This window comes from Micromonospora sp. NPDC049282, from assembly GCF_043197045.1.
Classification (GTDB): domain Bacteria; phylum Actinomycetota; class Actinomycetes; order Mycobacteriales; family Micromonosporaceae; genus Micromonospora.
The window spans coordinates 109,951-221,518 of record NZ_JBICSL010000006.1 but is presented as its reverse complement, the minus strand read 5'-3'; the positions used below and the strand labels follow the sequence as shown (position 1 = coordinate 221,518).

At 73.4% G+C, this 111,568-nt stretch carries 107 protein-coding genes, 3 tRNA genes and 2 pseudogenes (1 of these 112 cut by a window edge); 60 read left to right on the top strand and 52 right to left on the bottom strand.

The features are described 5' to 3' along the window. The first annotated feature begins 14 nt into the window (after positions 1-14). The 4 genes from ACGFI2_RS13685 to ACGFI2_RS13670 all read left to right on the top strand — a co-directional run bounded on the left by ACGFI2_RS13685 (position 15) and on the right by ACGFI2_RS13670 (position 4,258). Positions 15-650 carry a septal ring lytic transglycosylase RlpA family protein gene (locus tag ACGFI2_RS13685; protein WP_393515565.1) on the top strand — a complete coding sequence of 212 codons (636 nt, stop codon included), beginning with the start codon at positions 15-17 and terminating at the stop codon, positions 648-650. 68 nt (positions 651-718) lie between these two features. Then, on the top strand, positions 719-1,846 hold the full coding sequence (locus tag ACGFI2_RS13680) for a PP2C family protein-serine/threonine phosphatase (RefSeq protein WP_393515563.1): 1,128 nt from the start codon (positions 719-721) through the stop codon (positions 1,844-1,846). 116 nt (positions 1,847-1,962) lie between these two features. Then, positions 1,963-3,819 (top strand): acyl-CoA dehydrogenase, encoded by a 1,857-nt coding sequence (locus ACGFI2_RS13675; protein WP_393515560.1) that lies wholly within the window; start codon positions 1,963-1,965, stop codon positions 3,817-3,819. A gap of 169 nt (positions 3,820-3,988) precedes the next feature. Then, entirely contained in the window at positions 3,989-4,258 is a 270-nt protein-coding gene (locus ACGFI2_RS13670) for a DUF6458 family protein (RefSeq protein WP_013283345.1), read from the top strand. 191 nt (positions 4,259-4,449) lie between these two features. On the opposite strand, the gene ACGFI2_RS13665 is transcribed toward ACGFI2_RS13670, so the two are convergent. Continuing rightward, entirely contained in the window at positions 4,450-4,980 is a 531-nt protein-coding gene (locus ACGFI2_RS13665; protein ID WP_393515557.1) for a SixA phosphatase family protein, read from the bottom strand. A 116-nt stretch (positions 4,981-5,096) separates the two neighbouring features. On the opposite strand from ACGFI2_RS13665, the gene ACGFI2_RS13660 reads away from it, so the two are divergent. Then, entirely contained in the window at positions 5,097-5,387 is a 291-nt protein-coding gene (locus ACGFI2_RS13660) for a DUF6458 family protein (RefSeq protein WP_393515554.1), read from the top strand. 81 nt (positions 5,388-5,468) lie between these two features. Here ACGFI2_RS13660 and ACGFI2_RS13655 read toward each other — a convergent pair whose 3' ends face one another. Further along, positions 5,469-6,146 carry a hemolysin III family protein gene (locus ACGFI2_RS13655; protein ID WP_393515551.1) on the bottom strand — a complete coding sequence of 226 codons (678 nt, stop codon included), beginning with the start codon at positions 6,144-6,146 and terminating at the stop codon, positions 5,469-5,471. A 75-nt stretch (positions 6,147-6,221) separates the two neighbouring features. Here ACGFI2_RS13655 and ACGFI2_RS13650 point away from each other — a divergent pair, with 75 nt between their 5' ends. From ACGFI2_RS13650 to ACGFI2_RS13640, 3 genes are read left to right on the top strand one after another with little or no spacing between them, the layout of a single operon-like run. Beyond that, positions 6,222-6,836, top strand: a complete 615-nt coding sequence (locus ACGFI2_RS13650; RefSeq protein WP_393515548.1) for an allophanate hydrolase subunit 1 — start codon at positions 6,222-6,224, stop codon at positions 6,834-6,836. After that, on the top strand, positions 6,833-7,711 hold the full coding sequence (locus tag ACGFI2_RS13645) for a biotin-dependent carboxyltransferase family protein (protein WP_393515545.1): 879 nt from the start codon (positions 6,833-6,835) through the stop codon (positions 7,709-7,711). Before ACGFI2_RS13650 ends, ACGFI2_RS13645 begins: the two co-directional genes overlap by 4 nt. After that, positions 7,695-8,444: a LamB/YcsF family protein gene (locus tag ACGFI2_RS13640; RefSeq protein WP_393515542.1), complete on the top strand. Its 750-nt coding sequence runs from the start codon at positions 7,695-7,697 to the stop codon at positions 8,442-8,444. Before ACGFI2_RS13645 ends, ACGFI2_RS13640 begins: the two co-directional genes overlap by 17 nt. A gap of 61 nt (positions 8,445-8,505) precedes the next feature. Here the strand turns inward: ACGFI2_RS13640 and ACGFI2_RS13635 are convergent, their stop codons facing one another. The 10 genes from ACGFI2_RS13635 to ACGFI2_RS13590 form a co-directional block, all read right to left on the bottom strand. Beyond that, entirely contained in the window at positions 8,506-10,341 is a 1,836-nt protein-coding gene (locus ACGFI2_RS13635; protein WP_393515539.1) for an NHL domain-containing thioredoxin family protein, read from the bottom strand. A 112-nt stretch (positions 10,342-10,453) separates the two neighbouring features. Continuing rightward, the gene (locus ACGFI2_RS13630; RefSeq protein ID WP_393515536.1) at positions 10,454-13,564 is read right to left on the bottom strand and encodes a hypothetical protein; all 3,111 of its coding nucleotides are present in this window, start codon (positions 13,562-13,564) and stop codon (positions 10,454-10,456) included. A gap of 349 nt (positions 13,565-13,913) precedes the next feature. Next, on the bottom strand, positions 13,914-14,051 hold the full coding sequence (locus tag ACGFI2_RS13625; protein ID WP_013283356.1) for a hypothetical protein: 138 nt from the start codon (positions 14,049-14,051) through the stop codon (positions 13,914-13,916). Positions 14,052-14,273: 222 nt separating this feature from the next. Beyond that, positions 14,274-15,731 (bottom strand): dihydrolipoamide acetyltransferase family protein, encoded by a 1,458-nt coding sequence (locus tag ACGFI2_RS13620; RefSeq protein ID WP_393515839.1) that lies wholly within the window; start codon positions 15,729-15,731, stop codon positions 14,274-14,276. A gap of 5 nt (positions 15,732-15,736) precedes the next feature. Continuing rightward, positions 15,737-16,726 carry an alpha-ketoacid dehydrogenase subunit beta gene (locus ACGFI2_RS13615; RefSeq protein ID WP_393515533.1) on the bottom strand — a complete coding sequence of 330 codons (990 nt, stop codon included), beginning with the start codon at positions 16,724-16,726 and terminating at the stop codon, positions 15,737-15,739. Continuing rightward, positions 16,726-17,904 carry a pyruvate dehydrogenase (acetyl-transferring) E1 component subunit alpha gene (gene pdhA, locus ACGFI2_RS13610; protein ID WP_393515531.1) on the bottom strand — a complete coding sequence of 393 codons (1,179 nt, stop codon included), beginning with the start codon at positions 17,902-17,904 and terminating at the stop codon, positions 16,726-16,728. The genes ACGFI2_RS13615 and pdhA overlap by 1 nt, the downstream gene beginning before the upstream one ends. Before the next feature lie 611 nt (positions 17,905-18,515). Continuing rightward, positions 18,516-18,734, bottom strand: a complete 219-nt coding sequence (locus tag ACGFI2_RS13605; protein ID WP_393515528.1) for a hypothetical protein — start codon at positions 18,732-18,734, stop codon at positions 18,516-18,518. A gap of 578 nt (positions 18,735-19,312) precedes the next feature. Further along, a complete protein-coding gene (locus ACGFI2_RS13600; RefSeq protein WP_393515525.1) occupies positions 19,313-20,539 on the bottom strand; it encodes a hypothetical protein in 1,227 nt (408 codons plus the stop codon). Positions 20,540-20,592: 53 nt separating this feature from the next. After that, a complete protein-coding gene (locus ACGFI2_RS13595) occupies positions 20,593-22,272 on the bottom strand; it encodes a GTPase (RefSeq protein WP_393515522.1) in 1,680 nt (559 codons plus the stop codon). A gap of 114 nt (positions 22,273-22,386) precedes the next feature. Beyond that, a complete protein-coding gene (locus ACGFI2_RS13590) occupies positions 22,387-24,222 on the bottom strand; it encodes an ABC transporter (RefSeq protein WP_393515519.1) in 1,836 nt (611 codons plus the stop codon). Positions 24,223-24,433: 211 nt separating this feature from the next. Here ACGFI2_RS13590 and dnaK point away from each other — a divergent pair, with 211 nt between their 5' ends. The 5 genes from dnaK (at position 24,434) to ACGFI2_RS13565 (ending at position 29,313) form a co-directional block, all read left to right on the top strand. After that, complete coding sequence (gene dnaK / locus ACGFI2_RS13585) at positions 24,434-26,305, top strand: molecular chaperone DnaK (protein ID WP_393515516.1); 1,872 nt, start codon at positions 24,434-24,436, stop codon at positions 26,303-26,305. Positions 26,306-26,353: 48 nt separating this feature from the next. After that, entirely contained in the window at positions 26,354-27,106 is a 753-nt protein-coding gene (grpE, locus tag ACGFI2_RS13580) for a nucleotide exchange factor GrpE (protein WP_393515513.1), read from the top strand. 79 nt (positions 27,107-27,185) lie between these two features. Then, positions 27,186-28,376: a molecular chaperone DnaJ gene (gene dnaJ, locus ACGFI2_RS13575; RefSeq protein WP_393515510.1), complete on the top strand. Its 1,191-nt coding sequence runs from the start codon at positions 27,186-27,188 to the stop codon at positions 28,374-28,376. 24 nt (positions 28,377-28,400) lie between these two features. Continuing rightward, positions 28,401-28,841, top strand: coding sequence for a heat shock protein transcriptional repressor HspR (locus tag ACGFI2_RS13570; RefSeq protein WP_393515507.1), 441 nt, complete (start codon positions 28,401-28,403; stop codon positions 28,839-28,841). Between the two features lie 265 nt (positions 28,842-29,106). Beyond that, positions 29,107-29,313 (top strand): hypothetical protein, encoded by a 207-nt coding sequence (locus tag ACGFI2_RS13565; RefSeq protein WP_393515504.1) that lies wholly within the window; start codon positions 29,107-29,109, stop codon positions 29,311-29,313. 208 nt (positions 29,314-29,521) lie between these two features. On the opposite strand, the gene ACGFI2_RS13560 is transcribed toward ACGFI2_RS13565, so the two are convergent. From ACGFI2_RS13560 to ACGFI2_RS13550, 3 genes are all read right to left on the bottom strand, one after another. Beyond that, on the bottom strand, positions 29,522-29,950 hold the full coding sequence (locus ACGFI2_RS13560; protein ID WP_393515501.1) for a hypothetical protein: 429 nt from the start codon (positions 29,948-29,950) through the stop codon (positions 29,522-29,524). 169 nt (positions 29,951-30,119) lie between these two features. Then, on the bottom strand, positions 30,120-31,331 hold the full coding sequence (locus ACGFI2_RS13555) for a cation:proton antiporter (protein ID WP_393515498.1): 1,212 nt from the start codon (positions 31,329-31,331) through the stop codon (positions 30,120-30,122). Positions 31,332-31,336: 5 nt separating this feature from the next. Further along, positions 31,337-31,837 carry a cation:proton antiporter regulatory subunit gene (locus tag ACGFI2_RS13550; protein WP_393515495.1) on the bottom strand — a complete coding sequence of 167 codons (501 nt, stop codon included), beginning with the start codon at positions 31,835-31,837 and terminating at the stop codon, positions 31,337-31,339. 204 nt (positions 31,838-32,041) lie between these two features. Between ACGFI2_RS13550 and clpB the strand changes: the two genes are divergently transcribed. The 14 genes from clpB (at position 32,042) to ACGFI2_RS13480 (ending at position 44,413) form a co-directional block, all read left to right on the top strand. After that, positions 32,042-34,633 carry an ATP-dependent chaperone ClpB gene (clpB, locus tag ACGFI2_RS13545; protein WP_393515492.1) on the top strand — a complete coding sequence of 864 codons (2,592 nt, stop codon included), beginning with the start codon at positions 32,042-32,044 and terminating at the stop codon, positions 34,631-34,633. 175 nt (positions 34,634-34,808) lie between these two features. Further along, positions 34,809-35,174: a hypothetical protein gene (locus ACGFI2_RS13540; RefSeq protein WP_393515489.1), complete on the top strand. Its 366-nt coding sequence runs from the start codon at positions 34,809-34,811 to the stop codon at positions 35,172-35,174. Positions 35,175-35,267: 93 nt separating this feature from the next. Further along, positions 35,268-35,903: a DUF4178 domain-containing protein gene (locus ACGFI2_RS13535; protein WP_393515486.1), complete on the top strand. Its 636-nt coding sequence runs from the start codon at positions 35,268-35,270 to the stop codon at positions 35,901-35,903. Between the two features lie 2 nt (positions 35,904-35,905). Continuing rightward, positions 35,906-36,400, top strand: a complete 495-nt coding sequence (locus ACGFI2_RS13530; RefSeq protein WP_393515483.1) for a DUF2617 family protein — start codon at positions 35,906-35,908, stop codon at positions 36,398-36,400. After that, positions 36,397-36,822: a DUF4247 domain-containing protein gene (locus ACGFI2_RS13525; RefSeq protein WP_393515480.1), complete on the top strand. Its 426-nt coding sequence runs from the start codon at positions 36,397-36,399 to the stop codon at positions 36,820-36,822. The genes ACGFI2_RS13530 and ACGFI2_RS13525 overlap by 4 nt, the downstream gene beginning before the upstream one ends. A gap of 29 nt (positions 36,823-36,851) precedes the next feature. Next, on the top strand, positions 36,852-37,274 hold the full coding sequence (locus tag ACGFI2_RS13520) for a DUF350 domain-containing protein (protein WP_393515477.1): 423 nt from the start codon (positions 36,852-36,854) through the stop codon (positions 37,272-37,274). Next, the gene (locus ACGFI2_RS13515) at positions 37,274-38,116 is read left to right on the top strand and encodes a hypothetical protein (RefSeq protein WP_393515475.1); all 843 of its coding nucleotides are present in this window, start codon (positions 37,274-37,276) and stop codon (positions 38,114-38,116) included. Before ACGFI2_RS13520 ends, ACGFI2_RS13515 begins: the two co-directional genes overlap by 1 nt. Further along, complete coding sequence (locus ACGFI2_RS13510; protein ID WP_393515472.1) at positions 38,113-39,681, top strand: polyamine aminopropyltransferase; 1,569 nt, start codon at positions 38,113-38,115, stop codon at positions 39,679-39,681. The genes ACGFI2_RS13515 and ACGFI2_RS13510 overlap by 4 nt, the downstream gene beginning before the upstream one ends. Before the next feature lie 40 nt (positions 39,682-39,721). Beyond that, on the top strand, positions 39,722-40,720 hold the full coding sequence (locus ACGFI2_RS13505) for a hypothetical protein (RefSeq protein ID WP_393515836.1): 999 nt from the start codon (positions 39,722-39,724) through the stop codon (positions 40,718-40,720). A gap of 67 nt (positions 40,721-40,787) precedes the next feature. Then, positions 40,788-41,582 (top strand): hypothetical protein, encoded by a 795-nt coding sequence (locus tag ACGFI2_RS13500; RefSeq protein WP_393515469.1) that lies wholly within the window; start codon positions 40,788-40,790, stop codon positions 41,580-41,582. A 72-nt stretch (positions 41,583-41,654) separates the two neighbouring features. Then, on the top strand, positions 41,655-42,476 hold the full coding sequence (locus ACGFI2_RS13495; protein ID WP_393515466.1) for a hypothetical protein: 822 nt from the start codon (positions 41,655-41,657) through the stop codon (positions 42,474-42,476). Next, positions 42,473-43,282 (top strand): SDR family NAD(P)-dependent oxidoreductase, encoded by an 810-nt coding sequence (locus tag ACGFI2_RS13490; protein ID WP_393515463.1) that lies wholly within the window; start codon positions 42,473-42,475, stop codon positions 43,280-43,282. Before ACGFI2_RS13495 ends, ACGFI2_RS13490 begins: the two co-directional genes overlap by 4 nt. 156 nt (positions 43,283-43,438) lie before the next feature. Next, complete coding sequence (pyrE, locus tag ACGFI2_RS13485; RefSeq protein ID WP_393515460.1) at positions 43,439-43,978, top strand: orotate phosphoribosyltransferase; 540 nt, start codon at positions 43,439-43,441, stop codon at positions 43,976-43,978. 57 nt (positions 43,979-44,035) lie between these two features. Beyond that, positions 44,036-44,413, top strand: coding sequence for a helix-turn-helix transcriptional regulator (locus ACGFI2_RS13480; protein ID WP_007073957.1), 378 nt, complete (start codon positions 44,036-44,038; stop codon positions 44,411-44,413). Positions 44,414-44,586: 173 nt separating this feature from the next. On the opposite strand, the gene ACGFI2_RS13475 is transcribed toward ACGFI2_RS13480, so the two are convergent. The 4 genes from ACGFI2_RS13475 to ACGFI2_RS13460 form a co-directional block, all read right to left on the bottom strand. Beyond that, positions 44,587-45,369: a DedA family protein gene (locus tag ACGFI2_RS13475; RefSeq protein WP_393515833.1), complete on the bottom strand. Its 783-nt coding sequence runs from the start codon at positions 45,367-45,369 to the stop codon at positions 44,587-44,589. Positions 45,370-45,448: 79 nt separating this feature from the next. Then, the gene (locus ACGFI2_RS13470) at positions 45,449-47,962 is read right to left on the bottom strand and encodes a polynucleotide kinase-phosphatase (RefSeq protein ID WP_393515456.1); all 2,514 of its coding nucleotides are present in this window, start codon (positions 47,960-47,962) and stop codon (positions 45,449-45,451) included. Beyond that, positions 47,959-49,395, bottom strand: a complete 1,437-nt coding sequence (locus tag ACGFI2_RS13465; protein WP_393515454.1) for a 3' terminal RNA ribose 2'-O-methyltransferase Hen1 — start codon at positions 49,393-49,395, stop codon at positions 47,959-47,961. Before ACGFI2_RS13465 ends, ACGFI2_RS13470 begins: the two co-directional genes overlap by 4 nt. 226 nt (positions 49,396-49,621) lie before the next feature. Next, on the bottom strand, positions 49,622-51,178 hold the full coding sequence (locus tag ACGFI2_RS13460; protein ID WP_393515451.1) for an LPXTG cell wall anchor domain-containing protein: 1,557 nt from the start codon (positions 51,176-51,178) through the stop codon (positions 49,622-49,624). Between the two features lie 167 nt (positions 51,179-51,345). Between ACGFI2_RS13460 and ACGFI2_RS13455 the strand changes: the two genes are divergently transcribed. Further along, positions 51,346-51,828, top strand: coding sequence for a SigE family RNA polymerase sigma factor (locus tag ACGFI2_RS13455; RefSeq protein WP_393515448.1), 483 nt, complete (start codon positions 51,346-51,348; stop codon positions 51,826-51,828). Continuing rightward, positions 51,828-52,871 (top strand): LCP family protein, encoded by a 1,044-nt coding sequence (locus ACGFI2_RS13450; protein WP_393515445.1) that lies wholly within the window; start codon positions 51,828-51,830, stop codon positions 52,869-52,871. Before ACGFI2_RS13455 ends, ACGFI2_RS13450 begins: the two co-directional genes overlap by 1 nt. Before the next feature lie 6 nt (positions 52,872-52,877). Here the strand turns inward: ACGFI2_RS13450 and ACGFI2_RS13445 are convergent, their stop codons facing one another. Then, complete coding sequence (locus ACGFI2_RS13445; protein WP_393515442.1) at positions 52,878-53,090, bottom strand: hypothetical protein; 213 nt, start codon at positions 53,088-53,090, stop codon at positions 52,878-52,880. 137 nt (positions 53,091-53,227) lie between these two features. Between ACGFI2_RS13445 and ACGFI2_RS13440 the strand changes: the two genes are divergently transcribed. Together ACGFI2_RS13440 and fbaA are read left to right on the top strand one after the other, a co-directional pair. Continuing rightward, on the top strand, positions 53,228-53,611 hold the full coding sequence (locus tag ACGFI2_RS13440) for a phage holin family protein (RefSeq protein WP_393515439.1): 384 nt from the start codon (positions 53,228-53,230) through the stop codon (positions 53,609-53,611). Positions 53,612-53,743: 132 nt separating this feature from the next. Continuing rightward, positions 53,744-54,766, top strand: coding sequence for a class II fructose-bisphosphate aldolase (gene fbaA / locus ACGFI2_RS13435; RefSeq protein ID WP_393515435.1), 1,023 nt, complete (start codon positions 53,744-53,746; stop codon positions 54,764-54,766). 31 nt (positions 54,767-54,797) lie between these two features. Here fbaA and ACGFI2_RS13430 read toward each other — a convergent pair whose 3' ends face one another. Then, positions 54,798-56,009, bottom strand: coding sequence for an LOG family protein (locus ACGFI2_RS13430; RefSeq protein WP_393515432.1), 1,212 nt, complete (start codon positions 56,007-56,009; stop codon positions 54,798-54,800). 260 nt (positions 56,010-56,269) lie between these two features. On the opposite strand from ACGFI2_RS13430, the gene ACGFI2_RS13425 reads away from it, so the two are divergent. Continuing rightward, on the top strand, positions 56,270-56,698 hold the full coding sequence (locus tag ACGFI2_RS13425) for a DUF3151 domain-containing protein (protein ID WP_393515429.1): 429 nt from the start codon (positions 56,270-56,272) through the stop codon (positions 56,696-56,698). Between the two features lie 49 nt (positions 56,699-56,747). Here the strand turns inward: ACGFI2_RS13425 and ACGFI2_RS13420 are convergent, their stop codons facing one another. Both ACGFI2_RS13420 and ACGFI2_RS13415 read right to left on the bottom strand, forming a co-directional pair. Further along, the gene (locus ACGFI2_RS13420; protein WP_393515426.1) at positions 56,748-58,724 is read right to left on the bottom strand and encodes a chromosome partitioning protein; all 1,977 of its coding nucleotides are present in this window, start codon (positions 58,722-58,724) and stop codon (positions 56,748-56,750) included. Between the two features lie 76 nt (positions 58,725-58,800). Then, positions 58,801-59,799 carry a diacylglycerol kinase family protein gene (locus tag ACGFI2_RS13415; RefSeq protein WP_393515423.1) on the bottom strand — a complete coding sequence of 333 codons (999 nt, stop codon included), beginning with the start codon at positions 59,797-59,799 and terminating at the stop codon, positions 58,801-58,803. Positions 59,800-59,921: 122 nt separating this feature from the next. On the opposite strand from ACGFI2_RS13415, the gene ACGFI2_RS13410 reads away from it, so the two are divergent. Together ACGFI2_RS13410 and purD are read left to right on the top strand one after the other, a co-directional pair. Continuing rightward, positions 59,922-61,211, top strand: a complete 1,290-nt coding sequence (locus tag ACGFI2_RS13410) for an adenylosuccinate synthase (RefSeq protein ID WP_393515420.1) — start codon at positions 59,922-59,924, stop codon at positions 61,209-61,211. Positions 61,212-61,318: 107 nt separating this feature from the next. After that, entirely contained in the window at positions 61,319-62,566 is a 1,248-nt protein-coding gene (gene purD, locus ACGFI2_RS13405; RefSeq protein WP_393515417.1) for a phosphoribosylamine--glycine ligase, read from the top strand. Positions 62,567-62,580: 14 nt separating this feature from the next. On the opposite strand, the gene ACGFI2_RS13400 is transcribed toward purD, so the two are convergent. From ACGFI2_RS13400 to ACGFI2_RS13390, 3 genes are all read right to left on the bottom strand, one after another. Beyond that, complete coding sequence (locus tag ACGFI2_RS13400) at positions 62,581-64,146, bottom strand: AMP-binding protein (RefSeq protein ID WP_393515414.1); 1,566 nt, start codon at positions 64,144-64,146, stop codon at positions 62,581-62,583. 140 nt (positions 64,147-64,286) lie between these two features. Beyond that, entirely contained in the window at positions 64,287-65,501 is a 1,215-nt protein-coding gene (locus tag ACGFI2_RS13395; protein WP_393515411.1) for an acyl-CoA dehydrogenase family protein, read from the bottom strand. A gap of 2 nt (positions 65,502-65,503) precedes the next feature. Beyond that, the gene (locus tag ACGFI2_RS13390; RefSeq protein WP_393515408.1) at positions 65,504-65,956 is read right to left on the bottom strand and encodes an SCP2 sterol-binding domain-containing protein; all 453 of its coding nucleotides are present in this window, start codon (positions 65,954-65,956) and stop codon (positions 65,504-65,506) included. Positions 65,957-66,035: 79 nt separating this feature from the next. Between ACGFI2_RS13390 and ACGFI2_RS13385 the strand changes: the two genes are divergently transcribed. Next, positions 66,036-66,674 (top strand): TetR/AcrR family transcriptional regulator, encoded by a 639-nt coding sequence (locus ACGFI2_RS13385; RefSeq protein ID WP_393515405.1) that lies wholly within the window; start codon positions 66,036-66,038, stop codon positions 66,672-66,674. A 13-nt stretch (positions 66,675-66,687) separates the two neighbouring features. Here the strand turns inward: ACGFI2_RS13385 and ACGFI2_RS13380 are convergent, their stop codons facing one another. The 7 genes from ACGFI2_RS13380 to ACGFI2_RS13350 all read right to left on the bottom strand — a co-directional run bounded on the left by ACGFI2_RS13380 (position 66,688) and on the right by ACGFI2_RS13350 (position 73,246). Beyond that, complete coding sequence (locus ACGFI2_RS13380) at positions 66,688-66,969, bottom strand: hypothetical protein (RefSeq protein ID WP_393515402.1); 282 nt, start codon at positions 66,967-66,969, stop codon at positions 66,688-66,690. Between the two features lie 24 nt (positions 66,970-66,993). After that, a complete protein-coding gene (locus ACGFI2_RS13375; RefSeq protein ID WP_393515399.1) occupies positions 66,994-68,253 on the bottom strand; it encodes an adenylosuccinate synthetase in 1,260 nt (419 codons plus the stop codon). Beyond that, positions 68,250-69,209, bottom strand: coding sequence for a hypothetical protein (locus tag ACGFI2_RS13370; RefSeq protein ID WP_393515396.1), 960 nt, complete (start codon positions 69,207-69,209; stop codon positions 68,250-68,252). The genes ACGFI2_RS13375 and ACGFI2_RS13370 overlap by 4 nt, the downstream gene beginning before the upstream one ends. 10 nt (positions 69,210-69,219) lie before the next feature. After that, entirely contained in the window at positions 69,220-69,870 is a 651-nt protein-coding gene (locus ACGFI2_RS13365; RefSeq protein ID WP_393515393.1) for a serine/threonine protein kinase, read from the bottom strand. 98 nt (positions 69,871-69,968) lie between these two features. Next, a complete protein-coding gene (locus ACGFI2_RS13360) occupies positions 69,969-70,706 on the bottom strand; it encodes an NUDIX domain-containing protein (protein ID WP_393515390.1) in 738 nt (245 codons plus the stop codon). Between the two features lie 84 nt (positions 70,707-70,790). Beyond that, complete coding sequence (locus tag ACGFI2_RS13355; protein ID WP_393515387.1) at positions 70,791-71,891, bottom strand: MaoC/PaaZ C-terminal domain-containing protein; 1,101 nt, start codon at positions 71,889-71,891, stop codon at positions 70,791-70,793. After that, a complete protein-coding gene (locus ACGFI2_RS13350) occupies positions 71,891-73,246 on the bottom strand; it encodes a 3-oxoacyl-ACP reductase (protein ID WP_393515384.1) in 1,356 nt (451 codons plus the stop codon). Before ACGFI2_RS13350 ends, ACGFI2_RS13355 begins: the two co-directional genes overlap by 1 nt. 54 nt (positions 73,247-73,300) lie before the next feature. On the opposite strand from ACGFI2_RS13350, the gene ACGFI2_RS13345 reads away from it, so the two are divergent. From ACGFI2_RS13345 to purB, 5 genes are all read left to right on the top strand, one after another. Beyond that, positions 73,301-74,593, top strand: coding sequence for an acetyl-CoA C-acetyltransferase (locus ACGFI2_RS13345; protein WP_393515382.1), 1,293 nt, complete (start codon positions 73,301-73,303; stop codon positions 74,591-74,593). 93 nt (positions 74,594-74,686) lie between these two features. After that, positions 74,687-75,196 (top strand): SigE family RNA polymerase sigma factor, encoded by a 510-nt coding sequence (locus ACGFI2_RS13340; RefSeq protein WP_393515379.1) that lies wholly within the window; start codon positions 74,687-74,689, stop codon positions 75,194-75,196. Continuing rightward, entirely contained in the window at positions 75,193-76,458 is a 1,266-nt protein-coding gene (locus ACGFI2_RS13335) for a hypothetical protein (protein ID WP_393515376.1), read from the top strand. The genes ACGFI2_RS13340 and ACGFI2_RS13335 overlap by 4 nt, the downstream gene beginning before the upstream one ends. A gap of 32 nt (positions 76,459-76,490) precedes the next feature. Then, on the top strand, positions 76,491-76,712 hold the full coding sequence (locus ACGFI2_RS13330; protein ID WP_393515373.1) for a hypothetical protein: 222 nt from the start codon (positions 76,491-76,493) through the stop codon (positions 76,710-76,712). Beyond that, positions 76,709-78,133, top strand: a complete 1,425-nt coding sequence (purB, locus tag ACGFI2_RS13325) for an adenylosuccinate lyase (protein WP_393515371.1) — start codon at positions 76,709-76,711, stop codon at positions 78,131-78,133. The genes ACGFI2_RS13330 and purB overlap by 4 nt, the downstream gene beginning before the upstream one ends. A gap of 124 nt (positions 78,134-78,257) precedes the next feature. Here the strand turns inward: purB and ACGFI2_RS13320 are convergent. Both ACGFI2_RS13320 and ACGFI2_RS13315 read right to left on the bottom strand, forming a co-directional pair. Further along, positions 78,258-78,851: pseudogene (locus ACGFI2_RS13320) on the bottom strand (YbjQ family protein). Continuing rightward, positions 78,848-79,531 (bottom strand): S1 family peptidase, encoded by a 684-nt coding sequence (locus ACGFI2_RS13315; protein WP_393515368.1) that lies wholly within the window; start codon positions 79,529-79,531, stop codon positions 78,848-78,850. Before ACGFI2_RS13315 ends, ACGFI2_RS13320 begins: the two are co-directional and overlap by 4 nt. A gap of 469 nt (positions 79,532-80,000) precedes the next feature. Here ACGFI2_RS13315 and purS point away from each other — a divergent pair, with 469 nt between their 5' ends. From purS to ACGFI2_RS13295, 4 genes are read left to right on the top strand one after another with little or no spacing between them, the layout of a single operon-like run. Further along, the gene (purS, locus tag ACGFI2_RS13310; RefSeq protein ID WP_393515365.1) at positions 80,001-80,264 is read left to right on the top strand and encodes a phosphoribosylformylglycinamidine synthase subunit PurS; all 264 of its coding nucleotides are present in this window, start codon (positions 80,001-80,003) and stop codon (positions 80,262-80,264) included. Continuing rightward, positions 80,261-80,944 (top strand): phosphoribosylformylglycinamidine synthase subunit PurQ, encoded by a 684-nt coding sequence (gene purQ, locus ACGFI2_RS13305; protein WP_393515362.1) that lies wholly within the window; start codon positions 80,261-80,263, stop codon positions 80,942-80,944. Before purS ends, purQ begins: the two co-directional genes overlap by 4 nt. Positions 80,945-80,975: 31 nt before the next feature. Next, entirely contained in the window at positions 80,976-83,801 is a 2,826-nt protein-coding gene (purL, locus tag ACGFI2_RS13300; RefSeq protein ID WP_393515360.1) for a phosphoribosylformylglycinamidine synthase subunit PurL, read from the top strand. A gap of 10 nt (positions 83,802-83,811) precedes the next feature. Then, positions 83,812-84,561, top strand: a complete 750-nt coding sequence (locus ACGFI2_RS13295) for a 2-phosphosulfolactate phosphatase (protein ID WP_393515830.1) — start codon at positions 83,812-83,814, stop codon at positions 84,559-84,561. 194 nt (positions 84,562-84,755) lie between these two features. Here the strand turns inward: ACGFI2_RS13295 and ACGFI2_RS13290 are convergent, their stop codons facing one another. Further along, on the bottom strand, positions 84,756-87,089 hold the full coding sequence (locus tag ACGFI2_RS13290) for a carboxypeptidase-like regulatory domain-containing protein (RefSeq protein WP_393515357.1): 2,334 nt from the start codon (positions 87,087-87,089) through the stop codon (positions 84,756-84,758). Positions 87,090-87,279: 190 nt separating this feature from the next. On the opposite strand from ACGFI2_RS13290, the gene ACGFI2_RS13285 reads away from it, so the two are divergent. From ACGFI2_RS13285 to amcA, 5 genes are all read left to right on the top strand, one after another. After that, positions 87,280-87,603 carry a sterol carrier family protein gene (locus ACGFI2_RS13285; protein WP_393515827.1) on the top strand — a complete coding sequence of 108 codons (324 nt, stop codon included), beginning with the start codon at positions 87,280-87,282 and terminating at the stop codon, positions 87,601-87,603. A 167-nt stretch (positions 87,604-87,770) separates the two neighbouring features. Then, positions 87,771-89,288, top strand: a complete 1,518-nt coding sequence (purF, locus tag ACGFI2_RS13280; protein WP_393515354.1) for an amidophosphoribosyltransferase — start codon at positions 87,771-87,773, stop codon at positions 89,286-89,288. Between the two features lie 55 nt (positions 89,289-89,343). Further along, positions 89,344-90,498 (top strand): phosphoribosylformylglycinamidine cyclo-ligase, encoded by a 1,155-nt coding sequence (gene purM, locus ACGFI2_RS13275; RefSeq protein ID WP_393515351.1) that lies wholly within the window; start codon positions 89,344-89,346, stop codon positions 90,496-90,498. Positions 90,499-90,625: 127 nt separating this feature from the next. Further along, on the top strand, positions 90,626-91,717 hold the full coding sequence (gene amcB, locus ACGFI2_RS13270; RefSeq protein ID WP_393515824.1) for a cyclophane-forming radical SAM peptide maturase AmcB: 1,092 nt from the start codon (positions 90,626-90,628) through the stop codon (positions 91,715-91,717). Next, complete coding sequence (gene amcA, locus ACGFI2_RS13265) at positions 91,698-91,910, top strand: multiple cyclophane-containing RiPP AmcA (RefSeq protein WP_393515348.1); 213 nt, start codon at positions 91,698-91,700, stop codon at positions 91,908-91,910. Before amcB ends, amcA begins: the two co-directional genes overlap by 20 nt. A 148-nt stretch (positions 91,911-92,058) precedes the next feature. Here the strand turns inward: amcA and ACGFI2_RS13260 are convergent, their stop codons facing one another. Together ACGFI2_RS13260 and ACGFI2_RS13255 are read right to left on the bottom strand one after the other, a co-directional pair. Then, entirely contained in the window at positions 92,059-92,271 is a 213-nt protein-coding gene (locus ACGFI2_RS13260; protein WP_393515345.1) for a DUF3073 domain-containing protein, read from the bottom strand. Positions 92,272-92,592: 321 nt separating this feature from the next. Further along, on the bottom strand, positions 92,593-93,675 hold the full coding sequence (locus ACGFI2_RS13255) for a Glu/Leu/Phe/Val dehydrogenase (protein ID WP_393515342.1): 1,083 nt from the start codon (positions 93,673-93,675) through the stop codon (positions 92,593-92,595). 175 nt (positions 93,676-93,850) lie between these two features. Here ACGFI2_RS13255 and ACGFI2_RS13250 point away from each other — a divergent pair, with 175 nt between their 5' ends. Beyond that, positions 93,851-94,690, top strand: a complete 840-nt coding sequence (locus tag ACGFI2_RS13250; protein ID WP_393515339.1) for a hypothetical protein — start codon at positions 93,851-93,853, stop codon at positions 94,688-94,690. Positions 94,691-94,946: 256 nt separating this feature from the next. After that, the gene (locus ACGFI2_RS13245) at positions 94,947-95,156 is read left to right on the top strand and encodes a BldC family transcriptional regulator (protein ID WP_007073996.1); all 210 of its coding nucleotides are present in this window, start codon (positions 94,947-94,949) and stop codon (positions 95,154-95,156) included. A 57-nt stretch (positions 95,157-95,213) separates the two neighbouring features. Here the strand turns inward: ACGFI2_RS13245 and ACGFI2_RS13240 are convergent, their stop codons facing one another. Then, the gene (locus ACGFI2_RS13240; RefSeq protein ID WP_393515336.1) at positions 95,214-95,612 is read right to left on the bottom strand and encodes a PPOX class F420-dependent oxidoreductase; all 399 of its coding nucleotides are present in this window, start codon (positions 95,610-95,612) and stop codon (positions 95,214-95,216) included. 53 nt (positions 95,613-95,665) lie between these two features. Between ACGFI2_RS13240 and ACGFI2_RS13235 the strand changes: the two genes are divergently transcribed. After that, positions 95,666-96,445 (top strand): class I SAM-dependent methyltransferase, encoded by a 780-nt coding sequence (locus tag ACGFI2_RS13235; RefSeq protein WP_393515333.1) that lies wholly within the window; start codon positions 95,666-95,668, stop codon positions 96,443-96,445. 52 nt (positions 96,446-96,497) lie between these two features. On the opposite strand, the gene ACGFI2_RS13230 is transcribed toward ACGFI2_RS13235, so the two are convergent. Beyond that, positions 96,498-96,785, bottom strand: coding sequence for a hypothetical protein (locus ACGFI2_RS13230; RefSeq protein ID WP_181571164.1), 288 nt, complete (start codon positions 96,783-96,785; stop codon positions 96,498-96,500). 164 nt (positions 96,786-96,949) lie between these two features. Here ACGFI2_RS13230 and ACGFI2_RS13225 point away from each other — a divergent pair, with 164 nt between their 5' ends. Together ACGFI2_RS13225 and ACGFI2_RS13220 are read left to right on the top strand one after the other, a co-directional pair. After that, positions 96,950-97,819, top strand: coding sequence for a 3-hydroxyacyl-CoA dehydrogenase family protein (locus tag ACGFI2_RS13225; RefSeq protein ID WP_393515329.1), 870 nt, complete (start codon positions 96,950-96,952; stop codon positions 97,817-97,819). A gap of 42 nt (positions 97,820-97,861) precedes the next feature. Continuing rightward, complete coding sequence (locus ACGFI2_RS13220) at positions 97,862-98,605, top strand: enoyl-CoA hydratase/isomerase family protein (RefSeq protein ID WP_393515326.1); 744 nt, start codon at positions 97,862-97,864, stop codon at positions 98,603-98,605. Between the two features lie 60 nt (positions 98,606-98,665). Here ACGFI2_RS13220 and ACGFI2_RS13215 read toward each other — a convergent pair whose 3' ends face one another. Next, a complete protein-coding gene (locus tag ACGFI2_RS13215; protein ID WP_393515323.1) occupies positions 98,666-100,000 on the bottom strand; it encodes an ABC transporter substrate-binding protein in 1,335 nt (444 codons plus the stop codon). A 166-nt stretch (positions 100,001-100,166) separates the two neighbouring features. Here ACGFI2_RS13215 and ACGFI2_RS13210 point away from each other — a divergent pair, with 166 nt between their 5' ends. Next, positions 100,167-100,556, top strand: a complete 390-nt coding sequence (locus tag ACGFI2_RS13210; protein ID WP_393515320.1) for a hypothetical protein — start codon at positions 100,167-100,169, stop codon at positions 100,554-100,556. A 33-nt stretch (positions 100,557-100,589) separates the two neighbouring features. Further along, positions 100,590-101,294 (top strand): DUF2786 domain-containing protein, encoded by a 705-nt coding sequence (locus tag ACGFI2_RS13205; protein WP_393515317.1) that lies wholly within the window; start codon positions 100,590-100,592, stop codon positions 101,292-101,294. 61 nt (positions 101,295-101,355) lie between these two features. Here the strand turns inward: ACGFI2_RS13205 and ACGFI2_RS13200 are convergent, their stop codons facing one another. After that, positions 101,356-101,871, bottom strand: coding sequence for an SRPBCC family protein (locus ACGFI2_RS13200; RefSeq protein ID WP_393515314.1), 516 nt, complete (start codon positions 101,869-101,871; stop codon positions 101,356-101,358). A gap of 159 nt (positions 101,872-102,030) precedes the next feature. On the opposite strand from ACGFI2_RS13200, the gene ACGFI2_RS13195 reads away from it, so the two are divergent. Next, a complete protein-coding gene (locus ACGFI2_RS13195; protein WP_393515311.1) occupies positions 102,031-103,038 on the top strand; it encodes a hypothetical protein in 1,008 nt (335 codons plus the stop codon). Between the two features lie 10 nt (positions 103,039-103,048). Here the strand turns inward: ACGFI2_RS13195 and ACGFI2_RS13190 are convergent, their stop codons facing one another. Beyond that, a complete protein-coding gene (locus ACGFI2_RS13190) occupies positions 103,049-103,258 on the bottom strand; it encodes a hypothetical protein (RefSeq protein ID WP_393515853.1) in 210 nt (69 codons plus the stop codon). A 14-nt stretch (positions 103,259-103,272) separates the two neighbouring features. On the opposite strand from ACGFI2_RS13190, the pseudogene ACGFI2_RS13185 reads away from it, so the two are divergent. Next, positions 103,273-103,518 (top strand): annotated as a pseudogene (locus tag ACGFI2_RS13185) (glyoxalase/bleomycin resistance/dioxygenase family protein); the annotation flags it as partial. A gap of 51 nt (positions 103,519-103,569) precedes the next feature. On the opposite strand, the gene ACGFI2_RS13180 reads toward ACGFI2_RS13185, so the two are convergent. The 9 genes from ACGFI2_RS13180 to ACGFI2_RS13140 all read right to left on the bottom strand — a co-directional run bounded on the left by ACGFI2_RS13180 (position 103,570) and on the right by ACGFI2_RS13140 (position 110,053). Further along, positions 103,570-104,301 carry a sulfite exporter TauE/SafE family protein gene (locus tag ACGFI2_RS13180; RefSeq protein ID WP_393515308.1) on the bottom strand — a complete coding sequence of 244 codons (732 nt, stop codon included), beginning with the start codon at positions 104,299-104,301 and terminating at the stop codon, positions 103,570-103,572. Positions 104,302-104,501: 200 nt separating this feature from the next. After that, positions 104,502-104,575, bottom strand: a tRNA-Phe gene (locus ACGFI2_RS13175). 75 nt (positions 104,576-104,650) lie between these two features. After that, positions 104,651-104,724, bottom strand: a tRNA-Asp gene (locus tag ACGFI2_RS13170). A 33-nt stretch (positions 104,725-104,757) separates the two neighbouring features. Beyond that, positions 104,758-104,830: transfer RNA gene (locus tag ACGFI2_RS13165), tRNA-Glu, on the bottom strand. A 155-nt stretch (positions 104,831-104,985) separates the two neighbouring features. Next, positions 104,986-105,783 carry a polysaccharide deacetylase family protein gene (locus tag ACGFI2_RS13160; RefSeq protein ID WP_393515305.1) on the bottom strand — a complete coding sequence of 266 codons (798 nt, stop codon included), beginning with the start codon at positions 105,781-105,783 and terminating at the stop codon, positions 104,986-104,988. Between the two features lie 77 nt (positions 105,784-105,860). Continuing rightward, complete coding sequence (locus ACGFI2_RS13155) at positions 105,861-106,808, bottom strand: MerR family transcriptional regulator (RefSeq protein WP_393515302.1); 948 nt, start codon at positions 106,806-106,808, stop codon at positions 105,861-105,863. After that, positions 106,798-107,391, bottom strand: a complete 594-nt coding sequence (gene idi, locus ACGFI2_RS13150; RefSeq protein ID WP_393515299.1) for an isopentenyl-diphosphate Delta-isomerase — start codon at positions 107,389-107,391, stop codon at positions 106,798-106,800. Before idi ends, ACGFI2_RS13155 begins: the two co-directional genes overlap by 11 nt. Beyond that, a complete protein-coding gene (gene crtI / locus ACGFI2_RS13145; protein ID WP_393515296.1) occupies positions 107,388-108,869 on the bottom strand; it encodes a phytoene desaturase family protein in 1,482 nt (493 codons plus the stop codon). Before crtI ends, idi begins: the two co-directional genes overlap by 4 nt. 29 nt (positions 108,870-108,898) lie before the next feature. Continuing rightward, the gene (locus ACGFI2_RS13140) at positions 108,899-110,053 is read right to left on the bottom strand and encodes a polyprenyl synthetase family protein (RefSeq protein WP_393515293.1); all 1,155 of its coding nucleotides are present in this window, start codon (positions 110,051-110,053) and stop codon (positions 108,899-108,901) included. 64 nt (positions 110,054-110,117) lie between these two features. On the opposite strand from ACGFI2_RS13140, the gene ACGFI2_RS13135 reads away from it, so the two are divergent. Continuing rightward, positions 110,118-111,044: a phytoene/squalene synthase family protein gene (locus ACGFI2_RS13135; RefSeq protein ID WP_393515290.1), complete on the top strand. Its 927-nt coding sequence runs from the start codon at positions 110,118-110,120 to the stop codon at positions 111,042-111,044. Further along, on the top strand, positions 111,041-111,568 hold the 5' portion of the coding sequence (locus ACGFI2_RS13130) for a cryptochrome/photolyase family protein (protein ID WP_393515288.1). 795 nt of this gene lie beyond the right edge of the window; 528 of the gene's 1,323 nt are visible here — the first part of the coding sequence; the start codon lies at positions 111,041-111,043; its stop codon lies beyond the right edge, outside the window. The genes ACGFI2_RS13135 and ACGFI2_RS13130 overlap by 4 nt, the downstream gene beginning before the upstream one ends.

Below are 111,568 nucleotides of genomic sequence, written 5' to 3'. Positions count from 1 at the left end.
AAAGGACCGGGCCGGTGGCTGCTAGGCACCTTCGTACCCGCACGTTGTTCTCCTCGCCCGCCGGCATCGCCGCCACCGCGGCGGTCGGCGTGGCGCTCGCGGTCGGCGGCGCCGTCGGCGCGGTGCAGCTCACCTCCGCCGAGCCGCCGGCCGGGCCGGCCGCCGTCGAGGCGCTGCCCAGCACGCTCGCCCCCACCTCGGCCGCGCCGTCGCCGAGCGCGTCCGCCTCGCCGAGTGTCAGCCCGTCGGCGAAGGTCACCCCGAGCGCGAAGCCGAGCCGCACCCAGGCCGCGTCGCGTGGCAAGGCCCGGACCGCGGCGCCGAAGCCGACCGTCACGAAGAAGAAGTCCACCGCCGCGAAGGTCGTGGACAGCGGCTCCTGCGGCGCGTCCTTCTACGACGAGGGCCAGATGACCGCGAACGGCGAGACCTTCAACCCGGACGCGCTGACCGCCGCGCACAAGACGCTGCCGTTCAACACGAAGGTCCGGGTCACCAACCCGGCCAACGGCAAGTCCGTGGTGGTCCGGATCAACGACCGTGGTCCGTACATCGACGGCCGCTGCCTGGACCTGTCCCGCGCCGCGTTCGCGGCCATCGCCTCGACCGGTCTCGGCGAGGTGGACGTCCGCTACGAGGTGCTGGGCTGACCGGCCCGTCAGACAGAACTTCCGCGACGGACGGGCCAGGTTCATTCTCCGTCTCACATCCATCAGGCATGCTGTCCGATGTACGCACTCGACCCTTCCAGCCGGGCCACGGCCCGCTGAGCCCCGGATCCCGCGCCGGCCTCGGCGCGGCCCTCGCGCTGCTCGCGATCGTCTCGGCTCTGGAGGCGGGCGACGGTCGGAAGGCGCACTACCTCGCGCTGATGGCCGCCGCGCCGGTCCTGGCCGCCGCGCTGGCCTCCTGGCGGGTGGTGCTCGCGGTGGGGGCGCTGGCCACCGCGGCCGGCATCGCCTTCGCCGTCGTCGAGCGGGGCGCCTCGCTGGTGACCGCAGTCAACGTGGCCGCGATCGCGCTGGTCACCGCGATCGCCGCCGCCACGGCGGCGGTGCGGCAACGCCAGGCGGAACGGATCGCGGAGTTGTCCCGGCTCGCCTCGGTGGCCCAGCAGGCGGTGCTGCGTCCGCTCGGTCCGCAGGTCGGCACGCTGGCGGTGGCCGCCCGCTACATCTCCTCCACCGCGACCGCCGAGATCGGCGGCGACCTGTACGAGGTGATGGACACCCCGTACGGCGTCCGCATGATCATCGGCGACGTACGCGGGAAGGGTCTGGACGCGGTCCGGCTGGCCAGCATCGTGCTCGGCTCCTACCGGCACGTGGCGTACGAGCGGGCCGACCTGCGTGCCGTGGTGACCGACCTGGACCGGGCGGTGGCCCGCAACGTCGGCGACGAGGACTTCGTCACCGCCGCCCTGGTCGAGGAGCGCGGCGGCACGCTCACCATCGTCAACTGCGGGCACCCGTCGCCGCTGCTGCTGCGCCGGGGCCAGGTGATCCCCCTGGAGCCACCGGCGCCCGCGCCGCCGCTCGGCTTCATGCCGGTGGTCCGGCCGCGGGTGGAGCGGCTGGAGCCGGGCGACCGGCTGCTGCTGTTCACCGACGGGCTGGGCGAGGCCCGGCGGGACGGGGAGTTCTTCCCGACCGCCGACCGGGCCTGGCGCCTGCTCGGTCACGGCACCGTCGGCGACGGGCTCGCCTCGCTGGAGACCGCGCTGGTCGAGTGGGTGCACGGTCGCCTCGACGACGACATCGCCCTGGTTCTGATGGAGTACACCGGCCCGCGTAGCGCCGCCGCGGCACCGGTTCCGAGCTGGGAGGTCGGCGCCGCCGACGGATGAACCGGAACTGTGTAATCGCTGTCACTTCCGAGATCGGCTTGTCGTTGCCTACCGGTGAGTAATACAGTCTGGAGTTACTGATCGGTAACACCAGTCCGGAAGCGGGGCCAGCGAGCATGACCCACTACAAGAGCAACCTTCGGGACCTCGAGTTCAATCTGTTCGAGGTATTCGGGGCGGACCGGACGTTCGGCCAGGAGCCGTACACGGATCTGGACGTCGACACCGCCCGCAGCTTCCTCTCCGAGGTCGACCGCCTGGCCCGCGAGGACCTGGCCGCCAGCTACACGGACAGCGATCGCAACCCGCCGGTCTTCGACCCCGCGACGCACACCGCGCCGCTGCCGGCGTCGTTCAAGAAGTCGTACCAGGCGTTCATGGACTCCGAGTTCTGGCGGCTCGACCTGCCCGAGGCCCTCGGCGGCACGAACGCGCCGCGCACCCTCTGGTGGTCGCTGGCCGAGCTGGTGCTCGGCGCCAACGCCCCGGTCTGGATGTACGCCTCCGGCCCGTCCTTCGCGCATGTGCTGCACGTCGAGGGCAACGAGGAGCAGCGGAAGTGGGCCCGGCTGTTCATCGAGAAGCAGTGGGGCTCGACCATGGTGCTGACCGAGCCGGACGCCGGCTCGGACGTGGGCGCCGGCCGCACCCGGGCGATCCAGCAGCCGGACGGCTCGTGGCACATCGAGGGCGTCAAGCGCTTCATCACCTCGGGTGAGCACGACCTGACCGACAACATCGTCCACTACGTGCTGGCCCGTCCGGTCGGCGTGGACGGCGTCGGCGGCCCCGGCACCAAGGGCCTGTCGCTCTTCGTGGTGCCGAAGTTCCACTTCGACACCGAGACCGGCGAGCTGGGCGAGCGCAACGGCGTCTACGCCACGAACGTCGAGCACAAGATGGGCCTCAAGGTCTCCAACACCTGCGAGGTGACCTTCGGCGAGCACGGCGTACCGGCCAAGGGCTGGCTGCTGGGCGACAAGCACGACGGCATCCGCCAGATGTTCATGATCATCGAGTACGCCCGGATGATGGTCGGCACCAAGGCCATCGCCACGCTCTCCACCGGCTACCTGAACGCGCTGGAGTACGCCAAGAACCGGGTGCAGGGCGCCGACCTGGTCCAGCAGGCCGACAAGACCGCCCCGCGGGTGACCATCACCCACCACCCGGACGTGCGCCGTTCGCTGCTGATGCAGAAGTCGTACGCCGAGGGCCTGCGGGCGCTGGTCTGCTACACCGCCGGCTGGCAGGACAAGGTCTCGATCGCCGAGGCGGCCGGCGACGAGAAGGCCACCAGGCTGGCCAAGCGGGTCAACGACCTGCTCCTGCCGCTGGTCAAGGGCGTCGGCTCGGAGCGGGCGTACGAGCTGCTCGGCCACGAGTCGTTGCAGACGTACGGCGGCTCCGGCTTCCTGCAGGACTACCCGCTGGAGCAGTACGTCCGGGACGCCAAGATCGACACCCTCTACGAGGGCACCACCGCCATCCAGAGCCTGGACCTGATCTTCCGGAAGATCGTCCGGGACAACGGCAAGGCGTTGATGGCGGTCGCCGGCGAGATCCAGGAGCACATCACCTCCGAGGCCGGCAACGGCCAGCTCAAGGTGGAGCGACAGGCGCTCGGCAAGGCGCTCGCCGAGATCCAGAACATCCTCGGTGTGATGACCGGTTGGCTGGGCGAGGCCCAGGCCGGCGACGCCCGCGCGCTCTACAAGGTCGGCCTGAGCAGCCGCCGGTTCCTGCTGGCGATCGGCGACCTGGTGGTCGGTTGGCTGCTGCAGAAGCAGGCGGACGTGGCGCTGAAGGCGCTCGCCGGTGAGGTCTCCGCCACCGACAAGGCGTTCTACACCGGCAAGGTGGCCGCGGCCCGGTTCTTCGCCCGCGAGGTGCTGCCCCGCATCGGTGCGGACCGGCGGATCATCGAAGGTGCCGACCTGGAGATCATGGACCTCCCGGAGGAGGCGTTCTAAGCCTCTCCGGGCTCTTTCTCCCCTTCACCCCGACGGCCGGTGGGCGACAGCCCGCCGGCCGTCGTCGTTGGTGGCCCGGAGGTGGATAGGCGGGCCAGTGGGCGGGTAACCGTCGCGGACCACGACCGGAGTACGCCCAAGGGCCATCGCACGGGGGAGTGCAGCGCACATGGGCATTGGCAGCGCCATCTTTCTCATCGCGCTCGGCGCGATCATGACCTTCGCCATCCGGGCCAACGTCTGGTGGATCGACCTGCGCGCCGTCGGCTGGGTCTTCATCCTGGCCGGACTGGGCGTCCTGCTGACCACGCTGTGGTTCTGGCAGGACCGCCGCAAGCGGGCCCGCACGCTCATCGTGGAGGAGAACCGGCTCTCGCACCCGACCGCGATGATGCCGCCGCCGCCCGACCCGCCGCCGCCGACGGCCCCGCCGTCCTGACGCCCGTGCCCGTCGGGCGGCGTTCCCGTCGGGCGGCGTCCGCGTCGGGCGGCGTGCCCGTCGGGCGGCGTGCCCGTCGGGCGGCGTGCCCGCCGGGCGGCGTGCCCGTCGGGCGGCGTCCGCGTCGGGCGGGCGTTAAGAGGGGGCCCCGCCTCTACCGGAGGCGTTGAGAAGGGGCCCTTCCTTGCGCCTCAGCTGCGGGCGGTGTGGCGGGTGGCGAGCGGGGCGTGGGTGAGGGCGGGCCATGCGCTGACGGGGCGGTGCACCACGATGTCTGTGGTGCGCAGGCCGTCCGGATCCGCCCGCTCCGGGTCGAGCAGCGCCGAGAGCAGCGAGATGCCCGGGTTGTGCGCGATCAGCAGCACCGTGCCGGCCGCCGGGTCGACGGTCCGGACCAGCTCCAGCAGCTCGTCCGGGTGCGCCTCGTACGCGGTCGGCTCGTACCGCACGGCCGGGGTCGAGCCGGCCGGGCCACCCTCCGCCGGGGAGCCCGTCATGCCCATCGCCACGCCGTGCCAGGTCTGCCGGGTGCGCCGGGCCGGTGAGCAGAGCACCACGTCGGGCAGCAGCTCGTGCCGGGCCAGCCAGGCGCCCGCCGCCGCGGCGTCGGCGTGACCACGGACGGTCAGCGGTCGCTCCGCGTCCAGGGCCTCCCGGGGTTGTTCGGCCTTGGCATGTCGCAGCAGCACCAACGTCCGCTGCCCGTTCCTGCCGTCCGTCATGCGCCCAGCTTGCCTGATTGACGATCAGAGCGCCTGGGTATGTCGATGCGTGCCGCTACCTCATCCATGGCCGCGGCGGGCAGGAAACGCCAGCAGGACGCCAAGGAGGCGACGTCATGGGCATCGGTGCCAGCATCTTCCTCATCGCGGTGGGCGCGATCTTCGCGTTCGCCGTCGACGCCAACCTGGGATGGCTGAACCTCAACGTGGTGGGCTGGGTGCTCATGCTCGCCGGGCTCGCCGGCCTGCTCACCACGCTCTACTTCTGGAACAGCCGCCGCCGCGTGGTCGCCGCGCCGGTGCGCGAGCAGGTCGTCGCGGAGCCGGTGGTGCCGGTGCGGGGCGACCGGGTCGTGCGCGAGGAGTACCGCGAGGTGCGCCGCCCGGACTCGGGCTACCCGGCCTGACCCATCCCCCCGAGACCCGAGGGCCCCGCAACGGCGCGGGGCCCTCGCGCACGTCCGGGGCCGGGTCGCGTCCGCTTCGGGTCAGGCGAACAACGCGAAGTAGATCGCGATGTGGTGGCAGATCGCCGCGAGCAGCGTGCACGCGTGGAAGAACTCGTGGTGGCCGAAGACGGTGGGCCACGGGTTCGGCCGGCGGAGCGCGTAGAACACCGCGCCCATGCTGTAGATCGCGCCGCCCACGCTTAGCAACACCAACGCGGTGACGCCGCCGACGTGCAGGATCTCCGGCAGCATCGCCACCGCCACCCAGCCGAGCGCCAGGTAGAGCGGCGCGGAGACCCAGCGCGGCGCGTGCGGCCAGATCATCTTGACCGCTACGCCGGCCAGCGCGCCGCCCCAGACGAGGGCGAGCATGATCGTGGCGTGCCGGGTGTCCAGCAGCAGCGCGCAGAACGGCGTGTAGGTGCCGGCGATGAACACGAAGATCATCGAGTGGTCCATCCGGCGCATGATCTGGTAGCCGCGTTCGGACCAGACCCGCCGGTGGTAGAGCGCGCTGGTGCCGAAGAGCCCGCACACGGTGAAGCTGTAGATGACACAGCTCACCAGCGGCGCCCACCCGGGTCGGGTGGCGGCGACCGAGCACAGCACGATGCCGCAGACGAGCGCGGCGAAGAACGCGTACGCGTGGAGCCAGCCGCGCATGCGCGGCTTTCCGATGTCGACCGGCCGAAGCCGGAGCGGTGCGGAGGTGGTCACCTCATCAGGTTACGACACCGTAGGTTACTTGCAAGTAGTGTGGACCGTCACGTCCGGCGGCGCGAGGATGGCCGGATGCGGATCCGACCCGTCGGGGCGCACGCCCTGCTGCTCGACTGCGACGACCCCGACCAGGTCGAGGCGTGGCGCGCCGAGCTGTGGCGCCGCCGGGCGGCCGGCGACCTGGCCGCCGTCGACATCGTCCCCGCCGCAGTCACCGTGCTGCTCGACGGCGTACCCGACCCGGAGGCGACCGCCGCGCGCATCGCCGGCTGGCAGCCCCGCGACACCGCGTCCGAAGCCGGCCCCGCCGAGGTCCAGGTGCCCACCGTGTACGACGGGGCGGACCTGCCGACCGTCGCCGGCCACTGGGGCGTCGACGTGCCGGCCGTGATCGACCGGCTGCGGCGTACCGAGTTCCGGGTCGCGTTCTGCGGCTTCGCGCCCGGGTTCGCGTACCTCGCCGGGCTCCCGCCGGAGCTGGCCGTACCGCGGCTCGCCACCCCGCGTACCCGGGTGCCGGCCGGCTCGGTCGCGCTGGCCGGCCCGTACGCGGGCATCTACCCCGCCGCCTCGCCCGGCGGTTGGCTGCTGGTCGGACGGACGGAGATGCCCCTCTTCGACGTGCGTGCCGACCCGCCGGCCCGGCTCACCCCCGGCACCCGGGTCCGGCTGGTGGCGTCCTCATGATCGAGGTGCTGCGGGCCGGCGCGCTCACCACCGTGCAGGACCAGGGCCGGCCCGGCTGGGCCCACCTCGGCGTCCCCCGCTCCGGCGCGCTCGACCCGGCCGCGCTGCGCCTGGCCAACCGGCTCGTCGGCAACCCGGAGCACGCCGCCGGCCTGGAGATCACGGTCACCGGCTGTGTGCTGCGTCTCACCCGGGCGGTCACCGTCGCGCTCACCGGCGCCCCGGCCGACGTGCTGGTCGAGCACCCGCCGCGGGTGGGCTCGGCCGTCGGGTGGCGGCCCGGGGACGTGGGGCGGCCACTGTCGCTGCCCGCCGGGGCGGTGCTGCGGATCGGGCCGGCCCGCGTCGGGGTGCGGACCTGGCTGGCCGTCAGCGGGGGGATCGCGGTCGAGCCGGTGCTCGGCAGCCGGTCCACCGACACGCTCTCCGGGCTCGGGCCGCCGCCGCTGCGCGACGGGGACCGGCTGCCCCTGGGCGCCCCGACCGGCCCGCCGCCGCCGGTGGACCTCGCCGTCGCCCCGCCGCTGCCGACCGACCTGTGGCTGGCCGTCAGGCCCGGCCCCCGGCAGGACTGGTTCAACCCGGACGCGTTCGACCTGCTGCGCCGCGCCGCGTACACGGTCGCCCCGGCCAGCAACCGGGTCGGCGCGCGACTCGCCGGCGCCGCCCTGCCCCGCGCGGTGGTCGGCGAACTACCGAGCGAGGGCCTGGTGCTCGGCGCGGTGCAGGTGCCGCCGGACGGCCAACCGCTGGTCTTCCTGGCCGACCACCCCACCACCGGCGGCTACCCGGTCATCGGCGTGGTGGACGACGTGACCCCGCTCGCCCAGGCCCGCCCAGGGACTACGGTGAGGTTCCATGGACCTCAACGCTGACCTCGGCGAGGGATTCGGCAGCTGGCGACTCGGCGACGACGAGGCGCTGCTCGGGCTGATCAGCTCCGCCAACGTGGCCTGCGGCTTCCACGCCGGTGACGCGGCCACCATGCACCGGGTCTGCGCCGGCGCCGCCGAGCGCGGCGTCGCGGTCGGCGCCCAGGTCGGCTACCGGGACCTCGCGGGCTTCGGCCGCCGGCACATCGACTACGACTTCGCCGAGCTGCGCGACGAGACGATCTACCAGCTCGGGGCGCTGGACGCGTTCTGCCGGCTCTACCGCACCCGGGTGCGCTACCTGAAGCCGCACGGGGCGCTCTACCACGCGGCCGCGTGCGACGAGGCGCAGGCCGCCGCGCTGGTGGCGGCGGTCAGCGGCTACGACCACGAGCTGCCGGTGCTCTGCCAGCCCGGCACGGTGCTCGCCCAGCTCGCGACCGGCGCCGGCCTGCGGGTGGTCGCCGAGGGCTTCGCCGACCGCAACTACCTGCCCAACGGCACGCTGGTGCCCCGGGGCGCCGCGAACGCGCTGGTCACCGACCCCGACGAGGTCGCCGTCCGGGCGGTACGGATGGCCGTCGAGCGGACCGTGGTCGCGGTCGACGGCAGCGTTGTGCCCTGCGCGGTGGAGTCGATCTGCCTGCACGGGGACACCCCCGGCGCGGTGCGCTGTGCGGAGCTGGTGCGTGCGGCGCTTGTCGACGCGGGGGTCACGCTCACTCCGTTCGCGTGAAAGGCGGGGCCCCCTCTTGACGCATTCCGCATAGGAGGGGGCCCGCTCAACACTCGTCAGCTCACGCCTCGTCGAGGCCGCGCAGCACCAGGGGGAGGCGGGTGGCGCCGCCGGTGACCACCCGGACCGGCACGCCCCAGTCCTGGCGGGTCAGGTGGCAGGCGGCGTGCTCCACGTCGGCGTCGCAGGTCGCCGCCTGGGCGGTCACCTGCAGCACCCCCTGCGCCACGTCACCGCTGACCACCAGCCGGCGGGACAGGTCGGTGGTCGTGCCCGCGCCCTCCACCAGCAGCTCCGGCGGGGACGCCGAGACCACCAGGCGGGTCGACGGCCCGTACGTCTCGTCCAGCTTCTGCCCCGGAGCCGGCGTGAAGATCACGTCGAGCGTCAGCTCGCCGGCCGTCACGTCGGTGGGCCTGCGCTCCAGCCGGTGCCTCGGCCCCGCCACGGTGCTCGCGCCGGCCGCGCTCAGCGCGCCGGGCGCCAGCCGGGTCAACCGGTGCGCGGCCGACTCGACCACCAGCACCTCACCCTCGGCGGTGACCACCAGGTCGCTCGGCTCGGCCAGCCCGTCGGCCACGGTGCCGACCTGGCCGGTCTCCGGGTCGAAGCGGCGAACCGCGCCGTTGTACGTGTCCGCGATCAGCACCGAACCGTCGGGCAGCGCGCACACGCCCAGCGGGTGCTGGAGCAACGCCTGGTCGGCCGGGCCGTCGACGTGGCCGAAGTCGAAGAGGCCCTGACCGACGGCGGTGTGCATCTCGCCGTCGGCGACCCAGCGGATCGCGCTGGTCTCGCTGTCGGCCACCCAGAGCCGGGAACCGTCGGCCGAGACCGACAGCCCGGACGGCTGGGCCATCCAGACGTCCGGCAGCGGACCGTCACGCAGCGCCTCGACCGTGGTGCCGGCGTACATGCCGGCGGTCCGCTTGATCGGGTCGAACCACCAGAGCTGGTGGATGCCGGCCATCGCCACGACCACCCGGTCGTCGTACCAGGCCACGTCCCAGGGGGAGGAGAGGTCGACCGCGCGTGCGTCGTGCGCGTGGTCGTCGACCGTCGAGCGCCACTGCCGCCCGGTGCCGGCGACGGTGACCACCTCGCCGGACTCCAGCCGTACGCCGCGCAGCAGGTGATTGACCGTGTCCGCGACGACGACGTGGTAGCCGGCCACCTCGGCCACGTGCGGAGGCAGCAGGCAGAGGCCCTGCGGCTCGGCGAAGGTGGCCCCGGTCGCCGGGCCGTCCGTCCGGCCACGCCCGCCCGCACCGATCCGGCGGACCACCGTCTCCCCGTCCGGGGCCAGCTCGACCAGGGAGTGCCGGGCCGAGTCGGAGACCAGTAGGTTGCCGTGGTCGAGCGCGACGGCCTTGCCGGGGAAGCGCAGCGCCGTCTCCGGCTCGGCCGGCGGCACGTACGGGCCCTCGCCCCGGTGCAGGGTGCCCTTCGCCTCGTGCGTGGCGATCAGGTCGTCGACCAGTCGGGCCAGCCCTTCGGCGTGCCCCTCGCCGGCCATGGTGGCGACGACGTACCCCTCCGGGTCGACCACCGAGAGCGTCGGCCACGCCTTCGCCGCGTACTGCTGCCACATGTCCATCTCGGGGTCGTCGAGCACCGGATGGTGCACGCCGTACCGCTCGACGGCCGCGGCCAGCGCGTCCGGGTCCTTCTCGTGCTCGAACTTCGGCGAGTGCACGCCGATGACCACCAGCACGTCGCCGTACTTCTCCTCGAGCGGGCGCAGCTCGTCGAGCACGTGCAGGCAGTTGATGCAGCAGAAGGTCCAAAAATCCAGCAGAACGATCTTGCCGCGCAGGTCGGCCAGCGTGACGGCCCTGCCGCCGGTGTTCAGCCAGCCACGACCCCGCAGCTCGGGTGCCCGTACTCGTGCGCTCATCCCCCCATCGTGCCGCACCCCCCGTCCGGCAGCTCGGAGACCGCCGGGTGAAGAGCCGCACACCGCAGCGCGAAGCGCCCGCCCCACCGGGGACGGGCGCTTCGCGGGGGCGTTACTGGCCGGCCGGCTTCAGGCAGAGCACCCGGTTGGTGCCGCCGCCCTGGAGGACGACCGTGGGCTGGGACAGGTCGGCGCACTTGTCCTTGTTGTCCACCTTCGACACCACGGTGAACGCGCCCTGCTCGCCGCAGTTCGTGGCCACGGCGGTCGAACCGGACTGCTTGATGCACGAGCCGACCGCCGGGTCGAAGCCCGCCGGCTTGTCGGCACCGTTGATCTTGCCGAGCAGCGTCAGCAGGCCGAGCGGTACGGCGAGGATGAGCACGGCCGCGACCAGCACGGCGGCCAGCACCCGGCCGTTGCGCACCTTCGGCGCGGGCGCCTCGGCCTGCGGCTCGGCGTCCGGCTTGAACGCGTCGAAACGGCCCTGGTCCGACTCGCCGGACTGCCCGTCGGGCGACCAGGCCGGCGGCGCCTGCTGCGGCGGCGGCGGGAACGCGGGCGGGAAGCCCCCCGGCGCACCCGCCGGGCCCTGACCGGGCACGGCGACCGAGGCGCGTCCACCGGCCGGCGGACCGTACGGGTCCGGCTGGCCGCCGGGGCCACCGAAGGGGCCGGGCCGCCCGTGGAACGCGTCCTGGTGACCGTCGGGGCCACCGAACGGATTCTGCTGGCCGCCCGGCGCGCCGAACGGGTCGCGCGGCCCTCCGGACTGCTCGCCGTCGTGCGGGTGCACCCCGTTGGCCGGTCGGTTGTTGCCGGGCGGTTCGACGAAGGAGGGCACGCCGACCGGGAACGCCGACGGGCCGGCCGGCGACGACGGCTCGGCGTATCCGCGCGGTTCGTCGTCGTCCGGGCGCGACTGCGGCCCACCGAAGACACCCGGACCGTCCTGGCCGGGGTAGCGGTGCGGGTCGTCCGACCGCGACGACGGCCCACCGAAGGCAGGCGGGCCGTCCTGACCGGGGTAGCCGTGTGCGTCGTCGGGTCGGGACTGCGACCCGGGGTAGCCGTGTGCGTCGTCCGACCGGGACTGGGGCCCGGCGAAGCCGTGCACGTCGTCGGGCCGGGACTGCGGTCCACCGAAGGCCACCGGACCGTCCTGGCCCGGGTGGTCGTACGCGTCGTCGGGGCCGTCCGCCTCATCGGGCTCCGGCCGGGCCGGCCGGCCGTACACCCGGGGCTGCGGCGCCGAGGTGCCGGTCGGGTGCGCCGGCTGGTCGGACGGCGGCGTGACCCGGCTGGCCACCGGCACCGACGCGCTGGCCGAGACCGCGCCGGCGGAGCCTGCCTCGGGCGACGTACGCGGGCCGGGAACGACCGGGCCGGCCGGCGACTGCGGCTCCTCGTGGCCGGACCGGGAGGTGCCCCAGCCGGCGTCACCGTGCTCCGGCTCGTACGCCTGGGGTTCACGCTCGGCCGGTCCGAACTGGCCGGCGGCCGGGTGGTCGGCGGGCGGCGAGGAGGCCAGGGCGGCGCCCGGCACACGCTGGCCCTGCGCGGGCAGCGGCACCGCGTTGCCGGGGGCGAAGCCCGGCGCGGGCGCGGGTTGGTAGGCCGGAGCGTCGTCGGCCGGCTGCCAGCCGCGCGAGGGCACCGACTCGGCCTCGTCGGTTCGGCCCCACGCCTCGGCGGGGGACCAGGGCTCGGCGTCCGGCACCGCCGGACGCTCGGGTGCCCGCTCGTCGGGGTTGGCGCCCCAGCCGGACGGCGCGTCGGGAGTCGGCACGGACGCGCTCGCCCGGGCCGGCGTCTCGGCGCCGCCCCAGCCGGTCTGCGCCGGCTCGTCCGCCGGCCGCTCGGGCTCCTGCTGCGGCGGCCCGGCTGCCGCGCTGTTCCAGCCGCCGGCCTGCTCGTCGCCCTGGCGTTGCGGCGGCACCGCGGCACCGCTCCAACCGTCGGCCTGCTCGTCGCCCTGGCGTTGCGGCGGCGCCGCGGCGCCGCTCCAGCCGGTGGCTCGGGGCTGCTCCGGTTCGCCCCAGGCGTTCGCCTGCGGCGCCTCGACCGAACCGGCGGCGCGTCCGCCGGCCGACCAACCGCCGGAACGGTCGGGGTCGTCGTCCCGGGTGGACTCGTCCCAGCCGCCGGCCCGGTTCTCGGCCTGCGGGGCGGGCCAGCCACCGGAGCGGGCCGGGTCGTCGTGCTGCTGCCCGCCGGCCGGGTTCCAGCCGCCGGAGCGCTGCGGGTCGTCCTCGGGTCGACCGTCCTGGTCGGACTGCTCCGGAGTGGACCATGCCTGGTCCGGGCGGACGGCACCGGGCACGGAGACCTTGGCGGCGGCCCGGGCGGTCGGCTCGGCCGGCGGCCAGGTGGCGCCGCTCTGCTGGCCGGGCGGGGCCCACGCCGGCTGGGATTCGCGTGGGGTCCAGCCGCCGGAGCGGTGGGGGTCGTCGGGTTGCTCGTCGCGTGGGGTCCAGCCGCCGGAGCGGTGGGGGGCGTCCGGCGGCGCGCCGGCGCCGACGGCCCAGCCGCCGGAGTGGCCCGCGTCGTCGCCGTGCTGCGCGGCGGGAGTGGCGCCGCCGGACCGGTGGGAGTCGTCCGGGCCGGCGGGGGTGACCCAGGTCTCGTTCGGCACGGTGGCCGGCGCGGGCACGTAACCGGTGCCGTGTGCGCCTGCCTCACCGGGCTGCGCCCAGGCGGGTTGCTCGCCGGCCTGGCCGCCGCCCCAGGCGGGGCGGTTCTGCTCGCCGGCCCAGGCCGGCGGTGCGGGCTCGGGGGGACTGTTCAGCGGTGCGGCGGCCCAGGACGGCGGCGTCGGTCCGGTTGCCCGGTCCGGGTCGGCCTGCTCGGCGGCGGCCCACGCGGGCGCGCCATGGCCGGGGTTGGCCCAGGCGGGTGCGCCCTGCTCGGGGGCGCCCCAGGCGGGCTGCTGGCCGCGCCCACCGGGGTCGGCGGGCGGAGGCACCTGGGCGCTGGCCCGGCCGGTGACCTGCTGACCCGCGGGCGGGGCCCAGGCGGGTGGCTGGTCGTCCGCCGCGGCCCAGGCCGGGGCCGGCGGGGCGGGCCGACCGGCCGGCGGGGGCGGGGCCCAGCCGAGGTCGGGCGTGCCGTTGTACCCGTTGTCCTGCTGCGCCGGCTGATCGCCGTACGGCACCGGTCCGCCGGTGCCCGGCGACACCTCGCCCGGCTCCTGGCCGGGGCGGTGCGGAGCCTCGGACGTCATGGGTGCGCCTCCTCCATCACAGGTCGGCCGCCGATGCCGGTCGGGGACCGTCGGCATGGCTGCCGGCGTCGCCGGCGGGTACCGGCCGTGCACGGGCTCCCCGCACGTTATCCGGTGGTCGCCCGGGGGCGCTCGGGGGAGCCTTGGCCATCACCGAAAGTCACCGGTCGACGTCGATGAGTTTCGCTTTCCCGCGTCGGTCCGGAGGCAGCCGGTTGGCGACCGTGCCAACCGTACCGGGCGGTGCGGCGAGGTGGAATCCCGGTGCCGAACGACGCGGAACGTCGAAGACCCGCCCGGCGTGCCGGACGGGTCTTCGAACTGGAGGAGGTGAGGAAGGTCGGTGGCGTCAGCTCATGTGACGCTGGGCGATGGCGAGAAGCTCTTCGCGGACCGCGGGCGAGTTGGCGGAACGCAGGGCGTGCTCGATGGCACGGGCCCGGCGGTTGGCGTCGCGGCGGGTGCGGATTCGCTCGATCATGCTCATCTCGGGTCTCTCCTCCTGGCTATTCGGTTGTCAGCCCTTGATGTCTCTATTTAAGCGCATCGCGCGGCCGATTGCCATCGATTAGAAGGTGAGCTGAGCCACGTGCCTAAGGATCGTAGGTCCAATGCCCCTTCGGGCCGACGATTTAGCTCCCTAACGGCAACGGCCGGTGTGCCGGGCGTTCACCCGTGGCACACCGGCCGTCGCCGGAGCGGTGGTACGTCAGGTCCAGGCGAGCAGCGCCGCCTCCGGGTCGGCCAGGAAGTCCCCCACGTCGCGCAGGAACTTCGAGCCCAGCTCACCGTCGACGATCCGGTGGTCGAAGGAGAGGCCGAGCGTGGTGACCAGGCGCGGCTTCACCTTCCCCTTGTGCACCCACGGCTGCTCGCGTACCGCGCCGAAGGCCAGGATCGCCGACTCGCCCGGAGGCAGGATCGGCGTGCCGGTGTCCACGCCGAAGACGCCGACGTTGGTGATGGTGAGCGTGCCGCCGGACATGTCCGCCGGGGAGGTCTTCCCCGACTTCGCGGTCTGCACCAGGCCGGTCATCGCGTCCGCCAGCTCGCGCAGCGTGAGCCGGCCGGCGTCCTTGATGTTCGGCACGATCAGGCCGCGCTCGGTGGCCGCCGCGATGCCCAGGTTGACGTACTCCTTGACCACGATCTCGTCGCCGGCCCAGGTCGAGTTGACCATCGGGTGGCGCTTGGCCGCCAGCAGCACCGCCTTGGCGACCAGCAGCAGCGGCGAGACCCGCACGTCCCGCCACTCGCGCCGGTCGCGGAGCCGGTCCAGCGCCTTCATCGCCCGGGTCACGTCGACGGTCAGGAACTCCGTCACGTGCGGGGCGGTGAACGCCGAACGGGCCATGTTCTCGGCTGTCAGCTTGCGTACCCCCTTGACCGGGATGCGCTGCTCGCGGTCCGCGCCGAAGCTCGCGGCCGACGCGGCCGGGGCCGCGACCGTCAGCGGCTCGGCCGCCGCCGGGGTCCCGCTCGCCGCCCGCTGTACGTCCTCGCGGGTGATCGAACCCAGCGGACCGGAACCGGTCAGCGTGGCCAGGTCGACCCCGAGGTCCTTGGCGAGCTTGCGGACCGGCGGCTTGGCCAGCACCGGACCGCCGACCCGGCCGTTGCCGTTCACCGCCGGCGCGGGCGTCACCGGCGCCGGGGCCACCGGAGCCGGCGCGACCGGAGCCGGCGTGACCGCCTGCGCCGGTACGTCACCCTTGCGCGGCCGGCGCTTGGCCGGCGCGTTGCGCGGGCCGTAGCCGACCAGGACGGCGGTACGCCCACCCGGGGCGGCGCCACCGATCAGGCCCGGCTCGACCATGCCCTCGGCCGGCGCGATCTCCACCGCGGCCAGCGACGCGGCCGACGGGGTCGGCAGCGCCTCGGCCGGCGCACCGGTCGTGGACTGCTCCAGCGGCCCGGCGTTCGGGTCGGTGTCGATCGCGATGATCGGGCTGCCCACCTCGACCGTGGTGCCCTCCGGGTGGAAGATCGCCTGCACCCGGCCGGCCCACTTCGCCGGGATCTCGACCGCCGCCTTGGCGGTCTCCACCTCGACGATCGGCTGGTTCAGCTCGATGTCGTCGCCCACCTTGACCAACCAGGCGAGGATCTCGCCCTCGGTCAGGCCCTCGCCCAGGTCGGGCAGGTTGAACTCCTTGACCCGTGACATGTCGCTCACCAGCCGAAGGTGCGGTCGACGGCGTCGAGCACCCGGTCGAGGTCGGGCAGGTACTCCTCCTCCACCCGGGAGGCCGGGTAGGGGATGTCGAAGCCGGTCACCCGCAGCACCGGGGACTCCAGGGAGTAGAAGCACTCCTCGGTGATCCGGGCCGCGATCTCCGAGCCGAGGCCGAGGTTGCCCGGGGCCTCGTGCACGACCACGCAGCGGCCGGTGCGCCGCACCGACTCGTACGCGGCGCTCAGGTCCAGCGGCGAGAGCGTACGCAGGTCGATGACCTCCAGCTCACGGCCGTCCTCGGCGGCGGCGGTGGCCGCGTCCAGCGCGGTGCGCACCATCGGGCCGTACGCCAGCACGGTGGCGTCCGCGCCCGGCCGCACGACCCGGGCGCTGTGCAGCGGGTACGCGTCCGCGAGCGGGGCGTCCAGGTCGACCGGACCCTTCTCCCAGTAGCGCCGCTTCGGCTCCAGGAACACGATCGGGTCGTCCGAGGCGATCGCCTGCTGGATCATCACGTAGGCGTCCTGCGGGTTCGCGCAGGTCACGACCTTCAGGCCGGCGGTGTGCGCGAAGTATGCCTCGGGCGACTCCGAGTGGTGCTCGACCGCGCCGATGCCGCCGCCGTAGGGGATCCGGATGACCATCGGGATCCGCACCTTGCCCTGCGAGCGGTAGTGCATCTTCGCCACCTGCGACACGATCTGGTCGTACGCCGGGTAGACGAACCCGTCGAACTGGATCTCGCAGACCGGCCGGAAGCCGCGGATGGCGAGGCCGACCGCGGTGCCGATGATGCCGGACTCGGCCAGCGGGGTGTCGATCACCCGCTGGTCGCCGAAGTCCTTCTGCAGGCCGTCGGTGATGCGGAACACGCCGCCGAGCTTGCCGACGTCCTCGCCCATGATGACGACCTTCGGGTCGTTCTCCAGGGCCCGCCGCAGGCCGGTGTTGAGCGCCTTGCCGAGGGTGAGCGTCTCCGTGGCCATCAGTGGGCGCTCCCCTCGAACGACTCCATGTACTGCGAGAACCGGGCCCGCTGCTCGTCCAGTTCCGCGGAACCGTGCGGGTAGACGTGGTCGAACATGCTGACCGGCTGCGGGTCGGGCATGTTGAGAACCCGCTCGCGCAGGTGCACCGACTCGGTACGGGCCTGCTCGTCGACCTCGGCGAAGAACGACTCGTCGGCGATCTTCTGCTTGGTCAGGAACGCCTTCATCCGGGCGATCGGGTCCTTGGCCTGCCAGGCCTCGACCTCGCTGGCGATCCGGTAACGCGTCGGGTCGTCGGAGGTGGTGTGCGCGCCCATCCGGTAGGTGTACGCCTCGATCAGCGACGGGCCCTGCCCATTGCGCGCGGTGTCCAGCGCGTGCCGGGTCACCGCGTACGAGGCGAGCACGTCGTTGCCGTCCACCCGGACGCCGGGGAAGCCGAAGCCGCCGGCGCGCCGGTAGAGCGGGACGCGGGTCTGCCGCTCCAGCGGCTCCGAGATGGCGTACTGGTTGTTCTGGCAGAAGAAGACCAGCGGGGCGTTGAACACGCTGGCCCAGACGAACGACTCGTTGACGTCGCCCTGGCTGGTGGCGCCGTCACCGAAGTAGGCGATCACCGCCTCGCCGTCCTCGCCGCCGGTCCTGCCGTCCATCGCGACGCCCATGGCGTACCCGGTCGCGTGCAGGGTCTGCGCCCCGATCACGATCGTGTACATGTTGAACTTGAACTCGTTCGGATCCCACCCGCCCTGGTCGACGCCGCGGAACAGGCCGAGCGGCATGATCGGGTCGATGCCGCGGCAGTAGAGGACGCCGTGCTCCCGGTAGGTCGGGAAGGCCATGTCCTGCGCGCGCAGCGCCCGGCCGGAGCCCACCTGCGCGGCTTCCTGGCCCAGCAGGCTGGCCCACAGGCCCAGCTCGCCCTGGCGTTGCAGGGCGGTCGCCTCGGCGTCGAGCTTGCGGACCAGGACGAGGTCCCGGTAGAGCCCGCGGTACTCGTCGTCGGTGAAGTCGACGCGGTACTCGGTCCCGTCCGGACCGAGTGCGGTTTCGATCCGCTCGCCCTCCGCGGTGAGCAGCTGTACGAGTTCCGGTTCGCCGGTCGCGGCGGCGCGCCTGGTACGGGGTGCGGCCCGCTTGCTGCGGGTGGCGCCCCCGGGGTCGCCCTTTGCCATCCGTCTCTCCCTGTCTGTCTGCGCCGCGCCGGGGGTGACCCGAGCCGCGCACGTCGTGCGCCCGCCCGGCAGGTGCCGGGTCGGTCCCTGGCGGCCGCGCCATAGCCCCGGTGAGGGTTGCCGCGCGGCGTGAGCCGGGGTCCGTCGGGGGACCCAGGCCCGGGAGCGTCGGCGCCGTTCCGCACCAGCCGCAGGGTGCGCGGAGGTGGCGGCTGCGTTGCCGTCGTGCCTGAATGATTGCAGAGGAGGTGAGCGGGCCCACAGTATGGCCTCCCCTGCCGGTGAGGTTTCATCGGTTCCGCGACGCATAGATGCCTTTGTCGGATAGGTCGCAGCGGGCCGTCGGACAAATTGTGTGTCGACACGCGGTGGCGGCTGGTGAACTGAGCGTCACTGGGTCAAGCTGACGGAGAGCCGTCGCGCGGCATTTGTCCGAATATCTGCGCGTGCTCGTCCGTCCCGTCGACGCGTACGAGGAGTGTGCCGGTGTCCGAGCCAGAGGGTCCTCCCGGTGCTCCCTTCCTCGGCCGGCACCGGGCGATGTCCGCCGCCGGCTACCGGCGGGTGGTCGGCGCGCACCGCGCTCCCGGCGCCGGCGGCCCGAGCCGCGGCTACCTGCTGACCGTGGCGCTGCTCGCCGGCACCGCGTCCATGCCGATCCTCGCCGCGATCAGCACCGGCTCGGCCTCCGTCGGGAACAGCGCCCTGCCCGACGCCGGCGCCCGGTTCATCCCGACCCCCTCGGTCGGGCCGGTGGTCATCCCGTTGCCCCAGACCACCCAGGGCCCGGCACTCCTCGCACCCACGCCGGTGGTCGGCACCCCAATCACCGAGCCTCCGCGACCGGTGCTCCCGGCCGCCCCGTCCCTGCCCGACGACAGCGACCTGGGTTCCGGCCGCCGGTCCCGGCCGTCCGTCGTGCCGGCGCCCCCGCCGCTGCCCCCGCCCGTGCCCGTACCCACCCGATCCACGCCGGTCCCGCCACCACGTCCGTCCCCGTCGCCGTCGCCGTCACCCTCCCCCACGACCCCTCCCGGCCCGAGCCCGACGCCGGAGCCGACCACGACCTCGGCCACACCGGACCCTTCCGACCCCTCGACGACGCCGGACCCGTCTGATCCGTCGACCACGCCGGACCCTTCCGGCACTCCGCCGGAGCCTACGTCCGGGCCTACCTCCGGACCGTCGCCGACTGGCGAGCCGGACCCGGTGCCGACCGCAACAGGGTCGCCCGCTCAGACGGTGGCACCGAGCCGCTCCGCCCACCGTGTGCCCGGTCGATGATCCACACCGTTACGCCGAGGTGGCGCGATCAACTCGCCCGGATACCGCCACCTCGCCGCGCTGGTGTTGATCAATCCGTGTGACGGCCCCACCCCACCCCGCCGGGCCGGGACCGCGGTCGACGTCAGGCGGGGTCGTCGGTGAGGCGGTGCCGGTTCGCCTCGATCCAGGCGTTCAGCGCCTCCGGGTCGTCCGGGTCCACGCCGTCCGCCATCAGCTGCGCCACCGCCGCGGTAGCCGGGCTGCGTCGCTCACCGGTGCTGTAGAGCCGGGCGAACTCCGGGACCATCTCGGTGATCGCCTCGTCCGTCCGGTCGGCCGCCGGCTGCGACAGCCCTCGCTGCCGGGCCGCGTACGCCGCCCAGGCGCGCAGCACCCGGGGCAGCATCGCGGCGTCGTCCATGTCGAGCACGGCGCGGCGGTGCACCCAGTCGAGCAGGAACAGCTCGGCGACCATCGGGCTCCACCGCATCGGGTCGGCGTCCGGGAAGCTCGCCGCGTGGTCCAGCAACAGGCCCAGGCAGAAGTGCAGCGAGGCCAGCTCGCCGTCGGCCACCTCGGGCAGGCCGAACCGGTTGGCCTCGGGCGCGTCGAGGAAGGCGCGGACCAGCCGGGTCCGTTCCTCGTCGGTGGGCGGCGGCGCGTCGGTCGGGCCGGCCGACGGGGCCGCCCCGGGCAGGACGGCCAGCCGGGCGCCCACCAGGGCCCGGTCGGTGGCGAGCGAACCCTGGGCGGGCAGCTCGCCGAGGTCGTCGGTGACCGCCAGATGACGGCTCACCTCCGCGTGCATCCGGGCCGGGTCCTCGGTGCGGAACCAGGTCAGCTCGTCCTCGGTGCAGATCTCCCGGGCCTGCTCGACGATCCGGCCCGCCGGACCGCCGACGAACACGTCCTTGGTGATGCCGATGTTGTGGTCGACGAGGGCCACCAGGGCGTGCTCCGGCCCGCCCTGCTCCTCGTCGTCGTAGGCGAACGTGGCGAGGTAGGAGGTCTGGTCGCCGTACACGTCGCCGTAGGCCCAGGTGCCGGTGAGACGCACCCGGCCGAGCTGCCCGGCCCAGGCCGGGGCGTGTGTGCCGGGCCGGACCCGGGCGGCGCCCACGGCGTCCGGCACGAGGGTGGCGAAGACGGCGCGGATGGTGGTCGCGGCGGCGCTGCGCCGGCGGGACGTGGCGGCCAGGAAGCCGGCCACGAACTCGCGGACGGCCTGCTCCCGGTCGTGCTCGGCGACGGCGTAGACGCTGCCCAGCAGTGCGGTGCCGAGCATCTCCGCGTCCAGCGCGGAGTCGAGCCTGGTCACGTCGCGCGCGGCGTGCAGCACCGCGTCGTAAGGGGTCTGTGGCGTGGCCATGCACTCGACCCTACGCCGCGCCGTCGGCCACCACACCGGTCAGCGCGCCGGGTTCAGCGCCGCTCGGCCTCCCGCAGCGCGTCCCGCGCCGCGCCGTAGCACGTCAGCACCGCCCAGACCGGGTCCATCACGTACTTCTCGCCGACACTGCCCACGGAGGTGAGCAGGCGTTGTTCGGCCCGGCGCCGGGCCCGCCGGGCCGCCCACCCGATCACCGGCCGGGTCAGCGCCGCGACCAGCAACCCGGCCAGCAGGCCACCCAGCAGCAGCACGGTGGGCCACGGCACGTCACCGAGCTTCGGGTGCTCCAGCGGCGGCAGGCCGAGGAAGCGAAGCGCATAGCCCAGGAGCAGCCAGAGCAGCCCGCCCAGCGCGGCGAGGGTGACCAGCCACTGGATCCCGCCGACCACCCGCCACCAGGCGGGCCGCCGGTCCATGCCGAGGTCGGTGGCGGCGACCGCGTGGTCCAGCGCGCCCGGCAGGTCGGTCAGCCGGGACCGGGCCGCGGCGGTCACCGCGGTCGGCCAGGGCGCCGGCAGGTCGGTGCTGCTGCGGTCGGCCACCGCGCGGATGGCCAGGTGCAGCGAGGAACGCTGCGCGGCGGTCGGATCGGGTACGGAGGTGGCCGAGATCAGGCTCTCCGCCGGTGCCTCCGGGTCGCGCCCGGGCAGGTGCAGCCGGCGCAGTGGATCCGGACGCAGCTTCCGCCAGCTCCGCACCAGCGGCCAGCCGGTGCTGCTCACCGCACGGTGCCGGTAGGCGCCCTCGACCGCCTGCGCCACGGTCGGCACCCCGGCCGCCCCGGCGAGCGCCCGGGTGAGCTCCTGGGCCGAGGCGTCACCCGGCCGGGTGCGCGGCGGCTCCGGCCCGACCAGCGGTTCGAGATCGGCCACCACGGCGTCCACGTCGCCGGAGAGCCGGCGCAGGGCGGCCTGCCGCTCGGCGACCGTACGCTCCAGCTCGGCCCGCAACCCGGCCAGCCCGGCCGGGTCCACCGCCACCGTGGGCAGCACCGGCACCCCGCCCAGCCCGTCGGCGTCGAGCAGCCGGCGCAGGTCGTCGAGGACCGTGGGCAGCTCGGTCGGGTGCAGCCGGTCGGCCTGGTTGAGCACCACCACGGTCACGTCCTTGTGCCGGTGGAACTCACGCAGGTAACTGGTGTGGATCACGCGGTCGGCGTACTTCTGCGGGTCGACCACCCAGACCACGAGGTCGACCAGGCCGAGCAGCCGGTCGACCTCCAGCCGGTGGTGGTGCTGCACCGAGTCGAAGTCGGGCAGATCCAGCAGGACGAGACCGTGCAGGGTGGACTCGTCGTCGCCGTCCAGCGGGCTCTCCCGGACGAACCGGTGGCGGGGCAGCACGCCGACCCAGTCGAGCAGCCGGACCGCGCCGTCGAGCGGACCCCACACGCAGGCATGGGCCACGCCGGTGGTCGGCCGACGCACACCGACCGGGGAGAGGTCCATCCGGGCCAGCGCGTTGAACAGGCTCGACTTGCCGCTGCCGGTCGCGCCGGCCAGAGCGACCAGGGTGTGGCGGCCGGAGAGGGCGAGCCGGTCGCCGGCCCGCTCGACCACCGTGTGCCCGGCCACCAGCTGGGCGTCGGGCACCTGGCCGTCCACCGCCCGGAGGAACCGCTGGACCGCCTCCAGACGCGCGATCAGGACGTCCGGGTCGACCCGCTGGTCGGCCCGGAACGCCTCGCGCACCCGCCCCACGATGTTCGTCACGGTGCCATCTCAGTTCGCGACTGCGGGGCTCGCAAGCCCGGCTCGCTCCTCGCGCTCACGGTGCCATCTCAGTTCGCGACTGCGGGGCTCGCAAGCCCGGCTCGCTCCTCGCGCTCACGGGCGACCGTCCTGTTCGGTGGTGGGCAGCGGGGCGTCGCCGGCGGACAGGCCGCTGCGGTGCCGGGCCCGTTCGACCGTCCCGGCGGCCCGGCGCAGCGTCCCGCCGGCGTCGGCGGCCGGCCGGGCGGCCTCGGTGCGGGCCAGGAAGCGGGCGGCCTCCTCGGCCATCAACGCGCCGACCCGGTCGAGCAGGTCGACCCGCGCCTTGCGGGACAGGTTCCGCACCGCCTGGTCGCCGAAGATGGCCTGGAGCACGGTCTGGCCGGCGACCGCGGTGCCGGTGCCCGCGGCGACCTCCAGCCCGGTCGGGATGAAGGCGGTGGAGGCGAAGACGCCGATCATGACGGCCAGCCCGGTGGCGTTCACCGCGTACGCGGCCGTGCGGGCCACGAAACGCCTGTCGGCGCCCTCGACGCGGACCAGCTCCAGCACCCCACGCTGCCAGTCGCGGACCAGTTGCTCACCGCGCGTGGGCAGGTCGGCCGAGGCGTGCGCCAGCTCCGGTTCGAGCAGCGCCGCGCCGGCCGGATGCGCCTTCCACCCGGTGTACGCGTTCTCCGCCGCCTCGGCGGCCACCCCACGCAGCAGTGTGACCAGTTGGGACTCGATCGCCGTACGCAGCTCCGCAGCGGGCGCGGGTCGCCCGGTGACCGCCGCGACCACCCGGTCGCGCAGCCGCCCGATCCGCGCCTCCAGGCTGCGGAAGAACTCACCGGTGCCGACGAACTCCTGCCAGCGCGCCAGCACCTCGCCGCGGAGCAGCCGGCCGTCCTTGAGCCCCTGGTCGACGGTGCGCTCCGCGCCCCGGTAGGCGGCCCGGACCCGTTCGTCCAGCGCCTCGGCGGCGGCCACCTGCTCGTCGGCGGCGTCGGCCAGCGCCTCGACCACCGGGTGCAGGGCGGCCAGCGCGCCGTCGAGGGTCTGCCGGACCACCGCCGAGCGGGCCTCCGCGTCGCCGGCGAGCCGGGCGAACCACCCGCTCAGCGGGGCGGTCATCCGGTCGGGCAGCAGCCCCTGCCCGTCCACCCACGTCTCCGGCAGCACGAACAGCGGCGCGGCGCCCAGTTCCTGGCTGGCCAGCATCTGCGACAGGTGGGCGGCGATCTCGTCGGCCGCCTCGGGCGGGACCCGGTCGAGCACCATCGCCACGGCGGTGCCCCGGGCCCGGGCGCTGCGCAGCAGCTCCCAGGGGACCGCGTCGGCGTACCGCGCGGCGGTGGTGACGAACAGCCACAGGTCGGCGGCGGCGAGCAGTTGCCCGGCGAGCGCCCGGTTGGCGTCGACCACGGAGTCGATGTCGGGGGCGTCGAGGAAGGCCAGGCCGGGCGGCAGCGCCGGCGCGGTGACCAGTTGCAGGGTGCCGGGGTGCTCGCTCGGATCGTTGGTGCGGGTCAGGCCGGGCAGCAGCTCGCCCTGGCGGAACCAGGCGGCGTCGGCGGGGTTGCAGACCAGCACCGGGGAGCGGGTGGTCGGGCGGAGCACGCCGGCCGCGCTGACCCGCGCCTGGACCAGGCTGTTGACCAACGTCGACTTGCCGGCGCCGGTCGAGCCGCCGACCACCACGAGCAGCGGGGCGTCGAGCCGGGCCAGCCGCGGCAGCAGATAGTCGTCGAGCTGGTCGGTGAGGCTGCGGGCGGCCTGCCGGGCCGACTCGGCCGAGGGCAGCGTCAGCGGGAAGCGAGCCGTGTCGATCGCGGACCGCAGGCCGGCGAGCGCGGCGGGCAGGCCCGCGGCGTCTCCGCCGGGCTGGTTCTCGCCGTGGGTGGTTCCGGTGCGGGCTGCGACGGCGGGCGCGCCGGCACGGGTGGCGGGATCGCCATGCGTCGTCACCGCTAAAGCGTGCCCGACCGACGCAAGGTAAGACAACCGGACGGTAATAACGGTCAGGTTGCGCCGAGTCGGCTCAACCTCGACTTGCGGTTTGCCGAGGGCGTGGCACTATTGAGTCAAGTTCACTCAACTTGTGGTGCGGTCGCCTCCGGGTGACCCCGCCGGGCAGGTCGTCTGACCTGCTCAACCGTTACGAAGCGAGGAAGCGAACATGGCACGTGCGGTCGGCATCGACCTCGGCACGACGAACTCCTGCGTCAGCGTTCTCGAGGGCGGTGAGCCCACCGTCATCGCCAACGCCGAGGGCTCGCGTACGACTCCCTCGATCGTCGCGTTCGCCCGCAACGGCGAGGTGCTCGTCGGTGAGGTCGCCAAGCGCCAGGCGGTGACCAACCCCGACCGGACCATCCGCTCGGTCAAGCGGGAGATCGGCACCAACTGGACCGTCGACATCGACGGCAAGAAGTACACCCCGCAGGAGATCTCCGCCCGGACGCTGATGAAGCTCAAGCGGGACGCCGAGGCGTACCTGGGCGAGCAGATCGCCGACGCGGTCATCACCGTCCCGGCCTACTTCAACGACGGGCAGCGCCAGGCCACCAAGGAGGCCGGTGAGATCGCCGGCTTCAACGTGCTGCGGATCGTGAACGAGCCGACCGCGGCCGCCCTGGCGTACGGCCTGGACAAGGGCTCCAAGGAGCAGACCGTCCTGGTCTTCGACCTCGGTGGCGGCACCTTCGACGTGTCGCTGCTGGAGCTGGCCGAGGGCGTGGTCGAGGTCAAGTCGACCAGCGGTGACAACCAGCTCGGCGGTGACGACTGGGACCAGCGGGTCATCGACCACCTGGTGAAGACGTTCCGCGGCGAGCACGGCATCGACCTCTCGCAGGACAAGATGGCGCTGCAGCGGCTCAAGGAGGCGGCCGAGAAGGCCAAGATCGAGCTGTCCGCGGCCACCACCAGCAACATCAACCTGCCGTACATCACCGCCGGCTCGGCCGGCCCGCTGCACCTCGACGTGACGCTGAGCCGCGCCGAGTTCCAGCGTATGACGCAGGACCTGCTGGACCGCTGCAAGGGCCCGTTCGAGCAGGCCGTCAAGGACGCCGGGATCAAGGTCTCCGACGTCGACCACGTCATCCTGGTCGGCGGCTCGACCCGGATGCCGGCGGTCACCGACCTGGTCAACCAGCTCACCGGCCGCGACCCGAACAAGGGCGTCAACCCGGACGAGGTCGTCGCCGTCGGCGCCGCCCTCCAGGCCGGCGTGCTCAAGGGCGAGGTCAAGGACGTCCTGCTGCTCGACGTGACCCCGCTGAGCCTGGGCATCGAGACCAAGGGCGGCATCTTCACCAAGCTCATCGAGCGCAACACCACCATCCCGACCAAGCGCTCCGAGGTCTTCACCACGGCCGACGACAACCAGCCGTCGGTGCTGATCCAGGTGTTCCAGGGCGAGCGCGAGATCGCGGCCTACAACAAGAAGCTCGGCACCTTCGAGCTGACCGGCCTCCCGCCGGCGCCGCGCGGCGTGCCGCAGATCGAGGTCACGTTCGACATCGACGCCAACGGCATCGTCAACGTGCACGCCAAGGACCTGGGCACCGGCAAGGAGCAGAAGATGACGATCACCGGCGGCTCCTCGCTGCCGAAGGACGACATCGAGCGCATGCGCCGGGACGCCGAGGAGCACGCCGACGAGGACAAGCGCCGCCGCGAGGAGGCGGAGACCCGCAACGTCGCCGAGGCGCTCCAGTGGCAGACCGAGAAGTTCCTCGCCGAGAGCGGCGACAAGCTGCCGAGTGAGAACCGTGACCAGCTCAACGAGGCGCTCGGCGAGCTGCGCAGCGCCCTCGGCGGGCAGGACATCGACAAGATCAAGGCCGCGCACGAGAAGCTGGCCCAGGTCTCCCAGCAGGCCGGTTCGCTGCTCTACGCCCAGCAGCAGGAGGGCGAGCCGGGTGCCCAGGGCGCTCCGGGCGCCGGTGCGGCCGGCGCGGGCGCCGGGGCGACCGGTGGCCCGCAGGCCGGTGGCGCCGACGACGTGGTCGACGCGGAGATCGTGGACGAGGACAAGAAGTGACCTTCGGTCCCGGACACGACTCGCACGGCAGAGGGATGAGGTAACCGCATGACGGACAAGCCACGAGCGGCCGACCCGGGCTCCACCGGGTCGGCGCCGGGTGGCTCCGCGGGCGCCGGCAAGGATGCCGGCGACGAACCGCGGGTCGTCATCCGCGACAAGCGCAAGCTCGGCAAGGTGACCGAGGAGCCGGCGAACGACGCCTCGGCGGCCGACGCCGCCGCCGACGCGCCCGCCGAAGGGCTGGTCGAGGAGACCGAGGTCGTGGTCGACGAGATCGTCGGCGAGGCCGAGGTCTCCGGGCCGCCCGTGGTCGACTCGCCCGCCGAGCCGAGCGGGGAAACCGGCGGTACGACGGCCCCGCTCGGCGCCGAACTGGAGTCGCTCCGCTCCGACCTGGAGGAGCGCACCCGCGACCTCCAGCGGGTCTCGGCGGAGTACGCCAACTACCGCAAGCGGGTCGACCGTGACCGCAACCTGGTCCAGGAGCAGGCGACCGGCGGGGTGCTCACCGCGTTGCTGCCGATCCTCGACGACCTGGACCGGGCCCGCGAGCACGGCGACCTGGTGGGCCCGTTCGGCAGCGTGGCCGAGCAGCTCACCGGGGCGCTGGGCAAGTTCGGCCTGACCGCGTTCGGCGAGCAGGGCGACCCGTTCGACCCGACCCGGCACGAGGCGGTGGCCCACCAGACCTCCGCCGACGTGACCGAGCCGACCTGCGTGCAGGTCATGCGCCGGGGCTACCAGCTCGGCGAGCGCCTGCTGCGGCCGGCCCTGGTCGCGGTCGCGGACCCGGAGTAGTGCCGACCCGTGACGTCCCGCCCGCCCCTGCCGGGCGGGCGGGACGACCGGGATTCGACCCGTGGAAGGGGGTGGACCGGTGAGTTCCAAGGACTGGCTCGAGAAGGACTACTACGCCGCGTTGGGCGTGGACAAGTCCGCCTCCTCGGACGACATCAAGAAGTCGTACCGGAAATTGGCCCGGGAGTCGCACCCGGACCACAACCCCGGTGACAGCGGGGCCGAGGAGCGGTTCAAGACCGTCTCCGAGGCGTACGCGGTGCTCGGCGACGAGAAGAAGCGGCGCGAGTACGACGAGATGCGGTCGCTGTTCGGCTCGGGCGCCTTCCGGCGCAACGCCCGGGGCGCGGGTCAGCCGGGCGGCGCGCCGTTCGACGTCTCCGACCTGTTCGGCGGCGGTGGCGGCGGCGGTGGCGACAACCGGTTCGGTGGGGGCGGCTTCACCGACCTGTTCAGCACGATCTTCTCCGGCGGGGGTGGCGCCGGCGGCCCGGCCCGCCCGCGTGGCCCGGCCCGGGGTCGGAACGTCGAGGCCGAGGTGGCCCTCGACTTCTCCGACGCGGTCCGCGGCGTCACGCTGCCGCTGACCCTGCGCGCGCCCGGGGTGTGCGACACCTGCCACGGCAACGGCGCGAAGCCGGGCACCCAGCCGGTGGCCTGCCCGGTCTGCCACGGCGCCGGGGTCACCACCCGCAACCAGGGGTCGTTCAGCTTCTCCGAGCCGTGCCGCAACTGCCAGGGCGTCGGCACGGTCGTCGAGGAGAAGTGCCCGGAGTGCCACGGCACCGGCGGGGTCACCAAGACCCGCACGTTGAACGTGCGCTTCCCGGCCGGGGTGGCCGACGGCCAGCGGATCCGGCTGGCCGGTCGGGGCGAGCCCGGCGAGCGGGGCGGCCCGGCCGGAGATCTGTTCGTGCACGTGAAGGTCCGCCCGGACGAGCTGTTCGGGCGCACCGGGGACGATCTCACCCTGAACGTCCCGATCACGTACGCCGAGGCCGTGCTCGGCACCGACCTGCGGGTTCCGACCCTGGACGGCACCGTGACCCTGCGGGTGCCACCGGGTACTCCCGCCGGACGGGTGCTGCGGGCCCGGGGCAAGGGCGTCGTACGCAAGGACGGCCGCGCCGGCGACCTGCTGGTCACGCTCGACGTGGTGGTCCCGGCGACGGTGTCGGACGAGGCGCGGGCGGCGCTGGAGACCTTCGCGGCGCAGACCCCGCCCGCCGCGCGGGAACATCTCGAAGCGCGGGTACGTCGATTCAGTTGACGGCGGCAGCGGAGGTGAGCGGGCATGTCGGAGGAGTACGTCGGGTCGGGTGACCCGGCCTACGAGGCCAAGATCTTGATGATCTCGGTGGCCGCGCGGATGGCGGGCATGCACCCCCAGACGCTGCGCCAGTACGACCGGTTGGGCCTGGTGCAGGCCGGCCGGGCGGCCGGCGGCGGCCGGCGGTACAGCGTCCGGGACGTGGTGCTGCTCCGCGAGGTGCAGCGCCTCAGCCAGGACGACGGGATCAACCTGGCCGGAGTCAAGCGGATCATCGGGCTGGAGCGGCTGCTGGAGGAGGCGCAGCAGCGGGTGGCCCGGCTGGAGGCGGAACTGGACGCCGCGTACCGGCGGATCGCCGAGCTGGAGTCGCTGGGCGGCTTCCCGCGCGGCGACCTCGTGCCGACCAACCGCACCTCCACCGCGCTCGTCGTCTGGCGTCCCCGCCGCACTCCCGACCGCTGACGCCCGCTGCTCGCGCTCGTCCGAAGGCCGGCACGCCCCGCTGCTCGGGGGCGGTGCCGGCCTTCGCATTCCTGCTGCCTCCGAGGCTGCACGGCTGGTGGGTGGACCGCCATCGGTGTCTGCGGGCCGTTGCGGGACACATGGTGTTCCACCCGTGGGTGCCGGCCGGAGGTTGGCGAAAGTGGGGCGCGGTGGGGGGCGGTCGACTACGCTTTCACTCAGGGATAAAAGCCCTGAAACGGAATCCGGGCTGGCGGGGGGAGCCATGGCGGAACCGGCGAAGTCAGTGGCGGAACGGGCCGAGGAACGCCTGGAAAAGGTGGCCGAGAACGTCAAGGAGCGATTCGACCGGGTCACCGAGGGCCGCTTCAGCGACAAGGTCAAGCAAGGACGCTTCGCCGACCAGACCGACCACGGGGTGGATCAGGCCAGGGACGACGAACGGCGCAAGAAGCAGGGCGGATCGACCTGATCATCCGCCGACGTGCGGGCCGGGACCCACGGGGGGTCCCGGCCCGCACGTCCGTGTGGTGCGGGCCGGGACGCGGAATGCCCGGGCGGGGGTCCCGGCCCGTTCGTCTTGATCGACACCGTATCGGCGAGGTGGTGGGGTAGCGCGGGTGTCGATACCGCCACCTCGGCGACGTGGAGTGGATCAAGGTGGGCGGGATCGGGCCGGCTCAGAGGCGGCGGTTCTCGCGAACCAGGCCGCCCTCGCACCAGTCCCGGTAGACGAAGAGGTCGGGGCGGGCGAGCAGGACCCGGCTGTTGTGCGCCCAGTTGCGCATCAGGTCGTCGCCGGCCCGCTCGGCGTGCTCGACCAGCTTCCGGAAGCGCCGCTTCGGGTGCGCCCGGAAGTTCGTCCGGATGCCGTCGGCGGCGTAGATGTAGAGGCAGTGCAGCGCGAACCGGCGGGCCGGGCAGTTCTGGTCCACGGCCAGGTCGAACAACGTCTGCACCAGGTGGTCACCGGCGACCAGCAGGTCCCAGTCCGGCGGCATGGAGGTCAGGGGCACCGAGTCCGGCTGGTAGGCCCAGGCCCGCAGTTCGGCGGGCGAGGGGTCGACCGGATTGGCAAAGCCGTGGAACGTCTCTTCCTGCACGCTCACCGGCCGACCTTCCGCATTCGCTGGCGGGGGCGCTGGCCGCCCCCAGATGCTGGCTGCTGGGGCGCCACGTTAACGCGGTTGGGTGGAGCAGTGGTAGACCTTCCCGGGATCAATTTGACAACCGTTGGCCGGGCCGGACCGCTGAGTCGCGGGTCCGGCCCGGCTGAGGTCAGTCGCCGACCCGTACCTGGGCCGCTGCCCGGGCGGCGGCGGCGCGTTGGCGCAGCCACTGCTTGAACCACGGCATGTCCGGCAGCCGGGCGAGCAGCGGACCGGTCACCACCGTGATCAACACGTATGCCGTGGCGAGCGCGGCCAGCTTGGGCTCCACCGGATAGACGGCCGAGACGGCCAGCCCGGCGATGACGATGGAGAATTCGCCGCGCGGGGTGAGCGCCAGGCCGGCCCGCCAGCGGCCGGGCTCGGCGATCCCGGCCCGGCGGGCGGCCAGGTAGCCGGTGGCCACCTTCGTCGCCATCGTCGTCACGGCCAGCAGCAGCGCGGGCAGCAGCACCGGCGGCATGTCCAGCGGGTTGGTGACCAGCCCGAAGAACACGAAGAAGACGGCGGCGAAGAGGTCCCGCAGGGGCGAGAGCAACTGGGTGGCATGGTGCGCGACCGGCCCGGACAGCGCGATGCCGACCAGGAACGCGCCGACCGCGGCGGAGACCTGGAGCTTGGCCGCGACGCCGGCGACCAGCAGGGTCAGGCCGAACACGCCGAGCAGGAGCGCCTCCGGATCCTTGGCGGAGAGCGCGGTGGAGATCAGGTGCCCGTACCGGATCGCCACGGCCAGCACCACGACCACGGTGAGCACCGCGACGGCGAGCGCGAAGCCGCCCTTGACCAGGCCGACCCCGGCGAGCAGCGCGGTGACCAGCGGCAGGTAGAGGGCCATCGCCAGGTCCTCGATCACGAGCACGGAGAGGATCACCGGGGTCTCCCGGTTACCGACCCGGCCCAGGTCGCCGAGCACCTTGGCGATCACGCCCGAGGACGACACCCAGGTGACACCGGCGAGCACCACGGCGGCGACCCAGCCCCAGCCGAGCAGCAACGCGAAGGCGAAACCGGGCAACGCGTTGAACACCGCGTCGATCAGGCCGGCCGGCGCCGCCGAGCGGAGGTTGCCCACCAGCTCGTTGGCGCTGTATTCGAGGCCGAGCATGACCAGCAGCAGGATCACGCCGATCTCCGCGCCGACCGCGAAGAACTCCTCGCTGGCGTTGAGCGGCAGCAGGCCGCCGTGCCCGAACGCGAGGCCGGCGAGCAGGTAGAGCGGGATGGGCGAGACACCGACGCGACGGCTGAGCCGACCGAGCAGACCGAGCAGGAGGAGCAGCGCCCCGACTTCGACGAGCAGGATTTGGGTTTCGTGCATACGCGTCAGCCGTCCGGATCGGTCTCGGCGAGGATCCCTGTCACGCCGTCGAGACCCTGGCGGGTGCCGACCACGACGACCACGTCGCCGGATTCGAACCGGAAGGTGGGGTCGGGCGAGACGTTCACCTCGCCCTGACGCAGCACGGCCACGATCGACGCGCTGGTCCGGGTGCGGGCCTTGGTGTCGCCGAGCCGCCGGCCGACGTACTTCGAGCCGGCCGGGATCACGATCTGCTCGGTCAGCAGCCCGGCGGCCTGCTCACGCAGGCCGGAGAGCTGACCCAGCATCAGCGACGCGCCGAGGATGTCGGCCAGCGCCTCCGCCTCGTCGTCGGTCAGCGGTATGTCGTGCTGACAGGAGTCGGGATCGTCCGGGTCGTAGAGGACCAGGTCGCGGCGGCCATTGCGATGGGAGACCACGCCGAGCCGGCGGCCGGATTCCGTCATGAGGTCATGACGTACGCCGATTCCCGGTAAGGCGGTCTGTTCGACACGTACTCGCACGCGGGTGAGGCTACCTCTGCGCCGCACGTGCTCCTCCCGGGGTCGAGCCACGGCCGGGTGCACCTGTTGTCGCCGGGGCGGCGACAGGTGCACCCGAACAGCGGCGACTGGACAGTGACCCGGGTCACACCGTAGGAGTTGAGCGGAATAGACTCAAGTCTGATTGTGTCGTTCCCAGTGGACACGCCGATCCCGGGGGAGCCCATGAACACCGAACGCCTCACCACCAAGAGCCGCGAGACCATCACCGGTGCCGTCGCGCTGGCGAACCAGCGCGGTCACGCCACCGTGGAGCCCTGGCACCTGCTGCTGTCACTGCTGGACACCGACGGCTCGACCGCCGCGGGCCTGCTGCGCGCCGTCGGGGCCGACCCGGCCGAGCTGCGCCGGGTCGCGCTGCGCGCGGTCGACGCGCTGCCCGCCGCGCGCGGGTCCAGCCTCGCCGAGCCGACCCTGGCCCGCGAGTTCGTCAACGCCATCGGCGCCGCCGAGCAGATCGCCCGGCCGCTGGGTGACGAGTACACCTCCACCGAGCACCTGCTGGCCGGGCTGGCCCGGGTCGGCGGCGCGGTCTCGGTCGCGCTGAAGAACTCCGGCGCCACCGAGGAGAACCTGGTCGCCGCGTTCCCGACCGTCCGGGGCGGCGACCGGCGGGTCACCACGGCCGACCCGGAGCAGACCTACCAGGCCCTGGCCAAGTACGGCGTCGACCTCACCGCGAGCGCCCGCGACGGCAAGATCGACCCGGTGATCGGCCGGGACTCGGAGATCCGCCGGGTGATCCAGGTGCTGTCCCGGCGTACCAAGAACAACCCGGTGCTGATCGGCGAGCCGGGCGTCGGCAAGACCGCCATCGTCGAGGGCCTGGCCCAGCGGATCGTGGCCGGCGACGTGCCGGAGTCGCTGCGGGACAAGAAGCTGGTCTCGCTCGACCTGGGCGCCATGGTGGCCGGCGCGTCCTACCGCGGGCAGTTCGAGGAGCGGCTCAAGTCCGTCCTGGAGGAGATCAAGAACTCCGACGGGCAGGTCATCACGTTCCTCGACGAGCTGCACACCGTGGTCGGCGCCGGCAAGGGCGAGGGCTCGATGGACGCCGGCAACATGCTCAAGCCGATGCTGGCCCGTGGCGAGCTGCGGATGGTCGGCGCGACCACGCTCGACGAGTACCGCGAGCACATCGAGAAGGACCCGGCGCTGGAGCGCCGGTTCCAGCCGGTGCTGGTCGGCGAGCCGACCATCGAGGACACCATCGGCATCCTGCGCGGGCTCAAGGAGCGCTACGAGGTGCACCACGGCGTACGGATCACCGACGCCGCGCTGGTCGCCGCCGCCGCGCTCTCCGACCGCTACATCACCGACCGGTTCCTGCCGGACAAGGCGATCGACCTGGTCGACGAGTCCGCGTCCCGGCTGCGCATGGAGATCGACTCCCGGCCGGTCGAGGTGGACGAGATCGAGCGGGCGGTGCGCCGGCTCGAGATCGAGGAGATGGCGCTGGCCAAGGAGCCCGACGCCGCCTCCGCCGAACGCCTGGAGCGGTTGCGCAAGGAGCTGGCCGACAAGCGCGAGCAGCTCACCGCGCTCTCCGAGCGCTGGCAGACCGAGAAGAGCCACATCACCAAGCTCTCCACCGCCAAGGAGGAGCTGGAGCGGCTCGGCGGCGAGGCCGAGCGGGCCGAGCGGGACGGCGAGCTGGAACGCGCCGCCGAGCTGCGGTACGGCCGGATCCCGGCGCTCAAGGGTGAGCTGAAGCAGGCCGAGGAGGAGCTGGCCCGGCTCCAGGCCGACGGCGCGATGCTCAAGGAGGAGGTGGGCGCGGACGACATCGCCGCCGTGGTCGCCTCCTGGACCGGCATCCCGGCCGGCCGGCTGCTCGAGGGCGAGACCGCCAAGCTGCTGCGGATGGAGGAGTCGCTGGGCTCCCGCGTGGTCGGCCAGGCCGAGGCGGTCGGCGCGGTCTCCGACGCGGTCCGCCGCGCCCGGGCGGGCGTCGCCGACCCGGACCGCCCGACCGGCAGCTTCCTCTTCCTCGGCCCGACCGGTGTCGGCAAGACCGAGCTGGCCAAGGCGCTCGCCGAGTTCCTCTTCGACGACGAGCGGGCCATGGTCCGCATCGACATGAGCGAGTACGGCGAGAAGCACTCCGTGGCCCGGCTGGTCGGCGCCCCGCCCGGCTACGTCGGCTACGAGGAGGGCGGGCAGCTCACCGAGGCGGTGCGCCGCCGACCGTACTCGGTGATCCTGCTGGACGAGGTGGAGAAGGCCCACCCGGACGTCTTCGACGTGCTGCTCCAGGTGCTCGACGACGGCCGGCTCACCGACGGCCAGGGCCGCACGGTGGACTTCCGCAACGCGATCCTGATCCTCACCTCGAACCTCGGCTCGTCGGTGATCAGCGACCTGACGCTGACCGAGGAGGAACGTCGGGAGGGTGTGCTCGCGATGGTCCGGTCGCACTTCAAGCCGGAGTTCCTCAACCGGCTCGACGACATCGTGGTGTTCGCCGCGCTCCAGGGCACCGACCTGCGGGCGATCGTCGACATCCAGCTCGACCGGCTGCGGCGCCGACTGGCCGACCGCCGGCTGGGCCTGGACATCACCGACGCCGCCCGGACCTGGCTGGCCCAGCACGGGTACGACCCGATCTACGGCGCCCGGCCGCTGCGCCGCCTGGTCCAGTCGGCCATCGGCGACCGCCTCGCCAAGGCGCTGCTGGCCGGCGAGATCCGCGACGGCGACACCGTCCGGGTGGACCTGGCCGACACGAAGGACTCCCTGGCCGTCACCGCCAGCTGACCCCCACCCCACGAAGGCCCGGCCGGCGGCCGGGCCTTCGTGTTGCCCCGCCCGTCCCCCGACGATCAAGGAGTTCGGGTCGCCTGCCGTGCCCTCCTGACGCGAACTCCTTGATCACCCAGCCAGGGTCGGGCGGGGCGGGTGAAGAGTGGGTGGGGTGGGCACATAGTGGGGTATGAGCGGGAAGCGTGAACTGGACCAGGCCGTGCGGGAACTCGACGACGCGGACACCCTGGCGTTCGGCGGGGTCGGCTTCGCCGGGCAGATCCTGCCCGCGACCGAGGCGTACCGGCTGCTGGAGCAGGAGCTGCGCGAGCACCCGGAGGCGGCCCGGAAGCGGGTCGAGCGGTTGCTCAAGAAGGGCACCCCCGCCGGGAAGGCGTACGCGGCAAGCCTGCTCGAAGCGGTCGACCCGGCCGCCGGGCGGGACGCCTGGGAGCGGTTGCGCGGCGACGACGGCGAGTTCACCACGTTCAGCGGCTGCGTGATGGGCCGGACGACGCTGCGCGAGTACGCCGCCGAGCGCCTCGCCGGCGGCTGACCGTAGCTGATCACACACTCAGCGAACAGGGCTTCAGGTGAGGTGCGCGGGGTTGTTACCGTCTCCGCCGATGCACGTTGGGGGGAGGCGGTCGTGAACGGTTCGGTGGCGTACGTGGTGGCCACGCTGGGGTGTCTGCTCGGGGTGGCCGGCGTGGTGGTCGCCGTGATCGCGCTGCGCAGGTCCCGGTCGACGGCCCGGCCGAAGACGTCGGCGCCCGGTGACCCGTTCCGGGACTCCGACGCGGACGCGTTGCGCGGTGACCCGCGCGCGCTCAAGCCCGGCGACATCGTCGAGATCCGCCAGGTGCCCTACACTGTGCGCGGCTCGGTGCACCTGGTCGAGGGCGGCTGGAGCTGGGCGGAGCACCTGCTCGACGACGCGGGCGGGGTGAAGCGCTGGCTCTCCGTCGAGGCGGAGCCCGACCTGGAGATGGTGCTCTGGGCCAGCGAGCCGGGCGCCACCGTCACCCCGGGCGCCCCGACGCTGGAGATCGCCGGCCGCCGCTACAACTGGGACGAGTCCGGCCAGGCCCGGTACACCGCCACCGAGGGCACCGGCCTCGACCCGCGCGGCACCATGCGCTACCACGACTACCAGGCGCCCGGCGGGGCCCGGCTGTCGTTCGAGGCGTACGGCGAGGCCGGCTGGGAGGTGAACCTCGGTGAGGAGCTGCGCCGCGCCGAGGTGATGATCTACCCGCAGGGCGGCCCGGACCAGGTGAAGTGAGCGTGCTCGTCGCCCTTCGGACCCCGTACGTCGACAGCCGCGCCGCCGACCTGAGCCTGACCCTCGGCGGCCCCGAGCTGCCGGCGCTCGCCGTCCGCGACGTCGACCTGCCCGGCGGGCCACGGCTGCGGTTGCGCCTGCTCGGCGCCTCCCACCAGGTCGTCGCCGGCACGCTGACCGAGACGGTCGCCTGCCTGCCCGGCCGCCGGCCGCACCTGCCGGACACCCTGCACGACGTCACCGCCGGCTACCGCTTCACCGCCACGGTGCTCCGACCGGCCGGCGACGGCCTGCGCACCCGGGTCGCGGCGCTCCGCGCCGAGCTGGCCGGCGACCCGTACGCGTTGGTCGGCGTCTTCCCCGGCGACGAGGACGCGATCACCGCGCTCGCGGTCGCGCCCGACCCGCCGGCCGGCGCGGTCGCGTGGCGCACCTGGCACGCCTATCCCCAGACCAACGAGCTGGTCCTGACCGAGACGGTGGTGGAAGAGCTGTGACGTACCGACGGTGGTTCGTGGTGGGCGTGGCGGTCGCCGTCGTCGGCGCACTCGTCGCCGCCTTCGCGATCTTCTACGGCAACTTCTCGCCCCGCGGCTACGTGCAGGACCACTTCTCCCGGGCGTCCGGGCGGGACATCGGCTCGCAGGCGATCGCGTACACCTCGAACAAGTCGCCGAGCCAGGTGTCGAAGGAGATCACCGACACCTGGCAGCCGGCCGACCAGTACGTCGACGGCAGCGGCGTCTACCTGCGCTACGACGACGACTCGGTGGTGATCCTCCCGCTCGCCGTCGGCTCGGTGATCCTGCTGGAGCGGATGAGCTCCGCGTATCCCCGGTACCACGGCGTCGTCGGCAACGGCTGGGGCTGGGGCCGAGGCAGCACCGTCCGGGGCGGCGGCCCCGGCGCCGGCAAGTAGCCCCCGACCCCCTCACCCTGGAGTCCCCTGTGCAGCATCTCGTCACCGACCTGCTGGTCACCCTCGCCTACGGCGTGGTCGGCGTGGTCCTGATGGCCGTCGGCTACCTGCTTGTCGACCTGGCCACCCCCGGCAAGCTCCACGAGCTGATCTGGACCGAACGCAACCGCAACGCGACGCTGCTGCTCGCCTCCAACCTGATCGGCGTCGGCACCGTCGTGGTCGCCGCGATCGTGGCCAGCGACGACGACTTCACGCTCGGCCTGGTCGGCGCCGCCGCGTACGGGATCCTCGGCCTGGTCATCATGGCGGCGGCGTTCGTGCTGCTCGACGTGGCCACCCCCGGCAGGCTCGGTGAGCTGCTGGTCGACCCGGAGCCGCACCCGGCGGTCTGGATCTCCGCCACCGTGCACGTCGCCACCGGTGCGATCATCGCCGCCGCGATCAGCTGATGACCGGAAAGGCCGCCGCCGGCACAAAGGACAAGGCGAAGGAGAAGCGGCAGACGGCGGTGGCCTGGGCCGTCGTGCTCGGGCTGTTCATCGGTGTGCCCTGCGCCATCGGGTTCGTCACCGGCGGCGACGGCGACACCGACGTGCCCGCGCCGACGACCGAGCAGCGGACCGCCACCGTGCCGCTGCTGGCGTCCGCGTTCGAGGGCCAGGGCATCTGCTACGGCTGGGTACTCTACGACTGGAGCACCGAGATCAGCGCCGGCTCCAACCTGGGTGACCGGGTGCCGGTGCGGGACGACCCGCGCTGCCCGCGCTGGATCGAGGTCTCCGCCGTCGTCCGCTACACCTCCTCCAGCAGCGAGTCGCAGGACTCGGCGAGCGTCGGCGTCGTCGGCTCCGCCGACATCGAGCACGCCGACCTCTACCCGATCGCGGCGGGGCTGAGCCGGTTCGGGCTGGACGAGGACGCCTTCGTCGACGAGCCGGGCTGGGCGATCACCCGGGCGACGACGGTGCTGCCGCTGCTCGCCGCCGAGGTCGGCCTGACCGACCCCGCCCCCATCGTCGCTGCTCCGGCGACCGGCACGCCGGCCCCGCTGCCGAGCGCCGGCAACGACCTGCTGCGGGACCGCCAGGGCTGGCTGCTCACCGCCGCCGGTCTGCTGGTGGTCGCCGCGCTGTTCACCGCGGTGGGCGTGCGGCAACGCCGCCGGGCGACCGCTCCGGGTCGCGGCGCGGCGCCGGGCGCGCCGAGCCGGAGCGGCCGGCAGCCTCGGGGACCGGTGCCCGCGCAGCGCCCCGGGGCGGAAGTCGCCGGGCGTACCCGGGAGGAAGCGTGACCGTCGACGTGCCCGTGCGGCCGCGGTGGCGCGCGGCCCGCGCGGCGGTCCTGCTCGCGGTCTTCGTCTGCGCGGCCTGCGGTCTGGTGTACGAGCTGGCGCTGGTCGCGCTCGGCAGCTACCTGATCGGCGACGCGGTCGGCCAGGCGTCGATCGTGCTCGGCGTGATGGTCTTCGCGATGGGCGTCGGCGCGCTGGTGGCGAAGCCGTTGCAGTCCCGGGCGGCGGTCGCGTTCGCCGCGATCGAGCTGACCCTGGCGCTGCTCGGCGGCCTCTCCGTGCTCGGGCTCTACGCGGCGTTCGCCTGGCTCGACCTCTACGGCCCGGCGCTGGTCGGCACCGCCTTCGTCCTCGGGCTGCTGATCGGCGCGGAGATCCCGCTGCTGATGGTGATGCTGCAACGCATCCGGGAGCAGTCAGCCGGCAGCGCGGTCGCCGACCTGTTCGCCGCCGACTACGTCGGCGCGCTGCTCGGCGGGCTGGCCTTCCCGTTCCTGCTGATGCCGGTCTTCGGCCAGCTCAAGGGCGCGCTGGTGGTCGGCGCGGTGAACGCGGTCGCCGGGGTCGCGCTGGTCCTCACCGTGTTCCGCGACGAACTCGGCCGCCGGGCGCGGGTCGGCCTCTGCGCCGGCTCCGTCGTGGTCGGCCTCCTGCTCGGGTACGCCTGGGTGACCGCCCACGACTTCGAGGTGACCGCCCGCCAGCAGCTCTACCGCGACCCGGTGGTGCACGCCGAGCGCAGCCGCTACCAGGAGATCGTGCTGACCCGTTCGGTGCGGGAGGTCGGCCACCGCGACACCGACCTGCGGCTGTTCCTCAACGGCGACCTCCAGTTCAGCTCCGTCGACGAGTACCGCTACCACGAGGCGCTGGTGCATCCGGCGATGCGCGGGGCGCACGGCGACGTGCTGGTGCTCGGCGCCGGCGACGGGCTGGCCGCGCGGGAGATCCTCAAGTACCCGGACGTGCGCTCGGTGACGCTCGTCGATCTCGACCCGGCCGTGGTCTCGCTGGCCCGCAGCGAGCCGCAACTGCGCGACCTGAACCACCTGTCGCTCGCCGATCCCCGGGTACGGGTGCTCAACCTCGACGCGTTCGGCTGGCTGCGGACCGCCACGCAACGATTCGACGTGGTGATCGCCGACCTGCCCGACCCGGACGAGACGGCCACCGCGAAGCTCTACACGGTCGAGTTCTACTCACTGGTCCGCCCGGTGCTGGCCCCCGGCGGCCGGCTGGTGGTGCAGTCCGGCTCGCCCTACTTCGCGCCCCGGTCGTACTGGTCGATCGAGCGGTCGGTGCGGGAGGCGGGTTTCGGCACCGTGCCCTACCACGTCGACGTGCCGAGCTTCGGCGACTGGGGGTTCGTGCTCGCCGCGCCCGGCGGCGCCGCCCCCGCGCTGGCGCTGCCGGCCGACGCGCCGCCGCTGCGTTTCCTCACCCCGGCGGTGCTCGCCGCCGCCGCCACGTTCCCCGCCGACCGGGGCCGGGTGGACGTGCCCGCCTCGACGCTGCTGCAACCCAGGGTGCTGGAGTACGCGCGCGAGGAGTGGCGCGGCTACTAGGTTTCGGAGCATGCGGTCACACCACCGGCTGGCCCGTCGGCTGCCGACGCGGGCGATCGACGCGGCCGCGTACCTCCAGGCGTTCGTGCTCTCCGGCGTGGTCACCGTGCTGGCCGTCCGGGCGTACCTCCAGGCCACCAACTACCCGCAGCTCGGCGGCGGCGGGCTGCACATCGCGCACGTGCTCTGGGGCGGCCTGCTGCTCGTCGTCGGCCTGGGGATCGCGCTGGTCTTCCTCGGCGGCGGACCGCGCACGGCCGGGGCGGTGGTCGGCGGCATCGGGTTCGGGCTGTTCATCGACGAGGTGGGCAAGTTCGTCACCGCCCGCACCGACTACTTCTACGCCCCCGCCGCCGCCATCATCTACCTCGTGTTCGCGCTGCTCGTCCTGCTCACCCAGGCGGTACGCGGTCGCACCGGCCGATCCCGGCTGACCCCGGCCGAACGTACCGCCAACGCGCTGGACCTGGTGCTCAGCGGCCTGCCCGGCGGGCTGACCGACCGGCGCCGGGCCGCCGTGCTGCGTCTCGCGCAGGGCACCGGTCCGGCCACCGAGGCGGCCGTCGCCCAGTTGCTGGCCGCGGTGCCCCGCCGGGAACCGCCGCCGGTGCGGTTCTGGCAGCGCGGCGCCCAGTGGGCCCGGCGGCTCGCCGCCTGGGCGGTCAACCGGCGCTGGCTGGTCTGGCCGGTGGTGGTCTGGCTGGTGGTGGAGCCGGTGGTGACCGTCACGGCGGTGATCCTCGACGGCGTGACCGGCGAGCTGGACCAGGAGCGGGAGTGGGGCGCGGTGCTCGGCGTCAGCGCCACCGCGCTGGTCACCGCCGTGCTGAGCCTGCGGGCGGCCTGGCTGCTGCGTCGCGACCGGACCCAGGCGTTCCGGCTGTTCAAGCTGGCCCTGCTGGTCGACCTGCTGTTCGGGCAGGTCTTCAACTTCACGGTCAACCAGTTCGGCGCGGTCTCCGCGGTCGCGCTGGACCTGGCGCTGCTCGGCGTGGTCACCGCCGAGCACCGGCGGCTGCGCCGCGCCGCCGACCGCTGAGCCTTTCTACCGTGCCCACCTGGTCCGGGATCGCTACGGTGGTCATCTCATCGAGGGAGGGAGAATCATGGTAAATGCTCCGGGCACCACGCCCCGCGCGCGTCCCAGTGTGGTGACGCTTTCCAGCTGGCTGCTCATTCTCGTCGCCGTCATCCAGGTGCTGAACCTGATCGTGACGTTGGCCGTCATCGGCAAGATCCGCGACGTGCTCAAGGACGCGTACGCCGGCACGTCGGCCGAGTCGGCCGGCGACCTCGCGTACGCCTTCACCATCGGCTCGTCGGTGCTGACGCTGCTGCTCGCGATCGGTCTGGTCGTGCTGGCGCTGCTGAACAACCGGGGGCGGAACGTCTCCCGGATCATCACCTGGGTGGTGGGCGGCATCCTGCTCTGCTGCACCGGTGGCGGCCTGCTCAACGGCGTCTCCGGCGGGATGATGGGCGGTGGCGGCAACACCAACGGCGACCTGCCCAGCACGCAGGAGATCCAGCGCCGGCTGGAGGACGCGCTGCCGTCCTGGTACACCCCGGTCAGCCTGCTGCTCGGCATCGTCGCGCTGCTCGCCCTGCTGGGCGCGCTGATCCTGCTGGCACTGCCGAAGGCGAACGAGTTCTTCCGCAAGCCGAAGGCGGCCTGGGAGCCGCCGGTCCCGGGTGGCGCCTACCCGGCGTACCCGTCGGCCCCGGGCCAGTCGGGCGACCCGGCCTACCCGTCGGCCCCGGGCCAGTCGGGCGACCCGGCCTACCCGTCGACGCCGGGCCAGCCGGGCACGCCGCCGGCGACGCCCGGTGACCGGCCGCCGGCCGGACCGCCCGGTCAGCCGGGTGAGCGACGCGACCCGGAGCCGCCATCCGGAAGTTGACGGCCGGATAACAGCGACGCCGACGATCCCTCCGAGTAGGTTGCATGCCAACGCCTACCGGAGGGATCCGTCGTGTCGTACCCCGATCGGGCCGCGCCCCGCCGGCCGGCCACGGTCGTCGCGGCGGTGGCGGTGCTGCTGCTGATGGCGGTCGGCGCCGTGGCGTACGCGGTGACGAACCTGGCGGTGGCCGGCGGCACGATCGACCGGTTCCGCGCCGCCGCGGGGGGCACCGGCGCGGGCGGCGGCGACATCGACCGGGTGGCCGGCCTGCTGCGCGGCTCGACCGTGCTGGCCGCCGTGCTCGGCGTGCTGGCCGCGGTGCTGTTGGTCGGGCTCGCGCTCGGCCTGCTCGCCGGCCGCCCCGGCGCGCGGGTGGCCACCTGGGTGGTCGCCGGGCTGGGCCTGCTCTGCGGCTGCTGCGGGCTCGCGGTGCTGGTCGGGCAGCGGGCCGCCCCGCTGCGGCTCGGCGCCGACGACCGGGTCACCGCCGACCTGCTGGGGTTGGTCGGCGACGCGTACCCGGCGTGGTGGATCCCGGTCAACGCGGCGCTGTCGGTGGCGCAGGTCCTCGGCTACCTGGTGGTCGCCGCGTTGCTCACGCTCCCCTCGGCCGGCGCGTTCCTGCACCGCCGTGCGGCCCCGGCGGGGCGGCCGTCCGGCCCGGCGACCGGCTACGGCACCACCGCGTCCGGCGCGCCCGTCTCGGGGCCGACGCCCTGGGGTCCGCCGCCGGGCCTGCCCGCACCGTCGGCGCCACCCTCGTCCGCCCCGCCACCCTCGTCCGGCCCGGCGCCCGGGTTCGCTCCGCCCGCGACGCCGTCCGGTCCGGTGCCGCCCTCGTCCGCCCCGCCACCGGCCGGGTCGCCGTCGCCTCCGGAGGATCGCGCATGACCGGGGCGTCCCGGCCCGCCCACCGCCGTGCCGTGGTCACCGGCGCCAGCCTGGGCATCGGCGAGGCGTTCGCCCGCCGGCTCGCCGCCGACGGCTGGGACCTGGTCCTGGTGGCCCGGGACGCCGTCCGACTGGAGGCGCTGGCGTCGGAGTTGACCGGCCGGCACGGCGGCGAGGTGGAGACGGTCCCGGCCGATCTGTCCACCGACGACGGTTGCGCGGTGGTGGAGCGCCGGCTGACCGACGGCCCGCCGGTGCACCTGTTGGTGAACAACGCCGGGATCAGCCTGAACACCCCGTTCGTCCGCTCGGCGGTCCCGGACGAGTCCCGACTGGTGCGGCTCAACGTGCTGGCGGTGCTCCGGCTGACCCACGCGGCGCTCGGACCGATGATCGAACGCGGCGAAGGGGCAGTGATAAATGTCTCTTCGGTTGCGAGTTTCGGCGTCCCCATGCCGGGATCGACCTACTCGGCCAGCAAGGCGTGGGTGACGAACTTCAGTGAATCGATCGGTCAGTCGGTGGCGCCGCTCGGTGTGCGCGTGATGGCGCTCTGCCCCGGCTACACGCGCACCGGCAATCACGAGCGCGCCGGCATCGACATGTCGCGCCTGCCGGCCTGGGCCTGGCTGCGGGCCGACGAGGTCGTCGACGAAGGGCTGCTTGACCTGCGCAAAGGCAAGCTGGTGAGCGTTCCGGACTGGAAGTACAAGGTGGCCGTGGCCGGGCTGCGGCACGCGCCGAAACGGCTGCTGCGGCGGTTCACGCGGGACACCCGGGGCCGGGTCGACCGGACGCGTGGCTGACCGGATGCGCCGGCCACCGGACGGACCGAACGGCGACGCACCGGGATGGACGGTCGCGCAGCGTAGCCGGGCATCGCCACTCATCGGTCGCCCGCAGGGTTGACCTCGGTGGACCCCACGGGCGGCGCACAGACTCGCGAAGTACGCTCTGTTGCCATGGGGGACCACGACGACCTGCGCAAATTCATCACCGACCTGGCCGTGGTCCACGGTCGGGTCGTGCTCTCATCGGGCCGCGAGGCGGACTGGTACGTCGATCTGCGTCGCGTCACGCTCCATCACCGGGCCGCCCCGCTGATCGGCCGGGTGATGCGCGACCTCACCGCGGACTGGGCGTACGACGCGGTCGGTGGGCTGACCCTGGGCGCCGACCCGGTGGCGATCGCGATGCTGCACGCCTCGGCCGGCACCGACCGCCCGCTGGACGCCTTCGTGGTTCGAAAGGCGGGCAAGGCGCACGGTCTCCAGCGTCGCATCGAGGGACCGGACGTGGCCGGGCGTCGCGTCCTGGCGGTGGAGGACACCTCGACGACGGGCGGAAGTGTGTTGACCGCCATTGAGGCGTTGCGTGCGGCCGGGGCGGAAGTCGTGGGTGTTGCGGTTATTGTTGATCGAGGTGCCGGCGACGCGGTGCGAGCCGCCGGATTGCCTTATCGGGCCGCCTATACGTTGGCTGACCTCGGCCTTGTGGCCTAAAAGTTTGCCGATTCGGATCTGCTGATATGCAGGCGGATCGATGCTGCTGGTGGAAGGATGGAATACGTGGGAACTGCGTTGGCTGAAATGACCATGCCTCAGATCTCGCCGCTTGCCGGCGAGCCGATCGAACGCGCCGATGCCGAGCGGCTGGCGGGGGTCCTCAAGGCCCTTGCCGACCCCGCCCGGCTGCGGCTGCTCAGCCTGATCCAGTCGGCTCCCGAGGGGGAGGCGTGCGTGTGTGACCTCACCGCGCCGCTCGGCCTCTCGCAGCCGACGGTCAGCCACCACCTGCGTATCCTCACCGAGGCCGGCTTGCTGGAGCGGGAGAAGCGCGGGGTCTGGGCGTACTACCGGCTGGTGCCGACCGCGATCGCGACGATCGCGGATCTGCTCACCCCGCCGCGGAAGCGGGCCACCAAGAAGGCTCGCTGACGTCACGGCCCGTCCTCCGACGGGCCGGCCGGACGCGGCTGTGATCGATGGCGTGCCAGGGGTGGCGCCACCGGTCGCCTGGTGACGGCTGCCGTCACCGTGCCGTCCGCGGCCCGACAGTCATGCGCGAAGGCCGGCCCCCGCCCGGGGCCGGCCTTCGGCGTCCGTGCCGGTCAGCGGCGGTGCTGACCGCCGTGCCCGTGCGAGTGGTCGTCGCCGTCGATGGCGTCCCGGGCCGCGTCCACGGCGCCGGCCGCGGTCGCCGCGGCGATCACCGCGACCGCCTCGCCGCGCTTGCGCGCCTTCCGGTCGCGGAGGAACTCGAAGAAGATCGGCAGCACCGAGATCAGGATGATCAGCGCCACCACCGGCAGGATGTACCGGTCGATCTTGTCGCCGATGGCGTTGTAGATCTGGCGCGCCAGCAGGTAGCCGATCAGCAGGATGCCGTCCACCCAGAGGACCGCGCCGACCACGTTCCACACGAAGAACTGCCGGGCCGGCATGCCGAGCACCCCGGCCACCGGGTTCAGGAAGGTCCGCACGATCGGGATGAACCGGGCCAGCACCACGGCCTTGGCCGGGCCGAACTTCTGGAAGTAGTACTCCGCCTTCGCCACGTACTCCCGCTTGAACAGGCGCGAGTTGGGCTTGTCGAACATGCGCCGGCCGTAGCGGGCGCCGAGCCAGTGCCCGAGCTGGGCGCCGGCGATCGCGCAGATCGGGCCGCCGATCATCAGACCGGCCAGCGACAGCCGGGTGCCGTCGCCGAAGATGGCGTCGGCCACCGGGGAGGCGGCCACCCCGGCCAGGAAGAGCAGCGAGTCGCCGGGGAAGAAGAAGCCGACCAGCAGACCGGTCTCGGCGAACAGGATCGCCCAGACGCCGATCATCCCGAAGGTGTGGATGAGATCCTTCGGATCGAGCGGGTTCAACGCTACGTTCTCGGAGATCATCCGGGTCTTCTCAGCTGTGTCCACGGCCACAAAGGGTACCCGGGCCCGGTCCGGCCTCGCGGCGGACCGGGCCACCTGGTCACAGGCGCGGGTCGACGGGTTCCGACTCGCAGGCGAGGATCGCGAAGACCAGCTCGTGGCGACGCCAGAGCGGGGCGTCCTCGGCCAGCGCGTCCAGGGCGGCCAGGCCCAGGCCGTGCTCACGCAGGGCCAACCCCCGCTTACGGCCCAGCGAACGCCGGCGCAGCGCGGCGAGCTGCGCCGGCTCGGTGTAGCCGGGGCCGTAGATGATCCGCAGGTACTCCCGGCCGCGGCACTTGATCCCCGGCTGGAGCAGCGAACCCTTCGGCGAGCGGGCGGCCAAACCCCCGTACGGCTTGACCACCATGCCCTCGCCGCCGGACCCGGTCAGCGCCAGCCACCAGTCGGTCGCGGCCGCCACCGCCGCCTCGTCGGCCAGCTCCACCACCAGCCGCCGGGTCGGCGTGAAGAACTCCGGGTCGGCCGCGCGGAGCCGGTCCGCCAGCGCCAGGTGCCAGCCGTGGTCGCGGTCCGCGTAGCTGGCCCCGGCCCCGGCCAGCACCGCGAACGGCGCCAGCGTCACCCCGCGCAGGCCGTCGGTCGGCCCGACGTACGCCCGGTACGCCGCCGAGTACGCGGTCACCTCGGCCGCCCGCTCGGCCATCCGGGCCCGTAGCCCGTCCACCGGCAGCCCTCGTCCGGCCGCCGCGTCCACCGTGGCCAGCACCGCGGGCAGCGCCGCCCGGCCGGCCGCGCCGACCCCGGCGTACTGCTCGCGGATCAACCCGCCCGCCTTCGCCGACCAGGGCAGCAGCTCCGCGTCGAGGAGCAGCCAGTCGGTGCCGAACTCGGCCCAGAGGCCGGCGGTGGTGACCGCCGCGCGGACCCGGGCCAGCAGCTTCTCGTCGAGCGGGGGCCCGAAGAACGGCCGACCGGTACGGGTGTGCACAACCCCGCCGCCGAACCGGCCCGGATCCCGCTCCACCAGCACCACGGCCCGCGAGCCCATGTGCTTCTCCTCGCAGACCACCCGGTCCACGCCGGCCGCGCGGTAGTCGGCGAACGCCTCCGCCGGGTGCTCCAGGAACCCCTCGACGGTCGACGTCGAGCAGGGCGCCATCGTCGGCGGGAGCCACACCAGCCGGCCCGGGTCGACCGCGTACCGGCTCATCACCTCCAGCGCGGCGGCGGCGTTCTCGGCCGGCACGGTCAGCGACCCGTACGCGTGGGTGAGGTGCCGGCGCCCGGTCACGTCGGCCAGGTCCAGCACGGTGTCCGGCCGCGCCGGGGCCGGCGGGACCAGCGGGCGGGCCGGGGCGTACCACTCCCGCTCGGCCGGCACCGCCACCAGCTCCTTCTCCGGGTAGCGCAACGCGGTCAGCTTGCCGCCGAACACGCAACCGGTGTCCAGGCAGATGGTGTTGTTGACCCACTCCGGTTCGGGCGTCGGGGTGTGCCCGTACACGACCATGGCCGAACCCCGGTAGTCGCGCGCCCACGGGTAGCGCACCGGCAGGCCGTACTCGTCGGTCTCGCCGGTCGTCTCGCCGTACAGCGCGAACGACCGCACCCGGCCGGACGCCCGGCCGTGGTAGGCCTCCTTGAGCCCGGCGTGCGCCACCACCAGCCGGCCGCCGTCCAGCACGAAGTGGCTGACCAGGCCGTCGATGAACGTCTCCGCCTCGGTGACGAACTCCGCCGGCTCCGCGGCGAGCTGCGCCATCGTCTCGGCCAGGCCGTGGGTGAGCCGCACATCCCGGCCGCGCAGCTTGCGCAGCAGCTTCTGCTCGTGGTTGCCCGGCACGCAGATCGCGTGGCCGGCCGCCACCATCCCCATCACCAGGCGGAGCACACCGGGCGAGTCCGGGCCGCGGTCCACCAGGTCACCGACGAAGACCGCGGTACGCCCGGCGGGGTGCGTCGCGTCCACCGGGCGGCCGGCGTCGTCGCGGCGCAGCGCGTAACCGAGCCGGTACAGCACCTCCAACTCGGCGCGGCAGCCGTGCACGTCGCCGACGATGTCGAACGGCCCGGTCAGCTCCCGCCGGTCGTTGAACAGCCGCTCGTAGCGGATCTCGGCGGCGTCGATCTCGTCCACCCCGCGCAGCACGTGCACCTTGCGGAAGCCCTCCCGGGCCAGCCGCCCGTACGACTGCCGCAGGTCACGCCGCATCCGGGTGAGCACCGGCCGGCCGTGCGTCCGGTCGGCGCGTCCCTCCGTACGCTCCCAGGCCACCGCCTCCGGCACGTCCAGCACGATCGCCACCGGCAGCACGTCGTGCTCCCGGGCCACCCGGATCAGTCCGGCCCGGGCGTGCGGCTGGAGGTTGGTCGCGTCCACCACCGTCAGCCGTCCCCGCCGCAGCCGGATCCCGGCCACGTGGTGCAGCGCGTCGAACGCGTCGCCGGACGCGGACTGGTCGTTCTCGTCGTCGGCGACCAGGGCGCGGAACATGTCCGACGAGAGCACCTGGCTGGGCGCGAAGTGCCGGCGGGCGAACGTCGACTTGCCGGCGCCGGAGACGCCGACCAGCGCCACCAGCGCGAGTTCCGGAATGTCCAGGACGGTCATCGGTTCGTCTCCTCCGTCCGGTCGTCGCGGGTGAAGACCGCCAGCTGGGTCGGGGTGCCCACCTCAGCGTCGGCGTCGCCGACGCCGGTGATCGTGGCGGTGTAGCCGTGCGCCGCCGCCACCCGCTCCACCCAGGCGGCGAACTCCGCCCGGGTCCATTCGAAACGGTGGTCGGCATGTCGGAACCGGCCCGGGCCCAGCCCCTCGTAACGGACGTTGTACTCCACGTTCGGGGTGGTCACCACCACCGTGCCGGGCCGGGCGTGGCCGAATACCGCGTCCTGGAGCGCCGGCAGCCGGGGCGGGTCGAGGTGCTCGACCACCTCCATGAGCACCGCCGCGTCATAGCCGCGCAGCCGGTCGTCCCGGTAGGTGAGCGCCGACTGGCGCAGGTGGATCCGGTCCCGCTGCCGCTCCGGCAGCCGGTCCAGCCGCAGCCGCCGCGCCGCCATGGCCAGCGACCGGTCGGCGACGTCGACGCCCACCACCTCGGTGAACCGCCGGTCGGCCACCAGCGCGGTGAGCAGCGCCCCGCCGCCGCAACCCAGGTCCAGCACCCGGCTCGCGCCGCTGTCCCGCAGCGCGGCGAGCACCGCCTCGCGCCGCCGTACCGCCAGCGAGGCGTGGGGCGTTTCGGACGGCGTCTCCGGGTCGACGCTGTCGTCGGCGGGCGGCTCGTCGGCCAGGCGCAGCTCGGTCAGGCGGGCCAGCGCCACGCCGGCCAGGGCCCGGCGGTGCGCCAGGTAGCGGCGGATGATCAGACCCCGCTCCGGGTGACCGGCCAACCAGCCGGACCCGGCCCGCAGCAGCTTGTCCACCTCGTCCGGGGCGACCCAGTAGTGCTTGGCGTCGTCCAGCACCGGCAGCAGCACGTACAGGTGGTTGAGGGCGTCGGCGAGCCGCAGCGAACCGGCAAGCGTCAGGTCGACGTAGCGGCTGTCACCCCATTCCGGGTACGCCTCGTCGAGCGGGATCGGGGTGGCGGTCACGCTCCAGCCGAGCGGGGCGAAGACCCGTACCGCCAGGTCGGCGCCGCCGCGGCAGCGCAGCACCGGCACCCGTACGGTCAGCGGGATCGCGGCGGCGGCCAACTCGGGCCGGTCCCGGGACTCGCCGCGCAGCGCCGAGCGGAACACCTTGGCCAGCGCCGAGGAGAGCAGGCTGGAGGCCGCGTACGGGCGGTCGTTGACGTACTGCCCGAGGGTGAAGCTCTCCGGCCCGGTCGCCTGCCGGCGGCCCCGGCCACCGCCCAGCCTGAGCGGGTCGACCTCGACCAGCAGCGCCGCCGTGCACTGCGCCTCGTCCGCCTCGGGATAGAACACGTGCGCGGCGCCGGTGGGCAGGTCGAAGCTCTGCACGCGGTCCGGGTGCTTGACGAGGAGGTGGCCGAGGTCGGTCGCGGGGCGGTGGGTGGTGGTGAGGGTCAGCAGCACTTGGTTGATGTTCCTTGCTCTTGGTCGCTGTGTCGTGGGGGTTTCCGGGGGAGCCCGACCCGCTCCGGGCGGTCAGGCTTGATCCCTGCGCGGGTCGGGCTCCCCCGGAAACCTGTCGTGGTTGCGCCCGTACCGCCCGTGCTGCTTCTGGGTTCTTCTTCTTGGTCTGGGAAGGGCGGTGCCCCGCCGACCTCTGGTCGGCGGGGCACCTTGGTGCGGTTTGCTGTCAGGCGACGAAGCGGGTCTTGCGGCGGCGGGCCACCACGTAGCCGCCGAAGCCGGCGGCGAGCAGCAGCGCGCCGATGCCGGCGATCAGGCCGGTGGAGGAACCGGTGATCGGCAGGGTGCCGCCGCCACCCTGGCCACCCTCCGCAGCAGCGATGACCAGCGCGGCGGCGTCGTTCTTCGGGTTCAGGTCGGCGATCTGCCCCTTGTCGTCGAGGTCGAAGTGACGCAGCTCGACCTTGCCCGCCGCGCCGCCCGCCTCGACGATCTTCAGGCCGAAGGCGAAGACCGCCGCGTCACCCGCGTGCAGCGTGTCGTACCACTCGCAGGAGTAGATGCGCGCGCCCGGCTCGCCGTACCCTCCGGTCGGCTCCTCGAGCGTGCCCGGCGAGCACCCCTCGGGCGCCTTGACGACCTTGGCGCCGGCCGGCACGGTCACCTGGGCGATGGTGACGATCTCACCCGGCGTCCATGTGTTGGCCATGGCCGGGCCGTGGTTCACGAAGCCGACCTTCGCGGTGACCGTCCGGCCCGGCGTACCCGGCAGTTCGGCGCCGGTGGCGGCGAGGTCGGCCCGCTGGTTGCCGGTCACGGCGACCTCGACGGACGTGATGTTGTTCGTCGGATCGTTGTCGGTCTGCCGAAGCGACCGGGCTTGCGCGGACGGGGCCGGCACCAGCGTGAGCGCGTCGCCGCTGCCCTGCTGCCAGCCGTCCTGCGGCAGGATCTCCTTGGCGAACTCCTCGAAGTCGGCCCCGGTGAACCAGAAGGCCGCACCGTACTGGCGGCTCGGCGCCCAGGCGTCACCGGCGATCTTCAGGGCCGAGGAGCTGTCGAGCTGGCGGCCCGCGCCCGCCGGGATGTCGTCGTCGAACCGGCACACGGTCAACTGCGAGCCGAAGTCGGTGACGCTGGAGCAGTTGCGGTAGCTCGCGGTCGGCGTCAGCGTCGGCATGCTGGCCAGGAGGAGCACCGTCCCGTGCACGTCCCGGTCGCCGATGTTCGCCACGCCGAGCGGGGTCCGGACCGTGGCACCCGGAGCACCGGACAGGTGGAGCTGCTCCGGTGCCCGAAGGTCCACGCCCTCGCCGATCTCGACGGTCGACCGCGTGCTGACCGCCTTTCCGCCCTTGGCCGCCAGGCTCAGGAGCAGGTCGCCCTTGGCGCCCTCCTCGGCCGTGTCCTTCGCCTTGACGGTCAGGTCGAGCACGTAGTCGATGACGTCGGCGCCCTTGAGTTGGCAGGTGAGGACGCCGGCGGTGTCCGTGCACCCGGGCATCCGGTCGGTCAGGGTGATGTCGGCGAAGGCGTCGACCGCACGGTGGTCGACGGTGACGGTGACGTCCTTGGGCAGAGTCTCGGCGAAGGCGTAGAGGGTGACCGCCTTGGCCGGACCGCCGGGCGCGACGATCGCGTCGTTGGCGTAGAGCAGCAGGTCGTCCGCGGGCGGCTCGGGGAGCGCGGGCGGCGCGCCGAGCGCGGGGGTGGCGGAGGCGGCGACGAACGCGCCTGCGACGCCCAACCCGGCGAACCAACGCCGGGTGGAGTTGCTGAGCATGCGGGGGTCCTCCCGTGGGGGTGATCAGGTGGAACCCGTGGAGCTTAAAGATTCCTTAAGCCGTCGCGCTCGCCCGCGCATCGAACACTGACCGAACGGTTGATCAATCACACCGCAATGTTTCGGGTGTCCGTACCCGTCCATGGATCGGGACACCGGGAGGTGCAGTGACGTACGAGGAGTTCGCCGACGCGCGGCTGGGCGCCCTGCTGCGGTACGCGGTCATGCTGACCGGCGATCCGCACCAGGCCCAGGATCTGGTGCAGGACACCATGGTCCGGGTCCAGCTCCACTGGCGACGGGTGGCCCGCAGCGACGCGCCGGAACGGTACGTGCGTCGGATGCTCACCAACCAGTTCGTCGACTGGCGGCGTGGCTCCTGGGTACGCCGGGTGTTCCTACGCGGCGAACCGGACGACTCGGTGCCCGCGCCGGCCGATCACGTCCAGTCCGCGGTGGACCGTGACCAGGTCTGGTCCTGGCTGTCCCGGTTGCCCAGGCGGCAACGCGCGGCGCTGGTCCTGCGCTACTACGAGGACCTGCCCGACGCCGAGATCGCCGAGGTGCTCGGGTGCGCCGTCGGCACCGTCCGGTCCAGCATCTCGCGCGCCCTGGCCACGCTCCGAGCCGAACACGTGGAGGTCTGCTGATGATCGAGCACGAGTTGCGGGCCACGTTCGCCCGGCACGAGGGGTTGACCCCGCCCACCGGTCCGGTCCGGGCCGCCATCCAGCGAGCGGTGGTCCGCCGTCGCCGGCGCCGCCGGGTGGGCACGGCCGGCACGGCGCTGGCGGCGGTCGCCGTGGCGCTGGTCGGCTTCACCGTTGTCGCGCCCCGCCCGCCGGAGTCGGTACGCCTGGGCACGCCGCCACCGACCCCGAGCGGCGCGGTGAACCTGCTCCTGCTCGGTGTGGACCAGGCGGACGCGAACCCGCGCGCCGACTCGATCCTGCTGGTGCACGTCCCGGCCGACCGGAGCCGGCTCTACCTCGTCTCCATTCCGCGCGACCTGCTGATGCCGCTGCCCGGCGGGGAGGCTGACAAGCTGAACTGGACCTTCGGTCAGGCCGCCGGGAGGGCGGGGAACCTGGCCGCCGGCTACCGGGCCACCCGTCAGGCGGTCGACCGGCTGACCGGGGTGCCGGTCGACGCGGGCGCGGTGCTCACCTACCGGGCGACGCGCACGCTCACCGACGCGGTCGGCGGCGTACGAGTCTGCCTGCCGGAGCCGGTGCGCTCGGCCCACACCGGCCGGCACTTCCCGGCCGGCTGCCAGCGGCTCGACGGCACCCAGGCGGTTGACCTGCTCCGGCAGCGGTACGGCCTGCGCGACGGCGCGCTGGATCGGGACCGCAACGCTGTCCGGTACGCCGCCGGTCTGCTCCGCCAGCTGCGGGAGCAGGGCACGGCGACCGATCCGGTCCGGCTCAGCCGGCTGATCAGCCAGGTCGCCCCGACCGTCACAGCCGACACCGGTGACCTGTCCCTGGCGGCGCTGTCCTCGGTGGCCGGATCCGCCGGCGGCGCCGACCCGGTCGCGCTCGCCCTGCCGGTCCGGGCCCGGGAGAATCCGACCGGGTACGGCTTCGAACCGGATCCGGCGCTGGCCCCGGGCCTGCTGGACGCGCTGCGCGTCGACCGGATGGCCGGCTGGGTCGCCGCCCACCCGGCGCAGGTCACCCGCCTGCGCTGACCGCCGTCAGCGGTAGTCGTCCTCGTCGGCGGTGACCACCCGGGCCTGCTCCATGGCGTCCCAGTCACCGACCTCCAGGCCCCGGTGCGGCTCCCCGTCGGCGTCGTCGGGGGTGACCGTGGTGGCCTGCTCGACCGCGTCGGCCGGCTCCGCCTCGGGGTCCCGCTCCTCCGGAGCGAGGTGGTCACTCGGGGTGAAGTCCTCGTCGGGCTGACCCATCGTCCCTCCCTGCGTTCGAAGTGCGGACCGTGCCACCACCACCGTACGGGCTGGTCGGGGCCGCCGCTCGGCGCCGGGCGAACGGCGGAGTCGGCGATTGTCCCTCCCCGGCGGGCGGCCGGTGCCAGGATGGTGGCGTGGGCTTCCTGATCCGGCTGGCGATCACCGCGGTCGCGTTGTGGATCGCGACGCTGATCGTGCCCGGGGTGCAGGTGACCGGCCGCAACGGTGGCAACACCGTGTTCACCCTGATCGTCGTGGCGCTCGTCTTCGGCGTGGTCAACGCGGTGCTCAAGCCGCTCATCAAGGTGTTCGGCTGCGTGTTCTACCTGCTCACGCTCGGCCTGTTCGCGCTCGTGGTGAACGCCCTGCTGTTCCTGCTGACCGACTGGATCGCCGGCGTGCTGCGCCTGCCGTTCCACGTCGACAGCTTCTGGGCCGCGTTCTGGGGCGCCATCGTGGTGTCGGTGGTGAGCTGGCTGATCAGCGTCGCCGTGCCGGACCGGCTGGAGGAGCGGTGAGCGGTGCCCGGGTCGGTTGTGCCCCGCGTTCACTCCTACGGGATACTTCCCGCGGTGGACAGCGCGGTCCGGCGCACCCGAGGAAAGACGGCGGCCTGCACGGCCGAGAGCGGTAAGTAAGGAGCGTTCGACATGCCCATCGCTTCCCCCGAGGCTTACGCGGAGATGCTGGACCGGGCCAAGGCCGGCCGGTACGCGTACCCCGCGATCAACGTGACCTCCTCCCAGACGCTGAACGCGGCGCTCAAGGGCTTCGCCGACGCGGAGAGCGACGGCATCATCCAGGTCTCCACCGGCGGCGCGGAATACCTGTCCGGTCCGTCGATCAAGGACATGGTGACCGGCGCGACGGCGTTCGCCGCGTACGCGCACGAGGTGGCCAAGAAGTACCCGGTGACCGTCGCTCTGCACACCGACCACTGCCCGAAGGACAAGCTGGACAAGTTCGTCCGGCCGCTGATGGCCATCTCCCAGGAGCGGGTCAAGAACGGCCAGGAGCCGCTGTTCCAGTCGCACATGTGGGACGGCTCGGCCGTGCCGGTGGCGGAGAACCTGGAGATCGCCGAGCAGCTCCTCACCGAGGCCGCCAAGGGCAAGATCGTCCTGGAGATCGAGGTCGGCGTCGTCGGTGGCGAGGAGGACGGCGTCGAGAACGCCATCAACGACAAGCTCTACACCACCGTCGACGACGGCCTGGCCATGGTCGAGGCGCTCGGCCTCGGTGAGAAGGGCCGCTACATGGCGGCGCTGACCTTCGGCAACGTGCACGGCGTCTACAAGCCGGGCAACGTCAAGCTCCGCCCCGAGGTGCTCAAGCAGATCCAGGACGCGGTCGGCGCCAAGTACGGCAAGGAGAAGCCGCTCAGCCTGGTCTTCCACGGCGGCTCCGGCTCGCTGCTGTCGGAGATCCGGGAGGCGCTTGACTACGGCGTGGTGAAGATGAACATCGACACCGACACCCAGTACACGTTCTCCCGCCCGGTCGCGGACCACATGTTCCGCAACTACGACGGCGTGTTGAAGGTCGACGGCGAGGTCGGCAACAAGAAGCTGTACGACCCGCGCGTCTGGGGCAAGGCCGCCGAGGCCGGCATGGCCGCCCGCGTGGCCGAGGCCTGCGAGCACCTGCGTTCCACCGGCACCCGGATGAAGTAAGCGAAAGGAGGGGCCCCCGGGGCCCCTCCTTTCACCTCACCAGGAGGGCGACGGCCTCGCGCACGTCGTCGGTGAGGTGGATCGTGCGGGACAGGTCGCCGAACGGGGAGCTGGCGAAGAGCGGCCCCAACAGCGACTCCACCGGCAGCTCGTTGGTCCAGAAGGCCCGGTCCAGGAAGACGTACGCGCCGCTGGCCCCGTCGGTGCCGTAGAACGTCTTGGTCGCCGCCTGGAACACCTCCTGCACGGTGCCGGCCCGGCCGGGCGCGAACACGATCCCGCCCCGGGCCAGCCGCAGGATGGTGTCCTCCCGGATGGCGTTGGAGAAGTACTTCGCGATCCGGCCGGCGAACAGGTTCGCCGGTTCGTGGCCGTACAGCCAGGTCGGGATGGCCAGGCCGCCGGAACGGGCCCACTCGGTGCCGGGCGCCGCCGGCCGGGGCGTGGGCAGCGACGGGCCGTCCGCGTACCGCTTGCGTACCGCCAGCGCCGCCGCCGTGTAGTGGTCGTGGTCGGTGAAGTCCGGCGCGGCGGCCAGCACGTCGATCGCGGCGGACAGTTCCTCGGCCGGCCAGGCCGCGAGGAACGCGCCCAGGTTCGCCGCCTCCATCACGCCCGGGCCGCCGCCGGTCACCACCAGGCGGTCGGCCCGCGCCAGCTCCCAGCCCAGCACCGCCGCCATCCGGTACGCGGCGCTGCCGCGCGGCACCGCGTGCCCACCCATCACGCCCACCACGGACTGCGGCCCGTGCACGGCCAGCCACGAGCGGGTGGCGTCGGCCAGCGCGTTGTCCACGCCGTGGTCGTGCAGCCGCTGGCCGAGCGCCTCGCGTACGTCGGGCAGCGCGCCGCCGTGCGCCCGGAAGTGCGCGTACACCCGGGTGTCGTACATCTCGGTGAACCCGCCCTCGACGAAGCCGGCGGCGAGGTCGTCGGCGGTGTAGAGGTGGGACGGCTGGGTCGGGTAGGGCAGCCCGGAGAACGGCGGGACCACGTTGGCGCCCCGGCGGACCAGGTCCGCGCCCACCTCGCGGTCGGCGAACCGGCAGCCCACGAAGAGGGTGCCGGCGACGTCGACGGCGCGCAGGTCGGGGACCGGGTCCAGGTCGAGACGGAGGCCCTGCACGGTCAGGCCGGCGAGGGTCCCCTCGGCCAGCCGCCGGTCGAACTCGACACGGGTCTCGACTTCGTCGACGTGGTGGGCGTGCGGCTCGATGACGTCCGCGGGCGGTGGGGTCGGCACCGGATCATCCTGCCCCGACCCGGCAACCTCGCAAACCCGGGCGGTACGGGCAGGAGCCCGGCGGCACGCCGCCGGGCTCCTGCGTAACCGGTTCCTGGGGAGGCTCCGGATCTGTAGTTGTAGTGCAAGAACCATGGCGGCGGCATGGGCCGCGGGTACGTGTGCTTCCGCCGCAGGCGTGACGAAACCCTCAGCCGTTCAGCCGACCGGTCGGCCGGACCCCCTCGCGCGGCCGGGGGCGAAGCGGGTTGAATGGGGCGATGCAGAACCTGTTGCCTGAGCCACCGGCCACCCTGCTCCCCGTCTCCGAGGAGGCCGACGCCGCGCTCGCCGCCGCCGTCGAGCAGGACGCCGATGACGCGTACGCCGAGGTCGCGGCCCGCTTCCCGACCTACAGCGCGGCCTGGGCGGCGCTGGCCGGCCGCGCGCTCACCGCGGGCCAGGTCGTCCCGGCGTACGCGTACGCCCGCACCGGTTACCACCGGGGCCTCGACCAGCTGCGCCGCAGCGGCTGGAAGGGGCACGGCCCGGTGACCTGGTCGCACGTGCCCAACCAGGGCTTCCTCCGCTGCCTCTACGTGCTCTCCCGGGCCGCCGACGAGATCGGCGAGGCGGACGAGGCGGCCCGCTGCGCCCAGTTCCTCCGCGACTGCGACCCGGCCGCCGGGGACGCGCTGGCCAGCGACTGATCCTGTCGGCGACGGCCGACCCCGCTGCGGGCCGGCCGTCGCGCCCGTCCTACAGCCCTTCCGCCACCGACGCGGCGATCTTCAGCCAGGCGTCACGGGTGGCGGCGGAGAGCTGGCCGTAGCGCAGCGGCTCGCCGGTGTCGATGAGCCGCTCGTACGGCGCCAGCAGCACCGCCCGGGTGCGGGCGGCGAAGTGGGCCTGGATGGCCGGCAGGTCGATCTCCTTGCGGGACGGCGGCATCGAGACCACCGTGACGGCCTGCCGGACCAGCCGCTGCCGGCCGCTCTGCTCCAGGTGGTCGAGCATCCGGGCGGCGGTCTCGGCCGAGTCGTTCCGCGCCGACATGGTCACCACCAACTGGTCGGTCGCGTCCATGGCGGCCTGCCAGTTCTGCGCCCGGACGTTGTTCCCGGTGTCCACGAAGATCAGCTTGTAGAAGCGGCTGACCACCTCGCGGATCTCCGCGAACGCGGCGGCGGTCAGCATCTCGCCGCCGGTCGCCGACTCGTCCGAGGCGAGCACGTCGAACATCCCCTCGCCCTGCGAGCGGACGTACTGCGACAGGTCGCCGACCCGGCCGTGCGGGCCCTGGAACTGGGCCAGGTCGCGCAGCATGTCCCGCACCGTGCGGGCGTGGAAGTCCTGCTGCGCCCGCATCCCGAGGGTGCCCTGGGTCTCGTTGTTGTCCCAGGCCAGCACGTATCCGCCACGCTTCTGGCCGAACGTCATGGCGAGCAGCAGGATGGCCACCGTCTTGCCGGCCCCGCCCTTGGGGTTGACCACGGTCACCTGGCGCAGCCCGCCGAAGTTGCGGCGGACCATCTCGATGTCGCGCTTCATCTCCTGCTCGTGGCGGCCGGGCGCGAGCCGGACCAACCCCGTCCGGTTGACCACCGCGCGGACGCCCATGGTGGCCACCGGGTCGACCGGCCGGGCCTGCCGCCGACGGGCGAAGTCCTCGGCGGTCGGGGGTACCGCCTGCTGCGGCGTCCACCCCGGCTCCGGGTACACCCCGGGCGGCAGGGCGGGCGGCTGGGGCGGCGCCTGCGGGGCGGACGCCTGCGGGGACTGCGCCGGCCCGCCCGGCTGGATCGGTCCGTTCTGTTGCGCCGGCCCGCCCGGCTGGGGCGCCCCGGTCTGCTGCGGCCATCCCGGTGGGTACCAGCCCGGCTGACCGGCCTGGCCGGGTTGCGGCGGGTAGGTGACCGGCGGGTAGGCCGCCCCGTTGCCGTACGGCTGCTGCTGCATGGGCACGCCCGGCGACGGCGGGAACGGGCCGAGCCGGGGCGGCGCCTCGTCGGCGGGCACGTCCGGCCCCGCTGCTTGATGCGGACCGTCGACCCGCGCCGTGCCGATCGAGGTCGGACCGTCCACGGGCGTCGGGCCGATCGACGTCGGACCGTCGACGGGCGTCGGGCCGGCCGGCGCGGAGCCGGCGACCGGTCCGGCGCTCACCTCGCCGGGGCCGCTGACGGTCGGCTGGCTCGGTACGTGGGGGTGGGCCGGCGTTCCGGGGGCAGTCGCCGGGACGGGACCCGTCGAGCCGGCGCCGTCGGCCGTGGCGCGCTGCGGCGGCTGTGCCCACGGCGACGCGGCTCGCCCGTTCGCCGGGGCGTCGCCGCCGGCTGCCTGCGCCGAGGCGATGTCGGGGCCGTCCTCGCGGGCAGCGGCGGCGCCGGGGACGACGGCGCGCTCGCGCGTGGCCGCCGGGCCGGGCGTGGTCGGCTCCGGGACGTGGCCGGAGGCCGCCTGCGCCGGGCCGACCTGCGGCGGCACCGGGCTCGGCTGCGGCGGCGGCACCGGGCTGGCCTGCGGCGACGGTGCCGGGGTGACCTGTGGCGACGGCACGGGGGCGTCGGCGGACGGGAGGGGCCAGGGCGGTACGGCCGGCTGGGCCGGAGCCGCCCACGGCGGGGCGGTCACCACCCCGTCGATGTCCTCGGGCGGCCAGAGCGGTTCGACGTCCCGCTCCGGCACCTGCGGTCGGCCCGGCACGGGGGTTCGGTCGTCGTTCTCATGCACCACGCGGTTCCTCCCCATCCCTCCCGCCGAGGATAGGCGGTCCGGCCAGCCGGTCGAGCCGGGTACGGATCGATCGCGGTCAGCCCGCCCAGACCGCCCAGGCTCCCGGCTCGGTCCACCAGGACCGCTTCCGGCTCAACTCGCCCTCGACGCCGTCGTCGAGGAACGGCACCTTCTCGTCGCGGGGCACGACCGCCACCGCCCGGCCCCGGGCCCGGCGTACCTCGAGCCGCACCCTCTTCCGGCCCAACGCGGATCGGGTGACCACGGGCACGGCCACGCCCACCGCCAGTCGGCCGTCCGCCGGATCCGGGTCGGCCAGCAGGGCCACCTCGCCGAGGCGCGCGTACCCGCCGGCGTTGCCGATCGCGCAGGCGCTGATCGGCTCGCTGCCGTCGCTCAGCACCGTGCCGTCGACCTCGACCCGGGCCCGCCAGTGCAGCGGCCGGCCGGCCTCGTCGGCCGCGCCGAGCAGCGCGCCGTCCAGCGTCACCGAGCCGCCGTCGTTGCGCAGCAGGTCGAGCCGGCGCGGCGTACCGTCCAGCACCGCCGCGGCCACCGCCGCCGGGTCGCGCGGCAGCCCGAGCTGCGCGGCCAGGTCCCGCGCCGACCCGGCCCGGGCCGGATCCAACGGGAGTACGCCCACCGGGGGCAGGTCGGGCAGCGTCCGGTTCCCGGCCAGGTCCGCCGGGCGGCGGCTCGGCGGCGGAGCGTACCGGCGGACCAGCCGGCGCAGCACGGCGCGCAACTGACCGTCACTGGCCGTCGCGACGACCAGCCGGGTCTTGCCGTCGGGATCCGGCCAGGCGAGGCCGTCGGCGCGGGGCGGCCCGTCCAGGCGGGCCAGCACCTCGTCGATCTCCGCGTCCGACCGGGCGGTCACCGTGGTCACCCGGGCACCCCGGGCGGTCAACGCGTCCGCGCAGGCCAGCACCGGTACGCGCGGGGTCTCGCAGCGTTCGGCGTCGGGCGTGGCGGCGGTGTCGTCCGCGCCGCCGCAGCAGGCTCCGCCACCGCCGCAGCCCCCACCGGGAGCGTCCCGCCCCGAGCCGAGGGTGAGCAGCACCACGTCGTACACGAAGGAGCCTCCTGCTTCTCGACGAACCCCTGCCGGTCCCGCCGTCACTACTTGTTAGCCTGACACCCCGGGCTCGCTGACCGGTCGCCACCTGGCACCCGAGCCTTCTGGAGGCGGAGAAGATGCCAGCGATCGTGCTCCTCGGCGCCCAATGGGGCGACGAGGGCAAGGGCAAGGTTACCGACCTGCTGGGTGAGCGGGTCGACTACGTCGTGCGCTACTCCGGCGGCAACAACGCCGGCCACACGGTGATCACGCCGGACGGCCAGAAGTACGCGCTGCACCTGATGCCGTCGGGCGCGCTCTCACCGAGCGCGATGATCGTCATCGGCAACGGCGTGGTGGTCGACCCGAAGGTGCTGCTGCAGGAGATCGACGGGCTCGCCGAGCGCGGCGTGGACGTGTCCCGGCTGCGTATCTCCGGCGACGCGCACCTGATCATGCCGCACCACCGGGCGCTGGACCGGGTGGTCGAGCGCTACCTGGGCAGCGCCCGCATCGGCACCACCGGCCGGGGCATCGGCCCGGCCTACGGTGACAAGGTCGCCCGGATGGGCATCCGGCTCCAGGACCTGCTCGACCCGGGCATCCTGCGCAAGAAGCTGGAACTGGCGCTGCGCGAGAAGAACCAACTGCTGTTCAAGATTTACAACCGCAAGGCGATCGACGTCGAGGAGACCGTCGAGGAATACCTCCAGTACGCCGAGCGGCTGCGGCCGTACATCGCCGAGACCCGGGTGATGCTCTGGGACGCGCTGGACCGCGGCGAGACCGTGCTGCTGGAGGGCGCCCAGGCCACCATGCTCGACATGGACCACGGCACCTATCCGTTCGTCACCTCGTCGAACCCGACCGCCGGCGGCGCGTGCGTGGGCGCGGGCATCCCGCCGACCGCGATCACCAAGGTCATCGCGGTGAGCAAGGCCTACACCACCCGGGTGGGCGCGGGCCCGTTCCCCACCGAGCTGTTCGACGACAACGGCCGCCACCTGGTCAAGATCGGCCACGAGTACGGCACCACGACCGGCCGGGAGCGCCGGGCCGGCTGGTTCGACGCCGTGGTGGCCCGTTACGCGTGCCGCCTGAACGGCGTGACCGACCTGGTCGTCACCAAGCTGGACGTGCTCACCGGCCTGGCCAAGGTGCCGATCTGCGTCGGGTACGAGATCAACGGCGAGCGCTTCGACGACATGCCGATGACGCAGACCGACTTCCACCACGCGACGCCGATCTACGAAGAGCTGGACGGCTGGTGGGAGGACATCACCAAGGCCCGCACCGAGGACGAGCTCCCGGAGAACGCGCGACGCTACATCGCCCGGATCGAGGAGCTCACCAACACCCGCGTGAGCGTGGTCGGAGTAGGCCCGGGCCGAGAGGAAAACGTCCTCCGCCACCCCCTCCTCCCCTAACCCCCCAACCCTGTTGATCAAGGAGTTCGCGTCGGCGCGAACGACAATGTGGGACGCGAACTCCTTGATCGACAAGGCGGGGGTGGTGGTCAGTAGGATGCTGGGTCGTGCGGGTTCTTCTTGTGGGTGGTGGCGGGCGGGAGCATGCTCTCGCGCTCGGATTGGTCGCGGATCCGTCGGTCGAGGCGCTGGTCGCGGCGCCGGGTAATCCCGGGATCGCCGAGGTCGCCTCGCTGCGGGAGGTGACCCCGACCGATCCGGCGGCCGTGGCCGCGCTCGCCGTCGAGGTCGCGGCGGACCTGGTGATCGTCGGTCCCGAGGCGCCGCTGGTGGCCGGCGTCGCCGACGCGGTACGCGCCAAGGGCATCGCGGTGTTCGGTCCGGGCGCGGAGGCGGCCCGGCTGGAGGGCTCGAAGACGTTCGCGAAGGACGTGATGACGGCGGCCGGTGTGCCGACCGCGCGCGCGTACACCTGCACCGACGCGGCGGCCGTGGCGCGGGCGCTGGACGAGTTCGGCGCGCCGTACGTGGTGAAGGACGACGGGCTCGCCGCCGGCAAGGGCGTGGTGGTCACCGACGACCGGGCGGTCGCCGAGCGGCACGCGGCCGAGTGCGGCCGGGTGGTGATCGAGGAGTACCTGTCCGGTCCCGAGGTCTCGCTCTTCGTGGTCACCGACGGTGAGGCGGCCCTGCCGTTGCTGCCCGCGCAGGACTTCAAGCGGGTCGGCGACGGTGACACCGGGCCGAACACCGGCGGCATGGGGGCATACTCGCCGCTGCCGTGGGCCCCGCCGGGCCTGGTCGACGACGTGATGCGCGACGTGGTGCACCCGACGCTGGCCGAGCTGCGCCGCCGGGGCACCCCGTTCTCCGGCCTGCTCTACGTGGGCCTGGCGATCACCCCCGCCGGTCCGCGCGTGATCGAGTTCAACGCGCGCTTCGGCGACCCGGAGACCCAGGTGGTGCTGGCTCTGCTGGAGACGCCGCTGGCCGGGCTGCTGCACGCCGCCGCCACCGGCTCGCTGGGCGCGCACCCGCCGCTGCGGTGGCGCGACGGCGCGGCGGTCACCGTCGTGGTGGCGGCCGAGGGTTACCCGCAGCGCCCGCGTACCGATGATGTGATCACCGGCGCGGACCGCGCCGGGATCATCCACGCCGGCACCCGCCGGGACGCCGACGGCACGTTGCGCGCCGCGGGCGGCCGGGTCCTCTGCGGTACGGCGACCGGTGCGGACCTGGCCGCCGCGCGCGAATCCGCCTACGAGCTGGTACGCGGTGTCGAGCTGGCCGGCGCCCACCACCGCACCGACATCGCGGCGGCGGCGGTGGACGGCCGGATCACGATCCCCGGCTGACCGGCCGACGCCGGTCAGCCGAAGTAGCGGCGCAGCTCCCGGGCGAGCACCTTCCCGGTGGCGTTGCGCGGCAGGTACTTGACGAAGACCACGTCCCGGGGCACCGAGAAGCGGGCCAGGTAACGCCGGACGTACTCGCGGACCGCCTCCGGGTCGAGCGTCTCGCCGGGGTGCAGCGCCAGGAACGCGGCCAGCCGCTGCCCGTACTCCGGGTCCGGCACACCGATCACCGCCACCTCACGGACCTGCGGCAACCGGGCGACCAGATCCTCCACCTCGGAGGGGAAGACGTTCTCCCCGCCGGAGACGATCATGTCGTCGGCCCGCCCGTCGACGAAGAGCAGGCCGTCCGGGTTCAGCCGGCCGAGGTCGCCGGTGTCCAGCAGGCCGTCGCGGCTCTCCCGGACGGCGCCCGAGGTGTAGCCCTCGAAGAGCATCTCGTTGCCCACGAAGATCCGCCCGACCTGGCCGGCGCGGACCGGCCGACCGGCGTCGTCCAGGATCTCCAGTCGGGTGCCGTGCGGCGGCCGGCCGGCGGTGGTGGGCGCGGCACGCAGCTCGGCCGGGCCGGCGATGGACGCCCAGGAGACCTCGGTGGAGCCGTAGAGGTTGTAGAGCACGTCGCCGTAGCGGTCCATGAAGGCCGTGGCCAGGTTGCCCGGCAGGGCGGAGCCGCTGACCGCGGCGACCTTGAGCGGCGGCCGGGGCTGCGGCGGCGCGACCTCCATGAGCCGTTGCAGCATCACCGGTACGGCGAAGAGCGCGTCGCACGGTTGCGCGGCCAGCGCGGCCAGGGTGGCGGCCGGGTCGAAGCGGCGGTGCAGCACCACGGTGGCGCGCAGCGCGAACGAGACCTGGAGGGCCGCGTACCCCCAGGTGTGGAAGATGGGCGCGGCGATCATGACGACGTCGCGCGCGTGCAGCGGGATCCGGTCGATGATGGACACCAGCGGGCCGAAGCCGTGCGGGGTGGGTCGGCGGGCGCCCTTGGGCGTGCCGGTGGTGCCGGAGGTCAGCACGATGGTCCGGCCGTCGCGCTCCGGCGGCTGGAGCTTGTCGCCCGGCACGGCGCCGGCGATCAGCTCCTCCTGCCGCCGCTCGTCGACCCGGTGCAGCTCGGCCGGGAGGCCGAGGACGCGGTCGGCGAACTCGGCGTCGTGCACCAGCGCGCGCAGGCCCTGCTCCTCGGCGACGGTGACCAGCTGCGCCGCGGAGAGACCGGTGTTGACCAGGACGGCGTCTGCGCCGAGCAGCATCGACGCGACGATCGCCTCGATCAGGCCGTGGTGGTTGCGGCAGAGCAGGCCCACCCGGTCGCCGGCCTGCACGCCGAGGCCGGAGCGCAGGGAGCGAGCCAGCCGCTCGGACCGGTCCAGCAGTTCCCGGTAGGTGAGCGAGGCGCCGTGTTCGTCCACGACGGCGACCCGCCCGGGGTCCCGGGCGGCAGCCTGGCGTAGTTCGCCGGCGAGGCTCCAGCCCCACCGGCGCAGCGCGTTGAGCTGCGAGGCCACCCGGATCGGGCGGCCCGGGGTGAGCAGTCCGCGTCGGGTCAGCGTGGCGACGATGAACGGCAGGTCCAAGGCGCAACCTCCTTCGCGTTCGTGGTCTCCCGATCATGCCTCCGGCCGGTGCGGCCGGTGCGGCCGGTGCGCAGAGGGGCCCGACCCGCGACGGGGATGCCCGGCACGGCGTGCCGTCGCGGGTCGGGGTCCGGCGGCGATCAGCGGATCTGCATCCCGGAGATGGCCCGGGAGATGACCAGCCGCTGGATCTCTGAGGTGCCCTCGAAGATGGTGTAGATCTTGGCGTCCCGGTACCACCGCTCGACCGGGTGGTCGCGCAGGAAGCCCGCCCCGCCGAGGAGCTGGACCGCCCGGTCGGTCACCGAGACGGCCACCTCGCCGGCCTTGAGCTTGGACATCGAGCCCTCGCCGGCGGTGAACGGCCGGTTGTTGCGGCCCATCCAGGAGGCCCGCCAGACCAGCAGCCGGGCCGCGTCGATCTCCATCTTCATGTCGGCGAGCGCGAACGCGACCGCCTGGTTCTCGATGATCGGCCGCCCGAACTGCACCCGGTTCTTGGCGTAGTCGAGCGCGTACTCGTAGGCGGCGCGGGCCACGCCGAGCGCCTGCGCGCCGACGGTCGGGCGGGACAGCTCGAACGTCCGCATCGCCGCCTGACCGGAGGCGCGCTGGCCGGCGCGGGCCCGGGCCAGCCGCTCGTCGAGGGCGTCCTTGCCCCCGAGCAGGCAGCGGCCCGGCACCCGGACGTCGTCGAGGAAGACGTCGGCGGTGTGCGAGGCGCGCAGCCCGAGCTTGCGCAGCTTGCGGGTGGCGTTGAGGCCGGGCGTGCCCGGCGGTACGACGAACGCGGCCTGCCCGCGTGAGCCCAGCGCCGGCTCGATCGAGGCGGTGACCACGTGCACCCCGGCGATGCCACCGTTGGTGGCGTACGCCTTCTGGCCGTTGAGCACCCACTCGTCGGTGGCCTGGTCGTAGACGGCGCGGGTCCGCATCGACCCGACGTCGGAGCCGGCCTCCGGCTCGCTGGTGCAGAACGCGGCGACGGCCGGCTGGTCGACGTCGCCGAAGCACTGCGGCACCCATTCGACGAGCTGGTCGGGGGTGCCGGCGCCGTAGATCCCGGCGACCGCGAGGGCGGTGCCGAAGATGCTCAGGCCGATGCCGGCGTCACCCCAGAAGAGTTCCTCGCTGGCGATCGGCAGCGAGAGGCCGGTGGGGTCGGCCCAGCAGGTGGCGAGGAACTCGAACCCGTACAGGCCGACCTTCGCCGCCTCCTGGATGACCGGCCAGGGAGTCTCCTCCCGGGCGTCCCACTCGGCCGCGGCCGGGCGCACGACCTCGGCCGCGAAGCCGTGCACCCAGTCGCGAAGGTCCCGCTGCTCCTCGTTCAGGTCGAGCGAGAACTCAGCCATGGTCAGGCCTTGGGGATGTCGAACAGGTTGGCGATGTTGGCCGCCAGGCCCAGGTCGCCCTTGGCCTTCAGCTTGCCGGTCATGAACATCATCACCGGGTTGCCGCCGCCGGAGACGATCTTCAGGAACTCGACCGGGCCCATGGTGAGGCTGAGCTTCGGGTCCCGGGTCGGGGTCTCCGAGACGGTGCAGGTGCCGTTCTCGATGACGATCTCGTAGGTGTCGGTGCCGCCGTCCGGACGGCCGGTGATGTTCCAGTGGATGACCGCGTTGGTGGAGCCGGCGCGGTCGGCGCGGAACAGCGTGGGCATCCGGTTGAAGACCTCGCTGAGGATCTTGCCGCGCGCCTCACCGGACATGATCTCGGCGATCTTGTCGTCCGGCGTGGACTTGACCAGCTGCGCGAACTCCTTCGGGCCGACGTTCGCGAAGTTGGCCGGGTCGAAGTCAGTCATGGGGGAATGCACCTCTCGGGCGGGGCCGACTTTGGTTACTCTCGCGTAACCCTACGCACGAGTAGGTATGCTCGCAAGGGTGTCCAGCCCACCGACCTTCAAGCGCCTGCCCCGGGCCGTACGCGAGCAGCAGATGCTCGACGCGGCTGTCAAGGTCTTCTCCCGGCGCGGCTTCCACGCGGCCAGCATGGACGAGATCGCCGACGACGCCGGCATCTCCAAGCCGATGGTCTACGCCTACCTCGGCACCAAGGAGGAGCTCTTCGTCGCCTGCCTGCACCGCGAGGGCACCCGGATGATGGAGGCCATCGCCGGGGCCGCCGCCCCCGAACTCCCCGCCGACGAGCGGCTCTGGCGCGGGCTGCGCGCGTTCTTCGGCTTCGTCGGCGCACACCGGGACGGCTGGGCGGTGCTCTACCGGCAGGCGCGCGGCTCCCAGCCGTTCGCCGCCGAGCTGGCCACCATGCGCGGCCGGCTGGTCGAGGTGGTCGCCGAGATGCTCGACCACGCGCTGCGCGCCTCCGGGCGCGAGGTCGGCGCCACCGACCTGGAGGTGGTCGCGTACGCGCTGGTCGGCGCCACCGAGTCGCTGGCCGACTGGCTCGCCGACCACCCCGAGGCCGACGCCGAGAAGACCGCCACCCGGATGATGAACGTCGCCTGGCTCGGCGCCGACCAACTCCTGCGCGGCATCACCTGGCGCCCCGCCTCGGAGTAAGGAGGGGCCCCTCTTAACGCCTTCGGTAGCGGCGGGGCCCCCTGTTAACAGCCGCGCCGCGCCGCGGCCCGGGCGCGCGCCCGGCGGCGGGCCCAGCGGCCGGCCTCGAACAGCCCGGTGACGGCCCCGCCACCAGGTTCGGCGCTCCGCCCGCCGCGAAGACCCCGGCGGTGATCACCACGGTCTCACCCGGCACCGCCGGGAAGGACGCGTCGACGGCGGTGACCGCAATGATCACCAGATACACCCACGGCGACGTCACCGTCTGGTGCAGCAGGTCGAGCACGTCCCCCATGCCCCCATGCTCGACGTTGGGGTGTTAAGCGGGGCCCCTTCCTGTACAAAATGCGTTAACAAGGGGCCCCGCCTTCTCCTCCGCCGTGGCGCCGTGCGAGGTGAGCAGCACGGGCGCGCCGAGCGCCTCCTCGACCGCCGCCGCCCAGTCGGTCGGCGCCTCGTCCAGCACCGGCCGCGCAAGCATCAGCCGCCCGGTCAACGCGGCCTGCCGCTCCAGGTCCCCGGCCCGGCCGGGCACAAGACGGTCGAGCCCGGCGTACCGGTGACAGATCCGCAGCCAAGGACCGGCCAGGTCGAGGTGGGTCAGCGCCAGCCCGTCCACGCCGCCGGCCGCCTCCAGCGCGTACCGGTGGGCGACCGCGTCGAAGTGCCCGAACCGGAACCGGCCCTGCCAGGCGTTCGTGGGGTTGCGCGGGTCGGTGAACGGCAGCGCCGGGTCCTCGGTGACCAGCGGCCCGGGGCCGTGCCGGGTGGTGGTCACCCGCAGCACCCCGAGCCGCTGCGCGGCGCCGGCCATCCCGGCCTCGGCGAGCAGCGTCTCGGCGTTGGCGAACGTCGTGGTGCTCCACGTGGTGTACGGGTGGAAGCCGTGCCACTCGTCCAGCAGCACCCCCTGCGCGCCCTCGAAGACACAGGTGCCGTTGCGCAGCGCCCCGGCCAGCCAGCTCCGGTCGACGATCGCGACCCGGTCGGCGAAGGCGGCGTACGCCGGCAGGCAGTCGGCGACCGGCGGCGCGTCCAGCGGCCCGAGTTCGGCGGTGAGCCGGTCGCGCAGCGCGGCCAGCCGGCGGCGCAGCACCGCCGGGCGGCGGCAGTCGGCCACCCGGGGCGCCTCGTCGGGGTGGGCGAGGCCGTACGCGACGGCCTCGCCCACCCCCAGCCCGCAGGAGCCGTGCCGGTCGGCACCCCGGGCGATCTCCCGGGCCCGGTTGGCGGCCCGGTGGTACGGGGTGGCCAGCAGCGCCTCCCCGTCCACGGTCAACCGGTCGAGCGCGTCGGGCACCCCGACCGCCGCGAGGTGGTCGGCCTCGGCGGCCAGCGCCAGCGGGTCCACCACCACGTGCCGCGCCAGGTGCGTCCGTACGCCGGGGCGGAACGTCCCGGCGCCGAACTGCGCGAACGTGTGCTGCCGTCCGTCGCGCAGCACGACGTTGTGCGCCGCCTGCGCGCCCCCGTTGAACCGGACGACGGTGTGCACCGGGCGGGTGGCGCAGAGCAGGTCGACGACCGTGCCCTTGCCGGCGTCGCCGTAGCCGAGGTCGACCACCATCACGTGGTTCACAGCCGGGTGACCCCGCTCTCACCGTCGGTCGGGGTGAACGGCAGCGCCGCCACCGCCCGCCGGTCACCGCCGAGGCGGGCGAGCGCCCGGGAGACGGTACGGGTGGCGGTCGAGCCGGTCCGGGCCAGGTCGTCCAGGCCGGCGTCCAGGTCGATGGCCTGTTCGCCGAGGCCGACGGTGAGCGCGATGGTCTCGCAGACCGCGTCCAGGTCGTCCAGCTCGACCGCGTTCTGCCCGAGCAGGCCGCGCCAGAAGTCGAGCACCTTGCGGTTGCCCGCGTAGTGACTGCCGGCCGGCAGCAGGTAGTAGGTGTCCCAGCGGGCGGTCACCTCGTCCACGACCTGCCGGATCGGCAGGTCCTCGGCCAGTTCGTCACCGATCAGCCGGGCCACCTCACGGGCCTTCAACCGGGGGTACGCCAGCTCGTCGCCGATGACGAACAGGTAGCCGCGCCGGCCCCGCTTGGCCCAACTGTCGGTGACCGTGTGCCGGGCCATGAAGTGCAGCGCCAGCTCGTACGACTCCATCATCTGCCCGCCCCCGCCGCCTTCCAGCACGATGCGGCCGAGGTCGTCGTCCATCCGGTTGTCGGACTCGAACTGCCCGATCTGCAGTGGCACCCGGTCGCAGGTGGCGTCGCCGATCGCGCCGAACATGACCTGCGGGTCGCGGGCGTACCCCTGGCGCTGGAGCAGGCCGAGCAGTTGCGGCAGCTTGCCCTGCAGCACCCGGGGCACGTGGCCCATCGAGCCGGTGACGTCGAAGAGCACCGCGATCGGTGTCGACTGCGGGTGTTCGGCGGAGTCGCGGCTCTCCCGCGTCGCGCCGCGCGGGTCGAGCGCGGGGTGCACGGTCCGCGCCCCGCTGTCGCTGTAGGAGAAGGCGCTCCGGCCGGTCTTCCGCCGGTAGCGGTCGGCGGCGTCGTACACGTCGGTGGACCAGATTCCGCTGCCCATGGCAGCCTCCCTAGGGGTTGAGGGTGAAGGGTCGGAAGGTGCGTGGCCCGTAGAGCCGGTCCAGCACCTCGTCGAGTTCGCGCAGCAGCCGCCAGGCGTCGTCGGGCCGGGCGGACAGCGCGGGCTGTCGGCAGCCGTCGGCGAAGGCACGCAGCTCGCGGGGCGCGCGGTCGGCCATCAGCCAGGTGAGGCAGCGGGCCGCCAGCGCGATGTCGGTGCCCGGGCCGCAGGGCCGCTTCGCGGTGACCTCCGGCGGATACCAGTCGGCCATGCCGGTCACCAGCGCCGGCACCAGCCCGCCGGGCTCGGCCGAGAAGCACCAGTCGACAAGCACCAGGCCGTGCGCGTCCGGTTCGATCAGCACGTTGCGGGGGAGCACCGCGCCGTGCACCACGCCGGCGCGGTGGGCCAGGCCGAGCGCGACCAGCAGCCGCCGCCACATCCAGGCCGCGTCGCGCGGGTCGACCCCGTCGGGGTACGCGCGGCGCACGTCCTCCAGGCTGTGCAGCCCGGGCACCGTCTCCAGCACGTTGACAAGCAGTTGCGCGCCGCTCGCCGGGTCACGCACCGGGTAGGAGTCGACCAGCCTGGGCACGTACGCGAGGTGGCGCGGGTCGCCGCGCTCCGCGATCCGCCGCAGCGCCCGCCCCTCCCGCCTCATCAAATCGTTGTCGCTGGGATGCCGAGGCGCCTTCAGCTGCCGGTGAGACGGGTGCCCTTCTCTACCGGAGGCGTTGACAGGGGGCCCCTCCTTACCCCTCATCGGAGGCTCCGGAGCAGGGCGGGGTGGAGCAGGCGGGCGGTGCCGGGGCGGTAGAGCTTGGCGCGCGGGCCGCCCCGGGCGCCGCCGCGCTCGGTGCTGGCGCCGGTGCTCTCCACGAAGCCCGGCACGGAGAGCACCTTGCGGTGGAAGTTGCCGGCGTGCAGCGGTTCGCCCCAGACCGTCTCGTAGACCGCGCGCAGTTCGGTGACGGTGAACTCGGGGGCGAGGAACCGGGTGGCCAGCGGCGTGTACTCCAGCTTGGACCGGGCCCGCTCCAGCCCGTCGTCGATGATCCGGCCGTGGTCGAAGGCGAGCTGCCGGCTGGCCAGCGCGGTGACCGGCAGCCAGATCGCCTCGTCGGCGTCGGTGTCGGCGACCGGGTCCGGCAGGTCGGGGGCGAACGCCAGGTGGGCGATCGAGACGACCCGCATGCGCGGGTCCCGGTCGGGCGCGCCGTAGCTGCCGAGCTGTTCCAGGTGCACCCGGCGCAGGCGTTCGCCGCCGAGCCCGGTCTCCTCGGCCAGTTCGCGCCGCGCGCCGGCCGCCAGGTCCTCGTCCGGGCGGACGAAGCCGCCGGGCAGCGCCCAGTGCCCCGCGTACGGCGGCGCGCCCCGGCGGATCAGCAGCAGGTGCAGCGCGCCCTCGCGGATGGTCAGCGCCACCACGTCGACGGTGACCGCGACCGCCGGGTAGTCCCGGGGGTCGTATCCGGCCAGGAAGTCCTGCTCGTTCACGGCTCTCGCTTTCTCAAGTTGAGAATAACTCAATCTGAGAACAACTTAACGCACGAAAGAGGGGACGCCAAGTCCCCTCTTTCCTCAGCGGACGGTGCCGACCAGATGCGGCCTGCCGTCACGGGCGCCGTGCAGCGCGAAGTCCCAGCCCGGGCCGTCGGCGGCGGCGGCGCTGAACGCCACCGTGGACGGCAACGGCACCGGCAGCTTGAACGCCACGTCCACGGTGTACGCGTCCGGCAGCCGGTTCTCCAGCGCGGCCAGGCAGCGGGCCTTGCTCCACATGCCGTGCGCGATCGGGCGGGGAAAGCCGAACAGCCGCGCGCCCAGCTTCGAGGTGTGGATCGGGTTGTGGTCGCCGGAGACCCGCGCGTAGTCCGTACCCACCCGCGGCGTCACCCGCCACCGGGCCGAGGCGGCCGGCGGCGCCGGGCGGTCCCCCCGGTCGCGCCGCGGGCCGCCGCCGGCCGCACGCTCCTTCCCGAGGTACGTCGACACGCCCCGCCAGACCTCCTCGCCACCGACCGAGCCGACCAGCACCACGTCGAGCTGCCGGCCCCGCTCGTGCGGGCGCAGGTTCTCCGCGTACGTGTGGAAGTCGACGCTCTCGCCGACCTGGACCGGCCGGTGCACGGTGATCCGGTTGGCCACGTGCACCACGCCGGTGAGCGGGATGGGGAAGTCGGCGGCGGTCATCAGCCGCAGCGACAGCGGGAACCCGAGCACGTGCAGGTAGGTCGCCGGCAGCCGGTCGGCCAGCCGGAACCCACAGACCCGGTCGTAGTCGGCCAGGTGATCCCGGTCCACCGTCACCCCGGCGACGCCCAGCTCCACAGCAGGCAGCTCCCGCCCCCGCCGCCGCCCCGTCCCGGGCAGCGCCCCCAGCATCGCCCGCCGGTAGAGCGCCCCGGCCGCAGGCAGCCGACCCAGCTCGACGCGCTTCCGCCCGGCCGGCCCCCCACCCGGTCGATCAAGAAGTTGGCCGCGTTGTGGGTCCCCGGAGGTGCCGTCAACTTCATCATCGACGGAGCGGGGTGGGGCGAGCGCGGACAGGTCCTGGGTCGGCTCGGCCGGGGTGGCCTGGGCGGCCAGCGCGGCGGCGCGGGCCGAGGTGAGGTCCTGGGTGGGGCCCTCGATCAGGTCGTGCAGGGTGAGGTCGTCGGCCTCGTGGTCGCGGGATGCCATCACGCCCCCAGCAGGCTCTGGCCGCAGACCCGGACCACGTTGCCGCTGACCGCGCCGGACGCCGGCCAGGAGAGCCAGCCGATCGTCTCGGCCACGTCCACCGGCAGGCCGCCCTGGGCCATGCTGTTCATCCGCCGGCCCGCCTCGCGGATGGCCAGCGGGATGCGTGCGGTCAGCCGGGTCTCGATGAACCCGGGCGCGACCGCGTTCAAGCTGATGCCGCGCTCGCGCAGCACCGGGGAGAGCGAATCGACCAGGCCGATCACACCGGCCTTGCTTGTCGCGTAGTTGGTCTGCCCCCGGTTGCCGGCGATCCCGGCGATCGAGGAGACCGAGACGATCCGGCCGCCGGCCGGGATCAGGTCGCGCTCCAGCAGCACGTCGTTGATCCGCTCCTGGCTGGACAGGTTCACGTCGAGCACCGAGTCCCACCGGTCGGCGTCCATCCGGCCGAGCGTCTTGTCCCGGGTGATGCCGGCGTTGTGCACCACCACGTCGACGCGGCCGTGCCGGGACGCCAGGTGCTCGGCCAGCCGGGTCGGCGCGTCCGGCGCGGTCAGGTCGAGCTGCACCGCGCTGCCGCCGACCTCGTTGGCGACCGCGGCCAGCTCGTCCCCGGCCGCCGGCACGTCCAGCGCCACCACCTGCGCGCCGTCGCGGGCGAGCACCTTCGCCAGCGCCGCGCCGATGCCCCGGGCCGCGCCGGTGACCAGCACCACCTGCCCGTCCAGCGGGCGGTCCCAGTCGGCCGGCGCGACGGCGGTGCCGGCGCCGACCCGGACCACCTGGCCCGAGACGTACGCGGAGCGGCCGGAGAGCAGGAAGCGCAGGGTGGATTCCAGGCTCACCGGGGTGCCGGCGTCCCCGTCGCGGGTGACGTACACCAGTTGGGCGGTGACGCCGCGGCCGAACTCCTTGCCGATGCTGCGGGTCAGCCCCTCCAGGGCGCGCTGGGCGGTCGCCTCCCGGGGCGAGCCGCACTCGGCCGGCGGCGTGCCCAGCACGATCACCCGGCCGCTGGGCAGCAACGAGCGGGCCTGCGGGTGGAAGAAGTCGTACAGCTGGCGCAGCCCGGTGGAGTCGGTGACGCCGCTGGCGTCGTACACCAACGCCGCGAAGCGGCTGTCGCCGGTCGAGGCGGCCGGGTCGGCCAGCTCGACCCCGGCGGCGGTCAGGATCTTGGCGGCCGGCTCGGCGAGCCGGCCGCCGGTCGCGGCGCCGAGCAGGACCGGCCCGGGAACGAGCGGGTCGCCCGGCGTGTGCCGGCGCAGTCGGGGCGGGTCGGGCAGGCCGAGGCGCTTGACCAGCGCGCGACCGGCCCCCGTCTGGACGAAGCTCGCGTACCTGTCGGTCATAGGCGTAGCCTACTGGCGAGTAGGGTTCGGGCAACAGTTAACAGGAGGCTGATCGTGCAGAGTGTCCGGCGGGTCGCGGTCATCGGCGGCAACCGCATCCCCTTCGCCCGGTCCAACTCGCGCTACGCGCACGCGTCCAACGCGGACATGCTGGGCGCGGCGCTCGACGGGCTGGTCGCCCGGTTCGGGCTGGCCGGCGAGCGGGTCGGCGAGGTGGTGGCCGGCGCGGTGCTCAAGCACTCGCGTGACTTCAACCTCACCCGCGAGGTGGTGCTCGGCTCCCGGCTCGACCCGCACACCCCGGCGTACGACGTCCAGCAGGCGTGCGGCACCGGGCTGGAGGCCGCCATCCTGGTCGCCAACAAGATCGCCCTCGGGCAGATCGAGGTGGGCATCGCCGGCGGCGTGGACACCACCTCGGACGCCCCGTTGGCCGTCAACGAGGACATGCGCCGCACGCTGATCCAGCTCAACTCCGCCCGGACCCTCGGCGAGCGGCTCAAGGTGGCGGCGAAGCTGCGCCCGCTCCAGCCGTTCAAGCCGGAGATCCCACGTAACGCCGAGCCGCGCACCGGGCTGTCGATGGGCGACCACGCGGCGGTGACCGCGCTGCGCTGGAACGTCGACCGGGTGGCCCAGGACGAGCTGGCGCTCCGTTCGCACCAGCGGCTCGCGGCCGCGTACGAGAAGGGGTTCTTCGACGACCTGATGACCCCCTACCTGGGGCTCACCCGCGACCAGAACCTCCGGCCGGACACCTCGGTGGAGAAGCTCGGCTCGCTCAAGCCGGTCTTCGGCACGAAGGGCCCGGACGCCGAGCGGGCCACCATGACCGCCGGCAACTCCTCGCCGCTCACCGACGGCGCGTCGACCGTGCTGCTCGCCTCCGAGGAGTGGGCCCGGGCGCACAACCTGCCGGTGCTGGCCTGGTTCTCCTGGTCCGAGACGGCCGCCGTGGACTTCGTGCACGGCGACGAGGGTCTGCTGATGGCGCCCGCCTACGCGGTGCCCCGGATGCTGGCCCGGGCCGGGCTCAAGCTCCAGGACTTCGACTTCTACGAGATCCACGAGGCGTTTGCCTCGCAGGTGCTGGCCACGCTGGCGGCCTGGGAGTCGCCGGAGTTCTGCACCGAGCGGCTGGGCCTGGACGCGCCGCTCGGCGCGATCGACCGGGAGAAGCTCAACGTCAACGGCTCGTCGCTTGCTGCCGGGCACCCGTTCGCCGCCACCGGCGGCCGGATCGTCGCCACGCTGGCCAAGCTGCTCGACGCCAAGGGCAGCGGGCGTGGCCTGATCTCCATCTGCGCGGCCGGCGGGCAGGGCGTGACCGCGATCCTGGAGCGCTGACCGGGGCGCCCCGGTCGACTTTCGCGGCCGGGGCAACCCGCACGGCCGGTGCCCCCGTTCCCCAGACATGAGACGCACACAAGGTCCGCTGCGGTGAACCAGGCCGACGAGGACGAGTACCGGCAGTTCGTGAGCGCCCGGCTGGAGCCGTTACGGGTCACCGCCTTCCTGCTGTGCCGGGACTGGCACACGGCGGACGACCTGGTCGCCATCACCGTCGGCAAGCTCTACCGACACTGGCGTCGGGTGCGCCGCGTGGAGCACGTCGACGCGTACGTCCGCGGCATGCTCACCAACGCCTGGCTGGACGAGCGGCGGCGCCCGTGGCGCCGGGAGCGATCGACCGACGAGGTGCCCGACCACGCCGAGGCGTACCTGCCGGAGGCGGCGCTGGCCGACCGGGAACAGCTCCTCGAACTGTTGGCGCAGCTGCCGCCACGGCGGCGGGCGGTGGTGGTCCTGCGCTTCTACTGCGACCTCTCCGTCGAGGAGACCGCCCGGGCGCTGGGAGTCAGCGCGGGCACCGTGAAGAGCCAGGCGGCCCGCGGGCTGGCGAGCCTGCGCGCCCTGGCCTCGATCGACGTGAGCGGGGAGAGCGCGTGAGCTACCGAGTGATCTTCGACGAGGCGGTCGGCGAGGTGCCGCCCAGCGCGATCGACCTGGACCGGCTGATCGCCCGGCAACGCCGCCGTCTCCGGCTCCGCCGGCTCGGCGTGGTCGGCGCGGCAGCCGTCGCGGTCGGGGCGATCGCGATCGGGGCGGCCGTGACCGGCGGTCATCCGCGGACGGCGCCGGCGGTGGCGCCGAGCCCGACGGTACGGGTCCCGCCGCCCGGCCAGAACCAGACGTTCACCCGCACCGACCACGCGATCTTCGAGGCGATGAGCCGGGTGGCGCCGGGCCTGGAGTGGATCCGCCAGGATCGGGCCTGGGAGGGCTCGGGGGTGTGGAATTCGGGAGCGAGCACAAGCGGCTACACCCCCGACGGCTACGGGGGTCAGGGGCGGGTGCGTGTCGGGGACTCAGTCGGCTACTTCACGGTGGGCATTCCGCTCGATCCGCAGCCGCGGCATCCTTGCCCTCCCAAGCAGGCGGGAAAGGCCAGTTGCACCATCCGGACCGGGCCGGGCGGCGAGATGATCCGGACCGGTTCCGCCCGTAACCCGGATCTCATGTTCAAGCGGAGTCCCACCGGCTTCACCGTGATCCGCTCGGTCTCGGTGAGACGGGCCGACGGGCTGGAGATCCAGGTGCAGATCGTGGGTGAGGACGAGGATCCGCCGCTCACTGAGGGGCAGATGGTCGCGTTGGCGCTCGACCCGGCGGTCGTCGAGGTGGCCGCCGACCCGCTCCGTGGCGACAAGCGCGCCCGCCGGCAGTTGATCGACAGTTGGGTGCTCGCCGCGATCCAGCGGCAGAACCCGGGTGTCACCGGCGCGGAGGGCAAGGGGCCCGTGTTCACCGCGAACGACCTCGGCGCGGGCTGGAGCGACCGCGGCGCGGAGAACCGGAACACGACCGACACCTACTGGGGCTACGGCCGGGTCATGGTCAAGCGGGTGGCCGGGCTGTTGTCGGTGGACATCCGGCGGGGTGACGCGGTTCCGGCCGGCGAACTCGGCTGCGGCGAGCCCGATCCGACGCGAACCTGCGAGGCGGGTGCCGGCCCGCGCGGTGAGCGGTGGCGCACCACCACGATCCGTCGGGACGGCGCCACCGTGGAGCGGCAGATCGAGGTGCGCCGGAGTGACGGCACCTGGCTGCGGGTGACGCTCGCCTCGAACGTGAAGGGTGAGTTCCCGATGACCCGGGCGCGGCAACTGGGCATCGCCCTGGACCCGACGGTCACGCTGCCCGGCAGCTGATTCCTCGACCGCGGCGACGTCCGGCCCGATCGGTGCCGGGCGTCGCCGCGCACGAGCACCAGCCGGTCCCGCCCGACTTCTGGTTCCTGAGGCGCGGCGACGGCGGCTGGGAGATCGGCCCCTACGAACGTGGCCGGTACCGGCTGCGGTGCCGGTACCCCACCGAGGCGGAGGCGACCGCCGCCCTGTTCCACATCCTGGCGCGGCCACCCCGACCGGGACCGGCCGGCGGGTACGAAAGAATGGCCCCGTGACGACGATCCCGAACGTGCTCGCCAACCGGTACGCCTCACCCGAGCTGGTCGCCCTCTGGTCGCCGGAGGAGAAGGTCCGGATGGAACGCCGGCTCTGGCTGGCGGTGCTCAGGGCCCAGCGTGACCTCGGCGTGCCGGTGCCGGACGGGGTGGTCGAGGCGTACGAGCGGGTGGTCGACGACGTCGACCTGGCGTCGATCGCCGCGCGTGAGCGGGTCACCCGGCACGACGTGAAGGCCCGGATCGAGGAGTTCAGCGCGCTCGCCGGCCACGAGCACGTGCACAAGGGGATGACCTCCCGGGACCTGACCGAGAACGTCGAGCAGCTCCAGGTCCGGGCGTCGCTGGAGCTGATCCGGGACCGGGTGGTCGCCACGCTGGTCCGGCTGGCCTGGCACGCGGGCGAATACTCACCGCTGGTGATGACCGGCCGGTCGCACAACGTGGCGGCGCAGGCCACCACGTTGGGCAAGCGTTTCGCGTCGGCCGCCGAGGAACTGCTGATCGCGTACGAGCGGCTGGAGGACCTGATCGGCCGCTACCCGCTGCGCGGGATCAAGGGTCCGGTGGGCACCGCGGCCGACCAGCTCGACCTCTTCGACGGCGACGCCGGCAAGGTCGCCGAGCTGGAGCGCCGGGTCGCCGGGCACCTGGGGTTCGCCCGGGTGCTGGACAGCGTCGGCCAGGTCTACCCGCGCTCGCTGGACTTCGACGTGCTCGCCGCGCTGGCGCAGGTCGCCGCCGCGCCGTCGTCGCTGGCCACCACGATCCGGCTGATGGTGGGCCAGGAGCTGGTCACCGAGGGCTTCAAGCCGGGCCAGGTCGGGTCCAGCGCGATGCCGCACAAGATGAACACCCGCTCCTCCGAGCGGGTGAACGGCTTCGCGGTGATCATCCGGGGTTACCTGTCGATGGTCGGCGAGCTGGCCGGTGACCAGTGGAACGAGGGCGACGTCTCCTGCTCGGTGGTGCGCCGGGTGGCGCTGCCGGACGCGTTCTTCGCCGCCGACGGCCTGTTCCAGACGTTCCTCACCGTGCTGGACGAGTTCGGCCCGTACCCGGCGGTGATCAACCGGGAGCTGGAGCGCTTCCTGCCGTTCCTGGCGACCACGAAGATCCTGGTCGCCGCCGTGCGCCGGGGCGTCGGCCGGGAAGTGGCGCACGAGGTGATCAAGGAGCACGCGGTCGCCGTGGCGCTGGCCATGCGGGAGAAGGGCGCGGCCGAGAACGACCTGTTCGACCGCCTGGCCGCCGACGGCCGCCTGAAACTGAACCGCTCCGAGATCGACACCCTGGTCGCCGACCGCAACACCTTCACCGGCGCCGCCAACGATCAGGTGACCCGGGTCAACGCGAGGATCACCAAGATCGTCCATGCCCACCCCGAGGCCGCCACCTACTCCCCACCCCCCATCCTCTGACCTCCCCCCTCTGCGGTCCATGCTGATTCACGGAAAGAGTGGTCATTCCGCGCTCGACAGCCACACTTTCCGTGCATCAGCGGGCGGTGGGGCGGGGGCGGGGAGGCGGCGGGCGCCGGGCGGGTCAGGGGCCGGTGGGGGTTTCCGCCGCCGAACTCAGGTTGGGGGCGCTCGCCGGTTCCGCGATGCCGCCGGGGGCGGTGGCGATCTCCGGCTCGTGGGCGGTCTCGGCCGCGATCATCGGCTGGTCCGGCGGCATGACGTCGGGTGTCGTCGGCGCGACGATGACCGCGGTGCCGTACGCGCAGATCTCCATCCACATCTCGCCGCAGTCTCGGCTGTCGAAGCGCATGCCGATCACCGCGTTCGCGCCGAGCCGCTGCGCCTCCTCGCCCAGGCGCGCCACCGAGTCGGTACGCCACCGGGTGAGGTTGTCCGGCGCCATCGGGTCGTAGGCGCCACCGCGCAGGTTCTTGACCCCCTCGCGGTACGGGTTGCGGGTCCTCGCCATCGAGGAGACCACTTCGCCGAGGATCTGGCGGATCTCGTAGCCGGGCAGTTGATCCGTCGTCACGACCAGCACGGGTTCGATGCTGTCAGCCGGCGGCGGAGGTGGTTCGCGTGCCGTGTGCAGCTGATCGGATGCTGCGAAACGGCGCGGCGCGGACGGCCGGGCGGCTCCCGGCCCATCCGCGCCGCATCAGGTGGAAAGGGTCAGACACCGGCCACCGAGGTGATCCAGGACCGGTTGTACGCGACACTGCCGTAGTTCTGGATGCTGGAGCCGTCGGCGGTGGAGGCCACCCCGACCTGCTGGCCGTTGTAGAACTCCGGGCCGCCCGAGTCGCCCCGCCAGGCGTTGCCGTCGACCCGGGTGCTCCGGATCGCCTGGCCGCCGTACGCGTCGGTGGCGCTGGTGCTGGTCACCCGGACGCTGGCGGTCTTGAGCTGGGGCGACGCGCCGCAGCCGCTGTAGCAGGTCATGCCCCAGCCGTAGATCGAGTTGGTGGAGCCGACCGGCGGGTTGCTGCTGGCCAGCGACACGGTGGAGGTGCTGACCGTGCTGGAGAGCCGGAGCAGGGCCAGGTCGTTGCGGGTGTAGGAGGCGCTCACGGTGCGGGTGACACCGCCCGAGGCGTAGTAGACGCTGCCGACCCGGACCGACATGGTGCCGCTGACGCAGTGCCGGGCGGTGAGCACCCACTGGGACGCGATCACGCTCCCGGAGCAGGTGAACGAGCCGTTGCTGAAGACGGCCGCGGCCCACGGCGCGGACGAGACGGTGCCGCCGCCGATGATCGGCTGCGGACCGGCCGGGGCGGCGGTGGCGCCGGATGCGGTGGCCAGCACGCCGGCCAGCGCGGTGGTCAGCACGGCGAGCAGGGGACGGAGGCGCATTGTCGGGGCTCCTTCGGCGCGGACACCCGGGGTCGCCGGGTGCGATCGGGCCCGCCGGGCGGGGTGGACCGGCGGGGAACATCGATCAATGACATCGATGTCTGACGATGCATGCTACGGGCGCGTCGGGCCGTGTCACAAGATGGGAATCGAGTGAGTTCGATCGTGCGAGGTGCGCCGCGCGGCGTGGCGGGGCACTGTCGGGAACCGGTCCCGTCGCCGGGTCGCAATCGGCAAAATGCCTGGTGGGAGTGGTTGTGGGCGGTCGGTCCAGGCCCTGCCGTGCAACGAATACGTATCGATGCCGCAACGAACGCGCAACGGTCTGCGGCCCGTGTCGCGGCTCCCGTCGATCATCGTCCGAACTGGCACCGGCCGGTGCGGGCGGGACGGCATCTGCCAGGTAGGCTGGCTGCGCTCGGCCGTTTGTGGGCCGGCACCCAACTGCGTACACAGTCAGGAGTGCCCCGTGCCTCGCGTCGTCGTCGACGTCATGCTCAAGCCCGAGATCCTCGATCCGCAGGGCCAGGCCGTCGCAAACGCGCTGCCCCGGCTCGGCGTCAGCGACGTCGCCTCGGTCCGGATCGGCAGGCGGATCGAGATCGAGTTCACCGGCGAACCGGACCTTGACCGGGCCCGCGAGATCGCCGACAAGCTGCTCGCCAACCCGGTGATCGAGGACTTCACCGTCCGCGTGGTCACCGCCGACGAGAACGCGGGCGCGCACTCGTGACCGCCCGGGTCGGTGTGGTGACCTTCCCCGGCTCGCTCGACGACGGGGACGCGGCCCGGGCCGTCCGGATCGCCGGCGCCGAGCCGGTCCGGCTCTGGCACGGCGACCCGGACCTGCACGGGGTGGACGCCGTCGTCCTGCCCGGCGGCTTCTCCTACGGCGACTACCTGCGCTGCGGCGCCATCGCCCGGTTCGCGCCGGTGATGGCGGCCGTCGTGGAGGCCGCCCGCGGCGGCCTGCCGGTGCTGGGCATCTGCAACGGCTTCCAGATCCTCTGCGAGGCGCACCTGTTGCCCGGGGCGCTCACCCGCAACCAGCACCTGCACTTCCGCAACCGCGACCAGGCCCTGCGCATCGAGGCCACCGGCACCGCGTGGACCAACGCGTTCCAGCCGGGCCAGGAGGTGCTCGTCCCGGTCAAGAACGGCGAAGGCTGCTACGTGGCCGACACCGCCACGCTGGACCGGCTCGAGGCCGAGGGCCGTGTCGTCGCCCGCTACCTGGGCGGCAACCCCAACGGGTCGCAGCGCGACATCGCCGCGATCACCAATGAGGCCGGCAACGTCGTCGGCATCATGCCGCACCCCGAGCACGCGGTGGAGGCGCTCACCGGCCCCTCCCTGGACGGCCTCGGCTTCTTCACCTCGGTGCTCAAGCACCTGGTGGGAGCCCCCGCGTGAGCGCAAAGCGCGAGTGCAGCGAGGAGACGTCATGACCACCCACCCGGAGCCGACCCTGCGGGAGCCGCAGGGCGTGGTGCCGCAGACCGGATCGACCGACGACTGGGCGCCGGGCGTGGACACCGTGCAGCGCGCCGGCGGCACGCCGGAAGAGCTTCAGCCGTACGCCGAGCTGGGACTCCGCGACGACGAGTACGACCGGATCCGGCACCTCCTCGGCCGCCGGCCCACCCAGGCCGAGCTGGCCATGTATTCGATCATGTGGAGCGAGCACTGCTCCTACAAGTCGAGCAAGGTGCACCTGCGCCAGTTCGGCGAGAAGGCACCGCCCAGTGACCTGCTGCTCGCCGGCATCGGGGAGAACGCCGGCGTGGTCCGGGTCTCCGACGAGCTGGCGGTGACCTTCAAGGTCGAGTCGCACAACCACCCGAGCTTCGTCGAGCCGTACCAGGGCGCGGCGACCGGCGTCGGCGGCATCGTCCGCGACATCCTCGCCATGGGCGCCCGCCCGGTGGCCGTGATGGACCCGCTGCGCTTCGGCGCGGCCGACCACCCGGACACCGCGCGCGTGCTGCCCGGCGTGGTGGCCGGCGTCGGCGGCTACGGCAACTGCCTGGGCCTGCCCAACATCGGCGGCGAGGTGGTCTTCGACCCCTGCTACCAGGGCAACCCGCTGGTCAACGCGCTCTGCCTGGGCGTGCTGCCGGTCGACCGGCTGCAGAAGAAGGACGCCACCGGCCCCGGCAACGTCGTGGTGCTGATGGGCGCCAGGACCGGCCGCGACGGCATCGGCGGCGTGTCGGTGCTGGCCAGCGCCACCTTCGACAAGGGCAGCGAGCAGCGCCGCCCGTCCGTGCAGGTGGGCGACCCGTTCATGGAGAAGCTGCTCATCGAGGCGTGCCTGGAGCTGTACGACGCCGAACTGGTCGTCGGCATCCAGGACCTCGGCGGCGCCGGGCTGACCTGTGCGCTGACCGAGACCGCCGCCTCCGCCGGCACCGGCATGCGGGTCTGGCTGGAGCGGGTGCCGCTGCGCGAACCCTCGATGGAACCGCACGAGATCCTGGCCAGCGAGTCCCAGGAGCGGATGCTGCTGGTCGTCACGCCGGAGAAGCTGGAGGCGGTGCTCAAGACCGCCGAGAAGTGGGGCGTCTGGGCCACCGCCATCGGCGAGGTCACCCCGCCGTCGCCGGCCGGCCGGCCGGGCCGGCTGGTCATCACCTGGCGCGACCAGCTCGTGGTGGACGTACCGCCGGGCTCGCTTGTCGACGAAGGGCCGGTCTACGCCCGCCCGATGCGTGAGCCGGCCGACCTGATCCTGCTCCAGGCCGACCGGGCCGAGACGCTGCCCCGGCCGAGCACCCCGGAGGCGCTCCGGGAGACCGTGCTCCGCATGATCGCCTCGCCGAACCTGGCCGACAAGACCTGGGTGACCGAGCAGTACGACCGGTACGTGCTGGGCAACACCGTGCTCGCCCAGCCGGAGGACTCCGGCGTGATCCGGATCGACGAGCGGACCGGCCTCGGCGTCGCCCTCTCCGTCGACGGCAACGGCCGGTACGCCCGCCTCGACCCCTACCACGGGACGAAGCTGGCGCTCGCCGAGGCGTACCGGAACGTGGCCGTGACCGGCGCGAAGCCGATCGCGGTGACCAACTGCCTCAACTTCGGCTCGCCGGAGGACCCGGGCGTGATGTGGCAGTTCGCCGAGGCCGTGCGCGGCCTGGCGGACGGCTGCCTGGAGCTGGGCATCCCGATCACCGGCGGCAACGTCAGCTTCTACAACCAGACCGGCGCCGCGGCCATCCACCCGACCCCGGTGGTCGGCGTGCTGGGCGTGCTCGACGACGTCGCCCAGCGGGTGCCGATGGGCTTCGAGCCGCGGCCGGCCGGCGACCACGACCAGCTCTTCCTGCTGGGCGAGACGCACGTCGAGCTCTCCGGCTCCGAGTGGGCCTGGGTGACCCACGAGCACCTGGGCGGCATCCCGCCGCAGGTCGACCTGGCCCGCGAGCGGCAGCTCGGCGAGCTGCTGGCCGAGGCGGCCCGGGTCGGGCACGTCAGCTCGGCGCACGACCTCTCCGACGGCGGCCTGGCGCAGAGCCTGGTCGAGTCCACCCTGCGTCGTGGCGTCGGCGCGCAGATCGCGCTGCCGGAGCACTTCGCCGAGGGCTCGATGCCGTTCGTCTTCCTGTTCAGCGAGTCCGCCGGCCGGGTCCTGGTGTCGGTGCCGCGCGGGCACGAGAAGGCGTTCACCGCCCTCTGCGCCGAGCGCGGTGTGCCGTGGGAGTTCATCGGCGTCACCGACCCGGCCAGCGGCGCGCTGGAGGTGCGCGGCCAGTTCCGGATCGGCCTGGACGAGCTGCGCGAGGCGCACGGCGCGACCCTGCCGCGTCTCTTCGGCGAGGCCGAGGCGCCGCGGGTGGAGGTGGCGGCGACCCGTACCGGCACCAGCACCGTGCTTCCCACCACGGCCGAGCAGCCGATCGGCGTGGAGCCGGCGCAGGTTGACTCGGAGCCGATCGCCGAGACCGGCCCGGAGGCCGGAGCGCCTGGTGACCCGGCCTCGACGGAAGCCCCGGACGGGCCCACCAAGCCGGCGTACTCCCGGGCCGAGGCATCGCCGAGCGTCGGCCCGGGATCGGCCGAGTCCGCCGGTTCCGCACCGGCGGGCGCCGAGGACGTACCGGCCGCGGCGACCTCGGCGCAGGGCCAGGTGCCACCCCGCGACGGAGCCCGGGCCGAGGCGACACCCGCCGGCGGCCCGAGCGACTCGACCGAGACGGCGACCGCCCCGGACGGCACCGACCCGGCATCCGGTGAGCCCGACCAGCGCCCGGCGCCGGACCAGCGCTGAGGCCCTGACCTTGGCCGTCTTCGCCCAACCCGGAGCCGGCGCCCGGTTCGACTGGGGGCTGACCGGGGCGGCGGAACTCGGCCGGGTCTGCGCCGCCCTGGTGGTGGTGGACGTGCTGTCGTTCACCACCGCCGTGGAGGTGGCGGTCAGCCGGGGCTCACGGGTGCACCCGTTCCCGTGGGGCGAGCAGGCCGCCGAGTACGCCCGCCGGATGGGCGCCGTCGCCGCCGTGGGCCGCCGGCAGACCACCCCGGAGCATCCGTGGTCGCTCTCCCCGGTGGCGCTGCGGACCGCGCCGGTGGTCGCCTATCTGGTGCTGCCGTCGCCCAACGGCTCGGCGATCAGCGCCGCGGCGAGCGCCACCGGAGTGCCGGTGGTCGCGGCGTGCCTGCGCAACGCGCGCGCCGTCGGGCGATGGCTCGGCAACCAGGGGTACGGGACGCACGACGCCCCGGTGGGCGTGGTGGCGGCCGGGGAGCGTTGGCCCGACGGGTCACTGCGCCCCTGCGTGGAGGACCAGCTCGGGGCGGCCTGCGTACTGGACGCGCTGGCCGGGGTGCCCGGTGGGCTCTCGGTGGAGGCGGCCATGGCGCTGGCCGCGCTGGCCAGCACGCCGGACGTGCCGGCGGCGGTCCGGGGCTGCGTCTCCGGCCGGGAACTGGCCGAGGGCGGTTTCGCCGAGGACGTCGCGATCGCCACCGAGGTCGGCGTCTCCGACGTGGTCCCGGTGCTCCGTCAGGGCTACTTCACCGCCGCCTGAGCGTTCACCGCCGCCTGAGCGCTACCCGCCGGCATCGCTCGATTCCCGGGAAGCGGAGATCTTGGTACGAGACCGCCCCTGTGGGAGCCCCTGTGGGGGCCGTTTCGTACCAAGATCTCGAAGGCGTGGAGCCTGGGGCGGAACGACGGTGGCCGCCCGCGAACGCGAGCGGCCACCGTCGTGAAGGGTGAAGATCAGTCGTCCAGCCAGTCGAGACGCCGGCCGCCCCGGTCGGGCTGACCGTCCGGGCGGGCGCGACCGGCCTGGGCCGGGTCGTTCTGGTAGCCGCCCTGGTTGTCGTAGCCGCCGCGCTGCTGCGGCGGCGGCGGCTCCTGGCCGTATCCGCCCTGCTCGCCGTAGCCACCCTGGCCGTAGCCGCTCTGCGGTGCCTGGCCGTAGCCGCCGCGCTGGTCGTAGCCGCCCTGCTGCCCGCCGTCGTAGCCGCCGGCGGGCGCGTTGCCGTAGCCCCCGTCGTAGCCGCCCGGCTGCCGTCCGTCGTAGCCGCCGGCCGGGTTGGCGTCGTAGCCGCCGGTGGGCGCCTCGGCGTAGCCGCCCGACGGCCGGGTGCTGTCGTAACCACCGGCGGCGTTGTCGTAGCCCCCGGCCGGGGCGTTGTCGTAGCCGCCGGCCGGCCGACCGCCGCCGTAGCCCGGGGCGTCCCCGTAACCGCCGGCCGGAGCGTCGCCGTAACCGGCACCGCGGGTGGCGTCGTAGCCACCGGTGGGCTTGGCGTCGTAGCCGCCGGCCGGGTTGGCGTCGTAGGCGCCGGTGGGCTTGGCGTCGTAGCCGCCGGCCGGACTGGCGTCGTAGCCGGCGGCCTGGTTGGCGTCGTAGCCGCCGGTCGGGGCGTCGCCGTAGCCGGCGGACTGCCGGCCGCCGTCGTAGCCACCCGGAGCGTTGTCGTAGCCGCCCGGCGCGGAGCCGTAGCCACCACCGGCGCCGTAACCGTCGCCCTGCTCCGCGCCGCGGCCGTACTGCCCCGGGGCGGCCTGGTCGTAGCCCTGGCCCTGATCGGGCTGGTAGGTGCTGGTCGGGTACGGGTCGGCCGGGGGCGCGTACTGGGTGCCGTCACCGGTGTAGCGGCCGGTGGGCTCGTCGAAGCGCTCGTTGCCGTAGCCACCGCCCTGAGCCGGCGGGTAGCCGGCCGCTCCAGCCGCCCCGGCCGCGTAGTCCGGGCTGCCGTAGCCGGCGCCGGAGGACGGGCCGTTGCCGTAGCCGCTGCCGGAGGAGGGCGCGTTGCCGTAGCTGTTGTTGCCGCCGTAGCCGCCCTGACCGGGCGCGTCCTCGCCGTAGCCGTAACCGGCCTGGCCCGCGCCGACGCCGTACCCGGTGCCGGGCGGCGCGCCGTACGGGTCCGGCGGGACGTCGTCCACGACCGGGCGCTGGAGCATGGTCGGCGCCTCGCTGAGCGCGGCGCCGCCGACCATGGTCGGCGCCGGCCCGGCGCCCATGCCGTTGACCACGCGGGTGTGGTCGTCCGCGCCCCGGTAGGCGCCGCGGGCTGCGGGGACCGCGCCGGCCGCGGCGGCCCCGCCCGGGCCACCCGGGCCGACCGGCCCACCCGGACCGTCGCCGTCGGCGTCGCCGTCCTCGTTCTTGCGGCGCATGTAGAGCAGCACGATGGTGCCCACGCCGACGGCGACGAAGAGGCCGCCGAGCAGGATGAGCAGCCACGAGCCGAAGCCGCCGGAGTCCTCGTCCGCGGCCGGCTGCTGGGCGCCCGCGGGCGCCTCGGAGGTGGCCGCGTCGGTCGCCGCGTCCTCGGTCGCGTCCTCGGACGGCGGGGCGGACTCGCTGGCCGACGGGGTCGCGCTCGGGCTCGCCGACGCCTTGATCGCCACGCTGATCCGCAGCCCGGTGACGGACTGGCCGGCGTTGGCGTTGATCGACTTGGTGCCGGGCTCGGCGCCGTTCGTGGTGGCGCCGAGGTCGATCCGTCCCGGTGCGATCGGGTTGTCGGCGGAGCCGCTGAAGCTGAAGTTGCCGCTGCCGTTCGAGTTCGTCCGGCGCTCCTTGCCGGCGCTGTCGCGCAGCATGACGATCGCGCCGGAGATCGGTTCGCCGTCGGAGTTGATCACCTTGCCGGAAACCGTCTTGACGGTCTGCGGCTGCTGCGGCGGCGGCGGAGCGGCCGCGCCCTTGACCGTGACCCGGAGCTGACGTCCTCCGTCACCCGTGACCGTGATCCTCGCCTGCTTGCCGTTGGCGTCCGGCGCGTTCCCGGCGGCGGACAACGTCAGGCTGACCTGCTTCGCCGGCTGACCACCGAAGTCGATCGGACCGCAGCCGCCGCAGGTCACCCCGTCCGGCAGGTCTGTCACATCGATGTCGGCGGTCGTCTCGCCGGAGCCCAGCCGAACCAGGACGTTGACCGTGCCGCTCTTGCCGGCCTCGATCGTCACGGAGTTGTCGGCGGTGACGATGTTCGCTGCGAGGGCGGGTGTGGCGGGGACGGTGAGCAGCGCGCCGAAGACCAGCGCCACGACCACACCGGCCCGATGCTTCCAGGCACGTCGGTGTGTTGACACGTCCACCGCCTTCCGGGTCTGATCTCCCCGCCGGCCGATCCGGCCGGGTTGATCACTCACGGTACGAATTACGCCGTCGGCAACTATGCCTTGTCTGACCGGATCATCTCTACCCAGGGCCGGCGTCGGGCGGCCTTCTGTCGGGTCGTATCGTCCCGTCGTGTCCTCTCCGCACGCTTATTCCGACTCGATGCTCGCCGCGCTCACGGCGCTGGACGAGGGGCGTACGCCCGAACGGCCGGTGCTGCGGGAGGCGGTCCGGACGCTCTTGGCCGCCCTCACGGCGCGCGCCCCCGGCCGATCGGTGGAGGTGCGCGTCCCACCATACGGCGCGGTGCAGTGCGTGACCGGGCCGCGACACACCCGGGGGACCCCGCCGAACGTGGTGGAGATGGATCCGGCCACCTGGCTGGCGGTCGCCACCGGGCGCCTCGGGTGGGCGGAGGCGGTCACCGAGGGTCGCGTCCGGGTCTCCGGAAACCGGGCCGACCTTTCCGCGTACCTCCCGATTTAGTCGGCGGGCGAGGCCGGCCCGGGTAACGCTCGGCGGGTATGTCGTGACTGTCGGTGGCGACGCTTGTTCGCGTACACTGATGGCCGACGACGGTCCCGGCCCACGGTGCGGAGCTGCCCCCCGACTCCGCCAGGCCAGTCCAGACCCCCAGCACGAGGGAGCGGCAGGTGCCCCGAGGCGATGGCCGGCTGAGCCACGACCTTGACCCCCAGCGACCCGGCCCTCAGGACGCGTGCGGCGTCTTCGGTGTCTGGGCGCCCGGGGAAGAGGTCGCCAATCTGACCTATTTCGGGCTCTACGCCCTGCAGCACCGGGGTCAGGAGGCCGCGGGCATCGCGGTCAGCGACGGCTCCGGGGTGGTGGTCTACAAGGACCTCGGCCTGGTCGCCCAGGTGTTCGACGAGCCGACCCTGGCCAGCCTGCGCGGGCACGTCGCGATCGGGCACGCCCGCTACTCCACCACCGGCGGCTCGACCTGGGAGAACGCCCAGCCGACCATCCGGGCCACCAGCGCCGGCACGACGATCGCGCTGGCCCACAACGGCAACCTGGTCAACACCGCCGAGCTTCAGCGCGAGGTGTCCGCCCGGAGCCTGGACTCGGACGGGTCGAGCAACGACACGTCACTGGTCACCATGCTGCTGGCCAGCCGGCCCGACCTCTCGGTCGAGGCGGCCGCGCTGGAGGTGCTGCCGCAGCTGCGCGGCGCGTTCAGCTTCGTCTTCATGGACGAGTCGACGCTCTACGCGGCGCGCGACCCGCACGGCGTGCGGCCGCTGGTCCTCGGCCGGCTGGAGCGCGGCTGGGTGGTGGCGAGCGAGACGGCCGCGCTGGACATCGTCGGCGCGAGCGTGGTCCGTGAGGTCGAGCCGGGTGAGCTGATCGCAATCGACGAGGACGGGCTGCGGTCCAGCCGGTTCGGCGCCCCGGAGCCCAAGGGCTGCCTCTTCGAATACGTCTACATCGCCCGTCCGGACGCCACCATCGCCGGCCGGAACGTGCACGCCGCCCGGGTGCAGATCGGCCGGCAGCTCGCCAAGGAGCACCCGGTCGAGGCCGACCTGGTGATCCCGGTGCCGGAGTCGGGCACCCCGGCGGCCATCGGCTACGCCGAGGAGTCCGGCATCACCTACGGCCAGGGCCTGATGAAGAACACGTACGTCGGGCGCACGTTCATCCAGCCCTCGCAGACGCTGCGGGCGCTCGGCGTCCGGCTCAAGCTGAACCCGCTGCGGCAGAACGTACGCGGCAAGCGGCTGGTGGTGGTGGACGACTCGATCGTCCGGGGCACCACCCAGCGGGCCATCGTCCGGCTGCTGCGGGAGGCGGGCGCGCTGGAGGTCCACGTCCGGATCTCGTCGCCGCCGGTCAGTTGGCCCTGTTTCTACGGCATCGACTTCGCCACCCGGGCGGAACTGCTGGCCAACGGGCTGGACAACGAGGGCATCCGGCGGTCGATCGGCGCCGACACGCTGGGCTACGTATCCCTGCCCGGTCTCATCGCGGCGACCGAGCAGCCGAAGACCCGGCTCTGCCGGGCGTGCTTCGATGGGGAGTACCCGATCGAACTGCCGGCCGGGAACCTGATCGGCAAGCACGTGCTCGAGGGGGTGGGTCGCCGGGTCGTCGCCGAGGCGGCCGAGTCCACCAACCCGCTCGTCGCCACACCGACCCATCACCCGTAGCACCACCGACGCGGGTCCGGCGCCTCGGCCCCGCGGAACCACAAAGGGGAGAACCGTGACGCACGTGTCCGAGCGCAGCGGCGCAGGATCCAGCCCGACGGGCGCCGGCGGCGACCGCCAGCCCTGGTCGGCGGGGTCCAGCCGGACGCAGCGCAAACGCTCGGTCTCGTACGCCGACGCCGGGGTGTCGATCGAGGCGGGCGACCGCGCGGTCGAGCTGCTCAAGTCCAAGGTCAGGGAGACCCGGCGCCCGGAGGTCATGGGTGACCTGGGCGGCTTCGCCGGCCTGTTCCGGCTGGACACCAAGAAATACAAGAGCCCGATCCTGGCCTCCTCCACCGACGGCGTGGGCACCAAGCTGGTGATCGCCCAGCAGCTCGACATCCACGACACGGTCGGCATCGACCTGGTCGCCATGGTCGTCGACGACCTGGTCGCCTGCGGCGCGGAGCCGCTGTTCCTGCTCGACTACATCGCCACCGGCGAGGTCGTGCCGGACAAGGTCGCCGAGATCGGCGCCGGCATCGCCGACGGCTGCCGGTACGCCGGCTGCGCGCTGCTGGGCGGCGAGACCGCCGAGCACCCCGGCGTGCTGCGCCCGGACGAGTACGACATCTCGGCCACCGGCGTGGGCGTGGTGGAGGAGAGCGAGATCCTCCGCCCGGAGCGGGTCGAGGTGGGTGACGTGGTGATCGGATTGCGCTCCTCCGGTCTGCACTCCAACGGCTACTCCCTGGTCCGGCACGTGCTGCTGGGCGCCGGCCGGATGCGCCTGGACGTGGTGATCGAGGACTTCGGCCGCCAGCGCACGCTGGGCGAGGAGCTGCTCACCCCGACCAAGATCTACGCGCAGGACTGCCTCAAGCTGATCGCCGAGGCCGAGGTGCGGGCGCTGGCCCACGTGACCGGCGGCGGCATCCCGGGCAACCTGGTCCGGGTCCTGCCCGAGCACGTCGACGCGGTGGTCAACCGGTCCACCTGGAAGCCGCAGCCGATCTTCGACCTGATCCAGTCCAAGGGCCGGATCGAGGACCCGGAGATGGAGGCGACGTTCAACATGGGCGTCGGCATGTTCGCCATCGTCTCGGCCGAGGACGCCGACCGCGCGCTGGCGACCCTGACCGGCCGGGGCGTCGACGCCTGGCAGGCCGGCGAGATCATCGAGGGTTCCGGCAACGTGCAGATGGTCGGGCAGCACACCCGCGGCTGATGATCACGCTGCGCTGATCATCCGGGCACCTGATCGGGGGTTCACCCGAGTGGCCGCCGCGGCCTAGCCTGAAGGTTCGGTTTTTTCAGGCGGGGGAGGGTCGATGGCTGCGCGCACGCCCGGAGGGATGCGGGGCATCGCCGCCGTTCCCTCGTACGTGGTGATGCAGCCGACCACGCTGTGCAACCTCGACTGCGCCTACTGCTACCTGCCGCTGAGGGCGGCGGACCGGCGGATGCCGGTGGCGGTGGCCGAGGCGGTGGCGGCGTCGGTGAACCCCTGGGCGACCCAGGGCCGGTGCTCGGTGGTCTGGCACGGCGGCGAGCCGCTGGCGGCCGGACGGGAGCACCTGGCCGCCCTGCTGGCCCCGTTCGGGCCCGAGGTCGAGCACCATGTGCAGACCAACGCCACGCTCATCGACGACGCCTGGTGCGCGTTCTTCGCCGAGCACCAGGTGCGGGTCAGCGTGAGCGTGGACGGCCCGCGGGCGCGTAACGCCGAGCGGGTCACCCGGGGTGGCCGGCCGGCGTACGACCGGATCGTGGCCGGGGTGGCGGCGCTGCGCCGGCACGGGCTGCCGTTCTCGGCCCTCGCGGTCGTCTCCCGGCCGGAGCCGGGGCTGGCGGCCGAGCTGTACGACTACTTCCTCGACCTGGGTTGCGAGGTGCTGGGCGTCAACATCGAGGAGACCGAGGGGGTCAACACCCGGACGAACGCGCGGGACGCCGCCGCGGTGACCGGGTTCTGGGCCGAACTGGTCGCGGCGTGGCGCCGGGATCCCCGGATCCACCTGCGCGAGGTGGAGTGGTCGCTGCGGTACGCCGGCGCGGTCCTGGCCGGTGCCGCCGACGACCTGCTGCCCCGCCGGCTCGACCCGATCCCGACGGTCGGCCACGACGGTTCGGTGGTGGTGCTCTCCCCCGAGCTGGCCGGCTTCACCGACGCTCGCTACGGCGACTTCGGCAGCGGGAACGTGCTCAGCACCCCGTTGCGGGAGATCCTCGTCGACGCCGGGCGGACGCCCTGGGTCGGTGAGTTCCTCGCCGGCGTGGAGGCGTGCCGGGCGTCCTGCCCGTACTTCGGCTTCTGTGGCGGCGGCCATGCCGCGAACCGCTACTTCGAGCAGGGGCGGTTCGACGGTACGGAGACCGAGCACTGCCGCAACAGCAAGATCCGCCTATTGGAGGGAGTGTTGGAGCATGCCCGAGATCACCAGTGACACCGACCGGGACGTGGTCGCCGACCGGGTGCGGGACGCCGCCGCAGGGCTGTCCGCGCTGCTCCACGAGGCCGAGGCGGCGCGCCTGCTGCGGGCGGAGGTGTCGGGCGGCGACGGCGCCAACGCGGTGTGCGCGTGGAACCACTTCGAGAACATTCCGACGTTCTACAACTGGAACAACCGCCCGCGCTGAGGCGCCGGTTCGGCGATCAAGGACCTGCCAGCGCGGCCGGGGAGGCACCCGGTGCGGCAGGTCCCTGATCGTCGGTCGTACGTCGGCTCCGGGGTGAGCACATGCGTGAGCACGCGGGCGTTCCCGCGTGCTCAGATGTGACCGGAGGTCAGCGGGTCGGACGGACCCAGGGGTCCGGGTCGTCGTCCGCGTGGTCCTCGTCATCGTCGTCGACAAAGTTCTTGTCGTCGTCGAAGTTGTGCTCAGACTTACCGCTACCCGCCAGTTCACGCTGCAGGGCGGTTAGGTCGGTGTTCGGGGAGTGGTACTTCAACTCCCGGGCCACCTTCGTCTGCTTGGCCTTAGCACGGCCGCGCCCCATGGCTCGACCCCCTCGCACAGAATGCGGGGCAGCCCGAAGGCGGGCCCCGATGACGTCAGGCATCTCTCGTAGCTCTTACGGTACATGGGGATGCCACCGTTCGGCACCTCGGGTCACCGTCGATCGGCCCTGCGCGTCGCAGTGTTCCGACCGTCACAAAGTGTACCGGGTAAGGGGCGACTGCCGTGGCCGGCCATGACAGTGGGCAAAGTCGCCCAGGAGCTGGGGCAAACCGGCACGAAGCAACCGAGGTCCAGCTTAACGCCCCAGGCGGTCCCGCGCGGCCCGGGGGCGGAGCCGACGGCTCGCCCCCGGGAGCCGTCAGCGCAGGTGGATGGTGCGCAGCCGGCCCACTTCGGCCATCCGCCGCTCGGCGAGCCGGTCCGCCGCGACCGCCGGCGGGACGCCCTCGTCGTCGGCGAGCCGCAGGATCTCCCGGGTGGTGTCGAAGATGCGGGTGGCGCGCAGCTTGGCCCGCTCGAAGTTGAAGCCCTCGATCTCGTCGGCCACCTGGATCACGCCGCCGGCGTTCACCACGTAGTCCGGGGTGTAGAGGATGCCCCGGTCGGCGAGGACCTTCTCGATGCCCGGGTGGGCGAGCTGGTTGTTCGCCGCGCCGGTGACCACCTTGGCCCGCAGCACCGGCACGGTCTCGTCGTTCAGCGCGCCGCCCAGCGCGCACGGGGCGTACACGTCGATGTCGGACGCGACAAGCGCCGCGGTGTCGTCGACCAGGGTGACCTGCGGGTGGTTGGCGCGCACCCACTCCTGGGCGCGCGGGTTGACGTCGGTCGCCACCACCTCGGCGCCGTCCTCCAGCAGGTGCGCGGTGAGGTACTTGCCGACCTTGCCCAGGCCGGCCACGCCGACCCGCCGGCCGGCCAGCGTCGGGCTGCCCCACATGTGCTCGGCGGCGGCCCGCATGCCCTGGTAGACGCCCCATGCGGTGAGGATCGAGGAGTCGCCGGCGCCGCCGTGCTCCACGCTGCGGCCGGTCACGTAGCGGGTCTCGCGGGCGATCACGTCCATGTCGGCGACGTAGGTGCCGACGTCGCAGGCGGTGTAGTAGCGGCCGTTCAGCGACTCGACGAAGCGGCCGTACGCGCGCAGCAGGGGCTCGCTCTTGAGCTGCTCGGGGTCACCCCAGATGACCGCCTTGCCGCCACCGAGGTCGAGGCCGGCCAGGGCGTTCTTGTACGCCATCCCCCGGGAGAGGTCGAGCACGTCGGCGAGGGCGTCGGCCTCGCTGGCGTACGGGTAGAACCGGGTGCCGCCGAGCGCGGGGCCCAGCGCGGTGGAGTAGATCCCGATGATCGCCTTGAGGCCGGACTGCTTGTCCTGGCAGAACACGACCTGTTCGTGACCTGTGGATCCCGGGTCGTCGGTGCTGGCGAATACGTCCATGGCTGACTCCTGTTTCGGTGTGCGCCTTTGTGGGGCGCGGAACCTCGGCGGCACTCCGGCGGGATGCTGCCGGTGCCGTTGAGCCTAATATCGGCCGGAACCGTGCTGTCGCCCACGTCACGTCGCCGCTGTGACGGCGGCGACGGACGGTGCCGTCTCGTGGGAGGATCGCGCCGTGCCGTCGCTCTTCGCTTCATACCTGCGCGTGTACGAGCCGCTGACCGCCTTCGACCGGGACCGGCAGTCGTACTGGCGCCGGTACGTCAGCGAGGGCCGGGCGATCGCCCCGCTGGAAGGGCCGGGCCGGCAGCGGACCTCGGTGATCGAGGCGTTGGGCGCGGGCTGGACCCGCCTGCCGGACCTGCCCGACGAGGCGTACGTCCTGGAGGCCGACGACACGCTGCTGGTCTGCCCGTGGAACCTGCGGATCCGGGTCGCCGAGGCGGCGCTGAGCGCCCGCGACGGCGTGCCCCCGGTGCTGGCCGACGCGTTCGTGCCGCCGGTCCTGGCCGGGCAGGCCAAGGCCGCGGTGGAGGACTGGCGCAGCGGGGCGCGGGTGCTGGAGCACGGGGTGCCGCGGGTGCACGAGCAGGTCGCCACCTGGGGGGTGCCGCTGCGATGGTTCGTGCTCTTCGAGGCCGGGGAGCGTCACCTCGTCACCGAGCCGGAGCGGCGGGCGCTGCGCTACCGCACCGAGATCTCCAAGGCGCGCCGCCGTTCGTCCCGGGCGCTGTCGGTGCTGCGCAAGTCGGTCGGCGAGGCGCCGATCACCGAGGCGGTCGAGGAGGCCGCCCGCTGGCTGGAGGAGTTCCACCCGCGGTCGGTGGTGGAGCTGGACTACGGCGGCCTGGTGCGGCTGCTTCCGGACCAGACGCTGGCGGACGACGACTCGACCGACCTGGTCGCGACCGGTCTGGCCGGCCTGGCCCGGGGTGAGGCCGAGGAGGCTTCGGCGGCGTACGACAAGCTGGTGGCCCGCTGGCGCGCGGTGCAACTTCTGGAACGCTGCAACTGACGCCCGGTTTGCCCTTCTTCGGGATGAGGGATACGAGACTGTCTCGTAGTTGACGCATCACGAACCGTGATCATGAGTCCGAATAAGGTAGTTTCTGCGCCATAAAAGTAGTAAAAATCGGGCATGGTTCATCCGTCCGTCTAGGGACCTTCAGCCGTTCGGCCCATGTCGGACATCGGGGACTAGCCGGACCATGGGAGACGCGTCGGCCGGCGGGACCCCGGCCGATGTCTATACATGTGGAGGAGTGACCCCGATGGCATCGCGAACGCACGAACCAGAGCCGCTACTCACACCGGCCGAGGTGGCGTCGATGTTCCGAGTCGACCCGAAGACGGTGACCCGGTGGGCCAAGGCTGGCAAGCTCAGCGCCATCCGGACCCTGGGCGGCCACCGCCGTTACCGCGAGTCGGAGGTACGGGCCCTGCTGCAGGGGCAGATCCCCCAGCAGCGTCAGGGGGACTGACGACCCGGAGTTTTCCAGCTTTCCGATCAGGGGCGGTCGGCCGACGGGCCACCGCCCCTAATCGTGTCCGGAGGTCGCGCCGTCCAGCACGATCCGCAGCCCCACCGTGCCGCTCTCCCCCCGGCGGAGCCGGCTGCCCAGCAACGTCATCCGGCCGATCAGCCGGTACTTGTGCTTGAGCAACCCCCGCACCCGGCGGGTGTTCTCCGGACCGTCGATCGTGGCGCTACCGGGCAGCGCCTCCCCGTGCGGCCGGCCGCGCACGTCGCACGGCGCCACCGTGACCCGGCCGTCGCGTCGGATCCGCTTCACCTTGCCGGAGTCGGAGACCGTCCACACCGCCAGCGCGTCGCCGTCGCGCACCGCCCACACCGGCGTCGCCACCGCTCGACCGTCCTTGCGGAACGTGGTGAGCAGGACGTACTTCTCCGCCGCGAGGCGATCCAGGTCGGTCACGCCGCCCAGGATACGGCCGCGACCGTGACGGCGAGCCCGGATAGCGTGCTCCCATGACCTCCGAGCCCACGATCGGCGACGTGTTCGGCGAGATGATCCGCGACGCGTACGCGGTGGCCACCGGCGTCGGGCCCCGGCCGATGGCCGGCGGGCGGCTGCCGCGCCCGGTCATCGAGATCATCGAGCGGGACGACGGGCTGGTCAACGGTGCGCCCGCCGGTCACTACCTGGACCCGCCCGAGCGGTGGCAGCCGCACGACCACCGGGCGGTGGACCGGGTCCACGGGCACGTGCTCGACGTCGGCGTCGGCGCCGGCCGGATCGCGTTGCGCCTGCAGGAGCGCGGGGTGCCGGTCACCGGCCTGGACACCTCACTCGGCGCGCTGCGGGTCAGCCGCCACCGGGGCGTACGCGAGCTGGTGCACGCCACCGTCGACGAGCACGCCGCCGACGGCCGGCGCTACGACACGTTCCTGTTGCTCGGCAACAACCTGGGCCTGTTCGAGGGACCGGAACGCGCCCCCGCGCTGCTGGCCGCGCTCGCCACGCTGGCCCGGCCCGGCGCGCGGGTGATCGCGCACGGCACCGACCCGTACGGCACCACCGATCCGGTGCACACCACCTACCACGAGGCGAACCGGCGGCGGGGCCGGCTGGGCGGGCAGCTACGGCTGCGGCTGCGCTACCGGCAGCTCGGCACCGAGTGGTTCGACTACCTGGTGTGCTCGCCCGACGAGTTCGCCGAGCTGGTCCACGGCTCCGCGTGGCGACTCGCCGACGTGGACACCACCGATCACCCCTACTACCTCGCCTCGCTCGCGCTGAGGCGTTAGGAAGGGCCCCCTCCTGTCGCCCACGCGATAAGAAGGGGCCCCTCCTTACATCTCACACCTGCACGGTGGGCGTGGTCTCCGCCGGGGGAAGGCCACCGTCGCCGTCGACCACCTCGTCCGGCGTGCCGTCCTCGTCGATGTCGACCATGGTGATGTCCACCTTGCCGTCGCCGTCGGTGTCGAACTGGAACAGGTCGGCCTTGCCGTCGCCGTCCGTGTCCACCACCCACACGTCGGTCTTGCCGTCGTTGTTGGTGTCCGCCCGAAGCAGGTCCACCCGCTCGTCACCGCGCGTCTCCACCGTCTCGGTGCCCTGCGCGCTCTCCGGTGCCTGGCTCATCTCGTTCCTTCCTTCGGCGTTGACGGCGATCTTTACCCCGTCCGGGCGGCCCCCACGCATGCCCGACGGTGCCGCCCTGCATAGGGTCGCATCCAGGATCGAGCGAGCGGCCGGCCAGGCGCGGCGGAGACCCCGCGCGCCACCGCCGCGACGAGGGGACAACGATGAGTGGTCGTTTTGTGGTCGTCGGGGCCGGCACCATGGGCCTCGGCATCGCGTACCTGGCGGCCGGCGCCGGGTACGCGGTCGAGTTGGTCGAGGTCGACCCGGAGCGGGGCGCCGACGCCGTCCGGCGTCTCGGCGAGCTGTGGGACCGCGGCGTGCGACGGGGCAAGCTGACCGCGGAGGCGGCCACCGCCAACCGGGTACGGGTGACCCTGCGGACCGGCCTGGCCGAGGTGGCCGAGGGGCCGGACGTGATCGTGGAGGCGGTGCCCGAGCGGCTCGACCTCAAGCGGGCCGTGCTCCGCCAGGCCGAGGGCCGCCGGCCGGCGTTGCTGGGCAGCAACACCTCCAGCATCCCGATCGCCGAGCTGGCCGACGGGCTGGAGCGTCCGGCGGACTTCCTCGGACTGCACTTCTTCAACCCGGTCTGGGCGATGGCGCTGCTCGAGGTCGTGGTCGGCCCGGCCACCGCGCCGGAGACCACCGAGGCGGCCGTCGCGCTCGCGGCCCGGCTGGGCAAGGACCCCGTCGTGGTACGCGACATGCCCGGCTTCGCCACCTCCCGGCTCGGTGTCACGCTCGGCCTGGAGGCGATCCGGATGGTGGCCGACGGGGTGGCCGCCCCGGTCGACATCGACAAGGCGATGGTGCTCGGCTACCGGCACCCGGTCGGTCCGCTGGAGCTGACCGACCTGGTCGGACTGGACGTCCGGCTCGACATCGCGCGCACGCTGCAGGCCGCGTACGGCGACCGGTTCGCGCCGCCGCCGCTGCTGGTGGAGATGGTCGCCGCCGGCCGGCTCGGCAAGAAGTCCGGGCAGGGCTTCTACACCTGGGAAGGCGGTGTTCGACGTGAGCGCGAGGAGTGAGCTTGCGAGCCCCGCAGTCGCGAACGAAAGGCTGGCACAGCAGTGAGCGGGCTGCGGATCGAGGAACGTCCGGACCGGCTCGTGGTCACGCTGGACCGGCCGGAGAAGCGCAACGCGATCGACGCCGACCTGGTCGGCGAGCTGCACGCCGTCTGCGCCGACCTGGAGGCGCGGCCCCGGCTGATGCTGCTCACCGGCGGGACGGCGGGCATCTTCGCCGGCGGCGCCGACATCGCGCAGCTGCGCGAGCGCGGCCGGCTGGACGCGCTGGCCGCCATCAACCAGGGCGTCTTCGCCCGGATCCGGGCGCTGCCGCTGCCCACCGTGGCGGCGGTCGACGGCCCGGCGCTGGGCGGCGGCGCCGAGCTGGCGTACGCGTGCGATCTTCGGGTGTGCACGGACCGGGCGGTCTTCGGCCAGCCCGAGGTGCGGTTGGGCATCCTGGCCGGCGCCGGCGCGACCTACCGGCTGCCGGCGTTGATCGGCGAGGCCCGGGCCAAGGAGCTGCTCTTCACCGGCCGCCGGGTGGACGCGGACGAGGCGCTGCGGATCGGCCTGGTGAACCGGGTGGTGGCCGAGCCGGCGGAGCTGCTGCCCACCGCCCACGACCTGCTCGACGAGATGGCCAAGGGGTCGTCGCTGGCCCTGCGCCTGACCAAGCTGGCGGTGGACGCGCCGCCGGCCGCGCACCCGCAGCTCGACCTGCTGAGCCAGGCGGTGCTCTTCGAGGACGACGAGAAGCACCGGCGGATGACCGAGTTCCTGGAGCGGCGCCGGCCGCGTTGAGGGTGGAAACGGGCGAGGGCCGCACCGGCTGCTCCGGTGCGGCCCTCGATGCCTGGCGGCTCAGTCCCGGATCTGGACCCCGGCGTCGGCCAGCGCGGTGATCGCCCTCGCCGACTCACCGAACCCGATCACCAGCACCGCCTCCGGGCCGAAGCTCTTGATCTCCTGAGCGATGCCGGTGAAGTCGACCGGCGTCGCCGGGTCGGCCGGCGGCGCGTAGGTCAGAAGCTTGAGTCGGTCCGCCCCGACCCCGGCCTTCTCCAGCTCGGCCCGGACGTTCTCCTGGAGGCCCTCGCCGTAGGAGTCCTTACGGGCCAGGAGCACGATCTTGCGAGGGCCGTCCCGCAGCATCACGTCGGCCAGCGCGCGGCCCTGCAGGCTGTCCGGCGGGGCGGTGCGGAAGTAGAGGCCCTTGTCGTCCAGGGCGCTCAACCCCGCGTCGGTGTTCGACGGGGAGAAGAGGATCCGCCCGGCGGCCACCACGTCCGGCAGCACGGCCCGGGAGATGCCGGACGCGCCCGCGCCGATGATGACCGAGACACCCTGGCCGACGTGCGAGGCCACGGTCGCCTTGGCCACGGCCGGGTTGGTGCCGTCGTCGCCCTCGATGAACTTCACCGGCTCGCCGAGCACCCCGCCGGCGGCGTTGACCTCGTTGAGCGCGAGCGTGACGCCGGCCGCCATCGGCGGGTACGCCAGGGCCAGGTCACCGGTCTTCGGCAGCAGGCCGCCGAGGACCAGCGGCGCGTCCTTCACCTTTCCGCGGGCCTTGCGACCGCGCGGCGGGGCCTTGCTGCTCGCACCCGACTCCTCGCCGGCGCCGACGAACTCGGTCTTCCCGTCGTCGAGCTGCTGGTTGTCGAAGTGCAACGTGCCGTAGCTCGCGGTCGCCGGCTCACCGGTGTCGGTGAAGCCGGCCCGGGTCAGCGACACGCCCCGGTACTCCAGGTCCTGGCCGGCGCGGGCGAGCTGGAGGCAGGCCGCCACCTCGTCGCAGCGCTGACCGTCGTTCGTCACGCCGACGATCTGCTTGGCGATCTCGCTCGGCGCGGTGGTGCCGGCGAGCTGGGTGGCCAGCACGCTGATCACCACGGCGTCGTACGACTCGGCGGCGTAGAGGAAGTCGGTCAGCTTCGGATTTACGTTGCGTAGCCGCTCCTTGAAACTCTCCGGCAGCGGCGTGAGGGGGGTGGTGCCCTTCATGCCGTTGAGGAGATTCGCCCGGTCCTTGAATTCCGCGGCGAAGGAATTTTGCATGTTGCCGTCGGTGCCGTAGAGGCGGACCTGGGTGGTGGCCGCGTCTTTCGGCTCGTCGCTCCCGCAGGCGCTGGTAGCGAGCAGGAGCGCCGCGCAGGCCGTGGACAGGGCCGCGCGCGACGTGCGATTTCCAAACATGGTCGTCCTTCCTCCGGCGAAGGTCCGCTGCGCACATTAGCGTGCCCGCGCGGCAGGCGGGACTGTGGACCTGGCTCCGTCGGGACGTCGACTGCGGGTATCACTCTGGGTGATCGTCGGCCTGGTTCCGGGTCACCGCTTGACCCCCGCGGTTACTGTTCCGCAGGTGACCGACGACGCACAGCAGACGCTGGACGACGCGACCGCCGTGCTCCGTTCGGCGCTGGCCGGCGACGGCGCCGGCGTCGTCGGCGCCTTCGACGCGGTCGTCGACCGTTCCGGGCTGGCCGGGGCGTACGGGGTGGCCTGGTGCCTGGCCGCCACCATGCTCGGCGACGACGCCCCCGCGGGCGCCGCCGCACTCGACTTCCCCGGCATCGACCAGGCCGACTACGACACCCGCTGGGTGGCCCGCTTCGTCAGCGCGTACGCCAACGACGACGCCGACACCGGCGAGGCGCTGTTCGGCGCGGCGGCCGCCGACGGGCTGCTGCCCGACTGCCTGCTCACGCTCGCCGGCTCGACCATCGCGACGCTGCGCAGCCGGGAGGGCTGACACCCGCGCGTCTCGTTGTGATACCCCTGACGGATGTCCGAGGCGATGCTCAGCAAGGTGCGCAAGCTGCTCGCCCAGGCCGAGGACCCGGCCTGCACGCCGGCCGAGTCGGCCACCTTCATGGCCAAGGCCGCCGAGTTGATCGCCCGCTACGGCGTCGACCGCGCGCTGCTCGCGGCCCGCGAGCCGGCCGCCGACCCGGTCGGCGACCGGGTGGTCGAGGTGATCGCCCCGTACGCCCGGGACAAGGCCGGCCTGCTCGCCGCCGTCGCCGACCCGCTGCGTTGCCGCTGCGTACGCCGCCGGCAGGGCAACGGCTTCGCGATGCACCTGTTCGGCTTCGCCAGCGACCTGGAACGGGTCGAGCTGCTGTTCACCTCGCTGCTGGTGCAGGCCGCGCACGGGCTGGCCGGTGCGGCCGTGCCGGTCGGGGAGCATCCGGCCGCGTTCCGGCGTACCTGGCTGGCCGGCTTCGCCCAGGCGGTCGCCGAGCGGCTACGCGCGGCCGAGGCCGGCGCGGTCGCCGAGGCCGGCGCGCCCTCGGTGGCGCTGGTGCTGGCCGACCGCTCCCACCGCGTCCAGCGCCGGCTCGCCGAGGCGTACCCGCGACTGCGTACCGCCCCGCGTCGCCGGCTCGCCGGCGGGGGCTTCGGCCCGGGCGCCGCCGCCGGCCGTCGCGCCGACCTGGGCGACACCGGACTGACCGGTACGGGCGCGAGCCGGGGCATCTCCGGCTGACCCCGTGGGTCGCCGGGCTGCTCCCGTGGGCGGCGGCCGCGACCGTCCTCGGCGGCGCGGGTCAGTCGGTGCCGCGGGTGACCGTCGCCAGATAGCGGCAGAGCAGCTCGTGCCAGCCCGCGGTGAGCGCCTCGCGGTAGCCCTCGGCGGCCGTGCCGTGCCGGTCGAAGTAGCGGTGTTCGACTTCCACCCGGGTCGACCCCGGACCCTCGGGGTGGAAGAGCACCTCCACCTCACTGGCCCGGGCCGGATCCGGCACCGGCACCCGGTCCGGTCCGATCTGCCAGGTGAAGACCAGCCGGCGCGGCGGATCCCAGATCAGCACCCGGCCCCAGTCGTTGCGGAAGCCGTACGGGCCGATCTCGTAGAGCATGCCGCCGGCCCGGGGTTCCATGCCGAGCCCGGCCAGCGCCTCCGGGCCGGACCAGGTGTATTCGCGGACCCACCAGTCGGCCAGCGCGCCGGTGAAGACCGCGTACGCCCGCTCACCGGACGCCGGGACGAGGAGGCTGCTGCGGAGGTAGAAACGGTCGGATTCCTGCCGGACCTCATCCTGATCGGCCATCTCCTGTCCCATAAGCCCGGACCATACCGGCTGATGCCTCGCTGTGCAGCTTCGGTTTCGCCCGCTTCCGGACAGCGGGAATCCCGGTTCCCGACAGTCCGACGGGCGGATGCCGTACCGGAAAGCGGGTAACCGCCGCTGACCCGGACCGGCCGATGGGGGAGCGGGAAGATGAGCGACAACGGAGCCACCGAACGGGCGCGGGAGCCGACCGACGAGCGGCGACCCGACGCGGGAGGAGCGGCCGAATCGGAGCCGGACGTCCTGCTGGACGTACCGGAGCTGTCGGTAGACGAGATCCGGCTCACGGTCGACGGGCTCGACGCGGACCTCTCGCTGCGCGCCCGGCTGGCCAACCTGCTCCAACTCGACGCCGGCGTCCGGGTGCACCTGGAGGGCGTCGAGCTGGACATCACCGGCGTCCGGGCCGAGGCCCTGCTGAAGGTGCGGCTGGAGAAGCTGGTGCAGATCCTGGATCGGGCGCTGACCACCATCGACCGCAATCCCGAGCTGATCGACGCGCTGGCCCGTTCGGTCGGGGCAACGGTCGACGACGTGCACCGGGTGGCCGGTCAGGTCGCCGGGCCGGTCGTGGACCGGGCGGGGCAGGAGGCCGGCGAGGTGGTCGACCGGACCGGACCGGTGGTGGCCGGCCAGATCGCGCAACGGGCACCCGCCGGCACGGACGTGCGTGTTTCCTCCGGGGCAGAGCCGTCCGGAAAGGAGTCAGCGGCCGAGACGGGTGGTGGTACCGGGACAGGTGGTGGTGCCGGGTCGGGTGGTGGCGCTGCCCCTGGCGGCGACGTCGGGGCCGGTGGCGGGCCCGGCGATGCCACCGGATCCGGCGGCGAGCCGGCGGGCCAGGCCGAGCCCGCGAGCGGAGCGCAATCCGCCCCGGCCGATGCGTCCGACCGTGACGCCGAGCCTGGCGGCGGGGCCGGGTCGAAAGACGACGCGGGGTCCGGCAGTGGAGCCGGGCCGGGCGATGGGGATGGACCCGGCGGCGGGGCTGGGCCCCGCGGTGGCGGCGGGCCGGGTGGGACGGCTCAGTCGCCCGCAGCCGGGGCGGCGCAGTTGGCCGGGCAGGCCGGACAGACCCTGCGGCAGGCCGGCCGGAGCGTCTGGGAGGCGATCCAGAGCGGCATGAACCAGCACCGTCAGCAGCGCCCGGGACGGTGACCGCGGTTGGTCAGGTGCTGTGCGGGGTGCGGCTGCGGTGCGCCTCGCTCTGCCCGAGGTGGCGTTCCACGTCGGTCCGGGCCTGGGCCGCGCGGGCGTCGCGCAACGCGCCCCGGTCCTCCGACGGGACGACGCGGTTGCGGTCCCGCCGGACGACGAGGCCCGCCACCGCGAGCACCAGCAGCACCGCCACCACGAGAGACACCACGAGCGTCGTCATGTCCTGACGGTAGGCGACCGACGCCAGCGATGGACCACCTCGGCGTCGAGGTGTCCAGCACCGACGAGGTCACCGCCGCTACCGACCGCCTCACCGGCGCCGGTCTGATCACGCTCGAGGAGAACGACACCGAGTGCTGCTACGCCCTCCAGGACAAGGTCTGGGTACGCGGACCGGGCGACGAGCCCTGGGAGGTCTACACGGTGAAGGCCGACTCGCCGCAACGGGAGAAGACGACGGAAGGCGCCTGCTGCGCCTGAGCGTCAGGGGCAGATCGGGAAGGCGATCGAGGGGTGGCCGCAGGCGCGGCATCACCGGCCGAGAAGGAAGATCAGGCCGGCCGCGACCAGGCCGGCCTCGACGAGGCGGACGAAGAGGCGATCACTGATCCGGCCGACGGTCCGTCTGCCGACCCAGGCTCCGGCGAGCGTGGCCGGCGTCAGCGCCAGGCCGAGCAGCAGGACTGTCGGGTCGAGCAGTGCGCCCGCGCCGTAGGCGACCAGCTTGGCGACGTGCATGACCAGAGCGCAGGCCGCTTCCGTGCCGATGTACGCATCCCGCACCAGGCCGTAGGCGAGGAAGAACGGCGCGGTGAGTGGCCCCACCGAACCGAGCAGAGCGGAACCGAGGCCGGAGGCGGCGCCCACCCCGACGAACGCCCGTGGCGAGGGCCTACCCGGATGGGGGTTCAGTCGCCGCCAGGCGACCACCAGGAGAAGAAACACCCCCAGCACGCGCTTGAGGGGAGCTGCCGGTGCGGCGGCAAGGAGCAGGCCGCCGACGAGGGCGAGCGGCACCGCGCCGACCGCGAACCGACCGATGATCGGCCACTGCAACGCACCACGGTTGAGCCAGGCCCGACTGCCGTTGCTCGACAGCTGCGCCAGGGTGAGCACCGGCACGGCCGCGCGCAGGCCGAACAACGCGGTGAACACCGGGAGCAGCAGCACCCCGCCGCCGAAGCCCGCGACGGCGGACAGCCAGGCGAGGGCGAAAGCGGCGACCGACGCGAGGCCGACGGTGACGGCCAGGTCCGGGTCCACGCTGCTTCCTTCCGGCCCAACCGCTGGGGTGGTCGGGCAAGGGCCGACCCGCCGTGCGATCCGTGTACGACAAGGAGCGGTAGCAGCGGGATTCTGGCTCGACGAGGGTCAGAGCGGACAACGGGGATTCGAGCGTAACGCAAGAGCGCCGACCGGCGTCTCCGCTGGTCGGCGCTCTGGTAGCCCGGCGAAAGGCTATGTGGCCAGGGGCGGGGTCGAACCGCCGACCTTCCGATTTTCAGTCGGACGCTCGTACCAACTGAGCTACCTGGCCGTGGTGCTCGGCACATGCTACCGCACGGGCCGATACGCAGAACGCCGCGCATGATGTGCGCGGCGTCAGCGCTTGCGGTCCTGACGGGACTTGAACCCGCGACCTCCGCCTTGACAGGGCGGCGAGCACTCCAACTGCTCCACAGGACCTGGCTGGTGTTGCAACCGGCGTGAGCCGGATCGTGCCCCCAACGGGATTCGAACCCGTGCTACCGCCTTGAAAGGGCGACGTCCTGGGCCGCTAGACGATGAGGGCGGCCCCGCCATCATTGCACACTCGCAACTTCAAGCGGACTTGCTCCCATCCGGCCCCGCCGGAGGCATGAGAAGCATATGCCATGCCTCCTCGGACGACCAAACCGGTATGGCGGCAGGCGCATCGCCGAGGGAAGCCGCAGCTCAGCGCTGGTTTCACCGCAGTCGGACGATGCCGTACCGCCGCTTGAGATCCGGGATCAGGTGCCGGCAGGCGGCCATCGTCTGGGTCCGGTCGCCGCCTGCGTCGTGCATCAGCACGACCGAACCGTGGTGGCTGGCCGACTCCACCCGCTTGATGATCTTCTTGGCCGGCGGATGGTCCCAGTCCTGCGGATCCACGCTCCAGTGCAGCGGACGCAACCCCAGTTGCCGGGCGACGGTGAGTTCTTCGGCGGTCCACCGGCCGCCGGGCTGCCGGAACCAGGTGATCGGCGCGTTCGGCGCGGCGGCGTGGATGGCCCGGTTCGTCCGTTCCAGGTCGGCCCGGATCTCGGCGAGCGGACGCCGGCCGAGGTCCACGTCGTGCCGCCAGCTGTGGTTGCAGAGCTGGTGGCCCTCGCGGACGATCTGGGCCACCAGTTCCGGGTGACGCTTGGCCTGCCTGCCGACCACACAGAACGTCGCGGTGACGTGGGCCGCCCGGAGCTGGGCCAGGATCTGCGGGGTGTAGCGCGGGTCCGGCCCGTCGTCGAAGGTGAGCGCCACCCCAGGGCTCCCACTGTGCCGGTGCAGGCCGGCCGGGAGCGCCTTGGGCAGCGGCCGCAGCTTCGGCTTCGGCGGTGGGCTGGTGCGGGTCGGTTCCGGCTTCGGGCTGGGGGTCGACGCCGGCGATGGCGCAGCCGAGGTCGACGGCTGGGCGGCGGCCTTCTCGGGGGTCTTCCCCGGGCCGCCGCAGCCGGTGACGAGGAGCACCAAGCCGAGGGCGAACACCACCACGGTGCGTGGACGCATCTGTCGCTCCCGGAGGGGTCGGGTCAGACGGACTTTCCCGACCGTAGTGGACGGCACCCCCGAGCGGGAGAGGGGGCTCAGCCGGCCGTCGACTGATCCAGCGAATTCCGTACCGCGACGGCCAGCGAGAGCGCCTCGGCCAGGTCGACCGGTCGGACCACCCCGGCCGGCAGCGAATCGGCCCGCCAGCCGGGCCCGGCGGCCAGCGCCAGCAGCGGCCGGCGCGGGACGGCCAGCAGCGCGGCCAGCTGGTGCGGGTCGGCGGTGGCGCGAGTGTGGGACCAGAGCACCACGGCCGCCGGCCCGGTCCGGTTGACCGCCTCGACGAGGGCGGCCACCGGCACCCGGGCGCCGAGCATGCGATAGCTCACGCCGGCCTCGGCCAGCGCGGCGGCCAGCGCCTCCAGCGGCAGCGAGTGCTGCTCCTCGTCGGCGCAGGAGAGCAGGATCCGGGGCGGTCCGGCGGCGGGGTGCGCCCGGGCCGCCGAGGCGAACGCCTCGGACACGCACCGGGACATGAGGTGTTCCACCTCGATCAGCCCGGAGGTGGCGGCGTGCCGCTCCCCGATGCCGGCGAGCACCGGCCGGAGCAGACTCTCCCAGGTCGCCACCACACCGTTCGCCGCCAGGGCGTCGGCGATGGTGCGGCCGATCGTCACCGAGTCCAGCCGCATGGCGGCCCGGGCCAGGCCACGGGCGACCGGCCCGGCCCGGCCGACCGGGATGGTGGCGCCGCCACCGTCCCGGACCGTGGACGCGCCGACCTTCAGGCCGAGCCGCTCCGGCGGCAGCACGGCCGGTGCCTGCCGGGCCCAGCGGGCCGCCTCGGCCGGCGCGACCCCCTCCGTGGTGAGCCGTCGCATGATCTCCAGGCGGGCGAGGTCGGCCGGCGTGTAGCGCCGGTGGTGACCCGGCACGTGTTCGCTGGGACCGAGGCCGTAGCGCTGGTGCCAGGTTCGCAGCGTGGTGACCGCCACGCCCAGTCGGCGCGCGACGGCCCCCGCGCTCAGTGCCTCATCGGCCACCCGACCGCTCCGGTGCCTCGGCGGCCGGCGTGCCGGACCGGGACGGGTCGGCCGGGTGCAGCAGCCGGTTCACCACGCCACCCAGCCAGGGGGCGTACGCGCGGGGGTCGGCGTCGAGGTCGGCCGACACCGCACCCGGGTCGACCCAGCGCAGTTCGGCCACCTCGTCCGGATCGGGCCGGGTGGGCAGGTCGGCCGGGACGTCGGCGCGCAGCACGTGGTCGTACTCGAACTCCACCCGGCCGGTGGCCGGGTCCTCGGCGTAGTAGAGGTAGACCCCCACCTCGGTGAGGTCGACCGGGTCGAGGCCGAGTTCCTCGGCGAGCCGGCGGTTGGCGGCCTCGGTCAGCGACTGACCGGGCAACGGGTGCCCGCAGCAGGAGTTGGCCCAGCGCAGCGGGAACCGGGTCTTGACCGCGGCCCGCCGCTGGAGCAGGACCCGGCCGGCGGGATCGACCAGGAGCACCGAGAAGGCCCGGTGCAGCCGGCCGGGCGGCTGGTGCGCGGTCGCCACGGTGGTCTCGCCGATCACCCGGCCGCCGTCGTCGACCAACTCGACCAGATGGTCCTCGCGCGCCGTCATGAGGACTGCCCGGTGATCCGGGAGGCGGCCAGCTTGCCGCTGATCAGCACCATCGGCACACCCACGCCGGGCTGGGTGCCGGAGCCGACGAAGACCACGTTGCCGAGCGTCCGGTGCAGGTTCGACGGGCGGAACGGGCCGGTCTGGAAGAGGCTGTGCGCGGCGGCGAACGGCGTGCCGGCGGCCATGCCCTGCGCCGCCCAGTCGGCCGGGGTGATCGCCCGCAGCACCTCGATGCCGTCGCCGAAACCGACGTAGCCGCGTTCCTCCAGGGTGGTCACGAGCTGGTCGGCGTAGCGTTCCGTGAGGTCGCCGGGCCAGTCGAAGGGCGCCCGGTCGAGGTTCGGCACCGGGGCCAGCACGTAGTAGGTGTGCTTCCCCGCCGGCGCCACCGACGGGTCGGTGCGGCTCGGGTTCGTCACCAGCAGGGACGGGTCGGTCATCAGCTCGCCTCGCCGGATCACCTCGTCGAATGTGCCCTTCCAGGCCCGCCCGAAGTGGATGTTGTGGTGGGCGATCTTGCCATAGCCCTGCTTGGAGCCGACGTGCAGCACCACGCAGGACGGCGAGTAGCTGAGCTTGCGCTGCCGGCTGGGCGGCAGCAGCTCCTGGTAGGCGACCGGCAGGTCGGGATTGAGCACCACCACGTCGGCGGGGACGAACTCGCCGTCGGAGGTGATCACGCCGGTGGCCCGTCCGTGCGCGGTCTCCACCCGGGTCACCGTGGTGCCGTAGCGGATCTGCACGCCGTGCTTCTCGGCCGCGCCGGCCATGCCCCGGGAGACCGCGTGGACGCCGCCGCGCGGGAAGCTCACCCCGGCCACCGAGTCGAGGTACGCGATGACGGTGTAGATGGCCAGCGCGTCGTGCGGGGACAGGCCCGCGTACATCGCCTGGAAGGAGAAGATCCGCTGGGTACGCGGATCGCGGAAGAACTGGTTGATCTTCGTCTGGAGTCGCCGGAAGGCGCCGTTGGTGAACAGTTTCAGCAGGTTGCCGGTGATCAGGTCGGTCGGCGCGTCCAGGTTGCGCTCGATGAAGTCGGCCCGTTCCCACTTCCACAGGTTGCGGGCGTAGTCGACGAAGCGCAGGTAGCCGTCCGCCTCGCGAGGGCCGCAGACCCGGGCGATCTCGGCGGCCATCCGGGTGGTGTCGGTGATGACGTCAAGCGTCGACCCGTCCGGGTAGTAGGCCCGGTAGGCCGGGTCGAGCGGCGTCAGGTCGAGCCAGTCGGTCAGCTCCTCACCGACCGCGCCCAGCGCCTCGGCGATCAGGTCGGGCATGGTGAGGACGGTCGGGCCGGTGTCGAACTCGTACCCGTCGACGCCGAGCCGGCCGGCGCGCCCGCCCGGCACCGCCTCGCGTTCCAGCACGGTGACCTGCCGGCCGCTGCCGGCCAGGTGCAGCGCGCAGGCCAGCCCACCCAGCCCGGCGCCGACCACGACCACCCGGTCGGTCCGTCCGTTGACGGTGCGCATTCCGGCTCCCTTGTTCACGAGGTTGCTCATCAGGACCGCCGCGCGGTGGCGGCGGTGGCGAGGCCGGTCAGCGCGGTGCGCGCGGTCTCGTCGATCGGTGCGGTGTCGAGCGCGGCCAGCGCCTCGGTCACCCGTTCGGAGATCATCCGCTCCACCCGGGCCGCGGCGCCGGTGTCCCGGACCAGGTCGGCCAGCCGGGCCAGCTCGCCCGCCCCGGTGACCGAGCCGGCCCGGTCCAGGGCGCGGCGCTGGGCCGGGTCGGCTAGCTGCCGGGCCAGCATCAGCAGCGCGGTCGGCTTGCCGGTGCGCAGGTCGTCCCCGGCCGGCTTGCCGGTGGTCACCGGGTCGCCGTAGACGCCGAGCAGGTCGTCACGGAGCTGGAACGCCTCGCCGACGGCCAGCCCGTAGCGGGTGTACGCGGCGATCAGCGGGCCGTCCAGGACGCCGGCCAGGCAGGCGCCGAAGAGCAGCGGTCGCTGGACGGTGTAGCTGGCGGTCTTGTAGCGGGCCACCCGCAGCGCCCGGTCGACCGACCAGTTCGCCGCGTCGTTCTCGCCGAGCACGTCCAGGAACTGCCCGGCGACCGTCTCCACCCGCATCTGGTCGTAGCAGCGGCGCACGTCGAGCAGCCGGTCGGCCGGCAGGGCGGCGTGCGCCATCAGCCGGTCGGCCCAGACCATGCAGAGGTCGCCGATGAGCACGGCGACCGCCTCGCCGTAGCGGTCGGGGTCGCCGGTGTGCCCGGCGGACCGGTGCCGGGCGGCGGCGGCCCGGTGCGCGGTGGGCCGGCCGCGCCGGGTGTCGGAGGCGTCCATCACGTCGTCGTGCACCAGCGCGAACGTGTGCAGCAGCTCCAGCGAGGCGAGGGCGGGCAGCACCGAGGGCAGCGGTCCGTCGCCGCCGACCACGCCCCGCCAGCCCCAGTAGGCGAACGTGGGGCGCACCCGCTTGCCGCCGGCCAGCACGGAGTCGCGGGCCGACGCGGCGAAACCGCCCATCGCCGCGTCGATCTCGGTGAGCGAGTCGACCTCGGCGGCCAGGAACGCCGCCAGGGTGTCGTCGACGCCGGTGATCAGGTCCTTCGTGAACGCGGCCAGCACGCCGTTGACCGGATCGTCCGTCGCTTCCGGCTGTGCCGGCGCGACGACGCGGAGCGCGTTACCCGCAACTGCGTCGTTGGCCATGTGGGGCAGCGTACCCTAGGGTTGCGAGTTGCGTCGATTGCTGCGTCGAAACCGAGGAGGGCCGGTGGACACGGATCTCACCGCTGCCTATGACCGTTGCCGCGAGCTGCACCGGCGTCACGGCCGTACCTACTATCTCGCCACCCGGCTGCTTCCCGCTTGGAAACGGCGGCATGTGCACGCCCTGTACGGGTTCACCCGCTACGCGGACGAGATCGTCGACCGCACCGAGGACCTGCCGCCCGCCGAGCGCGCCGCTCGGCTGCGCGAGTGGTCCGACCGCTTCGTCGCCGGCCTGCACGGTGCGTCGGTCGACGACCCGCTGCTCCCCGCCGTGCTGCACACCATCGCCGTGTTCGACCTCGACCGCGACGACTTTGCGTCGTTCCTGCGCAGCATGGCGATGGACCTCACGGTCATGTCGTACCCGACCTACGACGACCTGCTCGACTACATGGAGGGCTCGGCCGCCGTCATCGGCACCATGATGCTGCCGATCCTGGGCAGCTCCGACCCGGCCGCCGCCCGCGAGCCCGCCCGCCAGCTCGGGTTCGCGTTCCAGCTCACCAACTTCATCCGGGACGTCGCCGAGGACCTCGACCGGGGCCGGACCTACCTGCCCGACGAGGACCTGGCCAAGTTCGACGTCACCCGCGACGACCTGCTCGCCGCCAAGGCCGCCGGGCGCACCACTCCCCGGATCCGCGAGCTGATCGAGTACGAGGTGACCCGCGCCCAGGCCCACTACCTCGCCGCCGCGCCCGGCATCCCGCTGCTCAACCCCGCCTCGCAGGCCTGTATGCGCACCGCGTACGCGCTCTACGGCGGGATCCTCGACGAGGTGGCCGGGCAGGGCTTCGACGTCTTCACCCGCCGGGCCCTGGTGCCGCGACGGCGGCGGATGGCGGTGGCCGCGCGAGCGTTGCTCACCCCGACCGGGACTCCGGTCCAGGTGCCCGGCCCGGCGCTCACCCCGGCCCTGGCCGGATGACCGAGCGTACGGCGGTCGTGCTGTTCACCCGCGACCTGCGAGTGCACGACCACCCGGCGCTGGCCGCGGCCGCCTCCGCCTTCGACCGGGTGGTGCCGCTCTACGTGCTCGACCCGACGCTGCAGAAGCTCTCCCCGAACCGCACCCGGTTCCTCCACCAGAGCCTGGCCGAGCTGCGCGAGGCGCTCCGCAGGCGCGGCGGTGACCTGGTCGTCCGGCGCGGCGACCCGGTGGCCGAGACGGTCGAGTTGGCCCGCGAGGTGGGCGCCGAGGGCGTCGGGCTCTCCGCCGACGTGACCCGGCACGCCCGCCGCCGGGAACGCCGCCTGCGCGCCGAGTGCGACAGGCACCGGATGTTCCTGCGGCTCTTCCCCGGGCTGACCATCGTCGAGCCGGGCGCGCTGCGGCCGGCCGGCGGTGACCACTACCGGGTGTTCAGCCCCTACTTCCGCGCCTGGCAGGGGGTGAAGCTCCGGGCGGAACTGGCCGCGCCGAAGCAGATCCGGCTGCCCGCCGGTGTCGAC

Excerpts from the sequence above, each read along its gene's own strand:
- ACGFI2_RS13680 (WP_393515563.1), top strand. The coding sequence starts at position 719 with ATGCTGTCCGATGTACGCACTCGACCCTTCCAGCCGGGCCACGGCCCG.
- ACGFI2_RS13675 (WP_393515560.1), top strand. The coding sequence starts at position 1,963 with ATGACCCACTACAAGAGCAACCTTCGGGACCTCGAGTTCAATCTGTTC.
- ACGFI2_RS13670 (WP_013283345.1), top strand. The coding sequence starts at position 3,989 with ATGGGCATTGGCAGCGCCATCTTTCTCATCGCGCTCGGCGCGATCATG.
- ACGFI2_RS13665 (WP_393515557.1), bottom strand. The coding sequence starts at position 4,980 with ATGACGGACGGCAGGAACGGGCAGCGGACGTTGGTGCTGCTGCGACAT.
- ACGFI2_RS13660 (WP_393515554.1), top strand. The coding sequence starts at position 5,097 with ATGGGCATCGGTGCCAGCATCTTCCTCATCGCGGTGGGCGCGATCTTC.
- ACGFI2_RS13650 (WP_393515548.1), top strand. The coding sequence starts at position 6,222 with ATGCGGATCCGACCCGTCGGGGCGCACGCCCTGCTGCTCGACTGCGAC.
- ACGFI2_RS13645 (WP_393515545.1), top strand. The coding sequence starts at position 6,833 with ATGATCGAGGTGCTGCGGGCCGGCGCGCTCACCACCGTGCAGGACCAG.
- ACGFI2_RS13640 (WP_393515542.1), top strand. The coding sequence starts at position 7,695 with ATGGACCTCAACGCTGACCTCGGCGAGGGATTCGGCAGCTGGCGACTC.
- ACGFI2_RS13635 (WP_393515539.1), bottom strand. The coding sequence starts at position 10,341 with ATGAGCGCACGAGTACGGGCACCCGAGCTGCGGGGTCGTGGCTGGCTG.
- ACGFI2_RS13630 (WP_393515536.1), bottom strand. The coding sequence starts at position 13,564 with ATGACGTCCGAGGCTCCGCACCGCCCCGGCCAGGAGCCGGGCGAGGTG.
- ACGFI2_RS13625 (WP_013283356.1), bottom strand. The coding sequence starts at position 14,051 with ATGAGCATGATCGAGCGAATCCGCACCCGCCGCGACGCCAACCGCCGG.
- ACGFI2_RS13620 (WP_393515839.1), bottom strand. The coding sequence starts at position 15,731 with ATGTCACGGGTCAAGGAGTTCAACCTGCCCGACCTGGGCGAGGGCCTG.
- ACGFI2_RS13615 (WP_393515533.1), bottom strand. The coding sequence starts at position 16,726 with ATGGCCACGGAGACGCTCACCCTCGGCAAGGCGCTCAACACCGGCCTG.
- pdhA (WP_393515531.1), bottom strand. The coding sequence starts at position 17,904 with ATGGCAAAGGGCGACCCCGGGGGCGCCACCCGCAGCAAGCGGGCCGCA.
- ACGFI2_RS13600 (WP_393515525.1), bottom strand. The coding sequence starts at position 20,539 with ATGGCCACGCCACAGACCCCTTACGACGCGGTGCTGCACGCCGCGCGC.
- dnaK (WP_393515516.1), top strand. The coding sequence starts at position 24,434 with ATGGCACGTGCGGTCGGCATCGACCTCGGCACGACGAACTCCTGCGTC.
- grpE (WP_393515513.1), top strand. The coding sequence starts at position 26,354 with ATGACGGACAAGCCACGAGCGGCCGACCCGGGCTCCACCGGGTCGGCG.
- ACGFI2_RS13570 (WP_393515507.1), top strand. The coding sequence starts at position 28,401 with ATGTCGGAGGAGTACGTCGGGTCGGGTGACCCGGCCTACGAGGCCAAG.
- ACGFI2_RS13565 (WP_393515504.1), top strand. The coding sequence starts at position 29,107 with ATGGCGGAACCGGCGAAGTCAGTGGCGGAACGGGCCGAGGAACGCCTG.
- ACGFI2_RS13555 (WP_393515498.1), bottom strand. The coding sequence starts at position 31,331 with ATGCACGAAACCCAAATCCTGCTCGTCGAAGTCGGGGCGCTGCTCCTC.
- clpB (WP_393515492.1), top strand. The coding sequence starts at position 32,042 with ATGAACACCGAACGCCTCACCACCAAGAGCCGCGAGACCATCACCGGT.
- ACGFI2_RS13540 (WP_393515489.1), top strand. The coding sequence starts at position 34,809 with ATGAGCGGGAAGCGTGAACTGGACCAGGCCGTGCGGGAACTCGACGAC.
- ACGFI2_RS13515 (WP_393515475.1), top strand. The coding sequence starts at position 37,274 with ATGACCGGAAAGGCCGCCGCCGGCACAAAGGACAAGGCGAAGGAGAAG.
- ACGFI2_RS13500 (WP_393515469.1), top strand. The coding sequence starts at position 40,788 with ATGGTAAATGCTCCGGGCACCACGCCCCGCGCGCGTCCCAGTGTGGTG.
- ACGFI2_RS13490 (WP_393515463.1), top strand. The coding sequence starts at position 42,473 with ATGACCGGGGCGTCCCGGCCCGCCCACCGCCGTGCCGTGGTCACCGGC.
- pyrE (WP_393515460.1), top strand. The coding sequence starts at position 43,439 with ATGGGGGACCACGACGACCTGCGCAAATTCATCACCGACCTGGCCGTG.
- ACGFI2_RS13480 (WP_007073957.1), top strand. The coding sequence starts at position 44,036 with ATGGAATACGTGGGAACTGCGTTGGCTGAAATGACCATGCCTCAGATC.
- ACGFI2_RS13475 (WP_393515833.1), bottom strand. The coding sequence starts at position 45,369 with ATGATCTCCGAGAACGTAGCGTTGAACCCGCTCGATCCGAAGGATCTC.
- ACGFI2_RS13470 (WP_393515456.1), bottom strand. The coding sequence starts at position 47,962 with ATGACCGTCCTGGACATTCCGGAACTCGCGCTGGTGGCGCTGGTCGGC.
- ACGFI2_RS13460 (WP_393515451.1), bottom strand. The coding sequence starts at position 51,178 with ATGCTCAGCAACTCCACCCGGCGTTGGTTCGCCGGGTTGGGCGTCGCA.
- ACGFI2_RS13450 (WP_393515445.1), top strand. The coding sequence starts at position 51,828 with ATGATCGAGCACGAGTTGCGGGCCACGTTCGCCCGGCACGAGGGGTTG.
- ACGFI2_RS13445 (WP_393515442.1), bottom strand. The coding sequence starts at position 53,090 with ATGGGTCAGCCCGACGAGGACTTCACCCCGAGTGACCACCTCGCTCCG.
- fbaA (WP_393515435.1), top strand. The coding sequence starts at position 53,744 with ATGCCCATCGCTTCCCCCGAGGCTTACGCGGAGATGCTGGACCGGGCC.
- ACGFI2_RS13425 (WP_393515429.1), top strand. The coding sequence starts at position 56,270 with ATGCAGAACCTGTTGCCTGAGCCACCGGCCACCCTGCTCCCCGTCTCC.
- ACGFI2_RS13410 (WP_393515420.1), top strand. The coding sequence starts at position 59,922 with ATGCCAGCGATCGTGCTCCTCGGCGCCCAATGGGGCGACGAGGGCAAG.
- ACGFI2_RS13395 (WP_393515411.1), bottom strand. The coding sequence starts at position 65,501 with ATGGCTGAGTTCTCGCTCGACCTGAACGAGGAGCAGCGGGACCTTCGC.
- ACGFI2_RS13390 (WP_393515408.1), bottom strand. The coding sequence starts at position 65,956 with ATGACTGACTTCGACCCGGCCAACTTCGCGAACGTCGGCCCGAAGGAG.
- ACGFI2_RS13380 (WP_393515402.1), bottom strand. The coding sequence starts at position 66,969 with ATGGGGGACGTGCTCGACCTGCTGCACCAGACGGTGACGTCGCCGTGG.
- ACGFI2_RS13370 (WP_393515396.1), bottom strand. The coding sequence starts at position 69,209 with ATGGGCAGCGGAATCTGGTCCACCGACGTGTACGACGCCGCCGACCGC.
- ACGFI2_RS13365 (WP_393515393.1), bottom strand. The coding sequence starts at position 69,870 with ATGAGGCGGGAGGGGCGGGCGCTGCGGCGGATCGCGGAGCGCGGCGAC.
- ACGFI2_RS13355 (WP_393515387.1), bottom strand. The coding sequence starts at position 71,891 with ATGGCATCCCGCGACCACGAGGCCGACGACCTCACCCTGCACGACCTG.
- ACGFI2_RS13350 (WP_393515384.1), bottom strand. The coding sequence starts at position 73,246 with ATGACCGACAGGTACGCGAGCTTCGTCCAGACGGGGGCCGGTCGCGCG.
- ACGFI2_RS13315 (WP_393515368.1), bottom strand. The coding sequence starts at position 79,531 with ATGCGCCTCCGTCCCCTGCTCGCCGTGCTGACCACCGCGCTGGCCGGC.
- purL (WP_393515360.1), top strand. The coding sequence starts at position 80,976 with ATGACCACCCACCCGGAGCCGACCCTGCGGGAGCCGCAGGGCGTGGTG.
- ACGFI2_RS13285 (WP_393515827.1), top strand. The coding sequence starts at position 87,280 with ATGCTCGCCGCGCTCACGGCGCTGGACGAGGGGCGTACGCCCGAACGG.
- amcB (WP_393515824.1), top strand. The coding sequence starts at position 90,626 with ATGCGGGGCATCGCCGCCGTTCCCTCGTACGTGGTGATGCAGCCGACC.
- amcA (WP_393515348.1), top strand. The coding sequence starts at position 91,698 with ATGCCCGAGATCACCAGTGACACCGACCGGGACGTGGTCGCCGACCGG.
- ACGFI2_RS13260 (WP_393515345.1), bottom strand. The coding sequence starts at position 92,271 with ATGGGGCGCGGCCGTGCTAAGGCCAAGCAGACGAAGGTGGCCCGGGAG.
- ACGFI2_RS13255 (WP_393515342.1), bottom strand. The coding sequence starts at position 93,675 with ATGGACGTATTCGCCAGCACCGACGACCCGGGATCCACAGGTCACGAA.
- ACGFI2_RS13245 (WP_007073996.1), top strand. The coding sequence starts at position 94,947 with ATGGCATCGCGAACGCACGAACCAGAGCCGCTACTCACACCGGCCGAG.
- ACGFI2_RS13235 (WP_393515333.1), top strand. The coding sequence starts at position 95,666 with ATGACCTCCGAGCCCACGATCGGCGACGTGTTCGGCGAGATGATCCGC.
- ACGFI2_RS13230 (WP_181571164.1), bottom strand. The coding sequence starts at position 96,785 with ATGAGCCAGGCACCGGAGAGCGCGCAGGGCACCGAGACGGTGGAGACG.
- ACGFI2_RS13225 (WP_393515329.1), top strand. The coding sequence starts at position 96,950 with ATGAGTGGTCGTTTTGTGGTCGTCGGGGCCGGCACCATGGGCCTCGGC.
- ACGFI2_RS13215 (WP_393515323.1), bottom strand. The coding sequence starts at position 100,000 with ATGTTTGGAAATCGCACGTCGCGCGCGGCCCTGTCCACGGCCTGCGCG.
- ACGFI2_RS13205 (WP_393515317.1), top strand. The coding sequence starts at position 100,590 with ATGTCCGAGGCGATGCTCAGCAAGGTGCGCAAGCTGCTCGCCCAGGCC.
- ACGFI2_RS13200 (WP_393515314.1), bottom strand. The coding sequence starts at position 101,871 with ATGGGACAGGAGATGGCCGATCAGGATGAGGTCCGGCAGGAATCCGAC.
- ACGFI2_RS13195 (WP_393515311.1), top strand. The coding sequence starts at position 102,031 with ATGAGCGACAACGGAGCCACCGAACGGGCGCGGGAGCCGACCGACGAG.
- ACGFI2_RS13190 (WP_393515853.1), bottom strand. The coding sequence starts at position 103,258 with ATGACGACGCTCGTGGTGTCTCTCGTGGTGGCGGTGCTGCTGGTGCTC.
- ACGFI2_RS13160 (WP_393515305.1), bottom strand. The coding sequence starts at position 105,783 with ATGCGTCCACGCACCGTGGTGGTGTTCGCCCTCGGCTTGGTGCTCCTC.
- idi (WP_393515299.1), bottom strand. The coding sequence starts at position 107,391 with ATGACGGCGCGCGAGGACCATCTGGTCGAGTTGGTCGACGACGGCGGC.
- crtI (WP_393515296.1), bottom strand. The coding sequence starts at position 108,869 with ATGCGCACCGTCAACGGACGGACCGACCGGGTGGTCGTGGTCGGCGCC.
- ACGFI2_RS13140 (WP_393515293.1), bottom strand. The coding sequence starts at position 110,053 with ATGGCCAACGACGCAGTTGCGGGTAACGCGCTCCGCGTCGTCGCGCCG.